108 protein-coding genes (2 of these 108 cut by a window edge) are annotated in these 115,343 nt (G+C 33.4%); 41 read left to right on the top strand and 67 right to left on the bottom strand.

The window, feature by feature from the left end:
* Positions 1 to 577: the 3' portion of an oxygen-dependent tRNA uridine(34) hydroxylase TrhO gene (locus tag P3U32_RS01095; protein ID WP_323703761.1), read on the top strand. Its footprint begins 371 nt before the window's first position; 577 of the gene's 948 nt are visible here — the last part of the coding sequence; its start codon lies off the left edge, out of view; it ends in the stop codon at positions 575 to 577.
* Between the two features lie 59 nt (positions 578 to 636).
* Here the strand turns inward: P3U32_RS01095 and P3U32_RS01090 are convergent, their stop codons facing one another.
* From P3U32_RS01090 to P3U32_RS01050, 9 genes are all read right to left on the bottom strand, one after another.
* Complete coding sequence (locus P3U32_RS01090) at positions 637 to 1,818, bottom strand: spr1629 family repressor/antitoxin (protein WP_323703760.1); 1,182 nt, start codon at positions 1,816 to 1,818, stop codon at positions 637 to 639.
* Positions 1,819 to 1,834: 16 nt separating this feature from the next.
* Positions 1,835 to 2,599, bottom strand: a complete 765-nt coding sequence (locus P3U32_RS01085) for a spr1630 family ClpXP-sensitive toxin (protein ID WP_323703759.1) — start codon at positions 2,597 to 2,599, stop codon at positions 1,835 to 1,837.
* A 246-nt stretch (positions 2,600 to 2,845) separates the two neighbouring features.
* Entirely contained in the window at positions 2,846 to 4,153 is a 1,308-nt protein-coding gene (locus P3U32_RS01080; RefSeq protein ID WP_323703758.1) for a CitMHS family transporter, read from the bottom strand.
* Positions 4,154 to 4,364: 211 nt separating this feature from the next.
* Positions 4,365 to 4,877: a YfiT family bacillithiol transferase gene (locus P3U32_RS01075; protein WP_323703757.1), complete on the bottom strand. Its 513-nt coding sequence runs from the start codon at positions 4,875 to 4,877 to the stop codon at positions 4,365 to 4,367.
* A gap of 90 nt (positions 4,878 to 4,967) precedes the next feature.
* Complete coding sequence (locus P3U32_RS01070) at positions 4,968 to 7,316, bottom strand: immune inhibitor A domain-containing protein (RefSeq protein WP_323703756.1); 2,349 nt, start codon at positions 7,314 to 7,316, stop codon at positions 4,968 to 4,970.
* A gap of 816 nt (positions 7,317 to 8,132) precedes the next feature.
* Positions 8,133 to 8,897: a 2,4-dienoyl-CoA reductase gene (fadH, locus tag P3U32_RS01065; RefSeq protein ID WP_323703755.1), complete on the bottom strand. Its 765-nt coding sequence runs from the start codon at positions 8,895 to 8,897 to the stop codon at positions 8,133 to 8,135.
* A gap of 164 nt (positions 8,898 to 9,061) precedes the next feature.
* Positions 9,062 to 9,988, bottom strand: coding sequence for a hypothetical protein (locus P3U32_RS01060; RefSeq protein WP_323703754.1), 927 nt, complete (start codon positions 9,986 to 9,988; stop codon positions 9,062 to 9,064).
* 179 nt (positions 9,989 to 10,167) lie between these two features.
* Positions 10,168 to 10,353 carry a hypothetical protein gene (locus tag P3U32_RS01055; protein ID WP_323703753.1) on the bottom strand — a complete coding sequence of 62 codons (186 nt, stop codon included), beginning with the start codon at positions 10,351 to 10,353 and terminating at the stop codon, positions 10,168 to 10,170.
* 90 nt (positions 10,354 to 10,443) lie between these two features.
* Positions 10,444 to 10,869, bottom strand: a complete 426-nt coding sequence (locus P3U32_RS01050; RefSeq protein ID WP_323703752.1) for a MaoC family dehydratase — start codon at positions 10,867 to 10,869, stop codon at positions 10,444 to 10,446.
* A gap of 155 nt (positions 10,870 to 11,024) precedes the next feature.
* Here P3U32_RS01050 and P3U32_RS01045 point away from each other — a divergent pair, with 155 nt between their 5' ends.
* Positions 11,025 to 11,465, top strand: coding sequence for a MarR family winged helix-turn-helix transcriptional regulator (locus tag P3U32_RS01045; protein WP_323703751.1), 441 nt, complete (start codon positions 11,025 to 11,027; stop codon positions 11,463 to 11,465).
* Between the two features lie 19 nt (positions 11,466 to 11,484).
* Positions 11,485 to 12,828 (top strand): dihydrolipoyl dehydrogenase family protein, encoded by a 1,344-nt coding sequence (locus tag P3U32_RS01040; protein WP_323703750.1) that lies wholly within the window; start codon positions 11,485 to 11,487, stop codon positions 12,826 to 12,828.
* A gap of 550 nt (positions 12,829 to 13,378) precedes the next feature.
* Here the strand turns inward: P3U32_RS01040 and P3U32_RS01035 are convergent.
* Complete coding sequence (locus P3U32_RS01035) at positions 13,379 to 14,125, bottom strand: glycerophosphoryl diester phosphodiesterase (RefSeq protein WP_323703749.1); 747 nt, start codon at positions 14,123 to 14,125, stop codon at positions 13,379 to 13,381.
* Positions 14,126 to 14,243: 118 nt separating this feature from the next.
* Positions 14,244 to 15,413, bottom strand: a complete 1,170-nt coding sequence (locus tag P3U32_RS01030; protein ID WP_323703748.1) for a hydroxymethylglutaryl-CoA synthase — start codon at positions 15,411 to 15,413, stop codon at positions 14,244 to 14,246.
* Positions 15,414 to 15,505: 92 nt separating this feature from the next.
* Between P3U32_RS01030 and P3U32_RS01025 the strand changes: the two genes are divergently transcribed.
* From P3U32_RS01025 to brnQ, 3 genes are all read left to right on the top strand, one after another.
* The gene (locus P3U32_RS01025; RefSeq protein ID WP_323703747.1) at positions 15,506 to 16,663 is read left to right on the top strand and encodes a thiolase family protein; all 1,158 of its coding nucleotides are present in this window, start codon (positions 15,506 to 15,508) and stop codon (positions 16,661 to 16,663) included.
* Positions 16,663 to 17,940: a hydroxymethylglutaryl-CoA reductase, degradative gene (locus tag P3U32_RS01020; protein ID WP_323703746.1), complete on the top strand. Its 1,278-nt coding sequence runs from the start codon at positions 16,663 to 16,665 to the stop codon at positions 17,938 to 17,940. Before P3U32_RS01025 ends, P3U32_RS01020 begins: the two co-directional genes overlap by 1 nt.
* 108 nt (positions 17,941 to 18,048) lie before the next feature.
* Positions 18,049 to 19,404 carry a branched-chain amino acid transport system II carrier protein gene (gene brnQ / locus P3U32_RS01015; RefSeq protein ID WP_323703745.1) on the top strand — a complete coding sequence of 452 codons (1,356 nt, stop codon included), beginning with the start codon at positions 18,049 to 18,051 and terminating at the stop codon, positions 19,402 to 19,404.
* Positions 19,405 to 19,723: 319 nt separating this feature from the next.
* Here brnQ and P3U32_RS01010 read toward each other — a convergent pair whose 3' ends face one another.
* From P3U32_RS01010 to pgaC, 4 genes are read right to left on the bottom strand one after another with little or no spacing between them, the layout of a single operon-like run.
* Positions 19,724 to 20,770, bottom strand: coding sequence for an acyltransferase family protein (locus P3U32_RS01010; RefSeq protein WP_323703744.1), 1,047 nt, complete (start codon positions 20,768 to 20,770; stop codon positions 19,724 to 19,726).
* Positions 20,763 to 21,620: an intercellular adhesin biosynthesis polysaccharide N-deacetylase gene (icaB, locus tag P3U32_RS01005; RefSeq protein WP_323703743.1), complete on the bottom strand. Its 858-nt coding sequence runs from the start codon at positions 21,618 to 21,620 to the stop codon at positions 20,763 to 20,765. Before icaB ends, P3U32_RS01010 begins: the two co-directional genes overlap by 8 nt.
* On the bottom strand, positions 21,613 to 21,930 hold the full coding sequence (gene icaD, locus P3U32_RS01000) for an intracellular adhesion protein IcaD (protein ID WP_323703742.1): 318 nt from the start codon (positions 21,928 to 21,930) through the stop codon (positions 21,613 to 21,615). The genes icaB and icaD overlap by 8 nt, the downstream gene beginning before the upstream one ends.
* The gene (pgaC, locus tag P3U32_RS00995) at positions 21,894 to 23,126 is read right to left on the bottom strand and encodes a poly-beta-1,6-N-acetyl-D-glucosamine synthase (protein WP_323703741.1); all 1,233 of its coding nucleotides are present in this window, start codon (positions 23,124 to 23,126) and stop codon (positions 21,894 to 21,896) included. The genes icaD and pgaC overlap by 37 nt, the downstream gene beginning before the upstream one ends.
* A gap of 170 nt (positions 23,127 to 23,296) precedes the next feature.
* On the opposite strand from pgaC, the gene P3U32_RS00990 reads away from it, so the two are divergent.
* The 9 genes from P3U32_RS00990 (at position 23,297) to P3U32_RS00950 (ending at position 33,406) form a co-directional block, all read left to right on the top strand.
* A complete protein-coding gene (locus P3U32_RS00990) occupies positions 23,297 to 23,872 on the top strand; it encodes a TetR/AcrR family transcriptional regulator (RefSeq protein ID WP_323703740.1) in 576 nt (191 codons plus the stop codon).
* Between the two features lie 306 nt (positions 23,873 to 24,178).
* Positions 24,179 to 24,388: a hypothetical protein gene (locus tag P3U32_RS00985; RefSeq protein ID WP_323703739.1), complete on the top strand. Its 210-nt coding sequence runs from the start codon at positions 24,179 to 24,181 to the stop codon at positions 24,386 to 24,388.
* Between the two features lie 509 nt (positions 24,389 to 24,897).
* Positions 24,898 to 26,484 carry an IucA/IucC family protein gene (locus tag P3U32_RS00980; protein WP_323703738.1) on the top strand — a complete coding sequence of 529 codons (1,587 nt, stop codon included), beginning with the start codon at positions 24,898 to 24,900 and terminating at the stop codon, positions 26,482 to 26,484.
* Positions 26,471 to 28,156, top strand: coding sequence for an IucA/IucC family protein (locus tag P3U32_RS00975; RefSeq protein WP_323703737.1), 1,686 nt, complete (start codon positions 26,471 to 26,473; stop codon positions 28,154 to 28,156). The genes P3U32_RS00980 and P3U32_RS00975 overlap by 14 nt, the downstream gene beginning before the upstream one ends.
* Positions 28,140 to 29,300, top strand: coding sequence for an MFS transporter (locus P3U32_RS00970; RefSeq protein WP_323703736.1), 1,161 nt, complete (start codon positions 28,140 to 28,142; stop codon positions 29,298 to 29,300). The genes P3U32_RS00975 and P3U32_RS00970 overlap by 17 nt, the downstream gene beginning before the upstream one ends.
* Positions 29,293 to 30,417 carry an alanine racemase gene (locus P3U32_RS00965; RefSeq protein WP_323703735.1) on the top strand — a complete coding sequence of 375 codons (1,125 nt, stop codon included), beginning with the start codon at positions 29,293 to 29,295 and terminating at the stop codon, positions 30,415 to 30,417. The genes P3U32_RS00970 and P3U32_RS00965 overlap by 8 nt, the downstream gene beginning before the upstream one ends.
* A gap of 91 nt (positions 30,418 to 30,508) precedes the next feature.
* Entirely contained in the window at positions 30,509 to 31,438 is a 930-nt protein-coding gene (locus P3U32_RS00960) for an ABC transporter substrate-binding protein (RefSeq protein WP_323703734.1), read from the top strand.
* Complete coding sequence (locus P3U32_RS00955) at positions 31,428 to 32,426, top strand: FecCD family ABC transporter permease (protein WP_323703733.1); 999 nt, start codon at positions 31,428 to 31,430, stop codon at positions 32,424 to 32,426. The genes P3U32_RS00960 and P3U32_RS00955 overlap by 11 nt, the downstream gene beginning before the upstream one ends.
* Positions 32,423 to 33,406, top strand: coding sequence for a FecCD family ABC transporter permease (locus tag P3U32_RS00950; RefSeq protein ID WP_323703732.1), 984 nt, complete (start codon positions 32,423 to 32,425; stop codon positions 33,404 to 33,406). Before P3U32_RS00955 ends, P3U32_RS00950 begins: the two co-directional genes overlap by 4 nt.
* Before the next feature lie 471 nt (positions 33,407 to 33,877).
* Here P3U32_RS00950 and P3U32_RS00945 read toward each other — a convergent pair whose 3' ends face one another.
* A complete protein-coding gene (locus P3U32_RS00945) occupies positions 33,878 to 34,753 on the bottom strand; it encodes a nuclease-related domain-containing protein (RefSeq protein ID WP_323703731.1) in 876 nt (291 codons plus the stop codon).
* A gap of 159 nt (positions 34,754 to 34,912) precedes the next feature.
* Positions 34,913 to 35,449 carry a DUF4865 family protein gene (locus P3U32_RS00940; protein WP_323703730.1) on the bottom strand — a complete coding sequence of 179 codons (537 nt, stop codon included), beginning with the start codon at positions 35,447 to 35,449 and terminating at the stop codon, positions 34,913 to 34,915.
* Positions 35,450 to 35,548: 99 nt separating this feature from the next.
* Between P3U32_RS00940 and P3U32_RS00935 the strand changes: the two genes are divergently transcribed.
* Complete coding sequence (locus P3U32_RS00935) at positions 35,549 to 36,271, top strand: LysR family transcriptional regulator (protein ID WP_323703729.1); 723 nt, start codon at positions 35,549 to 35,551, stop codon at positions 36,269 to 36,271.
* Between the two features lie 406 nt (positions 36,272 to 36,677).
* Here P3U32_RS00935 and P3U32_RS00930 read toward each other — a convergent pair whose 3' ends face one another.
* The 4 genes from P3U32_RS00930 to dcuS form a co-directional block, all read right to left on the bottom strand.
* Positions 36,678 to 37,859, bottom strand: coding sequence for an NAD(P)-dependent malic enzyme (locus P3U32_RS00930; RefSeq protein ID WP_323703728.1), 1,182 nt, complete (start codon positions 37,857 to 37,859; stop codon positions 36,678 to 36,680).
* Positions 37,860 to 37,889: 30 nt separating this feature from the next.
* Complete coding sequence (locus P3U32_RS00925) at positions 37,890 to 39,233, bottom strand: 2-hydroxycarboxylate transporter family protein (protein WP_323703727.1); 1,344 nt, start codon at positions 39,231 to 39,233, stop codon at positions 37,890 to 37,892.
* Positions 39,234 to 39,579: 346 nt separating this feature from the next.
* Entirely contained in the window at positions 39,580 to 40,293 is a 714-nt protein-coding gene (locus P3U32_RS00920; protein ID WP_323703726.1) for a response regulator, read from the bottom strand.
* Positions 40,287 to 41,894, bottom strand: coding sequence for a DcuS/MalK family sensor histidine kinase (dcuS, locus tag P3U32_RS00915; RefSeq protein ID WP_416361230.1), 1,608 nt, complete (start codon positions 41,892 to 41,894; stop codon positions 40,287 to 40,289). The genes P3U32_RS00920 and dcuS overlap by 7 nt, the downstream gene beginning before the upstream one ends.
* Before the next feature lie 393 nt (positions 41,895 to 42,287).
* Here dcuS and P3U32_RS00910 point away from each other — a divergent pair, with 393 nt between their 5' ends.
* The 4 genes from P3U32_RS00910 to P3U32_RS00895 all read left to right on the top strand — a co-directional run bounded on the left by P3U32_RS00910 (position 42,288) and on the right by P3U32_RS00895 (position 47,126).
* On the top strand, positions 42,288 to 42,689 hold the full coding sequence (locus tag P3U32_RS00910) for a (deoxy)nucleoside triphosphate pyrophosphohydrolase (RefSeq protein ID WP_323703724.1): 402 nt from the start codon (positions 42,288 to 42,290) through the stop codon (positions 42,687 to 42,689).
* Positions 42,682 to 45,567 carry a DEAD/DEAH box helicase gene (locus tag P3U32_RS00905; protein ID WP_323703723.1) on the top strand — a complete coding sequence of 962 codons (2,886 nt, stop codon included), beginning with the start codon at positions 42,682 to 42,684 and terminating at the stop codon, positions 45,565 to 45,567. Before P3U32_RS00910 ends, P3U32_RS00905 begins: the two co-directional genes overlap by 8 nt.
* A 148-nt stretch (positions 45,568 to 45,715) precedes the next feature.
* Positions 45,716 to 46,414, top strand: coding sequence for a GNAT family N-acetyltransferase (locus P3U32_RS00900; protein ID WP_323703722.1), 699 nt, complete (start codon positions 45,716 to 45,718; stop codon positions 46,412 to 46,414).
* Positions 46,415 to 46,727: 313 nt separating this feature from the next.
* A complete protein-coding gene (locus P3U32_RS00895; RefSeq protein ID WP_323703721.1) occupies positions 46,728 to 47,126 on the top strand; it encodes a DUF4870 domain-containing protein in 399 nt (132 codons plus the stop codon).
* A 620-nt stretch (positions 47,127 to 47,746) separates the two neighbouring features.
* Here the strand turns inward: P3U32_RS00895 and P3U32_RS00890 are convergent.
* The 11 genes from P3U32_RS00890 to P3U32_RS00840 form a co-directional block, all read right to left on the bottom strand.
* Positions 47,747 to 48,079, bottom strand: coding sequence for a hypothetical protein (locus P3U32_RS00890; RefSeq protein ID WP_323703720.1), 333 nt, complete (start codon positions 48,077 to 48,079; stop codon positions 47,747 to 47,749).
* Positions 48,080 to 48,399: 320 nt separating this feature from the next.
* Entirely contained in the window at positions 48,400 to 50,196 is a 1,797-nt protein-coding gene (locus P3U32_RS00885) for a solute:sodium symporter family transporter (protein WP_323703719.1), read from the bottom strand.
* Between the two features lie 34 nt (positions 50,197 to 50,230).
* Positions 50,231 to 51,535: an LLM class flavin-dependent oxidoreductase gene (locus P3U32_RS00880; RefSeq protein ID WP_323703718.1), complete on the bottom strand. Its 1,305-nt coding sequence runs from the start codon at positions 51,533 to 51,535 to the stop codon at positions 50,231 to 50,233.
* A gap of 958 nt (positions 51,536 to 52,493) precedes the next feature.
* Positions 52,494 to 54,365 (bottom strand): glycosyltransferase family 2 protein, encoded by a 1,872-nt coding sequence (locus P3U32_RS00875; RefSeq protein WP_323703717.1) that lies wholly within the window; start codon positions 54,363 to 54,365, stop codon positions 52,494 to 52,496.
* Positions 54,366 to 54,377: 12 nt separating this feature from the next.
* Entirely contained in the window at positions 54,378 to 55,445 is a 1,068-nt protein-coding gene (locus tag P3U32_RS00870) for an acyltransferase family protein (RefSeq protein ID WP_323703716.1), read from the bottom strand.
* A 433-nt stretch (positions 55,446 to 55,878) separates the two neighbouring features.
* Positions 55,879 to 56,451, bottom strand: a complete 573-nt coding sequence (locus P3U32_RS00865; protein ID WP_323703715.1) for a dihydrofolate reductase family protein — start codon at positions 56,449 to 56,451, stop codon at positions 55,879 to 55,881.
* 27 nt (positions 56,452 to 56,478) lie between these two features.
* Entirely contained in the window at positions 56,479 to 56,985 is a 507-nt protein-coding gene (locus P3U32_RS00860) for a DUF805 domain-containing protein (protein ID WP_323703714.1), read from the bottom strand.
* A 228-nt stretch (positions 56,986 to 57,213) separates the two neighbouring features.
* Positions 57,214 to 58,698: a tripartite tricarboxylate transporter permease gene (locus P3U32_RS00855; RefSeq protein WP_323703713.1), complete on the bottom strand. Its 1,485-nt coding sequence runs from the start codon at positions 58,696 to 58,698 to the stop codon at positions 57,214 to 57,216.
* A gap of 16 nt (positions 58,699 to 58,714) precedes the next feature.
* Positions 58,715 to 59,209, bottom strand: coding sequence for a tripartite tricarboxylate transporter TctB family protein (locus P3U32_RS00850; protein WP_323703712.1), 495 nt, complete (start codon positions 59,207 to 59,209; stop codon positions 58,715 to 58,717).
* 19 nt (positions 59,210 to 59,228) lie between these two features.
* Complete coding sequence (locus P3U32_RS00845; protein ID WP_323703711.1) at positions 59,229 to 60,236, bottom strand: Bug family tripartite tricarboxylate transporter substrate binding protein; 1,008 nt, start codon at positions 60,234 to 60,236, stop codon at positions 59,229 to 59,231.
* Positions 60,233 to 61,396 carry a PrpF domain-containing protein gene (locus P3U32_RS00840; RefSeq protein WP_323703710.1) on the bottom strand — a complete coding sequence of 388 codons (1,164 nt, stop codon included), beginning with the start codon at positions 61,394 to 61,396 and terminating at the stop codon, positions 60,233 to 60,235. Before P3U32_RS00840 ends, P3U32_RS00845 begins: the two co-directional genes overlap by 4 nt.
* Positions 61,397 to 61,539: 143 nt before the next feature.
* Between P3U32_RS00840 and P3U32_RS00835 the strand changes: the two genes are divergently transcribed.
* The gene (locus tag P3U32_RS00835) at positions 61,540 to 62,403 is read left to right on the top strand and encodes a LysR family transcriptional regulator (protein ID WP_323703709.1); all 864 of its coding nucleotides are present in this window, start codon (positions 61,540 to 61,542) and stop codon (positions 62,401 to 62,403) included.
* A gap of 123 nt (positions 62,404 to 62,526) precedes the next feature.
* Here P3U32_RS00835 and P3U32_RS00830 read toward each other — a convergent pair whose 3' ends face one another.
* From P3U32_RS00830 to esxA, 26 genes are all read right to left on the bottom strand, one after another.
* The gene (locus P3U32_RS00830) at positions 62,527 to 62,907 is read right to left on the bottom strand and encodes a YybH family protein (protein ID WP_323703708.1); all 381 of its coding nucleotides are present in this window, start codon (positions 62,905 to 62,907) and stop codon (positions 62,527 to 62,529) included.
* A 129-nt stretch (positions 62,908 to 63,036) separates the two neighbouring features.
* A complete protein-coding gene (locus tag P3U32_RS00825; RefSeq protein WP_323703707.1) occupies positions 63,037 to 63,624 on the bottom strand; it encodes a DUF5080 family protein in 588 nt (195 codons plus the stop codon).
* A gap of 133 nt (positions 63,625 to 63,757) precedes the next feature.
* Positions 63,758 to 64,441: a DUF5079 family protein gene (locus P3U32_RS00820; protein ID WP_323703706.1), complete on the bottom strand. Its 684-nt coding sequence runs from the start codon at positions 64,439 to 64,441 to the stop codon at positions 63,758 to 63,760.
* A 45-nt stretch (positions 64,442 to 64,486) separates the two neighbouring features.
* Complete coding sequence (locus tag P3U32_RS00815; RefSeq protein ID WP_323703705.1) at positions 64,487 to 64,879, bottom strand: DUF5084 family protein; 393 nt, start codon at positions 64,877 to 64,879, stop codon at positions 64,487 to 64,489.
* Positions 64,869 to 65,282: a DUF4064 domain-containing protein gene (locus P3U32_RS00810; protein WP_323703704.1), complete on the bottom strand. Its 414-nt coding sequence runs from the start codon at positions 65,280 to 65,282 to the stop codon at positions 64,869 to 64,871. The genes P3U32_RS00815 and P3U32_RS00810 overlap by 11 nt, the downstream gene beginning before the upstream one ends.
* An 18-nt stretch (positions 65,283 to 65,300) precedes the next feature.
* Positions 65,301 to 65,663, bottom strand: coding sequence for a cystatin-like fold lipoprotein (locus tag P3U32_RS00805; protein WP_323703703.1), 363 nt, complete (start codon positions 65,661 to 65,663; stop codon positions 65,301 to 65,303).
* Positions 65,660 to 66,346: a DUF5079 family protein gene (locus tag P3U32_RS00800; protein ID WP_323703702.1), complete on the bottom strand. Its 687-nt coding sequence runs from the start codon at positions 66,344 to 66,346 to the stop codon at positions 65,660 to 65,662. The genes P3U32_RS00805 and P3U32_RS00800 overlap by 4 nt, the downstream gene beginning before the upstream one ends.
* Before the next feature lie 27 nt (positions 66,347 to 66,373).
* Positions 66,374 to 66,850, bottom strand: coding sequence for a DUF5083 family protein (locus P3U32_RS00795; RefSeq protein WP_323703701.1), 477 nt, complete (start codon positions 66,848 to 66,850; stop codon positions 66,374 to 66,376).
* A 54-nt stretch (positions 66,851 to 66,904) separates the two neighbouring features.
* Positions 66,905 to 67,525 carry a DUF5080 family protein gene (locus P3U32_RS00790; RefSeq protein WP_323703700.1) on the bottom strand — a complete coding sequence of 207 codons (621 nt, stop codon included), beginning with the start codon at positions 67,523 to 67,525 and terminating at the stop codon, positions 66,905 to 66,907.
* 26 nt (positions 67,526 to 67,551) lie between these two features.
* Positions 67,552 to 68,232, bottom strand: a complete 681-nt coding sequence (locus tag P3U32_RS00785) for a DUF5079 family protein (RefSeq protein WP_323703699.1) — start codon at positions 68,230 to 68,232, stop codon at positions 67,552 to 67,554.
* Positions 68,233 to 68,295: 63 nt separating this feature from the next.
* On the bottom strand, positions 68,296 to 68,769 hold the full coding sequence (locus P3U32_RS00780) for a DUF5083 family protein (protein ID WP_323703698.1): 474 nt from the start codon (positions 68,767 to 68,769) through the stop codon (positions 68,296 to 68,298).
* A gap of 75 nt (positions 68,770 to 68,844) precedes the next feature.
* Complete coding sequence (locus tag P3U32_RS00775; protein WP_323703697.1) at positions 68,845 to 69,459, bottom strand: DUF5080 family protein; 615 nt, start codon at positions 69,457 to 69,459, stop codon at positions 68,845 to 68,847.
* Between the two features lie 2 nt (positions 69,460 to 69,461).
* Entirely contained in the window at positions 69,462 to 70,154 is a 693-nt protein-coding gene (locus tag P3U32_RS00770) for a DUF5079 family protein (protein WP_323703696.1), read from the bottom strand.
* A gap of 30 nt (positions 70,155 to 70,184) precedes the next feature.
* A complete protein-coding gene (locus tag P3U32_RS00765; protein WP_323703695.1) occupies positions 70,185 to 70,655 on the bottom strand; it encodes a DUF5083 family protein in 471 nt (156 codons plus the stop codon).
* Positions 70,656 to 70,696: 41 nt separating this feature from the next.
* Entirely contained in the window at positions 70,697 to 71,155 is a 459-nt protein-coding gene (locus P3U32_RS00760) for a DUF5085 family protein (RefSeq protein WP_323703694.1), read from the bottom strand.
* Positions 71,148 to 71,603 (bottom strand): DUF5085 family protein, encoded by a 456-nt coding sequence (locus P3U32_RS00755; RefSeq protein WP_323703693.1) that lies wholly within the window; start codon positions 71,601 to 71,603, stop codon positions 71,148 to 71,150. The genes P3U32_RS00760 and P3U32_RS00755 overlap by 8 nt, the downstream gene beginning before the upstream one ends.
* Positions 71,603 to 72,265: a DUF5079 family protein gene (locus tag P3U32_RS00750; protein WP_323703692.1), complete on the bottom strand. Its 663-nt coding sequence runs from the start codon at positions 72,263 to 72,265 to the stop codon at positions 71,603 to 71,605. The genes P3U32_RS00755 and P3U32_RS00750 overlap by 1 nt, the downstream gene beginning before the upstream one ends.
* 9 nt (positions 72,266 to 72,274) lie before the next feature.
* Positions 72,275 to 73,963: a T7SS effector LXG polymorphic toxin gene (locus P3U32_RS00745; RefSeq protein WP_323703691.1), complete on the bottom strand. Its 1,689-nt coding sequence runs from the start codon at positions 73,961 to 73,963 to the stop codon at positions 72,275 to 72,277.
* Between the two features lie 19 nt (positions 73,964 to 73,982).
* Entirely contained in the window at positions 73,983 to 74,378 is a 396-nt protein-coding gene (locus tag P3U32_RS00740) for a YwqH-like family protein (RefSeq protein WP_323703690.1), read from the bottom strand.
* 13 nt (positions 74,379 to 74,391) lie between these two features.
* Positions 74,392 to 74,661, bottom strand: coding sequence for a TIGR04197 family type VII secretion effector (locus P3U32_RS00735; RefSeq protein ID WP_323703689.1), 270 nt, complete (start codon positions 74,659 to 74,661; stop codon positions 74,392 to 74,394).
* Positions 74,662 to 74,663: 2 nt separating this feature from the next.
* Entirely contained in the window at positions 74,664 to 79,115 is a 4,452-nt protein-coding gene (gene essC, locus P3U32_RS00730; RefSeq protein WP_323703688.1) for a type VII secretion protein EssC, read from the bottom strand.
* Positions 79,116 to 79,136: 21 nt separating this feature from the next.
* A complete protein-coding gene (gene essB, locus P3U32_RS00725; RefSeq protein ID WP_323703687.1) occupies positions 79,137 to 80,462 on the bottom strand; it encodes a type VII secretion protein EssB in 1,326 nt (441 codons plus the stop codon).
* A gap of 13 nt (positions 80,463 to 80,475) precedes the next feature.
* Positions 80,476 to 80,718, bottom strand: a complete 243-nt coding sequence (locus tag P3U32_RS00720; protein WP_323703686.1) for an EsaB/YukD family protein — start codon at positions 80,716 to 80,718, stop codon at positions 80,476 to 80,478.
* Positions 80,715 to 81,152 carry a type VII secretion protein EssA gene (essA, locus tag P3U32_RS00715; RefSeq protein WP_323703685.1) on the bottom strand — a complete coding sequence of 146 codons (438 nt, stop codon included), beginning with the start codon at positions 81,150 to 81,152 and terminating at the stop codon, positions 80,715 to 80,717. Before essA ends, P3U32_RS00720 begins: the two co-directional genes overlap by 4 nt.
* Positions 81,152 to 84,325 (bottom strand): type VII secretion protein EsaA, encoded by a 3,174-nt coding sequence (gene esaA, locus P3U32_RS00710; protein WP_323703684.1) that lies wholly within the window; start codon positions 84,323 to 84,325, stop codon positions 81,152 to 81,154. Before esaA ends, essA begins: the two co-directional genes overlap by 1 nt.
* 159 nt (positions 84,326 to 84,484) lie before the next feature.
* A complete protein-coding gene (gene esxA / locus P3U32_RS00705) occupies positions 84,485 to 84,778 on the bottom strand; it encodes a WXG100 family type VII secretion effector EsxA (protein WP_323703683.1) in 294 nt (97 codons plus the stop codon).
* A gap of 254 nt (positions 84,779 to 85,032) precedes the next feature.
* Between esxA and P3U32_RS00700 the strand changes: the two genes are divergently transcribed.
* The 4 genes from P3U32_RS00700 to P3U32_RS00685 all read left to right on the top strand — a co-directional run bounded on the left by P3U32_RS00700 (position 85,033) and on the right by P3U32_RS00685 (position 88,621).
* Entirely contained in the window at positions 85,033 to 86,046 is a 1,014-nt protein-coding gene (locus tag P3U32_RS00700; protein WP_323703682.1) for a CHAP domain-containing protein, read from the top strand.
* Positions 86,047 to 86,150: 104 nt separating this feature from the next.
* A complete protein-coding gene (locus P3U32_RS00695; protein WP_323703681.1) occupies positions 86,151 to 86,543 on the top strand; it encodes a hypothetical protein in 393 nt (130 codons plus the stop codon).
* 160 nt (positions 86,544 to 86,703) lie between these two features.
* Positions 86,704 to 87,612, top strand: a complete 909-nt coding sequence (locus P3U32_RS00690; RefSeq protein ID WP_323703680.1) for a DUF1672 family protein — start codon at positions 86,704 to 86,706, stop codon at positions 87,610 to 87,612.
* Positions 87,613 to 87,691: 79 nt separating this feature from the next.
* On the top strand, positions 87,692 to 88,621 hold the full coding sequence (locus P3U32_RS00685; protein ID WP_323703679.1) for a DUF1672 family protein: 930 nt from the start codon (positions 87,692 to 87,694) through the stop codon (positions 88,619 to 88,621).
* Positions 88,622 to 89,030: 409 nt separating this feature from the next.
* On the opposite strand, the gene P3U32_RS00675 is transcribed toward P3U32_RS00685, so the two are convergent.
* Positions 89,031 to 89,375, bottom strand: a complete 345-nt coding sequence (locus P3U32_RS00675) for a winged helix-turn-helix transcriptional regulator (protein WP_323703678.1) — start codon at positions 89,373 to 89,375, stop codon at positions 89,031 to 89,033.
* Between the two features lie 150 nt (positions 89,376 to 89,525).
* Between P3U32_RS00675 and P3U32_RS00670 the strand changes: the two genes are divergently transcribed.
* Together P3U32_RS00670 and P3U32_RS00665 are read left to right on the top strand one after the other, a co-directional pair.
* Positions 89,526 to 90,098, top strand: a complete 573-nt coding sequence (locus P3U32_RS00670; protein WP_323703677.1) for a flavin reductase family protein — start codon at positions 89,526 to 89,528, stop codon at positions 90,096 to 90,098.
* Between the two features lie 111 nt (positions 90,099 to 90,209).
* Positions 90,210 to 90,614 (top strand): GNAT family N-acetyltransferase, encoded by a 405-nt coding sequence (locus P3U32_RS00665; protein ID WP_323703676.1) that lies wholly within the window; start codon positions 90,210 to 90,212, stop codon positions 90,612 to 90,614.
* 472 nt (positions 90,615 to 91,086) lie between these two features.
* On the opposite strand, the gene P3U32_RS00660 is transcribed toward P3U32_RS00665, so the two are convergent.
* Positions 91,087 to 92,259, bottom strand: a complete 1,173-nt coding sequence (locus tag P3U32_RS00660) for a M20 family metallopeptidase (protein ID WP_323703675.1) — start codon at positions 92,257 to 92,259, stop codon at positions 91,087 to 91,089.
* 146 nt (positions 92,260 to 92,405) lie between these two features.
* Here P3U32_RS00660 and P3U32_RS00655 point away from each other — a divergent pair, with 146 nt between their 5' ends.
* The 13 genes from P3U32_RS00655 (at position 92,406) to P3U32_RS00595 (ending at position 101,681) form a co-directional block, all read left to right on the top strand.
* Positions 92,406 to 93,041 carry a DUF443 family protein gene (locus P3U32_RS00655; RefSeq protein ID WP_323703674.1) on the top strand — a complete coding sequence of 212 codons (636 nt, stop codon included), beginning with the start codon at positions 92,406 to 92,408 and terminating at the stop codon, positions 93,039 to 93,041.
* Positions 93,042 to 93,071: 30 nt separating this feature from the next.
* Positions 93,072 to 93,725, top strand: coding sequence for a DUF443 family protein (locus tag P3U32_RS00650; protein ID WP_323703673.1), 654 nt, complete (start codon positions 93,072 to 93,074; stop codon positions 93,723 to 93,725).
* A gap of 49 nt (positions 93,726 to 93,774) precedes the next feature.
* Positions 93,775 to 94,395, top strand: coding sequence for a DUF443 family protein (locus P3U32_RS00645; protein ID WP_323703672.1), 621 nt, complete (start codon positions 93,775 to 93,777; stop codon positions 94,393 to 94,395).
* Between the two features lie 142 nt (positions 94,396 to 94,537).
* Positions 94,538 to 95,173 (top strand): DUF443 family protein, encoded by a 636-nt coding sequence (locus tag P3U32_RS00640; protein ID WP_323704823.1) that lies wholly within the window; start codon positions 94,538 to 94,540, stop codon positions 95,171 to 95,173.
* 6 nt (positions 95,174 to 95,179) lie between these two features.
* Positions 95,180 to 95,812, top strand: a complete 633-nt coding sequence (locus P3U32_RS00635; protein WP_323703671.1) for a DUF443 family protein — start codon at positions 95,180 to 95,182, stop codon at positions 95,810 to 95,812.
* A 66-nt stretch (positions 95,813 to 95,878) separates the two neighbouring features.
* Positions 95,879 to 96,499, top strand: a complete 621-nt coding sequence (locus tag P3U32_RS00630; RefSeq protein WP_323703670.1) for a DUF443 family protein — start codon at positions 95,879 to 95,881, stop codon at positions 96,497 to 96,499.
* A gap of 270 nt (positions 96,500 to 96,769) precedes the next feature.
* On the top strand, positions 96,770 to 97,045 hold the full coding sequence (locus P3U32_RS00625; RefSeq protein WP_323703669.1) for a TIGR04197 family type VII secretion effector: 276 nt from the start codon (positions 96,770 to 96,772) through the stop codon (positions 97,043 to 97,045).
* Positions 97,046 to 97,059: 14 nt separating this feature from the next.
* Complete coding sequence (locus tag P3U32_RS00620; protein ID WP_323703668.1) at positions 97,060 to 97,416, top strand: hypothetical protein; 357 nt, start codon at positions 97,060 to 97,062, stop codon at positions 97,414 to 97,416.
* Positions 97,416 to 99,050 (top strand): LXG domain-containing protein, encoded by a 1,635-nt coding sequence (locus P3U32_RS00615; RefSeq protein WP_323703667.1) that lies wholly within the window; start codon positions 97,416 to 97,418, stop codon positions 99,048 to 99,050. The genes P3U32_RS00620 and P3U32_RS00615 overlap by 1 nt, the downstream gene beginning before the upstream one ends.
* Positions 99,051 to 99,055: 5 nt before the next feature.
* Entirely contained in the window at positions 99,056 to 99,685 is a 630-nt protein-coding gene (locus tag P3U32_RS00610; RefSeq protein ID WP_323703666.1) for a DUF443 family protein, read from the top strand.
* Positions 99,686 to 99,736: 51 nt separating this feature from the next.
* Positions 99,737 to 100,390 (top strand): DUF443 family protein, encoded by a 654-nt coding sequence (locus tag P3U32_RS00605; RefSeq protein WP_323703665.1) that lies wholly within the window; start codon positions 99,737 to 99,739, stop codon positions 100,388 to 100,390.
* 14 nt (positions 100,391 to 100,404) lie between these two features.
* Positions 100,405 to 100,719, top strand: coding sequence for a DUF4176 domain-containing protein (locus P3U32_RS00600; protein WP_323703664.1), 315 nt, complete (start codon positions 100,405 to 100,407; stop codon positions 100,717 to 100,719).
* A 77-nt stretch (positions 100,720 to 100,796) separates the two neighbouring features.
* Positions 100,797 to 101,681, top strand: coding sequence for an MFS transporter (locus P3U32_RS00595; protein WP_323703663.1), 885 nt, complete (start codon positions 100,797 to 100,799; stop codon positions 101,679 to 101,681).
* Here the strand turns inward: P3U32_RS00595 and P3U32_RS00590 are convergent.
* The 7 genes from P3U32_RS00590 to P3U32_RS00560 form a co-directional block, all read right to left on the bottom strand.
* The gene (locus P3U32_RS00590; RefSeq protein WP_323704822.1) at positions 101,640 to 101,786 is read right to left on the bottom strand and encodes a histidine kinase N-terminal domain-containing protein; all 147 of its coding nucleotides are present in this window, start codon (positions 101,784 to 101,786) and stop codon (positions 101,640 to 101,642) included. The genes P3U32_RS00595 and P3U32_RS00590 overlap by 42 nt on opposite strands.
* A 264-nt stretch (positions 101,787 to 102,050) precedes the next feature.
* On the bottom strand, positions 102,051 to 103,373 hold the full coding sequence (gene gtfB / locus P3U32_RS00585; RefSeq protein WP_323703662.1) for an accessory Sec system glycosylation chaperone GtfB: 1,323 nt from the start codon (positions 103,371 to 103,373) through the stop codon (positions 102,051 to 102,053).
* The gene (gene gtfA, locus P3U32_RS00580) at positions 103,366 to 104,871 is read right to left on the bottom strand and encodes an accessory Sec system glycosyltransferase GtfA (RefSeq protein WP_323703661.1); all 1,506 of its coding nucleotides are present in this window, start codon (positions 104,869 to 104,871) and stop codon (positions 103,366 to 103,368) included. The genes gtfB and gtfA overlap by 8 nt, the downstream gene beginning before the upstream one ends.
* A gap of 43 nt (positions 104,872 to 104,914) precedes the next feature.
* Positions 104,915 to 105,103: a hypothetical protein gene (locus P3U32_RS00575; RefSeq protein ID WP_323703660.1), complete on the bottom strand. Its 189-nt coding sequence runs from the start codon at positions 105,101 to 105,103 to the stop codon at positions 104,915 to 104,917.
* A 102-nt stretch (positions 105,104 to 105,205) separates the two neighbouring features.
* Positions 105,206 to 112,408: a YSIRK-type signal peptide-containing protein gene (locus P3U32_RS00570; RefSeq protein ID WP_323703659.1), complete on the bottom strand. Its 7,203-nt coding sequence runs from the start codon at positions 112,406 to 112,408 to the stop codon at positions 105,206 to 105,208.
* Between the two features lie 350 nt (positions 112,409 to 112,758).
* Positions 112,759 to 114,093 carry a persulfide dioxygenase-sulfurtransferase CstB gene (gene cstB / locus P3U32_RS00565; RefSeq protein ID WP_323703658.1) on the bottom strand — a complete coding sequence of 445 codons (1,335 nt, stop codon included), beginning with the start codon at positions 114,091 to 114,093 and terminating at the stop codon, positions 112,759 to 112,761.
* A gap of 30 nt (positions 114,094 to 114,123) precedes the next feature.
* A complete protein-coding gene (locus P3U32_RS00560) occupies positions 114,124 to 115,164 on the bottom strand; it encodes a DsrE/DsrF/DrsH-like family protein (protein ID WP_323703657.1) in 1,041 nt (346 codons plus the stop codon).
* A gap of 137 nt (positions 115,165 to 115,301) precedes the next feature.
* Between P3U32_RS00560 and cstR the strand changes: the two genes are divergently transcribed.
* Positions 115,302 to 115,343: the 5' end (the start) of a persulfide-sensing transcriptional repressor CstR gene (gene cstR / locus P3U32_RS00555; RefSeq protein ID WP_323703656.1), read on the top strand. Its footprint extends 219 nt past the window's final position; only the first 42 of its 261 coding nucleotides appear in the window; its start codon is at positions 115,302 to 115,304; the stop codon falls past the right edge of the window.

Raw genomic sequence — 115,343 nt, 5'->3', positions numbered from 1 at the left:
AGATGAAACAATTGTGATTGATGCAAGAAACGATTATGAATACGATTTAGGACACTTCCGCGGTGCCATTCGTCCTAACATCACTCGTTTCAGAGACTTACCTGACTGGATTAAAGAGAACAAAGAACAATTTATGGATAAAAAAATCGTAACTTATTGTACAGGTGGTATCCGTTGTGAAAAATTCTCAGGTTTCTTACTTAAAGAAGGATTTGAAGACGTTAGCCAGCTTGAAGGCGGAATCGCAACTTACGGTAAAGATCCAGAAACAAAAGGCGAATATTGGGATGGCAAAATGTATGTCTTCGATGATCGCATCAGTGTAGAAGTTAACCAAGTAGACAAACAAATTGTCGGTAAAGAATGGTTCGACGGTACACCATGTGAAAGATATATCAACTGTAGTAACCCAGAATGTAACCGTCAATTCTTAGTAACAGAAGAAAACGAACATAAATACTTAGGCGCATGTTCACACGAATGTGCTGAACACGAAAGCAACCGTTACGTAAAAGCACACAACATCAGTGACGAAGAAAAAGCAAAACGCCTAGAAAACTTCAAAGCATTAGTATAGAAAAAAGACGCTCCTATGAGCGTCTTTTTTTCACATCTATTAATGTATTTCCAAATTTATTACCGAAATAAGTTTGTAATTAATTCATGTTGTTTGGTTTTACTAGTATTCATGTATTTGAATAAAATACGATTATCTATACATGCAATATCACTTAGAAATTGAGGCTCCACCTTTAAATCATTTAAAAGCTGTTCAGGTGACAATAGATTTTCTCTAAAGAAATAATCTAACAAACTATTAATCTTCACAGGTTTAGATATTTGTATTGATTCATCTAATGGTTCTTTCTTTTTATATCCCTTTTTGTTAATAGAAGCCCAAAAATATCTATATTGTACATCTGTGATTAACCCAAGATAATATGCTCTCATACCCATAGCTTGTATAGATACAACCCATTTCTCTTTAAGTAACATCATTTGATCAGGATTAGACTTTTTTGTGAGATTATTAAAATCATCCACAAACTCTTCTTCTGGTAATAAGAATTCAGCAGCAAATAAATTAGCTTCTCTCTCAATTGCTTTATACTCATCTGCAGATAATACATCAAATTGAATATACCTATGCAGTAGTAAATGACACAGCTCATGCGCTAAATCAAATACTCTTCGCACTGCATTACCCTTATTACTTCCTAAAATAATAAATGGTAATTCTGTGTCAGACCAAAAACTAAATGCATCAGCATCAGAATTTATATGTTTTTCATAAACTATAATTCCAGACTTCTCTAATTGGAACAATAACTGATCATTACTTTTATCACTTAATAATTTATTTCGACTAATATTTGCACATTGCTTTATAATTAAATCTCTACTTGTTTCTTCTGAATCCATAATAAAAGTATCAAGTTCATCTATTAAATCCATAATTGATATTACGGGCATTTTTACGAACGAAAATAAATATGATGTTAAATTAGATAGATAATTAGCTTGGCTATGCTGTTTATTCAACATTTTTGTAGATACTTTATAATTTTTCGCTCTAAATGCAATAGAATGTTTATCAACCGATACTTCTTTGAATTCATTTCGTTGCTCATTAATAAAATATGCCGTTGTAACATTGAACAACTTAGATATATCATATATTTTATTAATTTCGGGCATCATATTTTTCACTTCATACTGCCATATTGCTTGTTCACTCACTGCTATTTTCTCTGATAATTCTTTGCGACTTAGTCCATTGAGTGATCTGACATTTTCGAGATTGCTCCCAATAAACATATGTCTCACCTATCTTTTAATTATTATCACTTTCTTCTTGCTCTTTTCTGAAACCAAATACATGTTCAGCATCAACAATTTCAATTTCTCTATCCGATTGAAGTATTTCTAAATCTTTTTCATCAATTGTATAATCTTCTTCTTCTTTAATAAGTTTATGCAAATCATTTGTTAATTCTTTGTATAAATACGCCGTATTATCATTTGGATTAGGTATCCAGACCTTTAAGGAACTTAACTGTCTTGTGATTTGATCTATACCATATGTAAAAATCATAAACATTCCTTTATCTGTATCTGCCATCTTTTCATCTTGCTTCTGCTCAAAGAATATACTTTCCGCACTCATCTGAAAAGCACCATTACAATAATTTTTTACTTTCTCAAAATCATAAGCTGAGTTCGACTCAATAAGTTCTCTTAAATATTGCTTTTCTTTAGTATCTTTTTCACTCAAAGCATTTTTTCCAAATGTAACTCTATTTTCATCAAAATAACTTTCATTTTTTAATATAAATGTCATATCACTAGAAAATTTTTCTTTATCTATATCAAATTTTAAAAACTTCCATGCTGGCCCCGCATTTTGTTTTGTAAAATGTACATATTGTTCAATGTGTTTATAAACTTGATTTTCAATGTGATTAGATTTCACAAATGCATAAGCATCACTAATAACCATGTTTTCATGAGCTGCTTTTCTAACATCTATGTATTCCTTATATCCAGCAACTACACCTTTTACTATTGAATCAAAAACTTTTTCATCATAAAAGACCATATAATCACCTCTACAAAATATATAATTAATACAAATATATAGTAAAAAAACTGCAAAATCAATCATTTTATTAAAGTAGAAACACCATTCAAAAGATTTGTTTGAAGTACAAAAGCTGTTCAATAGCCACACCACAAAAATAACCCCTCACTACGGCAATAGTGAGGGGTTTGGTGTTTCTGTGATTAAACACTTTGTTAATCAGATTATAACATTATTCTTTTAACGAGTGTAACCATATTAATATTAAAATGAAATGACACCTATAATACCTGCAACAAGGATCATAAATACAGATGACCCTATTGCCCATTTCATAACGACTTTTTGGTTTGTACCGTAATCAATACCTAACATACCTACTAATAGGTATCCTGCTGCATACAATGGACTTAGCACGTGTACAGGTTGTCCTAATATTGATGCTCTTGCCATTTCTGCTTTTGATACATCAAATTGTTGTGCAGATTCTGCTAGGATCGGTAAGATACCGTAGTAGAATGGGTCATTAGCCATGAAGTAAGTAAATGGCATACTGAGTACTGCTGTGATCAACGCAAAGTGGTTGCCCATAGATTCTGGAATAATGCTTACTAATGATTTCGCCATTTCGTCTACCATTTCTGTACCGTTCATTACACCAGTAAAAATCCCTGACGCAAATACTAAACCAACAACGGCTAATACATTTCCGGCGTGTCTTTTAATTAAGTCTGATTGAACGCCTAATCCTGGATAGTTAATTAAAAGCGCTGCCGCAAAACCAATCATAAATAGAACTGGAATTGGTAAGAAGCTTGTTATAAGTGCCACTAATAATAAGATTGTTAATAGTGCATTCACAATGACTAATTTTGGTCTTAGTAATTCTTTTTCATCTTCATCAGTTCCATTTGAATTATGCATATCATCTAGTGATAAACTTAAATGGTTCTTAATACCCACTCTTTTTCTTTCTTTAATCCCTAATACATATGCTGCAAATACTGCAAACAGTATACCAGCAATCATAACAGGAATAATCGGTGTGAATACTTCTTCTGTTGTTAATTGTAATGATGAGATAGCCCTTGCAGTTGGTCCACCCCATGGTGTCATATTCATAACACCGATAGATAATAAAGCAAGTGTAGATAGTATGTATAAATTCATGCCCATCTTTTTATATAAAGGTAACATCGCTGTTACTGTAATAATAAATGTTGTTGTGCCGTCTCCATCAAGCGCGACAAGTGATGCAAGTGCAACTGTACCAATTGTGATCTTCACTGGATCGCCTTTAACAGCCTTCATAATCGCTTCAATGATTGGATTGAATAATCCGGTATCAATCATAACGCCAAAGTATAATATAGCAAATATGAGCATGATGCCTGTTGGTGCTACCGTGAGTAGACCATCCACCATATAATCGCCTAGTTTTGAATAAAATCCCCCAATCAATCCAAATACAGTAGGTACAATAATTAAAGCTGCCAGTGCTGACATCTTCTTACTCATGATAAGAATCATAAATATAATAACCATACCAAAACCTAACAATGCCAAATTCATGTTGACTCCCCCTCTTTATATTTTATTATTGTAAGCGTTTTACAAGATAATCGCAATAACTATTTTATAAATTTTCTGAATTTTTACATTTGTAAAATTATTGTAATTTGTTATTTTTGAGAATGAAGTGAATACTTTACTAGAAAAGAAAAAACGTATATGACTGAGATGTACCACCTCGGTCATATACGTTTAAATGTAAATCACGTTATTATTTTGATAGCGCAATTTTAATGTGTGCTAAGTGATGCTCTTCATGCCAAGCAAGCTTAGCAATCGTAGTTGCAAGTGTTGTTGCGCCATCGTCAGGATGCATATAAATACGTCCTAACTGATCCTCTTTAACTTCTCGACAAATCGCTACTACTCGTTCATTTATACCTTCAAGCATTCTAATAGAACATTCGATTGGTAATTGACTATCTGGTAACTTCACCCATTCATCTTGAATAAATCCAGTTATTTTTGGTTCGCTATCATCAGTTAATGTGATTTTTAATCGCGTATATAAGTTAACTTGAGAATCTGTAATATGGTGAACTAATTGGCGAACGGTCCAGCTACCTTCTCGATACGTCTTACTTAATGCTTCAGAATCTAAATCATCCACAACTGCTCTTAATCTATTTGAAAAATTCGCAACTTCATCTGCCCATTGCTGAACATGATTTAATGATACTTTCTCTGGCGTTTCTAACTTGCCAATTGGAAACTTTACATCCATGTTTATCACCCTTTTAAAATATTGTCGTTACTACTTATATTCACTATTTCCTTCAATAATAACATTCAATATTTTAATTTCACAATGATACTATTTTGAAATATTTACTTTACCTACTGTGTTGTCTTTACTTTTCGCTGCGACTTCAAATTTCAGACCGTTTTGTGGCAATAATACACCTGCATCGGGTTGACCTTGATTTGAATAATCTTGGCTATCATCGAACAACGGATTTTTAGCAATTTTGTTATCATGTAGCTCGTATCCTGCATCATTCGTTAACTTCAATTGTGGTTGATGATCTAAACTAAACGCTGCATCTCTCACTTGGTATTGCGTAGCTGCTGGATCATCAGCTAAACCTTTCTTCTTCCAATTAAGTGTATTTTGATCTGCATCAACGACACTAATAAATCCGTGTCCAGGATGTTCTTTTACATTATTATCAGAGTAGCTCTTGTCTACATACCATACTGTTAAACCTTTATTATATGACATCGTTCCGCCACCGCGTTTAATGTTCTGTAAGCCTTTATCTGGACCAGTATAATTTCTCCATTGTAACAAGTAATAATTCTCATCATATCGATTACCATCACTTTGTTTGAAACCTTGTAAATCAAATTTAGAATCACTTTCTGCATCATCACTTAATATCTCTTTACCATCGTTAGAAGTCACTTTAATTTGATCTATAAACCAACCTGGATATGTTTCATATTTATCTGTGATATATGAGAATCGTAATTTCACTTTCTTACCGTCATATTTAGATAAATCAAATTTCGCATCTACATATTTATTAGACTTACCATCGATACCATTTCCTTGGTTTTGACCGCTTCCATCTGGATCATCATTATTCGTAATGTTTCCTTCAACATTCTCCCAATTTTGACCATCGTCTGTTGAAACTTGAACATAACCATAATCGTATCCTGGTTCGATATCGTACCAAGTCTTAAAGTTTAATTCACTGCCTTTTGATGATGATAAATCTAAAGGTGCTTCCATTGCATATTGAGAATCATCATCTGCACCACTCCAATAAGCTTTTTCACCTTGAATTGGTTTTTGAATCAATGTCTTTTTATCAGGTAACTTCACTTTAACAGCGTCATTATTTGTACCTTTCGTTGTTGCTTCATCAAGCAATTCCGAAGTCTTCCCTGTTAATTGTGAAGCATCTATTTCAGTACCTTTTTGCCAATTACCACCATGTTGCTGTTGAAGCATTTCTTTCATGTAAGGGTCAAATCCAGTTGGTTCTGTCCCTGGAATGGCACCTGCCCAACTACCTGAAGACATAATCGACCAGAATGACACAGGTTCACCTTTACCACTGTATGATGTGTCATATTCATCTGGTAGTCCTAAATCATGACCAAATTCATGAGAGAATACACCAGCTGCACCATCTTCAGGTTGTACAGTGTAATCAATTGCTGCTAATTTACCACCAAATTTATCTAATCCTGAATCTGTTCCTGGAATTGTGTACGGTTCACCTTTTTCATCAAAATCAAGTGACCATCTATGAGACCAAATCGCATCTGTACCTAATTTACCACCACCAGCTTCTTCACCAGGACCAGAGTGCACGACCATGATGTGATCAATAATGCCATCCTTCTCATTATAGACACCGTCACCATCAATATCATCACGATCCCATTGATCATAATCTGCTAAATTAACATCTGGATCTTTAGCTGCTTGTTCTAAAGCTTCTTGAATAAGTTCTTTAGGCTTACCATCACTACCGCTATCATCAGGAACATTTCCACCATAATAACTTGCAGGATGTTTCGCTTTATACCAACCATGTACTTGTCCATCTATATCATAACTACCACCAGACTGATTCTGATAGTATTGCTTCATGCTCATTAAATTCTTACCATTTGGTCCAGTGTAACCATTTTCTCCAAACACCATATCTTGAAAATGAGAAACCGGGTAATCATCGTAATACATGTCTGTTTCGTCTTTAGTAATTGAACTATGTGGATAATCAGGAAATTCAATTGCTAGTACAAGGACCTTGTCTTTACGTACCTCGCCATTATACTTATCCTCTTGAACACTACCTACACGTTTACCATTATTTTTCTTTTTATACATTTCTTTTTCATTCTTGTCCATTTGACCAAGACGCTTACCATTGTTCCCTTTGTTATATCGCTTATCAAATTGTCCTTTATTAGGTATGTATTTCTGGCGATACTGTTCCCCTTTGTCTTCCATATACTGCTTTAACTTTTCATCCTTTTGTTTAGGTGTATTTGAAGATTCAATGACACCTTCCTTTTCCAAAGTATCCAATAACCGATCCTCATTAGGCGAAACACTTTGCGCAGACGCTTGAGAAGCAAACGCAGGCAGAGCAATCATTGCACCCATAGTAACCATTGATAATTTCTTTAAAAATATTTTCACAACAGTAAATCCCCCTTTTATTTAATCTAAATATATTATATACAAATTCCCAGTAAATAGTAACTTGATTTCAAAAAATTCGGAAAACTAAAAAGATAGAGAGCGAGAGAATATGTAAGTTAGGTGATCTCGTCGCTTAATTTAGGAGTTAATCTATGACTTTGGCCTTCTCTTGGATTAACTTCAACGTTAACTCACGACTTTGGCTTTCTCTTGGATTAACTTCCACGTTAACTCACGACTTCGACCTTTTCTTGGATTAACTTCAACGTTAACTCACGACTTTGGCTTTCTCTTGGATTAACTTCCACGTTAACTCACGACTTCGACCTTTTCTTGGATTAACTCATACGTTAACTCACGACTTTAGCCTTCTCTTGGATTAACTCCAACGTTAACTCACGACTTTAGCCTTCTCTTGGATTAACTTCCACGTTAACTCACGACTTTGGCTTTCTCTTGGATTAACTCCAACGTTAACTCACGACTTTGACCTTCTCTTGGATTAACTCCAGCGTTAACTCACGACTTTGGCCTTTGCTAGTCTCATCTCCCTAATTCCACCCATAAAGTTTGTTCCAATTTTCATTGCCAGCTACTATTCATTTTCAATAATACAAAAGTCACTACTACATTTGTTAAATTTTTCCTAAGTGTTCTATATTTATTCCTAAATGTTCGTTGAAATAACTTCTCTTAGATTTTAATTGCTTTGAATTCTGTATGGGCTAGCACGCCAACTCAATTATCTAAACAAAAGAAGACCACTAATATAAAAAACAGCCGATAATGAGATATCGACTGTTTTTATTTACTTTAAAATGGATTTCTATTTAGCCATTGTCCGCCATCCATCGTCACGACTTCTCCATTTATATATGCAGCTTCTGGTGAGAATAAGAATTTAGCCAATCCTGCGATTTCTTCTGGCTCTCCCATTCGTCCAACTGGTACGCTATCTATCGTTTGTTGTCTTGCATCTTCTGATAAAGACAATTTCTTCGCTCCACCTGTATTATCAATTGGACCTGGTGCGATTGCATTCACGGTTATACCATACTTCGTTCCCCACTCAACGGCAAGTGTACGTGTCATTGCGAGCACACCTGCTTTTGCGCTTGCTGAATGGATCACGCCAGCTCCTGCAGTCCATGAATATGTAGCAACGATATTTAAGATTCTTCCTTTATATCCTTGCTTGATCCATGCTTTCCCAACTGCTTGTGAACAATACCATGTGCCATTCAAGACAATATCTACAACTGAATTCCATCCATTAATGGATAAGTCTTCTGCTGCACATATAAAATTCCCTGCCGCATTATTAACGAGTCCATCTATTTTTCCAAATGTGCGCATCGTTTCATCAACTGTATATTGAACACGTTCAGCATCACGTACATCCATATCTATACAACGAACTTGTCCTTCATATTGTTCAATATCTTTCTTAGCTTCTTCTAATCTTTCTAAAGAACGTCCTGTTATGACTACTTTTGCGCCTTCTTCTGCAAATCGTTGTGCCATTGCTTTCCCCATACCACTGCTACCACCTGTTACAATCATCACTTTATCCTTCATATTTATTCTCCTCAATGTAACTATATTTGAATAACTTTTATTTCGTAAGCGCTTTCAACAAGTGTACAATATATTTAATTAAAGAACAATTAACAGATGTTATCGAAACCCTATTTCATTTACTAATATAATATAAAAAAAGAGCCGAGCATTTGCTCGACACTTTAATATCCTGATCCTACTTCATCGCCATCTTCATCATATTCCGTCACGTAACCATCATCATCTATAATATATGAACCTGCTAAATTACCTTCTTTATCTTCGAATGAAAAGCCCCATTTGCCGTCTTTTGTTTTTTCAGGTTCTTTATAAGTGTAAGTATCCGTATCTAAATTTGAACCTTCATATGATTCTACTTTATCAATCACATTTGAACGGTTAACTGTATCATCTGTCGAATCATCACTGTCATCTTGATTATTATCATTTGAACTTGAATCATTACTATCACTGTTTTCAGGCATTGGTTCACCGTACTCAATTTTTCTAGCAACAGTTGCGACTTTTCTATTATCTTTGTATTTATTGTATAAGTCAGATATGTTCACAGTATCTACAGTTTCATTATCCGTTAATTCATTATAATCAAATATCCGACTTTGTGTTTTTATAATTGCAACGATGTCTTTATTTACACCAATAATCGTAGCATAACTACCTTTAGAAGCATTTGTTCCATAGAATTTCATGCCTTCAGGTTTATTTTTCATCTTATTAAGTACAGGGCTCTCTGATAATACTAATTTATCAATATCTTGTACTTGTTCTTGTCCTGAACCAAATGATTGTGTATATTTCCCAGACAATAATTCATCACCAGTAATCATGTCTGACTGCAAGCTTGGGTCTAGCATTGCCATCGCTATACTTTCTTGTTCTGTTATATTCGATGCATCAGTAATACCACTTTCGTTACTATTATTTTCATTGTCACTTGAATCATTATTACTACTATTTGATTGATCACTTGATGAATCACTTTGTTGTGCTTTATTCCCTTCATCAGATGATCCACCTATATTAATACTGCAGCCTGCAAATAGTAATGATGAGCTAATCATTATCCCAGCAAAAATTTGTCTCTTCAAAACGAACACCTCTTTATTTATAATATCTTTTTTAAATTATATACTTAGTTTTATTAATACTTTTTTCCATTGTAACAAATATATTGTTATTATAAATATATTATTTAGAAATTTCCTAAAAATAAAAGAACTTGGCATGTGTATTATGCCAAGTTCTTTTACATGTACTGCATTTATCTTCAAAAAATCTGCATGACGATTCTCGTCACAAGTATACATAAGATAATCAGCATGCAAATAAACATCCAACTTCTATAACCTTTTTTCACTGGTTTTTCCGCTTCTATTTGATCTTTATTTTCTAAATATGCTAATAGTTCTTCTTCAATTTCTTGGTTCACTTTATCTTGATGATCTTGACTCAAGTTTATCCCTCCACGCACATTTACAAATTATTCACTACTATAATATTACAATTTTTGTTAATGAACAATATTCAATTGTTTAACGCAGAGTTATTGTTCAACAAGTGCCGATACTTCTCCAGTAAACACTAATACATCTTCTTCGTTATAAGTTGAAATCGCTACTGTCACACGTCCACTTTCAGATTTGATTGATTTTTTATCTTTAATTTCTGCAATGACATACAATTCATTCCCTGGATAAACAGGCTGCTTGAATTTCACATGATTCATCTGTGTCCCTGCAATAATTTCTTTACCATACTTTCCTTCTTCAACCCATAATTTAAATGACACGGATAATGTATGAATGCCAGATGCAATGATGCCTTTGAAACGACTGCTCTTCGCTTCTTCTTTATCTATATGAATATATTGTGGATCATAAGTTTGCGCAAATTGAATAATTTCTTCTTCAGTCATTAAATGACTTTTCGTTTTAAATTTTTCCCCTACTTTAAAATCATCGTATTTCATCGTTATACCTCTTTCATTTTCTCTATTAAGATGAAGTGCCTTATTAAAATTATCAACTTTCATAAATAAAAGCAAAACTTTGAGCATCTTTTTGGATTAATCGTGCGCGATGTATTATAGTATAATCAATCGCACACGATAGAAAGGATGTCATTATGGATTATCAAAATATGAAACTCGCAAATCAACTCTGTTTCTCTGCATATAATATTAATCGCCGCTTTGCTCAATTTTATGAAAAGCAATTAAAATCATTTGGTTTAACTTATTCTCAATACTTAGTATTACTGACTTTATGGGAAGAAAATCCTCAAACGCTCCATTCAATCGGACAAAAGCTTGATCTTTCAAGCAATACACTAACACCCCTTCTTAAAAGGCTTGAACAATCTGAATGGGTAATTAGAGAACAATCACAACAAGACAAACGCCAATTAATCGTTTCATTATCTCAAAAAGGACACGACCAAAGAGATGCTATTTACGACACGATTTCTAAATGTGTCACCCAAGACTTAAATGTCGAAGCGTATCAACAAATGAAAAGTGCAATGGATCAACTAGAAGCAGTACTTAAAGAACAAATAGAAAAATAATTTTAAAGGATGATAAACTATGGAAAAATTTGATGTGATATTTTTAGGAAGTGGACATGCTGCTTGGCATGCTGCATTAACATTACAAAGTGCTGGACAATCTGTCGCTATTATTGAGAAAGATACCATTGCTGGAACGTGTACGAACTACGGCTGTAATGCGAAAATTTTACTCGAAGGACCTTATGAAATATTAGAAGAAGCTAGTCACTATCCGGGAATTGTTGAATCAGATCAACTTAAAGTCAATTGGAATGAATTAATGAATTATAAGAAAGAAGTGCTTACACCCCTTCCTAACATGCTTCAATCAAGATTTGAGCAACAAGGCATCACTGTCATCAAAGGAATGGGCCAATTCGTTGATAAACATACAATACGTGTGAACAATCAACTGATAGAAGCTAATCATATCGTCATTGCTACTGGACAACATAGCAACAAATTAAATATCACAGGTTCAGAACTTACAAAAGACAGTCGTGATTTCTTATCTTTAGAAGAAATGCCTCATAGTATTACTTTTATTGGTGCAGGTATAATCAGCATTGAATTCGCATCTATCGCAATTAAATCAGGTGCAGAAGTACATGTTATACACCATAACGAGCAACCATTAGCTGAATTCAATGAACGCCATATTCAAAAACTCGTTGAAAAACTTCAATCAGAAGGTGTTCAATTCCATTTAAACGAACAAACAGAAGCTGTTGTTCAAACAGACAACAGATATCAAGTGAAGACCGCTTCAGGATTAACAATCGACACTGATTATGTTTTAGATGCGACAGGTAGAAAACCAAATGTACACAATATTGGTTTAGATGAACTCGGCATCGCATATAGTGATAAAGGAATTCAAGTGGATAATCACTTACGTACAAACGTGCCACACATATACGCAAGCGGCGATGTGTTAGACAAAGATATCCCTAAATTAACACCAACAGCAACATTTGAATCAAATTATATCGCAGGACAAATATTAGGTATAAACGAAGATGCTATACAATATCCAGCCATCCCAACCGTCTTATATTCATTACCAAGACTTTCTCAAATCGGTATTACAACTAAACAAGCACAAGATAATGATCAATACACAGTAAAAGACATTCCATTCGGGAAACTCATGCTGTTTGAATTCAAAAATGAAATCGATGCTGAAATGTCAATTGTATTAGATTCAAACAAACACTTAGTAGGTGCTGAAATCTACGCCAATGATGCAGCAAATCTCATCAACCTTGTAACATTTATAGTGAATCAACAAATGACAGCACAAGACTTAAATCAACTCGTCTTCGCATTCCCAGGATCATCAAGCGGTGTGTTAGATATGTTAAAAGTCGCAATGATGTAATAGGAGAAGTTTGAAGTTAAGTGGGAATTAATTGCATGAAGTCGTCGCTTAATTCAAAAGTTAATCTACGACTTTACACATCTCGTCGCTTAATTCAAGAGTTAATCTACGACTTCAGACTTCTCGTCGCTTAACTACAAAGTTAATCTACGACTTTAGCCATCTCGTCGCTTAATTCACAAGTTAATCTACGACTTTCGACATCTCGTCGCTTAATTCATAAGTTAATCTACGACTTTCGACATCTCGTCGCTTAATTACAGAGTTAATCTACGACTTCGGCTATCTCGTCGCTTAATTCAGGAGTTAATCTACGACTTTCGACATCTCGTCGCTTAATTCACAAGTTAATCTATGACTTCGACCATCTCGTCGCTTAATTCAGAAGTTAATCTACGACTTCAGACTTCTCGTCGCTTAATTACAGAGTTAATCTACGACTTCAGACTTCTCGTCGCTTAATTACAGAGTTAATCTACGACTTTGGCCATCGCCCAATCAAACAACTAAAAAAATCTGGTCACTTATCAAAGTGACCAGATTTTTCTTTTTATAATTCTTGTAAATGTATCATTTTATCAGCAGCATCTGTGAATATACCATCCACTCCCCAATTGGAAAGTTGATTTGCTCTTGCTGGTTTATTAACTGTCCAAACGTTTAATGAATACCCTGCTTCTTTCACCATTTTGACTTTTGCTTTAGTTAGTTTGGCATCTTCGGTATTCACTATTTTAGCGTTACAGTAGTCTAACAGTGTTCTCCAATCTTCTCGGAATGATGAAGTATGGAAGATAACTGCTCTTTCATATTGTGGCATGATTTCTTCAGCGAGTTTAACGAGTACAACATTGAAACTTGAAATCAGCACTTCTTGTTTCTGATTTAATTTCTCTAATTTTTCTCCCACTTGCTTAACCATACTTTTTGAAAGTGCCAGACCTTCTGCGCCAGTTACGCCTTTCAATTCTACATTTAAGTTCATGTTATATTCATTTGCGATTTCAACCACATCATCAAAAGTCGGTAACCTTTCATCTTTAAATTTCTCGTCGAACCAACTTCCTGCTGATGCTGATTTAATTTCATCATAGTTTAATTGTGTGATTTCACCTGACATATTTGTTGTTCTATCTAAATAGTCATCATGAATGATAATCAGTTGTTCATCTTTCGTAATAGCGACGTCTAATTCAAGCCAATTGACTCCTTCAATTTCTGAAGCTGCTTTAAACGAAGCAATTGTATTTTCAGGGGCCTTACTTGGTATACCTCTATGTCCATAAATCGTTAACATATGATCGCTCCTTACTTTTATTTATAAACGAATATGTTTCTATTATCACATGACTCACACCTATATCACAACAAACAAGGGGCTAAGACACTTTATCCATGTCTTAGCCCCATTAATTTTATTGTTCAGTTTTATATGTTCTAATGTGATCTTCGATATTACTTAAATAAACTTTTGAATATGGATCACCTTTAAGTTCGCGTTCGAAATCAAATTCTTGATTGTCGAATCTTGTAAAGAATGTTTCGTATTCTTCTACAGATAATTGCTCTCTTGAATCAAGCATGTCTGAATGTTTTTCTTTATTTAATTCAGCTTCATATCCTGAAACGATTGAGCCACTAAAGATTTCACACACAGCACCTGAACCATAACTGAACAGACAAACTTTCTCTCCAGCATTGAATTCATGATTTTCTAATAATGAAATTAAACTTAAGTATAATGAACCTGTATACACGTTTCCTACATCACGATTTAGTAATACAGAATCTTGATAAGCTTCCATAAGTCTGTTTTTGATTGAATCTTCTACGTTTTCGTTTAAAATAGTCTTGAAAGCTTTTTCACCCATTTTAGTAAATGGTACGTGGAAACAGAATGATTCGAAATCTTTTACTTCATGACCAGTTCTTTTAGCGTATTCGTTCCAAGCTGTATTGAATGATTCAATATACGCATCTTTAGATAATTTACCATCTACAACTGGATATCTTTCAGAAGTTGGTCTCCAGAAGTCATACACATTAGTGGTATATGAAAGACTGTCATCATTCAATTCCATAATTCTAGGATTGTGACTTAATAATATTGCGATGGCTCCCGCACCTTGTGTAGGTTCACCACCTGAGTTTAATCCGTAACGTGCGATGTCTGAAGCAATTACAAGCACTTTCTTACCTGGACGGTTAGATAAGAAGTCTTTCCCGAGTTGAATTGCTGCAGTTGCTGAATAACATGCTTCTTTCATTTCAATACAACGCGCAAATGGTTGTATTTGAAGTAAATCATGTATTTCTATCGCTGCTGCTTTTGAATGATCGATGCCTGATTCTGTAGCTACAACGACCATGTCGATATTTTCTTTGTCATCTTCAGATAATATGTCTTGAGCTGCATTCACGCCCATTGATATAATATCTTGGCTCACTGGATTTACGGCCATCTTAGATTGACCTATGCCAATCTTAAATTTATTCGGGTCTGTATCACGTGCGACCGCCAAATCGTCCATGCTAACAAAGAAATTTGGTGCATAAAAATCTAATTTATCAATACCTATTGCCATAATAATTTCCTCTCAATATGTTATTTTATAATTGCATCATATCAAAATACTATATTTAATTACAATTAATTATTTCTTAAGGAGACAAAATCATGAACAAAGTTGTAATCGTAAGTGCCCAAAGAACACCAGTTGGAAAATTCAGAGGGAAACTCAGTAACTATTCTGCAGTTGAACTAGGCACTGCTGCCTTGAAATCTGCTTTAGATCAAATACAATTAGATCCAAATCATATACAAAATGTTATCTTCGGAAATGTGATTCAAGCTGGTAATGGTCAAAACCCTGCTCGCCAAATCGCAATCAACGCGGGATTATCATATAAAACACCTGGTATGACTGTTAATGAAGTATGTGGCTCAGGCCTTAAATCAATAATACTCGGGAAACAATTGATTCAACTAGGCGAAGCACAAGTTGTCGCTGTTGGTGGCGTAGAAAGTATGACAAATGCACCTGAACTTGTATTGAAAAAAGGTGATGCGCCAATCAAGAGCTTTATGCGTGATGGTCTAACGGACGTCTTTCATCAAATACCAATGGGTGTTACAGCCGAAGAAATTGCTAAAAAATATAACGTTACACGAGAAGAGCAAGATGCTTTCACTGTAAACTCTCATTTACAATCTCATCAAGCTACATTAGACGGGAAATTCAATAAAGAAATCGTACCTATGAAAGACGTCAACGGTGAAACTATGACTGTCGATGAAATCATCAGACCTGAAAGTACGATGGAAGCATTAGCTGATTTAAAAACAATATTCAAAGAAGATGGTACAGTAACTGCCGGGAATGCATCTGCATTAAGCGACGGTGCTTCTGCACTTATTCTTATGGACGAAGCTTATGCAATTGAACACCAATATCCGATATTAGCTACTTTAGGCGCACATGCTGAAATTGGTTGTGATCCAATGCTTATGGGCTATGCACCATATCACGCTGTTACTGAACTACTTGAACGCACGAATAAAACCATTGAAGATATCGATTTAGTTGAAATGACAGAAGCATTCGCAGCACAAAGTATTCCAGTTAAGAAGAATCTCAATATTCCAGATGAGAAATTTAATATCTATGGTGGCGCTATCGCCCTAGGTCACGCACTCGGTTCAACAGGATCAAGACTAGTGACAACACTCACTTATGCATTACAACAAGAACAGAAACAAACAGGTATCGCAACAGCATGTATTGGAGGCGGACTTGGTATAGCCCTAATGATTGAAAAAGGAGCAAACGTTTAATGAAGCCGTTAACGAAAGATTTTAGACACTTATCACGATTAGATAAAATAGAACAACTTAAATCACATGGTTGGATTCAAGAACAATCCGAACAAATACTTTTAAACCATTCAACAATTGATAAAGATTTATTAGACAATTTAATCGAGAATGTTATTGGTCAAGGTACATTGCCAGTTGGTTTATTACCTGAAATCATTGTAGATAACCAATCATATGCTGTGCCAATGATGGTAGAAGAACCTTCAGTTGTTGCTGCTGCAAGCTTTGCTTCGAAACTTTTCAACAAATCTGGTGGTTTCAAAGTTACTCGCAGTGAAAACATTAAATTAGGACAAATTGTATTTGATCATGTTGAAGATACAGAACAATTACGCAATGACATTATGCGTTTAGAAAATCAAATACATAACGTTGCTAATGAAGTATATCCATCTATCATTAAAAGAGGTGGCGGTTATCAAAAGATTGAAATTGATACCTTCCCTGAAGTAGGCATGCTTTCATTAAAAGTATTTATTGATACATGTGATGCAATGGGTGCAAATATTATTAATACAATTTTAGAAGGCATCTCTCAATATTTAGAAACAGAATTAGCTGACACAGATGTCTTAATGAGTATTTTATCTAATTATTCAACGACTTCTGTAATTCGTATAGAAGGTAGAATTGCGGTATCTGATCTAAATAAAGGGGATGTAGATGGTGCAGTCGTTGCTCAACGCATGGAACGCGCCTCTGTGTTAGCACATGTAGACACTTATAGAGCCGTTACACATAACAAGGGGATCATGAATGGTATTAGTTCAGTTGTACTTGCTACTGGAAATGACACAAGAAGCGTTGAAGCTGGTGCACATGCATATGCAAGTAAAGATGGACAATATCGTAGTTTAACAACTTGGAAATATGACAAAGAAGAACAATACCTTGTTGGAACAATTGAACTACCACTTACTTTAGGCACAATTGGAGGTAGTATTAATCTTCTACCTATTTCTAAAGTAACGATGGACATCTTGAATGTTCAGTCTGCTGAAAATTTAGCCCACATCGTTGCGGCAGTCGGACTTGCTCAGAATTTCTCAGCTTGTCGCGCACTTGTTTCAGAAGGTATTCAACATGGTCATATGAACTTACACTATAAATCACTCGCTATAAAAATCGGTGCTACTGGTGAAGAAATCACTCAATTAACACAAGCACTCAAACAAGAAAAGAATCCAAACCTAGAAACAGCTCAACGTTTACTCAACGAAATGCGTAGCCATTAAAATTTGGTTTATCATATGCCATTTATTTTGAAAGGTATATTGACTTTAACCGCTTTTCAAATGTAAGATAGTGGAAGTAATTAAAGAGTAGGAGCGCACAACACGATTATGAAAAACAAACTTAGCTTTAAAGAAAACCTTTATATCGGCTCGTTATTATTCGGATTATTTTTCGGAGCAGGTAATTTAATCTTCCCTATCCATTTAGGTCAAACAGCCGGTGCAAACGTATTTACTGCCAACTTAGGATTCCTTATTACAGCGATTGGCTTACCATTCTTAGGTATTATCGCAATAGGTATTTCAAAGACAAGTGGTATCTTCGAAATTACTTCTAGAGTAAACACGAAATATGCATATATCTTCACGATCTTACTATATTTAGTGATTGGACCATTTTATGCATTACCAAGATTAGCAACAACATCATTTGAAATTGCATTCACACCATTTATTTCAGAGTCATCTGTGAAATTATATTTATCAATCTTTAGCGTATTATTCTTCTTAGTTGCATGGTTCTTCTCGAAGAAACCATCTAAAATATTAGAATATATCGGTAAATTTTTAAACCCTGTATTTTTAGTCTTGTTAGGTTTACTCATCGTACTTGCATTTATTAACCCTATTGCTGGCGTTTCAAATGCGGCGATCAGCCCGGACTATGAAAACAGTCCTTTATTAAAAGGCTTTATCGATGGCTATAACACGTTAGATGCATTGGCTGCACTTGCATTTGGTATCATTATCGTTTCAACGATTAAAAAGTTAGGTATCACAAATCCAAGTCACATTGCAAAAGAAACAGTGAAATCTGGTACGATCAGTATCATTTCAATGGGTTTTATTTATAGCTTGTTAGCCATTATGGGTACAATGAGTTTAGGTCATTTTAAAGCAAGTGAAAACGGTGGTATCGCCTTAGCTCAAATCGCACAATATTACCTGGGTAATTACGGAATCATCTTATTATCCTTAATCATTATTGTTGCGTGTTTAAAGACAGCCATTGGTTTAATCACAGCTTTCTCAGAGACATTTACAGACCTATTTCCAAAGGTCAATTATTTAACATTTGCAACAGCAGTAAGTATCATTTCATTCATCTTTGCAAATGTCGGATTAACTAAGATAATTGAATACTCAATACCAGTATTGATGTTCTTATATCCATTAGCCATTACAATCATACTATTAACATTGGCTAGTCCATTATTTAATCACTCTAAAACTGTTTATCAATTTACGACGTATTTCACATTAATCGCTTCATTTATTGATGGTATTAAAGCAAGTCCTGAATTTATATCAAATACAGCATTTGCACATGCTATCATTACATTTGGCGAAAAATATTTACCATTCTTCACTATAGGAATGGGTTGGGTATTACCAGCAGTCATCGGATTTATAATCGGATTGGTTGTTTACTTCATAAGAAAAGACCGTTATAAAACGGCGTAAAAAAAGCTTCTGACTAAGTCAGAAGCTTTTTTTATATAGCGCCTCAATGTTGCTTGTCGAACTCCACTTGCAATGTTCAGAGCCTCAATGTTGCTTGTCAGACCTCACTTGCAATGTTCAGAGCTTAGATAGTTTTGTTTTTACTGCGATTAATCAAATTATAAGAGAGTCCTTTATTTTTCAAATAAGTCTCTAGGATTTCTAACGATTTTGTACAGTGCTGACGCCTGAGGGAATAGTATGGGTGAGAGACTACAGGCTCGAACCATACCCTAGGCAAGCATGCACGTACAAAATCGTATATGATACCCATGCCTCTTTATTTCACATGATTATAAGGTTGTTTACCCATTACGAATTTAAATATTTTAAATTCTTTTAATAAAGTACCTATACCTAAGCAACTACCTACAATAAATAATAACGATATCGGTAAAAATATTAACGTTTTATCTTGGAATATACGTGTGTACTCAAACATGTATTCTAAAATAATGGGATGCATCAAATAAATAAAGAATGAGAATACACTTATTTCTTCAATTGTCGTAAACATGAATGTTTCAAATTGAGCACTAAAGTTAATGAGTAATAAAAATGCACATGCACAATATAATAATATACGATAATCCATGCTACTCACTAACCACGCATCATGTGTTCCGACGAATTTAAACAATAAATACGCTGCAACCGTAAAGAACAGTACAATAGCAACATTTTTATTAATAAATTTCTTAATTGATTGATAGTGATGTCCTACATACGAACCGAAGAAGTAATAGAATATCCATCCTCCAATAAATGTCTGCGGACTTAACGGATAATATTGATCCACAAAGTCCGTCACTTGATCTAAATTTTGATAGCTGTATAAGTAAGCTGTATTAATAATAAAAGCTAAGAACAAACTCCATTTCGAATATAAAATACGTGGATTTATTCTATATATTATCCAATTTAATATGAAGAATTGAATGATAATTAGAATAAAGTAACCGTACCAATTACCTTGAACGACATTCTCTATAAATTGTTTTATGAAATCTTGATTTGTCTTTAAACTTTCGGAATAACTATAGAACGAACCCATAATGATGTAAGGAACCAATATGTATGTCATTCTTGAACTTAAATATTTCGGTTTTAATTGCTCATTATAATTTAATGTCGTTAATAATTGAGACAATATAATAAAGCATGGTGTACCAATAATTAATATCATACGAATTAAGTAAAGCACATGAATTTGGTTATTATCAATATCATTCTTAATACTAAATTCCGTCAAAATATGTGTGAGTACGATTAATAAACATAGAAATGTTCTTAAGTATATAAATTCAATTCGTTTACCTTTAGCCATGATTAAATCCTTTCCAGTTTTTCACGAGTCGATTAAATGCGTTATCACTAACCATCACTCTAGGTATGTAATAATTATTATCTTTTGGCGTTATTGCTTTCTCCTCTAAAGTAAATCCATATTTGATTGACGTTTCCTTCTTTAATTGATCAACAACTTTGTCATTCACTTGGCCATATGGATACGCCAGCGCTTCTACATTGCCATCTAAATTTTGATCAATGTATTTTACACTGTTTTCAATATCGGATGAAACATCGCCCTTTTCAGCCCGTTTAATAAGCATCGATGTTGTTTTCTTCATTGTATGGACACGATCTGTATGAGAAGCAAATTCCCATAATCCACTATCGTACATTTCTTTTAATTCACTTTTTGGTGATAGATTAATATTATGAAAATCTTTAGCGCCTACTTCTCCAGTAATTACAAAACCGGTTGCAGGGACATTGTATTTTTTAATGATTGGGAATGCATTTTGATATATACTTTCATCCATATCATCAAAGTTCACCCATACACATTTGTCTGGAAAATCTTTCTTTTCTTTATACTTAATCAATTCATCTAAAGTTATAAAGTTTGCACCTTGATCTTTCAACCATTTAATATGCGATTCAAATTGCGTATCCGTCACGCTATATATCTTCAACTCTTTACTGCTCGAAAATGCAGCTAGCAATCGATCAACCCAATTATCTTCACGAATTCTATGATAATTTAAAGCGACACATCCATTGTGCTCTCCGCCCAATGTTTTCTTCTTAGCAAAAGCCACTTCATCTCCTGAATGTAACAATGCGAGGACTGTAAATATTAATACAAATCGTTTCATATTTAATCTACGCACTTTCATTTCTCCAAGCCTTCTTTCTCTTAACATTAAAAATGTATGTAAATACGAAATAAATGAATATAAGTGCCGCACCTAAAACAAAGTATTTTAAAATGAGTAAAATATCTCCTCGTTCAATATTTAATATGATGCGAACAATCTGTATAAATTGATTATTTACAGGTATCACTGTACCAATCAAAACAAACAATACCATTACGCAATATAACCAAAGAGCAGCAGAAGTTATAAATACGATACTTTCTCTACATAAATTTAAATTTGATTTTATTCCGTCAGGTCTCCTCTGTCTGGACTTGTCCATGTAGCGAATTCTCCTTTCTTCCTTTTCAATGCTTTTGGAAATGCAACAACTACAACTAATGCGTTGATTAACCAGTAAAATGTCGGATACCAACTCAAGAAAACAACAAACCAGTTATTTTTAAACTCATATCTGCTATCTATAATTAAAGAAAGTGTAAATTGAATGATATTTACAAACGTTAATAAGAATGCTGATAAAAGAAAGATCGTTAACTTATAGTTGTAATAGTAAAAATCCAATAAATTTAATTGCATGATTGTATAAATCAGCATAATAATGATGCCGTACACCCACACCACTGATAGCACTTGCTCAAGATATAATATCCATAACGATATGTTTCGTACTTTGAGCATTTTCTTAAAATCTCTTAATATTACTTCATGTCCACCTTGCGACCATCTGACACGCTGTTTCCAAAGTCCTTTAAATGTTTCCGGAACAAGCATCCAACATAGTGCTCTCGGTTCATATTTAATTTTGTATCCTGATAAGTGAAACTTCCAAGACACCGCAATATCTTCTGTAATCATATCGGTATCCCAATAGTCATTTTCTTCGAGTGCCTTTTTATTAAATAATGAAAAGACCCCAGAAATCGTATTTACAAATCCATTAATAGTTTGTGCGCGTTTAATACTTCCAATTAAACTTGCATACTCGATCGTTTGAATTTTACTTAATAAAGTAGATTTATTTCTAATTCTAGGATTACCAGTAACTGCACCAATTGAAGGGTCATTAATTAAACTTTCAATCATATAATATGGTGCATCGTCGTCAATAATCGTATCTGCATCAACGCACATTAAATAAGGGTATTTCGCAGATTGTGCTGCAATGTTTAAAGCATTTGCCTTACCTTTGTTCTGTTCTAAATTGATAAATGTAATGTTATATTTTTGTTTTAATTTTAGTAGCTCGCCTTTCGTATCGTCTGAGCTACCATCATTCACCGCTATGATTTCCTTGATAGGAAATGATAATCCATGCAAATTCTTGATAGTATCAGCAATCGTTTCTGCTTCGTTATAACATGCAATGATGAACGAAATACCTTCAGTGGGATGATAATTAATGTCCTTCGCCTTCATTTTACTTTCAATCAGAACATAATAAATCAACGTCCCTATTATCCAAAATATTGACATCATGATTGGATAAATAATAAAAAACAGTAATATGATATCCATAAATCCTCCTAACTTTTAACTAACGAACGGTAGTTTGTTAGTTATTATATCACTTTTCAAATTAAAGGCAATGGTCTCAATTTAAAGTGTTAAATTTAATCAGTTTTTTAAGTGATTTCTAGGGAAATATAATGTATAGTTATTCATATGAAACAAAGGAGGCAATAGAAGTGAACAGCACATCTGAAAGGCTTATTAATATAAGTATGCAAACCTTTTCAGACAAAGGTTACCATGGAACATCACTAAATAGTATTGCCAATGATTTAGGAGTCAAGAAGGCTAGTTTATATAACTATATAAACAGTAAAGATGATCTTTATGGATTATGTTTAGAAAAGTGTATGAACGATGGAATAAATATCATTGAAAACATCGATATTCGATCCCAAAATTTAAGTGAAGAACTTTTATCATTTTTCAAAATGTATATTTTTGAATCTGCTTGCTTAGTGAAATTCTATGTTCAATTATCTTTTGCACCTTCAAATTTTATAAAGGATATTGAGCAGTACAATGATAAATTATCAACTACACTTACATATAAATTAGATGAAATACATGCACACCATAAACTTAATATAAATAAAGATGAATTCGTATTATTGATTAGGATGTTTATTAATGGTTGGCTTTATCGTAGAGCCTTTATACAATCTGAAGCCACTCAAAAAGAAGTCAAAAATGAGTTTAATATACACGCTAAGTTATTATTAAACACCATAAGAGCAAAGCAATCTGAATAAAAACTGTCTTATTAATTGAATAATTAATCCCCTATAAAAGCGAGGTGATGAAATCTCTACAACAGATTTCATCACCTCGCTTTTTTGTTAATTACTTCATAAACATACAAAATAAGCAAAATATTGAAAAAATTACTCCAAATGACTATAATCAAATTCGTATCCTTTTTTTAATTAATAGTAATTTGTTTGAAATACAAATTACTATTAATGTATATTATTCAAGATACTAAAATTATTTTTTGTTAAAATTCTAAAAATGATAACTTTGAAAATAACCAATTAAAACAGGAAGAGGTAAACATTATGGTCGAGAAGTGTAGAATTAACTGCTATGAAGATATCAGTGATGATTTATTGTATATCTCACAAGTGATTAATCAAAAAATTTCTGCCAACGAATATAATTTGACTGAAGAGATTGAGAAGCTAAAAGAAGTTTTAAGCAGACTAGAATCTCAATTGGCAACAACATTTATTATTCATGACGATAATAAACAAGAACCTCACGCTTAAAAAATCTATCATAATAAAGTGAACAGGACTGGGACACATTGTCTCAGTCCTACTTGTGTTGTTTGTTATAGGAGATATCGTGCGATTGACCCCGGATCGCACGATATCTCGGCTCTAACCCTTAACTCTTCATGCGTTTCATACCTAATCGCACGATATCTCGGCATCTACCCCAAAGTCTTCGTGCGATTCACACCTAATCGCACGATATCTCGGCTACACCCCCTAACTCTTCGTGCGTTTCATACCTAATCGCACGATATCTCGGCTACACCCCCTAACTCTTCGTGCGTTTAACACCTAATCGCACGATATCTCGGCTACACCCCCTAACTCTTCGTGCGTTTCATACCCAATCGCACGATATCTCAGGATCACAATCTCACATAGTCACTTTTTATATTTAATTTATTATAATTAATTATTTTTTATGCTTTTCATTGACAAAATACTCAAACATTTTATAATTGAGAATGTTTCTCACTATAAAAAATAAAGGTGTTGATATTTTGGTTACTGTACCAGGCAAATATATTCATGACATACGTAAACAATTTCCAAATATTACTGAAGCAGATGTATCTCGTCTATACGAAAAGGCTTATAAAGAGATTTATAGACGTATAGTCGAACTATCTGAAATAGAACATATTGACTGTGCTTCAATCTTACAAGCATCACATATGATGAACGAAATAAATGATTCTATTTTAAATTTAACGTTAAGTTATATTCAATTCGAACAAGATCACCAGACATATTCTGGTCAATATCAGCATATCTTTGATTTCGTTGAACAAGAACAGTTACCTGATACTTTCTTTGAACAAAGTGTCACTGAAGGTCACCCATTCCATCCGATGACTAAAACGAAATTAGGTTTTAGCGTTAATGATGTTATTCAATATTCTCCTGAATTCAGAAATTTAGTTAAAGTTATTCCTATTTTATGCGATTATTCACTTGTGCAAAATATACATAGTGAAAATGACATTCACAAGCCTCATTTAGAGCAAATTAATAAACAAGCGAAAGCATATTGTGAATCACACGACCTGCAATTTGAATCATATGAATTATTGTTCATACATGAATGGCAGTTTGAACATTTTATGTATCCTCAATTTAAATCATTATTTGATCAACAGCGATTAATTCCTTTACATCATCTTGCAGTTGAAAGTCATCCGTTACTTTCATTTAGAACATTAGATGTCGACGCATTCGACTGTATCATCAAAACAGCTGTAAATGTTCAAGCGACAAGTGCTGTAAGAAACGTTTCACCCGCTTCTATCAATAACGGCATACGTTTAAGTCATTTTGTAGAAGATATTTATCGCAACAAATCTTATAACAATAGTTATATTCAAAAAGATTTATCCGGTAGTTATTTGAATATCGATAACGCACACGCCAACAAATGTAGCTACATGTTAAGAGCACGTATTCCTCAAAGTGAAGATAGTCATCAATTGGTTTGCGGTAGTTTAATTACAACTAGCTTTATTTCACAACAACCTATCCTTATAGAATGTATTGAAATCATTATGTCTAAAGAAGGATTGTCATTTGAAGAAGCAGCGACTCAATTTTTAACAGCCTATGCTGAACAATTATTATCATCTACTTATAGATTAATGTTAGAAGAAGGTATCAGCTTAGAAGGTCATATGCAGAACAGTACAGTCATTATTAAAGATGGCATGCCAGAAGCATTCTACATGAGGGATTTCGGAGGCGTACGTTTATTCGATACTGATGTAGATATCGATACTTCAACTGGATTACTGACAGAGGACTTCGCTGATTTATTATCTGTATTCTCACATGCTGTGCTATACAATCATTTATTCCAATTGATTCGTGTACTCGACCAACATGGGTTTGACGCCGATAAAGGTTATGAAATTGTTCGCCATGTTATCGCGTCTTACCATGAACAAATAACACCTGAAATCAATATTCTCGAACAACCTACATTCCGCATCAAATCTTTATTAAAAATGAGAATTCAAGCGGAAGGTTACGATTATCAATACTCAGAAATTAAAAATCCCCTATACAAGGAGGTCCATACATATGAATTGGACTAAGGATGTTTATGCCCACTCAGAACAGTTTGACCGTCAATATATACAACGTTGCATTCAAAATAGTATTGATATTACCTTTTCAAAAATGATGGCCTGTTTGATTGAAGAACAGACACATCCTATACAAAATGTGGTTAAACGTGGCGATCACTTCACATTGTACGTAAACGAAGATACATTCATAGAATACACGCATACGTATCAACGTATTTATGTTAATGCGAATGCACAACATATTGAAGTGCTCGATCCGCTTCACTTGATAGATTGGTTAAATCAATACAATCAGATGCAGTACGATTATCAATTATTAAAAGTCGAAATCGAGAATCACCTTATAAACCAAGCACTTAGTTTCATACATTGTTCTCAAATGCCAAAGAGTGATCATCCATTATTAAAGAGTGAGCAATATGTCATTACAGGGCATAACATTCACCCTTGTGCAAAGACAAAATTAGGCTTAACTTTCAATGAAGTGATGCAATATGCACCTGAATATAATCAAGCTTTCAAATTGAATTGGTTACTCGTCAAACAAGGATTTCTATACAACAACTTAGAAACTTCTGAAATACAAACGCTTGCGAAATTTAGCGGTTATACAGGAGAAATTCCTGAAGGTTATGATCTTATTCCTGTTCACCCTTATCAGTTCGAACATGTGATACGCAATATTTATAAAGATGAAATTGAACAAGGTGATATCATCGTGCTCGCGCATAAAGGCGGCCTCGTTAAAAGTACATCATCATTTAGAACAGTCTGTCCGTTAGATGATATGACGCCAATTATTAAATTGCCTGTAAATGCTCAAATGACATCTACAATACGCTCTATCAGTAATAACAGTATTATCAACTCTAAAACAATTGGTGACTACTTCAAATATATTTATCGTACTGATGAACGTTTAAACGAAATCAGTTTACCTGTATTAGAATATGGTGGTATGACTTATATTCATGACACCGAAGATAAACAACGCAACTTATCATTTATTTTAAGAGAAAATAATACGCAATATTTAACAACACAGTCTCAATTATATGCAGCGACATGTTTATTTGAATTCAACGAACATCATCGAAAAGTATATACAGACTTAATTGAAACTGCGTCTATTCATCAATCACCTATCGACTGGTTCGAACAATATATTTCAATATTAGTTGAGACAACACTCACACTGATGACGAAATATGGAATTGGTTTAGAAGCACACCTTCAAAATATGTCCTTTGAATTTATCAATGGTACACCTCAACGATTACATGTACGAGATTTTGGAGGATTGCGCATTGATGACACGCGCATCCCTGCATGGTTAGACTTGAGTAATGCTTTAACGAGAGCAACAACTGAAGGCATGTATGAAAAAGTTCAAAACACTTTAATCAGCAATCATTTAAATACACTTGTTCGTCACTTTAGTGCTGACTATAAATATGACGAAACATTATTATGGCAAAAGATAAAAACTACATTTGATCATGTATTTGAGCAATTACAACAACAGAATATACAACATACTGAAGCAGACAAACATGCATTCTACACTGAGACGATAAACGAGAAAGCACTATTAACAATGCGTGTTTCTACTGAGAAGCAAGATATTTATGTACAGAGACATAATCCTTTATTGATGAACGATGATATTAAAGTTTAATCCTTACCGTCGATTTATAAGCGCTCAGTGTATTGCTCGTACAATCGATTGGATGGATATCATTGCCCTCAACTGGATTACACTACAATTAACAGGTAGTGCTGTTTTCATCGCGTATATTAACTTTGCACGACTTATGCCACAACTTGCATTCGCATTTATCATAGGTAAGATCATTGATACCGTCCGTTCCACAAAATTAATGTATATCATTCACATTGCTAATATTGTTTTAACTATATGTATTGTGAGTGCTTTCGTACAATCATGGAACATTTGGATCATTCTCTTATGCGTCATGGTTCGGTCATTCTTCCAAGCGATAGATACCGTGCAGAGAAACGCTTTAATACAAAGCTTTGTCACAGCTGATAAACTTCATAAAGCAATCAGTCTAAATGCACTGATATTAAATATTTCACGATTGATTGGTCCTTTTATTGGAGGATTATTGTTAACAAGCATCAATCCAAACTTTGTACTGTCATTACCTATCATAGGAAGTATATGTGTCATATTGTTAAATCAACAGTTACCAGAAGTTCATCAGCGTAATAAAACAAAACACAAAATCTGGTCCTATTTAAAGACACAACCTATCATCGTTTTTCTTATGTTATCTAGCGTGTGCGCAATGCTATTTGGGTTTTCATATACGATCATCTTACCTAGTATTGTTGATGCATCATTTGATAAACAAACAATGATTTATTCCTTGTTTACAGCAATGATTGCTGCAGGTTCGATCATTATATTATGTATCTTTATGCGTTCAAGCAAATTGACGAGCATAAAATGCTTATGGATTTGGTCAATACTATTTATTGTTACGATTGTTTTATTGATGTTTATTCAACAAACATATTTATATGCGATTGTCTTATTGTTTATGGGATTAGTCTCTCAAGCCTTTAGAACGACCAACCGCATACTCGTCCAGAAATATGTTGATGCCCAATATAGAGGTTCTGTCTTATCTATATCAATGATGGATAAAGGATTTATACCACTTGGAGGCATATTATTGAGTTTCGTCTTTGAACATTTAGGATTAAACATGGTTTATCTCACAATGATATGTGGCTTACTGCTATCACTGCTTTTCGTTTCACTCATGATTAAAAAGGAGAATCAATATGGATAGAATCAAATCATCACTTCAAGACACCAATACGGATTATTACATTTATGACTTAACAGAATTAGAAAGACGCATCAATTGGATCAGATCTGTTACGAATCACGACATCTATTATGCTGTAAAAGCAAATTCTAATTTAAAAATTCTAGAAACATTGGTTAACTATGTGTCCGGATTTGAAGTTGCATCCCCTGGAGAAATAGAGAAAGTAAGATCTATTTCTAACGAAGTACCCATTATATATGGCGGACCAGTGAAGACGACTTCAGATTTATCTTATGCTCTAGAGGCACATGTACAATCTATACAAATTGAAAGTTTATTCGAATTAGATAGCTTGCAAACTTTATTAACGAATACAACACAACATATCAATGTGATGATACGCATTAATTTAAGTGACATTGAATCTACAGCTACTTTAAAAATGGCCGGAGTGCCAACGCAATTTGGTATGCCTGATACAGATATTGATGAAGCCATTCGTATATGTGAACAATCTGAACACATCACATTTATTGGTTTCCACTTCCATTCAATGAGTAATAATTTAGATGAAGACGCACATGTGCAATTTATCCACCATGCTATTGAATATACAAATCAATATCAATCTTATTTACCAGAAGACTATGTGATTAATGTTGGTGGCGGTATCGGCATCGATTATAGTGAACAGAAAGCGTTTGACTTTGATTATTTTGCAACGCGTATACATCACCTTCCAACATTAACATTTGAATTAGGTCGATTTATCACAGCACCTATCGGATATTATGCTGCTCATGTTTTTGATATTAAACAAATGCACAATGAATATTTCGTATTGTTAAACGGTGGTACAAATCATTTTAGATTTCCAAAGGCATGGAATCATCATCAACCTTTCGAAATTTTATCTATGCATGATAATCGTGATAGAATAAAAGAAGTCACAAATGAAACGGTTACTTTGTCAGGTAAACTTTGTACACCTAATGACGTCTTCGGCCCTCCTTATAAAGTCAAACATATACAAACCGGAGATTGGGTTGTCTTTAAATTAGCAGGCAGTTACGGATACGATATTAGTCATTTACAATTTTTATCTCATCAACTTCCAATTATTCAATATATTTAGAAAATGCCATTGACAAAAAATGATAGCGTTTTATAATTGAAAATGAATATCATTATCGTTTTTATAACTATAAATGAAAGAGGTTAGATTCATGAAGAAGCTTTTATCAGTTCTATTAATAATGGTTGTTATGTTAGCTGCTTGTGGAAGTAAGCAAGAACAATCTTCAAGTAAAGAAACAAAAGAAGTAAAACACGCGATGGGAACAACGAAAGTACCTAAAGATCCTAAACGTGTTGTTGTTTTAACGAACGAAGGTACTGAGGCAGTCGTATCAATGGGCGTGAAGCCAGTTGGTGCAGCTAATTCATATTCAGGTAACCCTTGGTATAAACATTTAGAGAAAAAATATAAAGGCATTAAACCTGTTGGTGGAGAAAGTGAAATCAATTTAGAAGAAATCGCTAAATTGAAACCAGATTTAATTATCGGTAATAAATTCCGTCAAGAAGCACAATATAAGAAACTTTCAGAAATCGCACCTACTGTATTCTCTGATGAGTTACGTGGCGATTGGAAGAACAACTTCAAACTTTATGCGAAAGCATTAAACAAAGAAGATAAAGGTAAAGAAGTATTAGCTAATTACGATAAACATGTTGAAAAAGCTAAAAAAGAAATTGGCGATAAAGCCAATCAATCTGTGTCTATGGTAAGATTCATGCCTGGAGACGTTCGTATTTATCATAAAGATACATTCTCAGGTGTTATATTAGACGAATTAGGTATTAAGCGTCCTAAAGGCCAAGATAAAAATGACTTCGCTGAAAAAGGTGTAACTAAAGAACGTATTAAAGCAATGGATGGCGACAACTTATTCTACTTCACTTTCCAAGGTGAAGATAAGAAAGTCTCAGATTTAGAAAAAGAATGGGTTAATGACCCAGCATTTAAAGATTTAAATGCTTCTAAAAAAGGCCATGTTTATAAAGTAGATGACGCTGTTTGGAACACTTCCGGTGGTGTGTTATCTGCAAACATGATGATTGATGACTTAAAGGAAAAGTTAAGTGAAAAATAAATACCTTTGGTGGTTTGTATTATTCACAGGGTTGTTCTTTTTACTATTCATTTTGAGTATGATGTTAGGTTATAAACACTTCTCATTTATGGATATTTGGAACCACTTTGTGAATGGTGAAACCGTTAAAGACCAACGTGTACTAACACGATTAAGACTACCTCGCGCAATTTTGGGCGGGGTTGTCGGTGTTTTAATGGGTATTAGTGGTGTGATGATCCAAACCATTACACGAAACCCGTTTGCAAGCCCTAGTATTATGGGGGTCAACAGTGGTGCAAGTTTAATGGTTGTCATTGCGACTGTTGGTTTTGGCATTAATGGTGTATTCCAACAAGCGTTTATGGCCTTTATCGGTACAATCATCATCGCTACTTTGATTATCCTTGCAACTACGATACCTTTTAAACCTTTCAATGCGATGGAACTTACATTGTTTGGGGCAAGTATTAGTGCATTTTGTATGGCAATCACGCAAGGAATGCTGATATATAACGAATCAGCAATCGAGGATATTATTTATTGGTTAAATGGCTCTGTCGCAAATAAACATATCAATATCTTAATGTATATTTGGCCATTTATTGTCGGGGGTATTATCATCTCCTTCTATATGGCTAAACCACTTAATTTATATATGTTAAGTGATGACGCTTTAAAAGGACTTGGTGCTAAAATATTATCTATCAAAGTCTTTACGATGATTGGCGTTGTATTACTCAGTGGCTCTGCCGTTGCACTTGCAGGTCCAATTGCATTCATTGGACTAATCACACCACATATTGCAAAGTTAATTTGTAAATCACATAATCACTTTATTGTTATTCCATTGTCCGGAATATTAGGTGGATGTTTGTTATTACTCAGTGACATACTCAGTCGTTATTTATTAATGCCAAGAGAGTTACCTGTAGGCATTACGACTGCATTGATAGGCACACCTATATTTATTTATTTAATTTTAAATCGTAAGGAGTTAACAGAATGAAGAAATTATCTATACTCGTCCTCATACTCATGTTAACCACCCTACTTACATTAATGTTTGGGGAGAGTTTCATCGCACCCCAAAATGTATTAAGCGGTTTATTCAAACTATCAGATCCATATACAAATTTAGTCGTTAATACTTTAAGACTACCGAGAGTCTTACTTGCTATCGTAACCGGTGCAGCACTTGGTATTGCAGGATGTGTGTTACAGTTCATCACGAAGAACCCACTTGCATCTCCAGATGTTATTGGTATTTCTCAAGGCGCTAACGTCGGTTCATTAATATTCTTAATTGTATTAACAACAAGTACTGAAGCACTGTTATTACCAATGTCATTCCAGCCTATCTTTTCATTATTAGGCGCAATGATTATGACTGCATTATTGTACTTTTTAGCATTAAGAAAAAGCTACAAACGCGATCGACTTATATTAATTGGAATCAGTTTCAATATACTATGCCAATCCCTCGTTATGTTCTTAATCTTAACGAGCAATAAAAGAAGCGCACAGGCACAAATTTGGATGACAGGGTCTGTACATCAAGCTGAATACTATCAAGTACTCATTATTAGTATCATCTTATTTATAACAATGTTCGTACTATTATATTATGCACGTTCATTCGATATACATTACTTAGGCAGAAACCTATCCTTTGCATTAGGAAATTCATATCAATACATATCCATCATTGCACTATTATCGATGAGTATCCTCATCGGTATATCAATGAGTTATGTAGGTGGCATACAATTTGTAGGATTAATCGCACCACATATCGCATTGAAGCTAGGTGGACATCAATTCAAGAACCGAATGTTGTACAGCGCCATCATCGGTGCAATCATTTTATTACTCAGTGACTTAATAGGACGTACACTCTTCTTACCAAAAGAAATCCCAGCAGGCGTCTTCACTGCATTAATCGGTTCACCATTCTTTATGTATTTGTTAATTAAAAGTAGAAAATAAATGAAACCACCCCGGACAGCGTTATGTCCGGGGTGGTTCTATTTTAAATTGAGGTTTAGAGAGGGAGATATCGTGCGTTTCATACCTAATCGCACGATATCTCAGCACTACACCTTAAGTCTTCGTGCGATTCATACCTAATCGCACGATATCTCAGCTCTACACCTCAACTCTTCGTGCGATTCATACCTAATCGCACGATATCTCGGCTCTAACCTTAAAGTCTTCGTGCGATTCACACCCAATCGCACGATATCTCAGCTCTACACCTCAACTCTTCGTGCGTTTCATACCTAATCGCACGATATCTCAGCACTACACCTTAAGTCTTCGTGCGATTCATACCTAATCGCACGATATCTCGGCTCTACACCTTAAGTCTTCGTGCGATTCACACCTAATCGCACGATATCTCGGCTCTACACCTCAACTCTTCGTGCGTTTCATACCTAATCGCACGATATCTTTTCTCTATTTATAATAGACAATTGTTTTATTGTGTCGTTTAGCTTTAAAGTTCCCTTTTATTATTGCAGCAAGGGAATTTCGATGTATTCCGTTACACCATATTCTCGCTTCCCTCATCGTAAATGGTTCTCCTTTAATTAGAAACAACTCATTTAACGTATTCAATATTAATGCTTTTCTATTAGACTTTTCCTTACAAAAATGGCAGGTCACTTCTTTTTTCTTATATTCTAATTCGTATTCAATAATGTTCAAACAATGGGTACAGCGAATACCGGGTTTAACATTTTCAAATTGATAATTTGGTCGGATATAGTAGTCGTGGTTAAAAGGTTGATTGAGATTTTTTAAGGAAGTTGTAAGTGAGTGAGTTTGTTCATAGGTAGAATTTAGTAAAAGTTGCTTAAGGTAGTTTAATTGCGTGGGGAATATCATAAAGCTCGTATCGGTGTCTCCAGTCATTCGAAAGTAGTCATTAGTAAAAACGACATAACTCTTAACTTTGTGGTGTATATTGAGAGACTTTAGAACTTGTCTCAGAAAATGTTCATTTCTATCTAATTGTGCAAATGGATATTTAATAACGAGGTCATTCTGTGTAATTAAGTTGCCATTTCTATATTCGTAATTACCAGAATAATTCTTGATTTCAAACTGATAAATACATTGATCTGTTACCACTATAAAATCAAATTGATAACTGTTCTTCATTTGTAAATTGTAAATGTAGTTCAGACCTTTTATTGACTGTAATACTTTTAAAAACTTTTCTTCTCCCTCCTTACCTTTTTTATAATTATCATACTTTTGCAGGATATCCTGACTTAACTCTGTGCGTTTCATAAGCGATTCAATTAATCGATGAAAATCATGTTCCATTGGTTCACCTCTTATAAAAATATTCACTTCCATTTTAATCCAAATCAAATGAAAAATCGAGAATGATTTGAATTATGAAAAGTACTAGGACGGTGAATAAATTGAATAGGTAATGATAATTCTCATCAAATAATAAAATCCTCTTTTCTAATAGTTATTTCAGCTTTCAGATATATGCAACACTTTATAATATTCCAATCCCTGGTCTAGATTTTTGGGTATTTGATCTACGAAGGAAAATTTAACAAACTTCCACTTTTCCGGATTATAGATAATAACTTCAGACAAACAATTATTAATATTTTTAAATTGTGATTGTATATTTAGCTTCGTCATTGTTGATGATGGCTGTATGCTTATATATTCTTCTATTAAATAATTACTGTTCTTTATTTTTTCATCTATACTGATTTTAAAAGGAATACCGATATTTATTTCGTGCCATCCAAATGACGAAATAATATTGTCATAATATCCATCAAAGATAAAACGATTCATGCCTGCTTCACTTTTCCATAAATATAATGGTGCATACACATTATTCATTTTATTAGATGCTTTTTCTTTAATTAAATATGCTTTGACTAATAAATCTTCAAAACCATCTGTTTTATTGCCATTTTTTCTAACTCTTTCTTTGATAATTTTCATATCATAGTCCGCTGGTAACTTAATTTCATATTGCATTGCGTGCATTGTCATCACTCCTTATAAATAACTCTACTTCTAAAAAGTAATTTTGAATAATACACATTTATGATATAGTTATCATCAAAAGTGATAAGGAGCAGAGATATGAATTTCAATGACTTATTGATATTTAAAACTGTATTTGAACTAAAATCTATTAACAAAGCTGCTCTTCACCTTCAATATGCACAATCAAACATATCTCAACGTGTACATCATATTGAAAAAGAACTCAATGTTACTCTATTCAAACGTACAAAAAACGGCATTCTTCCTAATAAATCATCTGAAGAATTCTATCATTATTGTGTAAATATTTTATCTGAAACTGAAAAATTAAAATCAAAGCTACAAAATAATCGTGATGCATTACTTTGTTCGGAACTTTTATTCAGCTATCTTTCTGTTAAAAATATGGATTTTATAAATTTTGATATTGATCTCGCAACAACATCAAAGATAGAAACTAAATTACGAGAAAAGCATTATGACCAAGTAATCAGCTTTTCGAAATGTGCCGATACTGAATATGTATTGGAGAAAGTTGAATCTATAGATTTAGCTTTTTTTACAAATACACAAAGTACTGATTCTCTACCTTTGTTAATTAATAAGGATGAACTATGTCCTTTAAGAAAACTATCCTTACAGTTGAACAACAATCAAAAACAAATTATTGAACTAGATTCGTTAGAAGGTATTATCAATTTAGTTGAATTAGGTAAAGGTACTGGATTATTACCAACTTATTTAGAAAGAAGTAGATCCATCAAAAGAATTTCTCAAAAAGATTATCACTTAGAGTATTACTATTATCATTCTAAATAATCAACTATCTATGAATCGCACGATATCTCAGCTCTAACCTTAAAGTCTTCGTGCGATTCACACACAATCGCACGATATCTCAGCTCTACACCTAAACTCTTCGTGCGATTCACACCTAATCGCACGATATCTCAGCTCTACACCCTAACTCTTCGTGCGATTCACACCTAATCGCACGATATCTCGGTACTAACCCTGAACTCTTCGTGCGATTCACACACAATCGCACGATATCCCGGCTCTACACCTTAAGTCTTCGTGCGATTCACACCTAATCGCACGATATCTCGGCTCTACACCTTAAGTCTTCGTGCGATTCATACCTAATCGCACGATATCCCGGCCAAACACATCAAAAAACCACCCTGGACATCCTCATGTCCGGGGTGGTTCATTCCTAACTATTTTAAACAGGTACTACTTCTTCTTTTTCTACGCATTGTTTCACTGCTTCTGCTACTTCTTCAGCAACGTGTTGATCTAGCGCATGTGGTATAACAAATTCTGAATTTAACGCTGCGCTTGGTATTGTTCCAGCAATGGCTTTTGCTGCGGCTATTTTCATATCTGTTGTTATATGTTTCGTTTGAGCATCTAACACACCTCTAAATATTCCAGGGAACGCTAATAGGTTATTAATTTGGTTAGGGTAATCTGAACGGCCTGTTCCGACAATTTCTGCCCCTGCTTCAAATGCTTCTTCTGGATATATTTCTGGTGTTGGATTAGCTAATGCAAATATGATTGGGTTCTCATTCATTGATTGCACGTGTGCTTTCGTCAATGCCTTAGGTCCTGATACGCCAATAAATACATCCGCTTCAACAATTACATCTTCTAAAGTTCCAGATATATGTCTTAAATTCGTCAACTCTGCGATTTCTTGTTGCGCACTATTCATCCAAGTTTCTGTCTGACTTAAGACACCTTCTAGACTAACCAATGTAATATCTTTATAACCTGCTTCTAACAATAATCTTGCGATAGCAATACCTGCTGAACCTGCACCATTGATGACAATTTTAGCTTGTTTGTCTGTCTTCTCAACGACTTTTAACGCATTGATTAATGCTGCAAGTACTACGATAGCTGTACCGTGTTGATCATCATGGAATACTGGAATGTCTAACTCGTCTATTAATCGTTTTTCTATTTCAAAACATCTCGGTGCTGAAATATCTTCTAAATTAATTCCTGAAAAGTTTGGCTGTAACGCCTTAACGATAGAAATGATTTCTTCAGTATCTTTCGTGTCTAAAGATAATGGGAATGCATCTACATTAGCTAATGATTTAAATAAGATACTCTTACCTTCCATAACAGGGATAGCTGCTTTTGGTCCAATATCACCTAAACCTAATACTGCTGTACCATCTGTAATGACTGCAATCATATTTCCTCGTGCTGTTAATGTGTCTGCTTTAGTTTCATCTTTAGCAATTGCTTTACATACTTCAGAAACACCCGGTGTATAAACAACACTCAAATCTTCCTCTGTATGAACATCTACTTTGCTCGTGATTTCTATTTTCCCTGCGTGTGCGTGATGTAAATCAATTGGATCGATACTTTCATTTCTTTCTGTCATTTTTAAATCTCCTTATATTTTTCTTTATATTTAACTTAATAATTTCAATAATAATGATGCTAATATCACTGTAGATACGCCACCGATTCTTGTCGCAACTTGCGCGAATGGCATTAACGCCATACGTTTAGATGCTGATAATATCGCAACATCTCCCGTACCACCTAAACCACTATGACAACCAGTAACAATTGCTGCATCTACTGGGAACATCTTCATCCATTTACCTACAAAATATCCTGACGCTATCATTGTTAATACAACAGATGCACAAACAATAATATAAGCTGGTGTAACAATTTTAACGACATCTTCTAATGGAATATATAACATACCTAGACCAACCATTAATGGCCAAGTTAAACTTGTTGAAATAAATTTATATAAATGATGCGCGCCGTCTTCCATATTACGTGGCATAATTTTGATACATTTAATTAAAGTAGCAAATAAAATCATAACGACAGGTCCTGGCATTCCGAAGAATTTTTGACCAAGTGTACCTACGATAAAGAAACTACATGCGATTAATAAACCTGCACCCATTAGTGAAAAGTCTATTTTTTTCTCTTTTTGCTGAGTAAGTTTTTCAGGGTCATCAGACTTAACTAACACGCCATTTCCTGATAAATGTTTCTTCTTCTCACCTAAACGCATCATTAATCCCGCACAAACAACTGCGAAGATATTACCGATAACTGCAGCTGGAATCATTTGAGATACGAATGTTTCTGCAGAACCACCTAATATAGATGAATAAGCGATAGATAATGGTAAGATACCTTCTCCGATACCTCCGCCAATGATTGGAACAACGATATAGAAGAATGTATGTTTCATATCATAACCGAGTAACACACCTACCAATATACCTGCTGAAACAGCTAATACAGTACCTATAATTAAAGGTACAAACATACGTGTAAATCCTTGGATTAACATTTTTCTGTCCATTCCTAAAATACTACCTACAACCAGACATGAAATATAGAAGTACAAGAAGTTCGATGTCTTCATTAATGTAGTAACCGCTTCCATTGATGCCGGATTAATAACATGGTAGAAGACTAATACTGAAGGTACAAGCAATGCTAAAATTGCTGGCCCACCGATTTCTTTTAAAATTGGAATCCTTTGACCTAAATCCCCTAATAGAATTCCCAGAATCATAATAACGGCAAATCCACCGATCATATCTGGTGGTAATGTATTGAATACTGACGCCGCCATAATAATTGCAGCTAATACAACGTAAAGTGGTAAAGGTAACACACCCACTTTAGCTTTTATAATTTTCTCTCCAAAAGTTTTTAAATTATTTTCAAGTGGAATCTCTTTTTGAGTAAGCGCTTCCATTTCAGTTTTACTATTCATGTTTCTCCCCCTCATTCGATATAAGCTCATTCTATTCCTGATGAAAACGAATTCATAGATTATGAAATTTTAATTATCTTTTTGTAATTAAAAAAACCAGAACAAAAAAAGCCAAGACATGTTGTCTTAGCTTAAAAAGATATCGTGCGATGTGACCCTAATCGCACGATATCTCGCCATCTACACCAAAGTCTTCGTGCGTTTCACACCTAATCGCACGATATCTCGGCTCCTACACCAAAGTCTTCGTGCGTTTCACACCTAATCGCACGATATCTCGGCACCTACACCAAAGTCTTCGTGCGTTTCACACCTAATCGCACGATATCTCAACTACTTACTTACCCTAATCAATATAATCTTTTAAATCTTTCAAGTTGTCTTTCTTAAACTTATATAAATAAATCGGTCTACCTATACCATATGTCAGGGACTCTTCTAATATTTCTTTGTCTGTTAAGAACTTTAAATATTTTCTAACGGATACTCGAGATATGTTAGCGATTTTAGATATATCATCTGTTGAGAATTCTTTTCCTTCAAAGTTATTCATCTTCTCAATAATCACTTGTAACGTCTCTTTCGTTACGCCTTTAGGTAATTTTTTATGCTCTGGTTGTACGTTTGTATCTTTGTTCATAAATGCTGCATCAATATCTGCTTGTTTGATGTGCTGATTACTATTATAAAAAGTTAATCCTTGCTTATATTTCAATAACGACTGTTTAAATCGATCAAATTCAAATGGCTTAATTAAATAATCTACAGCACCATATCTAAATGCTGTTTGTATATCTTCTACATCAGACGCTGCAGTAATCAATATTGCATCTACTTTATATCCTTGTTCCCGAATATATTTTAAAAACGTTAGCCCATTTTCTTCTGGCATATAAATATCCAATAATAATAAGTTGATTTCTTTTTCATCGAGTATTGTCATTGCTTCTTTCACGTTATTCGCAATTTCTATTACCGCTGATTCATCGACTTTCTCAATAAATTGTCGATTAATTTGTGCAACCATTGGATCATCTTCAACGATGAGTATTTTTAACATTTATCTTCTTCCTTTTCTGCATAGTCAATTACTATTGAAAATTGCACTTCCCCACTTTCATTCGTTACAACTTCAATATTGCCGTTTAACTTTTCAACGCTTTGTTGTACGAGATAAAGTCCATATCCTCGGTCTTCGCCTTTAGAGGAGTAGCCTTTTTCAAAAATGTCGTTCCCTAATTCACTTTTCATTCCCGGACCTGAATCTATGACATCGATATATAAATCTTGTTGATTATACTCCAAGTGCACTTCGATTGTTTTCTCTGTCACGCTTGAAGTCATTAATGAATCAATGCTGTTATCAATCAAATTCCCTATAATCGTTATGATTTCATGTGAGAAAGCAGACGATTGTGGCTCTGGAATCATTGTATGACTAATAATCGAAAGTTTAATATTCTGTTCCCTTGCCAAGCTTAATTTACCTATCAAGAATCCTGCCAATACAGCATCTTTAATCTTAGACGTAATACTACCACTTTCTTGACTGCCATGCTCAACAATTTCACGTATATATTGTTTTAAATCTTCATAATGTTCCATCTGTAACATTCCTGAAATCACGTGCAGACGATTACTAAATTCATGAGATTGTGCACGTAACGTATCTGCGTAAGTCTTCACACCGACTAATTGCTCAGATAATTTATTAACTTCCGTCTTATCTCTAAAAGTAGAAATCGCACCTATAATTTCATTATTCACAATCAATGGTACTCTGTTAACTAGTATCTTCACACCATTAATGTTCTGTTCTTCATCACGTTCCGGTCTGCCAATATCCAACACTTTCAATAACTGAGTAGATGGCATATAATCACTGATCTTCATACCAATCGGGTTCCCTTGTAAATCAGCTTTTTTAAAAATATCCCTTGCCGATTTATTAACAAGATTAATTTTCCCTTCCTTATCCACTGCGACAATACCTTCATGTACCGATTGTAACATCGTATTTCTTTCACCAAGAATTTGCGCAATGTGTGAAGGTTCTAATCCTAGGAGAATCCTTTTAATATATCTCGACAGAATGTACGCACCAATCGCACCAACAATCAATCCGATAATTGCACCAATCATGATTTTCTTATTACCTTCAGCAAGTGCATCATATACACGTTGCATCGGTACACCTACAGCAACCACACCAACCTGTTTTCCATCAGAATAAACGGGTGTGAATGATCTTAAAGATTCGCCAAGCGTACCTTTAGAAACAGACGTACTCTGATGCCCATGTAAAGCGACGTCCTCATCGCCACCTCTAAAATGCTTCCCAATTAATTCCGGATTAGGATGTGACTTTCGAATACCTTTCATGTCCATCACAACAATAAAACTCACGTCCGTTTGATGCTGAATCTTAGACGTATACTTCTGTATACGAGACACCTTTCGATTATCCCTTAAAGCAGACTGAACCATCTCCGACTGAGCAATCGACTTCCCAATCACCTCAGCCTTCTCTTCAGTAGTCCGCTTATTCGTATCCCTAATTTCCTTACTAATCAACACACTCGTCATTAATAAAGAAATCAGCACAACAGCACTAACAACAATAATAATTAATGAACTCAACTTTAGTCTCTGTTTCCTCAACACCCAAACCGCCTTTAACGTTACTTGTTAAATAATAACTTATGAATTTAATTATAAAGAATATATCATACTTTTGCGGAATATATGAGGGTGGAGAAAGAGGAAGCAGGACAGAAATCTAATTTATGTAAAAAAATTTCGTAGTCCTGCCCCCGGCAAAGATGACTAGAGTTGAAAAAAGCTTGTTACAAGTGCATTTTCAATTCAGCCATCTATTGCCAAAAAATAAGTATTAAATGTGTCACTATTTCTATATATCTATTATTTGTATATAAAATGATAAAAAAACTTTAGAATTCACATTATAATTATGTAAAATTTCAGAAACCGTTACTGTAATAATCAAATTTTGTTAAAATATAATTAAATATAAATTTTTTTGGGGGTATTTTTGTGAAAAAACAAATCGAGGTTGTTGGCGCTGTAATTTTTTCTGAAAATAAAATTCTTTGTGCGCAAAGAAATGAAAATATGAGTTTGCCTCTTATGTGGGAATTTCCAGGTGGGAAAATTGAAAAAACCGAGTCTGAAGTTGAAGCGTTGAAACGTGAGATAAATGAGGAAATGCTTTGCGACGTAGAGGTCGGAGATAAAATCACATCTACTGCTTATGAATATGATTTTGGAATCGTCAATCTTCATACATATAAATGTAAATTAAAAGAAAAACTACCTACATTAACAGAACATAAAAGCATCAAATGGTTAGATATCAATGATTTAAACACTTTAGAATGGGCCCCTGCTGATATTCCAGCAGTTCAAAAAATTATGAGTGAGGGATTAGATGAATAATCATTTATTAGAAGACTTCAACCAATCACTTCATAAAGGCTTTATTGATAGAACAATTTCTCACAAAGGTAATTTCATGCCAAAATTACTCATCAATAATGAAGAAGAAAATGTACTTTCAACGATTATTAATGAATTGTATAAATGTCAGTCATTCACAATATCAGTGGCTTTTATTACAGAAAGTGGATTAGCAAGTTTAAAATCACACTTGTATGATTTACATCAAAAAGGCATTAAAGGGAAAATTATTACTTCAAACTATTTAGGATTTAATACACCAAAAATGTATCAAGAATTATTGAAGTTAAATAATGTAGAAGTACGACTTACTAATGTTAACGGGTTTCACGCTAAAGGTTATGTATTTGACTACGAGAACTATTCTTCAATGATTATCGGTAGTTCAAATTTAACTTCTAATGCATTGAAAATAAATTATGAACATAACATCCTACTGTCTAGTAAGAAAAATGGTGACCTCGTTTATAATATTAAAGCGCAATTTGATGAATTATGGGATAAAAGTATACCTCTTTCTCAGCAATGGATAGATGAATATGAACTCATTTTTGATAATACTAACATTAAAAAAGTACTTCAAATTACTGAAGATCAAAATTTACTTCAGATCAAAGTTGATCAAGCTGTTCACATTGAACCAAATTTAATGCAAGAAGAAGCACTGCATTCTTTAAAAGAACTACGAGAAAGTGGCAAAGATAAAGGGTTAGTTATATCAGCAACTGGTACTGGTAAAACTATCTTGTGCGCATTAGATGTGAGAGCTTATAATCCTAACAAATTCTTATTCATCGTACACAACGAAGGTATTTTACGTAGAGCGATTGAAGAATTCAAAAAGGTATTACCTTTCGCACATGAAAGTGATTTTGGATTACTCACAGGTAAACAGAAAGATTTTGATGCTAAATATCTATTTGCTACAATACAAACACTTTCTAACGAAGACGTATATACGCATTTCGACCCAACACATTTTGATTATATCGTTTATGATGAAGCCCATCGCTCAGCTGCAAAAACTTATCAAAAAGTATTTAATTATTTCACACCTCAATTCGTGCTTGGTATGACTGCCACTCCAGAACGAACAGATAGCTTAAATATCTTTGAGATGTTTGAATATAATATTGCATATGAAATTAGATTACAAAAAGCATTAGAAAGTGAAATTCTCTGTCCGTTTCATTATTTTGGTGTGACTGATTATACACATAATGGTCAATCTATAGAGGATGCCAGTAATTTAAAACATTTAACTTCCGATGACAGAGTTAAACATATCTTAGAGAAAACGATGTATTACGGATATTCAGGTGATGATTTAAAAGGTCTTATATTTGTAAGTAGAAAAGAAGAAGCGCATGATTTAGCAGAAAAATTAACACTTTGGGGTACACCATCTATTGCATTGACTGGAGAAGATAATCCTCAAAAGAGACAAGAAGCGATAGAACAATTAAAGTCTGGTGAAATCAATTACATTATCACTGTGAATTTATTTAATGAAGGAATAGATATTGCACCTGTTAACCAAATCGTTATGCTAAGAGAAACTGAATCAAGTATCATCTTTATTCAACAACTTGGTCGAGGATTAAGAAAAAGTGATAACAAAGAATTTGTAACAGTTATAGATTTTATCGGAAACTATGAGAAAAACTACCTTATTCCAGTAGCATTATCTGGTGATCAATCACAAAATAAAGATAACTACAGAAGATTCTTAACAAATAATTCAGCACTTGATGGTGTTTCGACAATTAACTTTGAAGAAGTCGCTAAGAAGAAAATCTACGACTCACTCAAACAAGTTAAATTAAGTGGTGCTTATCATATTAAACAAGCTTATAACCAAGTTGAACAAAGAATTGGTAGAATACCTCTTCTAATGGACTTTATAAGACAGAACTCTATCGATCCAAGTGTCATCTATTCATCCGAAAGTACTTACAATAACTATCACGACTTTTTAGTTAAATACAAAAAAATTGATGATCACTTAACAAAAAATGAAAAGTTGAATTTAACATTCCTTTCACGTGAAATTGCACCTGGTTTAAAAAATGTAGATCACACTATATTGAAATCAGTTATTGAAAAACCTCATAAAGTAGATGAATTATTAGACATCGCTCAATCTATTGACCCTAATGTGACTATTGATGATATTCAAACAACATTAAAAATACTAGATCTGAGTTTCTTCAGTGCAAATATAAATAAAACATATGGTGAACCAATTGTTGAAATTTCAAATAATGAAGTTAAATTAACAGATACATTTGAAACATCACTACAAAAAGATACATTCAAATCATATATTGAAGATATATTAGAATTAGCTCAATACAATAATCAAACACACCATGATAACCAAAATGGATTGATACTATATAACAAATATACGAGAAAAGATTTTGTAAAATTGCTTAATTGGGAATCAGATGAATCACCAATAATTAATGGTTATAAATTCGGTAACAATACTTTACCGTTATTCATCACTTACCATAAGCAAGATGATATAAGTGATAACACCAAATATGAAGATGAATTTTTAAGTCCTGATGAGCTCAAATGGTTTACCCGTGCACCTAGAAAATTAACGTCTCCAGAAGTCCAAAAAATCATATCGCATCAGCAAAATAATATTGAGATGTTTATTTTTGTGAAGAAAGAAGACGTAGCAGATGGTAAAGAATATTATTTCCTAGGAAAAGCACACTATATTGAAGGTACAGCTGAACAAACAACGATGTCTAATGAGAAGAAAGACAACATTGTAACCATGAACCTATCGATGGAAACACCCGTTAAAGATGAAATATATAGATATATAATTGAGTCGTAGAAAACAAATTCTAAGCTACTTGTAATGATAGATAATATTAGTCCTCTTTCTGGACTAATATTATCTTTTTTTATCCCCTCACTTCCAATCACGTACACGTATCGACTATACTTGATGTAAATTCCAAAACTTAAAGGAGTGCCTATCAATGGATTACAATAAATATAATCAACCTATTGGAAAACCTTTAACTGACTTTAAACAACCTGAATTTCCCAACATTAATTTATTAGAAGGTCGTTATAGTAGACTAGAAAAATTAAACGAATCACACATCGACGATTTATTTAAACATTTTAGCGACAACGAAGATATCCCTAATTGGACATACTTACCATATAATCACATAAAAGATTATGACCAGTTTGAAAATTATATTAATGCATACATTCAATCAACCGATCCTTACTTTTTCGCTATTGTAAACAAAGCATCAGGTGAAGCTGTTGGTTTGTTATCCTTGATGAGAATTAATTTAACAGATGCATCAATAGAAGTTGGACATGTACACTATTCAAATGTTTTGAAAAAGACTCGAATTGCTACTGAAGTCCACTATCTCTTAGCTAAATATGTATTTGAAACATTAGGTTTCAGAAGATATGAATGGAAATGTGATTCATTAAACGAACACTCTAGAAAAAGTGCTCAACGACTAGGATTTACTTTTGAAGGTACATTTAGACAACACAAAATTTATAAAGACCGAAATAGAGATACAAGTTGGTTCTCTATGTTAGACGCAGAATGGCCAACGATCAAACAAGGTTATGAATCATGGTTAATGCCGTCTAATTTTGATAGTAATGGAGAACAGAAAAGTAAGTTGTCGTTGGAAAACAATTAGTTATTTATCCAACTTCTCACCTTGAAATTTATTCGCCTTTTTTATAATATATATTTAATTAAGATGTCTATTTGTTGCTAACCGATATGCAACTAAAATGATAGTCGGCACGTTAATAGATACCTTTTAACCTCCTACTTAGGAGGTTTTTTATTTTTTATAAATAGCACTAAGAACTGATTTTATCACCAGCTGATCACTTACGTAATTGACACTTATTATGAATTAGAATAAATTAATGCAAATTTCAATAACCCCATAGCATCCATATGTTAAATAATGTATAATGAAAGCAAATTAGGAGGTATTTATAATGGCAAATAACGAACAAAATCCATTTCAGGAGTCAACTTTAGAACCTGAAAATGACATAGTTTCTGAACAAACAGGTACGACTAAAGATGATCGTTTATATGGTATGTTGATTTACTTATCTAGCTTTATTGTAGGTTTCTTCGGACCGCTTCTTATTTGGTTAATTAAGCGAGAAGACTCAAAGTTTGTAGATAGAGTTGGTAAAGACTACTTGAACTTCTTCCTTTCATATACGATTTGGACAATCATTTCTACTATCTTATGTATGATTTTAATAGGTTTTCTTTTCTTAATCGTTTTAAGTATTTTACTTATTGTCTTCACAATCATAGGAGCAGTAAAATCATATCGTGGAGAAACTTATTTACCTCCACTGTCTATTCGATTCTTTAAGTAATACTGAATGAGATATCGTGCGTTTCTATACTAATCGCACGAAGACTTCCAGATTTCGCCGAGATATCGTGCGTTTCTATGCTAATCGCACGAAGACTTCCAGATTTCGCCGAGATATCGTGCGTTTCTATACTAATCGCACGAAGACTTCCGGGTTTCACCGAGATATCGTGCGTTTCTGTGCTAATCGCACGAAGACTTCCAGATTTCGCTCTGATATCGTGCGATTTCGCCTGAACCATACTGAAACTTCACGATATCCTCATTACATACAACACAAAAAAGCCGAGACGTCCGCGTCTCGGCTTTTTGATTTACAAACAGTAAGCCTCGCCATTCGTAAATCAAGAAGTTGAATTAAGAAAGTTTTCCTTCTATAAACTTCTTCTTGTGTAATACTCACTACCACTGTCTATATTTTTATTATTAATGAATTGTTTCGTAGCTCTATAATACACTCTTATTTAGTTGTTTGGAATTTGTCTGTAGCCTGCTATTCTTCTTGAAAGTTGATTATATGCATATTATTGAATTTCTCTGTTCTATATATTTTGGGAAATTAAAGGAAAGTATTACTAAGTCGAAGTTATCGTGAAGGAATCAACCATCTTATTTTTCGCACTAAGAAAAGGCATTGGTATATTTTGAACTCATGTACATACAAATTTCGTTTATTATACAAACGCTGGCATTCAGTTTACTTGAACTGTGCTTTAATACAACCATATGTTTCATGTGTTTCTCTTTTTGAAAAGATGCTTCTATAAATACCGAATTCTCAAATATTGTCGTTTCACAAAGAGGCTCTCCATATCTCTCCGCTAAGTCATTCAATACATCTTGTAATTCTAGTTCAGTACTTACAATAAACTCTTCTCTCCGACACACACCGGTTCTACCGCTCGTCATAAACCCTTCTATATCGTAGAGTTCAACAAATAATTTTCTACACATAATCCTGATTCTCCTTCTTGAGTGAATCACAGGCTACATCTTTATTATATAAAATTACACTTTGATGTCAATCGATTTTTATAAAATATTTATATGTTGATTTAGAAATTTTTAATTTCAATCATTGTTTATGAAAACTACGAAAAGTTGTTGCACACTTATATTTTTCTGCAACAATTAGCATTTATTCAAAATGATCTTCTACTAAAAATCAAAAAATAGCAGAATCTCATAATTTAATATGAGATTTCTGCCATTTACTCTAATTCATCTATTTTAACGTTTTCAGACAACCATATTTTAAAATCATATGTTTATCTTTATACGAATTGTTTTGTCGTTTGTTCTTGTATTTCATGCGTTTCTTTTAACTTAGCGTGATATTGACCTTTTAATACCGCTTCATACTTCACACTCCATTGTTTCAGTCCAATGTAATAGCATGTCACAACAGTAATGGCTAATACACTTACAGCTGGCCAGAACCATGGTGAGACGATGCCTTTTTGTGATGCTAATCCGATTGGGGAGAATAATATAAATGTAAATATCATTGTTCCTATTAACAATACTGTTACAGGGATCGCATACTTCCATGGTGTCATGTCTACTTTCGGATTTGGTTTGAATATAAATGGTTCGTTCAATGGTTTTACGAATCCAATTACTAACATAACTAACACTTCTACAACAAACATCAACCCTTGAATATAAATAAAGTTTACACTCATTTGATAGTTAAAGAACATCGGTAATCCCCAAATCAATAAATAGTATACGATGACATGAGAGATAATAACAATCTTTGGTCCAATTGCAGGTACGCGTTTTGAGAAGATGCCTACTAATACAATTGCGATAATTGGTATATTGAAGAATCCTGTAAATTGTCTAATGATTGTCCATAACCCTTGTGGTGCATTCATTAACATTGGTGATATAAAGAATGTAATCAATGCTAGAATCACACCAAACCATTGGCTCACTCTAATCATTTGTTTATCTGTCGCATTTTTGTTGATGAGCACTTTATAAATATCATATACAAACAATGTTGATGCACTATTGATTAAAGCATTAAAACTTGAGAACACTGCGCCTAATAATACTGCTAAGAAAAATCCATTCAAATAAGTTGGAAAGACATCTTTTGTTAATGTTGGATAGGCTAAATCCATATTCTCCAATCCTGGTCCATATAAATGGAATGCGATCACACCTGGAACCATCATAAGAAATGGCACAAGCACTTTAAGAAAACCTGTAAACAATGCCCCTTTTTGTCCTTCGGCTAAACTTTTCGCACCGAGTGTCCGTTGAATCACATATTGATTTGTTCCCCAATAGAAGAGGTTCGCAAATATCATACCTGTAAATATTGATCCAAATGGCACATCATCTTTATTTGATCCAATCGCATTGAGCTTTTCAGGATGTTCAGTCGCGATTGTCTTCATACCTTCAAGCATGCTGCCATGACCTAACGTAATAAATCCTAATATAGGCACAAGCAAACCAACGATTAATAGGCCAATTCCGTTTAAAGTATCAGAAATTGCTATTGCTTTTAATCCGCCTAACACCGCGTATAACATGCCGATGATACCTATAATCCAAACGACAATCCATATCGATTGTTGGTATGTAATCCCAAACATATGTGGGATATCAAAGATTTGTAGCACAGCTAATGACCCTGAATATAATACAGAAGGTATCGTTATGAAACCATATCCAACCATAAATAATAATACAATTAAGAATCGTGTTTGCTGATCAAATCGTGTATTTAAAAATTCAGGTAAGGTTGTAAATGCACCACCTAAATATTTAGGTAATAATATCGTCGCAAGTATTATAACTGAAAATCCTGCTGTTACTTCCCAGCCCATACTTGATAAATTATTCTTGTAACCTTGACCATTCAATCCAATCAATTGTTCCGCTGATAAATTCGTTAGAATCAATGCTCCGGCGATAAATCCACCAGTTAATCCTCGCCCCCCTAAAAAGAATCCACCTGAACTGCTTACTGTATTTTTCGTTTTATGATATGAATACCATGCGACGATGACGATAAAGAATGCACATGATAATAGTGTAAAAGCAATATACATTTGCCAACCTCCTTTGAATGTCGCTGTGAATATTTTATATATGAACCGCTTGTTTCAGCCCTAATTTCTCCCTTAACGTCCCTTTGTTATATTCAGTTTGGACGAGTCCACGTTTTTGTAGAATAGGTACCACTTCATTGACAAACAAATCAAATTGAGTTGGATTCAACGGAGGCATAATATTAAACCCATCTGCTGCACCTTGTGTAAACCATGTTTCCATTCTGTCAGCAACATCTTCTGCAGTACCGATGATAATATGATGCCCTCTCGCACCTGCTACAAATTTCATAATATCTTCTAAAGTAGATTGATTTTTCTTCGCCGTAGCTTTAATCAGATCGACACGACTTTGTATATTATCTCCACCATCAATTTCAATCTGGTCAAATGGTGTATCTAAGGCATACCCTGTTAAATCTGCATCACCTAAATAAGAAGACAATAAATCTAATCCAACCTCCGGAACAATTAAATCTTGTAATTCTTGAAAACGCGCTTCAGCTTCTTCACGAGTGGACCCAATAACCGGGAATATTCCAGGCATGATAACGACATCTTGATCGTCACCGCGTTGTATTTTCGTTTGTGCTTTCAACTGATTTGAAAATTGAATGGCATCATTAATATCGTTCTGAGCCGTAAACACAACTTCAGCATGTTTCGATGCAAACTCTGTACCTTTTTTTGAAGAACCAGCTTGTACAAGTAAAGGATAACGCTGTGGTGATTCTTCAATATTTAAAGGACCGCGCACACTGTAAAATTGACCTTTAAAATGAATCGGTTTCGGTTCACGAACATTATAAAATCCACCTGCTTCATGAATTTTTTCAGGACTTACATCGCGCCAAGAATCCCACAACTGTTTAGTAACATCGAGAAATTCATCCGCTTGATCATAACGTAAATCATGATCAATATTCGTTTGGCCGTTAAAGTTTTTAGCAGTATCACTGATACCAGAAGTTACAATATTCCATCCAGCTCTACCATTACTATAATGATCTAACGACGCATATACTCTAGCGAGGTGGAACGGTTCAGAATACGTTGTTGAACCAGTTACAACAAGACCTAAATGCTTAGTGTGTGTTGCGATGATCGACATAAACGAAATAGGTTCAGGACTTGTAAAAGCATCAGGGTGCGTTTTCTTATCCAGGTATAACGTATCTGACATAAATAGAAAATCAAACTTCGCATGTTCTGCTATCTTCGCTTGCTTAATAATGTTATTTAAATCCATGCTACCTTGTTTCTGTGTTTCAGGATGTCTACAACTTGCTACATGATGTCCAAATCCAGTTAAAAAATATCCTAATTTCATTCTTTTCAACGTTAATCCCTCCAAAAGTATATTAATCCGATAGATTTAATAAGGATTATAGTAACATTGTATTTTTATTCAGTCAATTTAAAATTACAATTGTATTTATAGTGTTTATATTTTAGAGGGCGTTGGCGGAGATCACGTAAGCAAGTGTTGATTGGTGTCGGTGGCTTTGGTGGCTTCGGCGGTTTCAATGTTGCTTGTCAGCCTCCACTTGCAATGTTCAGACGTTCAATGTTGCTTGTCAGCCTCCACTTGCAATGTTCAATGCTCCAATGTTGCTTGTCGGCCTCCACTTGCAATGTTCGAGGCTCCAATGTTGCTTGTCGACCTCCACTTGCAATGTTCAGACGTTCAATGTTGCTTGTCAGCCTCCACTTGCAATGTTCAGACGCTCAATGTTGCAAGTCAGCCTCCACTTGCAATGTTCAGACGTTCAATGTTGCTTGTCAGCCTCCACTTGCAATGTTCAGGCGCTCAATGTTGCATGTCGACCTCCACTTGCAATGTTCAGGCGCTCAATGTTGCATGTCGACCTCCACTTGCAATGTTCGAGCGTTCAATGTTGCATGTCGACCTCCACTTGCAATGTTCAGACGTTCAATGTTGCTTGTCAGCCTCCACTTGCAATGTTCGAGGCTTCAATGTTGCAAGTCAACACTCCGTATTTATAATACTTATATTTTAGAGGAAAGGCTGTGTAAAAAAGCTAGGATTTTGTGGGTGGAATCGGGGTTTTAACTGTGTGGATGATACGCTAACTGGGTTATCTTTCGAGTTTTACTCCTTACAGCTCTCTAATTGGGTTTTCTCCCTACTTTTGCTCGTTACACCTGTCTAACTTGCTTTCCTCTCTACTTTTGCTCCTTACGTTCACATCTTATTGTTACTACCTTACAACTATTGCTTTCTCCATAAAAAAACAGTGTGCATTCGCTGATGAATGCACACTGTTTTACTTTTTCTACTCTATCACTTCGATATAATCTTTATTCGCTGTTAAGAAGTTTCCGTCTTCTGTTACGAGTCTTGGTGTTGATTTATCTGTATAAAGTATATTGCTTATATTCAGTTGTTCGCCTGCTGCTAAATCTTTTACTGGTGTTTGGTTAAATGCTCTTGTTCCATATAATTTACATGCCTTTTTCACTTTTATACGCTTTGGTATGTCTGTGATATATTTATCTAGTTTAGTCGTATTCATCTTCGTCACAAAGTCTTTATTCGCTGTCATGATACTTCCGTCTTCTAATACAAGTCGTGGTGTGCCTTTTGATGTATGTGAGATGGATGTTGGATTAACCTTAGTACCTGGTTCTAGACTTTGCAGTGCTTCTACAAATCCAACGTCTTTATATAAATTAGCTTTCCTAGTTAATATCATCGGACCTGTTATTTTATTAATATATTTCGCATCTTTCTTTTCTTTAATGCGATCTACAAACTCTAACTTGAACTTTTGGCGTTTCATTTTATATCTTTCGTTATTACTTGGATATGATGCATGCACAAGCGTTAACCCAAGATCATCGTGATAAACGCATAGGTTAACATCTGCATGTGGCATTTTCGCAAATTGATCTTGTTTAATGTATAATCTACCGTCATGATAATCAAACTCTACATCTTTCGCTACTTGTACATCTCTCATTGCTACAGCACTCACGCGTTTGATTTCAACAGATTCAGGTTTCAATACTCTAATCACTTCAACAAGTGAACCATCAATCATTTGCGTGCCTTCATACACAGGATAACAACCTTCTGATATAGGCTTGATACCCTCAATTTTGTGTTCTGTTACTTTATATACGACATTATCTTCTATATAAAAATGCCAACGACCATGAACAGCATCACGCGTATACGTCAGGAAGTCTGCCTTCCCTTCCAATTGATAAAGATTATACATATTGATAAAGATCGGATTATCTAAGAAATCTTTCATGTCATAGTGATGTTTCTTTAGAATAGCTTCTACTTCATCTATCAATTCATAAAAAGCTTCTTTATGTTCTGATTTCAAAAAAGTCTTTGTATGTAGAAAACGTCTAAAGAAATCCAATTCGATAATTCTGTTAAGCGCTAGTTTATTGAGTTGTTCAGGTAGTTCCATTTCACAAACGCGCTCAAGAATATCTTTATTTAAATATGCTTTATCTATCACAGAAGTTTCTTTAACGAGTGATTCATTTTCATCAAATCGATTAACATGATATACAGGTGTCGTCGACATTGTAATGTCTTCTACTTTAGAGATTAATTCAGTGAAGAATAATTTATCTTCACCAAATTTCATATGTTCAAACGCAATTTGATGTTTCTCTATAAGTTCTCGTTTAAAAACTTTCCCCGGAGGTCCAACTGCTCTAAAGATTTTAATAATTTCTTCTGGTTTTACATGGGATGCATCTTTGTAAGTCGTGAATCTCGCGTGATGGGCTACGCCTTTTGATGAATGTTTAAAACTTCTTCCTAAACCGAAATCAGCATCATCTTCGTTGACTTTATGTATGAATTTCGGGAATCCATCTGTATCTAACCAATCATCTGCATCGAGTAACGTGATATACTTCCCAGTTGCTTGTTTCATACCAACGTTTCTCGGCTCAGATGGGCTACCTGTATTACTCGGTAGTGAAATGATTTGTATAAAATCATGATCCTTCGCGTAACTTTCGATAATTTCCAGTGATCGGTCTGTTGAACAATCATCTACAAATATCGCTTCAATTTGTTTATGGTCTATTTTTAAATGAATTAATGATTCTATACATTCCTTTAAAAATTCTTCCTTGTTATAAACAGAAATGATGATAGAGACTAATTTATCCATCTGTTTCTCCCCTTAATCTACTTGGTTATTTTTATAGCTGTTGTAAAATGATTCATATTTAACTTTCCCAATACCTCCAACTATAAATTTACCAAATTTAAACAAATTTAACAAATAAGCGATACAAATTGAGAATGTGATTGTCAAAGTAAACGTAAATATAATATTGAATATCGGATTATCATGTAATTGTCCTAATCTATGAATCATGAAATAATGTATCAAATAAATAGAGAATGAATAATTACTGATAACTATAAAGAACTTCGGCACATATTTTGTATATGCAGATACTAAGAAGAACATCAGTATCACCATCGTCACAAAGATCGGTGTGTCGATACGTTTAGAATCAACTAACGTAATCCATCCTGATAAATAGTTATAAAGTGTAATCGCTGTTACCACAATTGTACCTATAATAATGTGCAGACTATATCTCTTGATATTCGCCATTAATGTTTCGTAATAAAGCCCCATATAGAACCCTAATAAGAAATAGCTGAGCCATCCGATGAACACCATCCAACCTTCTCTATCCCACATCCAGTTTAAATACTCAGCGTCTGGTGCATCTATAAATGTACGCATCGCCCAGTATAACGTTGTAATAATAAGTGAATAGACAATCATCTTGATTGGGTTTAATTTCACTAAATATTTCGCGAACAACATATGTAACGCGTAAAATTGGAAAATAATAATAATAAAGTATGTTAAAGTCCCACCATGGAACATCATAAATGAAACACTGTCTAAATAGTCGCTCATATTTTTTGGATAGCCATACACATAAGCTAATCCTAAATTAATAATGATATAAGGAATTCCTAAAATCATTAATTTTTGTTTAATAAATCCTTCTTTAACTTTCGTCTTGTATTGCTTCGCTAATAAGAATTCCGAGATAAATACAAATACCGGTGTCGCGTAAAGTAATAATAATTGAACACTTCTTAATAAGTACCCTTCGTTCGGCATATCAAATTTATAAAATGTCGTCGTAATTGTGTGAATCATAACAATACTCAAACACGCGATTGCTCTCATCCAAAATATGACTGATGTATAAACTTTCATAATTTACTCCTCTTTCATTTCACTACAGAAAAATATTTAATAACTCTACATATTAAAACGCAAATGTAACTGTTATACAAATAATTATAACGATAAATTTCTATACAAACTAGTATAAATAAAGATGACGCACAACTTAATTGTGCGTTCAAATTGAAAGAGAAGTTGAGATAAGAAGGAAAGTTGTTTAAAAAAGCGACGGGATCGGGACAGAAATTTACTGCCAAGATACTAAAAGAGACTGAGACATTACATTATTAGCAAAATGTTGTGCTAACGAGATTGTTTTCTATAACTATCTCGTTAGATTTTTTAACGGGATTGTTTCTCAAAACTTTCTCGTTAAAATGTTATTTATGTGATTGCTAGAAACAAGCGCATGCACATAAAAATATGCCGACAAAGTATGTAACTTTGCCGGCACTTTATTTAATTACTTTCTATCATATACTAAACCTAATGCACCTGAATCAAATGCTTGATGACTCGTGAGCTTAAGGTCTAATTGTTCGTTAATATTTTTAAATAACGGTAATCCACCACCAATGATAGTTGGTGAAACTGTCATTTTAAATGTATCTACTAAATTTAACGACATAAGATGATGGGCAAATCTAGGACTACCTAGTACGACAATATCGCCACCATCTCGTTGTTTCAATTCTGAAATGACCGCTTCAACATTATCATTTACCAATGTCGCATTTTTCCATTCTACATGATCTATCGTTTTGGAGAATACTACTTTTTCAACATTTTCAATCCATTCCGCATGATTCAATTCATGTTCCGTTGCGTTTGGATCAGAGGGTACTGTCGGCCAATATTCGTGCATCATTTCATACGTATGACGTCCCCAAACAATGGTATCTGCTGTTCGTAACACTTCATTTGCGAATCCTTCTAAATCTTTATCATAAGCAATCCATCCCATATCCATTGCACCATTTGGACCTTCAACGTAACCATCTAATGATGTATGCAAAAACACTACGAGTTTTCTCATAGCTATCCTCCTCAATGAGTTTTAATATTATTGAACTTCAACTTCAGGTTTAATATTACAACTGCCATCGTAGCCGTATCTATTTGGACCTTTTTTACCAGGGGATGCTAATACAAATAATGTATATAACCAAATGATTCCTACAACAGCCGCACCGATCACACCTGCAACTAATCCGAATCCAAGAAAGCCTCCACTTTCGGTACTGATCGCAATAGCTAATACAGCAAAAATGAATACTGCTGCTACTATACTAGTAATTATAGCACTAAATTCAGCAATAACAGCCAGTAACATCGTGCGACTTGTGTCATGCAAACGTCTTACCATCACAGTGAAAGCCGGAATGAATATAACAATTCCAAATAAACTACTCAATATTCCCGCTGAAAAAGTACCCAGCAATGCAGTAATAATCATATTTATCCATAACGGATGCCAGTATTCAGCACGCGTAGACCTACCATTAATATCTATATAACGCGTCCAAAAATTCTTGTAGCATTGTAATACTTGATTCGATTGACTTTCCATATGTATCCCCCTAGTCTATTTTAAATATAATTATACTTTAGTTAAACTTCCAAAACAAACACGGATCTGAAATTTCAGATATATGGTAACGGGGGAAGTGTTGGACGTTTTTGCTGATGTTTTCTCCATACTTTTGCTACTTACATTCTCAATCTCTACTAATAAACTCATCCCATAAAAAAAGCTGAGACATGTTGTCCCAGCTCACGCTTCGTTTCTATCATTCAATTATTTGGCTAATTTCTTCTTGCTCGTAATCATTGGTAGTACTACGATTGCAACGCTAATTGCCAATAAGATGACTGTTACCGGTGATTGGAATAATGATAAATAGCTTCCATCATTAATTAATAAATGTCTTCTTAATGATTTCTCCATCAATGGTCCTAATACAATCCCTAATATTAATGAAGGGATAGAATAGTTATATATTTTCATTAAATATCCAACGACACCGAACAACAACATAATCCAAACATTCAATAAATCATTGTTTGTCGCATATGCACCTAATAGTGAAAGAATAATAATTAAACTTGCGATGATTGCATACGGCGCTTTAAGTAAATATGTAAATACTTGAACGCCTGCTCTACCAGCTACTAATGTCATCACACTCGCAAATAACATTGCAAGGAAAATAGAATACAATAAGATCGGTTGATCTGCTATCAATTGTGGTCCTGGTTGTACACCTTGTAATACTAATGCTGCTAGAATAACTGCAGTTGTTGGACTTCCTGGTATCCCAAGAATCATTGTTGGAATCATGGAAACACCTGCCGCAGCATTATTCGCTGTCTCTGGTGCAACAACGCCTGCAGCCTTACCTTTACCAAATTCTTCAGGGTTCTTATCTGTTTTCATCGCGACGCCATAACTGACAAACGCTGCGACCGATCCACCTGTTCCTGGTAATATACCAAGCAAACTACCAATAACTGCTGATTTGATTGCGACCCATTTATAGACAAAGAAGTCTTTAAATTTGAATAGACCTTTTGATACATCTGAAGTCATATTTAAATTGTTCGAATCTTTATTCGTGATTTGAGAGAAGACTTCCCCTAACGCAAATGCCCCAATCATAATTGGTATATAATTGACACCGTTCATCAACTCTATTGTGTTAAAAGTAAATCTATCCGTTGATGTTAATGGATCAATCCCTATTGTAGATATGAAGATACCGATCAATCCTGAGATAATCGCTTTAACCATGTTATTGTTACCTAATGATGATATGACGGTCATGCCCAATATCGCTAATGCAAAATACTCCGACGAGTGTATCTTAAATGCGACTTCGGAAAGTGCAGAAGATAAGAAGAACATCAGAATAACTGCGAACACGCCACCAAATGCTGAACTACTTATGGCTAACCCTAATGCTTTCTTTGCTTTTCCGTCTTGCGCCATTGGATAACCATCAAACGTAGTCGCGACCGCTTCTGGTGTTCCGGGTGTATTAAATAATATGGCTGTAATAGACCCTCCGTAAGACGACCCAACATAAATCGTAGCTAATAACGCAATTGCTGGTAACACATCTAAAAAATACGTAAACGGTAATGCTAATACTATCGCCATAGACGATCCTATACCTGGTAATGCCCCAAGAAAAATACCGATTACAAGTCCTATTATAATAAGCATTAAATTCATTGGTTCAAGTACTGCTAAAAATGAATCTTTCAATAAATTGATATCCATATGCCCATCCCCCTTCTTAATATAGAATGCTGCTAATTTCAGAGAAGATACCTACCCCTTTAGGTATAGGAATACTCAATATATTTCCGAATAAGAATGAGAAGAATATTGGCACCCCAACTGAAACGAGGACAATTTGAATTTTATTTTTAGCACCTAAACAAATCAGTAATATCGGTGTTAGCACTAAACATCCTATAAAGAAACCTGTCTTATTTAACAATAAAATAAATACGCCAATCGAAACGACAATACTCAAATTGATAATAAACGGTTTACTCAACGTTTTTTTCTGTACGTCGTTTTGTTCAGGACGTTTTACTTTTTTGTATTTAATGATTTCACTGACTAACGTATATAGTGTCAAAACGACTAGGCAGAACAGCACAATATTTGGTATACCAGATGCCCCAATCGGATCGACGTCTCTTAAATCTTCCATTGTCACTGACTGAACAAAGAAATATGAACTTATCGCAAATAATATAAAACTAAATATAATACCACCCATAAAAGGTACCCCCTTGTTTCTATTTAATTTCTAATTCTTTCGCTATTTGATTGAACTTTTTATATTCTGATTTCATTTTCTTGTCGAATTCGTCTGCATCAAGATAGCTCGATTCTGAATCTACGAGATTCATTGCTTCATATTTCTTATATTCGTCTGTCTCATATGCGTCTTTTAATTGTTTTGCTAATTTATCTTTTACCGCTTTTGGTGTTCCTTTCTTCACTACAAAACCTCTCCATGAACCAATATCCACATCGAGCCCTTTTTCCTTAGTAGATGGTACATTTTCAAATGCTTTAATCTTATCAATACGCTTATCGTTGAATACTATGATTGGTCTCACTTTCTTAGACTGTGCGTAATCGACAACGTTGACGACTTTATCTAAATATACGTCGACCTCTCCGCCTAACGCTGCTGCTTTCACTTCTGATCCTGATGAATAAGGTATAAATTCAGTATTGATCTTAGCTTCGTTACTAAATTGACTTGTCGCAAAGTCGTCCAACCCTGTTGAACTCACTCCACCAACAGTCACTTTACCTTTCTTAGATTTCTCAACTAAGTCTTCATAGCTCTTAATCGGGCTGTCTTGTGCAACGGATATTACATAAATATCATTTTGTATTTGCGCAAGTGGTTCAAATTCATCTAATAATTTAATGTCTTCACTTTTATCTAAAGTATCGGATATCACTTGAGATGGTGTGACTTCTAAAATATTATAGCCATCATTATTTTGTTGATAGGAATACAACATCCCCAACAACCCGCCGCTTCCATCTTTATTCACTGGTTGAAAGTTCGCATTAGAATGTTCGGATAATATTTTAGAATACTGTCTTACAAAGGTATCACTCGCACTACCTTCACCAAATGGAATAACGACTTCGATTGTTTTATTTGGGAAGTTTTTGATGGCTTGCTTTTCCTTTGCTTTGTCCTCATCTGTATCTGCCTGTGCACTGCAACCAGTTATCAATATCGCTAATAATAATACGGACAACAGTTTATTTTTCTTCATAGTTTCACGCCTTCCCAAGTTAATGTGTTTGGTACAACTGCATGACCTTCCATAATTCTTCTTGCTGTTCGTCCAATACTTCCTTCTTCCAAATAGTAACCGCTTTCATTATGTTGTAAAAAAATATCAGCCTCAATGCTGCCATTTGGATGTCCAATATTAATTGTATGGTCTGTATGATTTTTACATAGTGTATAAGGTACCGTTCCAGGTATTTGGCATGCTGTTGCTAGACAAATTGCGCCACTTACCGCAAAGGACGGATGAAGTTTACCCATAGATATATACCTCCCAATAATATCTATATCTTCAGCATTATTCAAGGTTCCTATTTCTGTAATATAATCCACCGGTTCATTTACTAATGTAATCTTCGGTAAAGCATCGGATGCTGGGTTCACTGTTTGATTTTCTTTAAAGATACCTAACTTGATACCCACTTGGACGCGTAACTGTTCAATCGCATCTAATTGATGTGGTAAATTAATTTCACCAGATAAAGCATGTCCATTCAATCCGAAATCATATGCTTTAACGAAGGCTACAATATTGCCAGTGTCCAATATACTCACTTCATAAGTTTTTTGATCGACGATAATTTCGTCTACCAAATTTCCAGTTGGGAATAGCTTTCCTGTAAATGCACCGGATGCATCCATAAAGCTTACATTAATTTTAGCACCTGTACCATCCACACCTGAAATTGCGAAGTCTCCAGTATTCTCTATTTCTCCTTGTTTAACTGGAATAGATACTTCCATCACTTTATCTGTATTCGTATTAAGTATTCTTACTTTAGTTTCTCCTTCTTGCTTTTCCACGAGGCCTTCTTCAACAGCATATAGTCCGACAGCGGATGCCATGTTGCCACATGTCACATTTCGGTCTATCGTTCTATCCTTAATGCCAACTTGACCAAAGTCATAATAGATATCGCAATCTTGTTGATCCGTTATACCAACGACAGCGACTTTACTTGTTACTGACGTTCCGCCACCAATGCCATCAATTTGGCCACTTGGAGAACTGCCGTAAATCTTTAAAATTAATTGCTCTCTACTTTCAAAATTCAGAGGCAAATCTGTATCTTTAAAAATTAAACCCCTGCTCGTGCCCCCTCTCATCAAAACACACGGTATCTTTGTATGATTGATACTCATATAACGTCCTCCTGCCATTTGTTGAAATATTCAGTTAACTTGTTTATAGTATATAAGTGTCATCATGATAAATAAAATATTACTTTTTTATGCACAATCATAAAAGATTTTTATAATTAAAATACATATTAGGGGCGAAGCTTATGGACAGTATGGATTGGGAAATTTTAAGAGCGTTATTTAAATATAAAAATATTACTAAAACAAGTCACGTTTTGAGAACATCACAACCTGCAGTGACGTATAGAATTAATAAATTAGAACGAGAATTTGACGTGAAAATCATCCACAGAAATAAAAAAGGTGTGATCTTTACTTCATCTGGAGAATTGCTTGTAGACTATGCCATTTCAATGCTTAAGCAAGATCAAGCGTTAAAAGAAGAACTCATCAATCAAGATGATGACGTTAAAGGCATATTAAGACTGAGCGCATCGAGTATATTTTCAAGATATCGCCTACCTAAAATTTTAGCAGAATTCAGCAAGAAATATCCGTTAGTAGAATTTGATGTGAATACAGGGTGGAGTGAAGAAGTCTTCAAATCCGTACATAACGATTACTCACAATTAGGCATATTGAGAGGAGATTATAGCTTTTCATCAGAGAAAATAAGACTCATGGAAGAAAAGATTTATGTCGTATCTAAGACGCCAATCTCATTGGACGATTTACCACACTTGCCAAGAATCTATTACAATACCGATACATCACTTAATAAATTAATCGACGACTGGTGGATAGGAAACTTTATTAAACCATCCTTAGTTACAATCAATGTAGACAACATGGAAACAAGTAAAGAATTCGTTAAAAACGGACTCGGATTCTCTATCCTACCAGGCATACTCTTAAACGATCACGACCAATTGTTTAAAATACCTTGCCTAGACCGAAATGACAATTACCTCGTACGTTATACAGATTTAATTTTGAAAAAACAATACTTAAACAACAACGTCGTCAAAGCATTTTATAACTTTATGAAAGAAAGGAATTTTGATTGAGTGTTGAAGGTGAGAAGCGATAGTTGTTGTAAGGGACACTTTTCGTTGGAATTGGGCGTTACAGCACCCCAATCATTTCCAAGGAAATAAAAAAAGTAGCACTAGGCTACTTTTTTCCTATCATTAACTAGGAATACTGCTATGTTGATGTTTGATTTTCCATTGATTGTCTTTAACTAAACCTACTGTAAATCTGTTTGTGATGCTTTTATATGGTTGTCCGTTTGTATCTAGTCGAATGAATTTAACATCATATGATGCGAATCCAACACGTGTATCACTCTCAACTTTGATATTGGATATTTCTAAATCTAGCGACTCTTCACCTAAACTCGCAAACCATTCTGTAACTAATTGTTTCATCGCATCTAACCCTGATTCTGACCACTTTTCCCATGCATCATAAATAAAAATATCATCCGTATAAATCGATAACATCAGATCAATATCTTTCGTCTTTGCAGCTGTTTTATACGTATCAATCACATGATAAATTTCCTCCATACACATCCCATCCTTTAAAAGTACGATTATAAAACGAGTGTCAAATTACACTAATTATATGTAGTTTAATAAAAAATAGCAACGAATCACTTAACTAAACGTGATTGTTGCTATTCATCATCCATATTCCTACTGTAAAATAATCGTTCCGAAAATAATCCAAGCTGTAACAACGATTGGTACGATAGATTTAAATAAAAATATACCGTACTTTATCTTTCTATAAATATCTAATATGAGCCAAATAATGATAATGATTAGTCCGACAAGGATAAAAATTGGATTCATGTCTAATTGATCTGCTATTAAAGGTTCTATCATTCTCAACTTAGCAATAATCAGTAGTACAACCGAGATACCAAAAAGATAAACGCCTTTATATCGAGCAATTTGCAACTCTAAACGTTCTGTTCCTAGGTCCTCTTTTTTTACATTTTGTTCTCTTTGGACTGCATACACTAATAACTTCGGTCTTACCCAGAATGACTTGATAGCAAAATACATAAATACATATGAGCCAATATGTGTAAACATTAAGAAAATACTCAAATCATTTCCACGCATTATATCACCAAGGAAGTAGATTCCGATTAAAATACCTAAAGTAATGACATCTATCAATAATCCAAATAATGATAGACCTTCAGATTTCAACAAACCTTCTAAAGTAGCTAGATAATATAATACGAATAGAACTATTAAAACGACATAAACCATGCTATTTCTCCTAACTTAATTGTTTTATTCATTTTCATTGTTATCTTCAGGATTTAAATATAATGATAAATTTAAATATGATCTACCACTTTCTATTCACCCTTAGTTTTTTCTGCACACTATAAAAATGTGTTCAATATTCTTTATCCAACACTAAAATTTTGAACGAAGCATATCTCTTTATCAATTCAGCTGTTGCTAACTGACAACCTAATATCACTAAAATAGAACCAGGAACAATAAATTTTGAATCCCCTGCATTTGGAAGTATTATATATTCAACAATTTTAAATATTATTACTAAACATGACGTAAGTGCTAATCCAATTCCTATAAAAGTTCTTCTCTTACCACTTATATATTTCTCTAATTTAGGAAAGCTATTCCACATTAGTACTAAACCAGTACTCCATAATATAAAACATATAAGCATTACTAACATACTCATTAACCAATTTGGAAAAAGATCAACATGGTTTTGTATTGCTATAAAATAAAACAAATTATTTATTACAAAAACAGCATTAAATATACCTAAAAAATTTACAATAGTTAAAAATTTGGCATATCTTTTCAACAAAACTTTGTTTACTTGAAAATTTTCATCAAAAGATATAAATCTAAAATATTGTAGCAATCCAATAACTACTATAAGCAATTCAATAATTGTTACTATTTTTAAATAATTTGGAAGATATTTATAATCTAATCCATTAAAAAATACTAAAAAGCTATATAAAATAAATCCTAAATTGAAAAAACTAACCACTTGTACACCTGGTTTTCTAAGTTCATCAATACTCTCATTTATACTCATGTTTAATACTCCTTACACTTTAAAGTCACGTTGAAAAGAATCTAATTAAGCATTCAACCTACGATTTTGTATTTTATAAACGAAATAAGTACCAATCGTGAAACACACTGCTCCTATCACTAATCCAACGATGTTCAATGTATTATATGCGTTGCCATATAAATGTATCCCTTTTTGATGCAAACTATCATTCATCGTCAATATAATCATGAACGTCATGAATAACATAACTACGTAAACGCCGAGAATCGATAGATAAACTGTAGGTTTTGAAATACTTTCTAATGCTTGACTGTTGCGCTTCGGTGTATAAACAATCAGCCACATAGCATTTAAAGCAATCATTCCGAAACAACCGACACCTAGAACGAGTCCTTTAATCGTTAATAAACTCATTACGCCACCTATAACTAATATAATCCACCAGCTATGCTTCATTTGAATTCACCTGATTTGTATTTGTGTTTTGATTATTGCTTTCTTTTTTTAAACTAATACCACAAATTAACCATGCAATAAATGTAATCATATTTAAACTAACAATTGCTCCTATAATATAAAAAGTACCGCTCTTTTTAGGTTGGTTTTTCATTTTTTTCAAACCAATTACGCCAAGTAACAGTGAGATAAGGTAGAATACTAATAATCCACCGAATATCATACTAAATACTGTTTTAGTTGTACCTTCATCTTGTACTGTTACTTCTCCATTTACTGTTGTCGTTAAATCCGGACTTACTGTTCCAGTGATAGTTAAAATTAAGTAAATCAACCACATTAATGAAAAAAAGCTTTGTACTAATATTCCAATTAACGATGTTACTTTAATAAGTTTAGTCATTTTTTTCACTCTCTTTTTTTATTTTATATTTTCTTCCTTATAATTAGCCTTATGTTCTTTTATGTATTTTTGTGGATTAATATCTCGTTTATAATAAACTTTGCCGTCTTCAAATTCATATGCAGCTAAAAATAGTTGATCACTTTCTTTAAATAATTTATAACCTACTACAACTATTTTTCCATCTTTAAATACATAATAATTTGCTTTTCGTTTATCAAATTCATCCACAAGACTATCTTCTTTCTTTTTCATTACCTTGTGTGTCTCAGCTTGTATTTCTTGTACTTTTTCAATTTTTTCTTGATACTTGTTGTCATTATTACCACATGCTGCTGAAATAAAAGTCAGCAAAATTAATAGCGCTCCTAATTTTTTCATTTGCTCTCCTCTTTCAAATTTGGAATATTTAATCTTGAATATTTTAAAACCCATGTGAAATTAATAAACTTAGCAGCAAAAATAAGTGCAATTGATCCTAAAATTAAGTATTTTGAATCAGCTACCTCAGGCACCAAATTATATTCAATTATTTTTCCTATATAAATAAACTGAGATAAGAAAATTAATAGTATCCCTATAAATGTCTTAACCTTTACTCCAATTAATTTCTCAATTTTATTAAATCTTTGAGTCATTAAAACTGCACCAACTGTCCCTAAAATGAAACATATAAGCATTGACATAAATCCAAATAACCAATAATCATACACATTAGCGTTATGTTTAGCTGCTATGAAATAAAATAAGTTATTAAAAGCAAATATTGTATTCCATGTAGCCAAAATATTCACTATCAATAAAAACTTTGAATACCTTCTATAGATTTTATTATTTTGATTTTTATCTTTATCAAAATTTATGAATCTAATGAATTGTAATAAACATAGTACAATAATTAACAATTCTATAAATGTGGTTAATTTCAAATGTAACGGTAAATCATCATATTTTAATCCACTCATTAAAGTAATACTTGAATAAAATATCATAAATAGAGCAAATAAACTTAACACTTGAGATACTGGTTTTCTTAATTCATCAATATTTTTATTATTAAACATTTTTATATCCTCTTTGTTACACCTAAATTACCTATTCGGTTTATAAAAATCTTTCAATTCCAGTGGTTTACGATTCTCTTTAATAAAAAACTCCCAGAAATGATAAGCTGGCTGACCAGAATGTTTATTCTCTCTAAATGATCTAACATGTAACAATCTAAAATAAAATGCCACAAAATATAATAACGGTATCATATACAGAATTGATAATACTTTCGTAACCTTTATTCTGTTACTCAATTCAACTTTTGATTTGTCACAACTTAATTTTCTAGTGAATTTGAAATATATAATTATTTCTGTGATTATAGTAACAACATAAAGTGTTATAAATGTAATTAATACAGTTATAGCTATTAGATCTAGTTCTTTATCACCAATACCATAATTTACAGTAGAAATCATCCCTACAGTAAAAGTGAGAAAAAAACCTGTAAACAAAACAATACATGGTAGTATTTCAAAAGCTAATAATCGTTTATTTATTTTCTTAATATCTTCCACTTTCAATTCACCCTTAATTTTTTCTGGAAACTATAACAAAGTTTTCAATAGTTATTAAAATATCTCTCCACTGATTGCCATAACTATTTCTAATAGGACTAACCAGCCAAATACAAATAATGGTTTAATGGCTATAAACGCAAATTGTTTACGTTTCTTCCATAAGATAAGATCAGCTACTAAATAACCTATAAATACAGCAAATAATGCGAGTGCCATCACCATAATCATATCTATCATTTCTGAACGTAATTGAGGTGTGGCTTTAAGTGCCATTGTTATCGTAATGATAATCGTAACCATCAATGAAATTCTCGCTTTATACTTTGCTATGGTGATTTTAACAATCAAATTTTCTATATTATTGTTTTCGTCATTCAATATATTTTTTGTCGGATTTTGTGCTAATTGTTCTGCCTTTACTCTTAACGGCTTCGTCCAAAATCCACTTATCGTCATCCACGCATATGCAATTAACGCCAAGCTTAAGACTGTATAATAACTACTTCGAGCATCATAATCAGCACCAATGAATATAAAGGGAATTAAATAAAGTACGAAAGATATTAGGTATAGATACATTGGTAATTTTTTATTTCCTTCCACGTATAACACAGAAGTCAAATACACTACATAATAAAATCCTACTAATATGAACAGTGATAAAATAGCCATAATATCTCCTTTTATTATTCGAATTTCTAACCTTTTTCTAACATCGAATATTTGAATTTTGTATACATTAAAATACATTTTACACTTATAGAAAAAGCAATCATTACTAAAAATGTTGTTCCTAAAACTATAAATTTAGAATCTGCGATATTAGGAACATATATATATTCAATGATTTTCATAACATAAATACCTTGTGCTAAGAACATAAATATTAATCCTAGTAATGTTTGCACTTTAGGTTTAATAATCTTTTCCAAAAAGGAAAAATGAACAAACATAAAAATCATTCCTATCGTAAACAATGAGAAACTTATGATTAAACTTACAAAATCTAATAACCAATATTTATATAAATCTACATAATGCTGTGCTGCTAAAAAATAAAATACATTACTAAAAACAAATACAAAATTGTATGATCCTAAAATATTATTAAAAGTTAAAAACTTCGCATACCTTTTCAATAGAACTTTATTTATTTGAAACTGTTCATCAAATGATATAAATCTTATAAATTGTAATAGATTCATAAATACAATAATTAATTCTATTATCGTTATTACTTTCAAATAGTTTGGAAAGTACTTATATTCCAATCCGTTAAAAAATACTAAACAACTAAAAAGTATTGTAAATAAAGTTATTAGATTCAATATTTGTATGCCAGATTTTCTTAATTCATCAATACTTTCATTTATATTCATCTTATCCACTCCTTAGACATTAGAATATTGAAGTCTGAATAGTTCATTATAATTACTGTTAAATTACCTATTCGGTTTATAAAAATGTTTTAATTCCAGCGGTTTACGATTCTCTTTAATAAAGAACTCCCAGAAATGATATGCTGGCTGACCTGAATGTTTATTCTCTCTAAACGATCTAACATGTAACAATCTAAAATAAAATGCTAAAAAATATAATAGAGGTATCATGTATAGAATTGATAATACTTTTGTTGCCTTTATCCGATTACTCAATTCAACATCTGATTTGTCACAATTTAATTTTCTAGTGAATTTGAAATACGTAATTATTTCAATAATGATTGTGATAGCATAGATTGCTATAAGCGTAATAAATGAATTTTTAGCAATCATATTTATTTCCTTACCACTCGTTGGTGAATTGATTGTAATCATTGAGACAACTAACGGAGACACAAGTACTATTACAAAAACTATAAAAGGTAACATTTCAAAAGCCAACAATCGTTTATTTATTTTCTTAATATCTTCCACTTTCAATTCACCCTTAGCTTTTTCTGGATACTATAACAATGTGTTCAATATGATTTGATTGCATTCAAATATAATCTAAAAGTCTTTAATACTAATCGCAATCGCAAATATAATTAACCAAATATTCGCAAATAGAGGTCGTATAGATATAAATGCAAATCGTTTACGTTTAATCCATAGAACAATATCTATTATTAAATATGCTAAAAACACAAAGAAAAATAAAAAGGCACCCAATACTACACCATCAACAAATTCATCTTGTAATTGTTCCGTAATTGTAAAACCAGCTGTTATCGTTAAGATCACTGTGATTATAAGCGATATTTTTCCTTTTAATCTTGAAATAACAATACTTATAGCCAGACTTTCAACCTTTTCATAATCTTTGTTAAGAATTACTTCTTTCGTTGATTTAGTAAGTTGTTTAACTTTAAGCTCTAAAGGTTTTGTCCAAAAACCACTAATCGACATCCATGAATAAACGATGACACCTAGGCATAGAAAACATATGTAATTCCCTCTACTTTCATACTCCGGAGTAATAAAAATAAATGAAATCGCATATAAGACAAATACACCTATATAGATGATAAGTGGCATTACTCTATATCCTTCTGAATACATAACTGATGTGATATAAACGATGTAATAAAGTGCACATAAAATAACTAATAAAAAATATTCCATTTTTAATCTTCCTTCAATATTAAAATTTTGAACGTAGAATAGTTTTTAATCCATTCGTAGACAATAACTTGAACCATTATAAATAGTAATCCTGATCCTAAAATTATAAATTTATTATCTCCAACATTAGGAACTAAAATATATTCTATGACCTTTTCTATATATATTAAAAAAGATGTAAAAGTAATACCTAATCCTATAAATGATTTCGTTTTCCCACTCATATACTTATCAATTTTAGGAAAACTATGATACATAAATGCTACACCTACAATAAATAATAGAAAACTAATAGTCATTGATATCATGCCTACTAGCCAATAAAAATATAAATCAACAAAATGTTGCACAGCATTGATGTAAAATAAATTAGTTAAAGCATACACCGGGGTCAATGTCCCAATTACATTTAAAATCGTTAACCCCTTTACATATCTTTTTAACAACACCTTATTGATTTGAAAATTCTCATCAAATGATACAAACCTGAAACATTGTATAAAACTTATAAGAACCACTATAATTTCTATTAATGTGATAATTCTCAAATAATTTGGAACATATTTATATCCCACTCCAGTTTGAACGGTAAGCGTACTAAGTAATAAAATAAATATTGTTACTATACTCATTATTTGTGTTAAAGGTTTTCTAAATCTACCAACGACTTCGTTAATACTTCCACTCATGTTCATTTTAATTTCTCCTTAAAACAACGTTCTAAATTATCTGTTCACTTTAAAGAAATCTTTCAATTCCAGTGGTTTACGATTCTCTTTAATAAAAAACTCCCAGAAATGATATGCTGGCTGACCAGAGTGTTTATTCTCTCTAAATGATCTAACATGTAACAATCTAAAATAAAATGCTACAAAATATAATAAAGGTATCATGTATAGAATTGATAATACTTTTGTTGCCTTAATTCGCTTGCTCAACTCAACATCCGATTTGTCACAATTTAATTTTCTAGTGAATTTGAAATACGTAATTATTTCAATAATAATTGTGATGGCATAAAGTGATATAAACGTAATTAATGAAATATTTGTAAGCAGATCTATTTCTTTTCCAGTAATAGTATTGATTTTAATCATTGATACAATTAATGGTGTTGGGAGCCCAATTGCAAAAGCAATAAATGGTAATATTTCAAAAGCTAATAATCGTTTATTAATCTTTTTAATCTCAGACATTTTTATTCACATCCAATCTTGTCTATCGATATGAATATTCTTTATTCATTTTCATAAACTTTTGCTTTTACATCAATCCATCCTTGTTCACCACTTATATTTGTTCTAAAAGTATGATAGTAAGGTGAAACAAATGTTAATTTATTTTCAACAGCAAACTGATTCATTTCTTCTAATAATGCAGTTTCATCCTCAATAAAGTTATTAGATGTAATTCTGCCATGAAGCATCATATTTAAACAAAAGTATGTTCTATAACTTAAATCATCATCTGCAGAAAATGATTCATTTACTTGCCTAAATATTTCTACATTCATTTTTCTTTCCAAATCCACTTGAGTCACAGCAAAAGTTATAGGTCCTGTAGGAATGACAGATTTTCTTTCACATAATGATATGAAATCTTTAAAGATACGTTCATAATCTTCAGTAGTGACATCAAAATAGGTTTTATAAGCAACATGTTTCATCATAATTGAAGAATAATTATGTTTATTCATGTGAATCATCCTCATTAAGTTCTAATTGAGCGTATATTTCAAAAGCAGTTCCACCAAAATAATCGACCATAACATGATAATAAGGTTTGTCCACAATTGCTATTCCATTTTCATGGGCTGCTACTTCAATTTGCTTGTATACTTGTTCAAATTCTTCTTCTTCAAAACATTTTTCAGATAATGTTGGACCAACTTCTAACATATCAATGTACTCTATATTCAATTCCGGAATATCATGCAATTCATTATTTAAGGCGATATAGGCAGTATACTCAAATTCACCTATACCTATGGATTCTCTTTGGAATATAATAGGTCCAGTTGGATAAATATCTTTATCCATAAAGAACTCATTTACCGTATCTAAACCCTCTAGCCAATCATCATCTTTATCAATTTCAAATGTGATTTTTGCACAAAAAGGCATCACTAACATACCTAATTCCATTATTTAGCCACTTCCTCTTGCTCAGAATCATCTTTCAAATACTCTAAATATAGTCCGTAATTGAAATACGCTCTTACTATATATGAATGTGCAACTATTAATGGCACGATGCTAAACAATATAAATCTTTTAGATTCAGCATCATATTCAGGAACTGCAAAACCTAATCGTATAATATAAACAAATGATCCAATGATTAACACCACACCAATAATTCTAAATATTACATTATTAAGTAATTTCCCAATCTTAAACTCACTTTTCAAAAATATATGCATACCAAGCCATGAAACCACTATGTACAACAACAATTCCAACCATTTATCAAAAACTTTATAAGCAAACAATTCAGCAGCAAATACATAAATTGTGCCAAATGCTAATGGTAAAATGTAAGCACCTAATATGTTGATAATTAAGTATATGCGAGCCATTATTATTGAATCAGTTACTTTATTACTTCTACGTTCTTGAATAATAGATAAGATTGAACATACACACCAAAATATCAAAAATAATTTTAAATACATCGGTATGGATTGTTTATTAGAAATCGTAAAATATGGAACTATGAGAAATATTGCAACAAATATATTCACAATAATTGCAAATGGTGCGAGATATGATAGTTTTAATTTTTTTAATACGTCTTCTTTATTCATGTTTTCTCCTTATGAAAATGCCTTTTTAAAATTCGAAGTAACTCCACCCCAAATTTTCGGCCCCTTATTTTTTATTTTATCAATTCCTTTATTAATACCGTCTTTGGCTAAACCTGTGACAGATTTATTAGAACCTGGTAATTTTATATCTAGCGCCATACCCATAACCATTGCTGAACCCGCTCCAATTAATCCACCTATTACAGTTCCTACTCCTGGTATGGCAGAACCCACAGCCGCTCCAGCTACTGCACTACCTCCTATTGCTGCAAAATCAACACCCATTCCTACTAACTGCTTTTGTTTCGACTTTTCATTTAAATTGTCAGTTAGTGCCGCTATGACTGCCAATGGTTTCAAGGCTTTTCCTCCTAACTTTGCTAACTTCCCTATTTTCCCTAAAATATTACTGTTTTTAAATTCTTTAAAACCTCCTTTTAATTTTCCTAAAATATCTTCATTCCAATATTTTTTTATATTTTTTTCAATTGCACTTTTTGATTTCAGATTATCTTTTTTAAAGAAAGTTTCTCGAAAATCTTGACTGACAAAAGTATTTTTAAATTCTGTTAACGCTGCTTTCTTCATTTCATTAACATCAAAATATTTAGTAGGTTTACCATAATCACTCATTAAATTTTTATCTTTTAGAGTTTGTTTTAACAATTTTGAACTTTCATTATCATATCCTTGTACTTTTGACATCCAATTCACTAAATTTTTATCTTTGAATGGATTATTTTTAACAAATTCATTAGCATTTTTAAATACATTTTTAAATTTTATATTACTTCTATTAGTATTCATTACAGTTGTTACTTGTACTAAACGTTTACGATCTAAATTATTAATCAACTTATTTACATCTTTTGTATTTTTTATTTTCTTATATCCTCTAACTGCACTACCGTCTCCCACGGCTTTTAATACATAATATTCTTGACCAGCTTTTTTCATTGTTTCATATGTACTCTCACTTATGTTCGGAACACTGTAAATATAGTCACTCGTATCTTCCATATATTTCTGCCATCTTATTATCTCTTCACTTGTTTTATGTCGAGCTTTGGCATCGTTAATTTTTGAACTGGTTGAACTGATTATTGCCCTATTGGAAGGTAAATTTTTAACGTACGAATTTAGCCCTTTTAACTCAGTTATCAAGTTATCCGTTCTATCTCCATCTATTGAGTTTATTGAATCGAAGTCATTTAACTTTTCTAAAGTTTTATCAATATGTTGATTAAATGTTGCCATTTTAGCCGATAAATTAGCCGAATCTATTTTCTGAGCGGTCGTTAAGTCTGAAACAGAGGATATAGCGACACCTGCTTTATGTACAGCTTTATTAACATCTAGTAGCGCATCGTCTATATTCTTTTTGTATTCTTTAATTTGACTACCTACTAGAATTGCAGACTTACTATTATCAACTTCACTTTCGAACTTCTCGATAGATTTTTCAATATCTTTCTTAAACTGTTCATTAATCGTTTTTATTTTTGAAATTGTTTTAATGTGAAATGTATTGGTATAGTTTTTTATACTTGATGCCGCTTCACCTTCAAATCCATCTGCACCAATGAGTTTCGACATGCTACTACTTAACGTACTTACTTTTGAATCAGTTGTGTTTAAATCAGAATTTATAGCTTCTTTTAAACTATGAACTTCTGACATGTCTACTTTTAAACCCATGAAATCACTCCTTTCTATTTTATAATTTCGCTCTTAATGTACTGATTTCACTTGCTAAGGTACTAATTTCACCTTCGACACCTGAGATTTCTTGTTCTTTCTTTGCTATGTCGTCTTCTAAACTACTTACTGCATCTTCAAAATCTCTATCTACTGTCTTCAAATCTGAATCCATCTCTTCTTTATGATTGTCGCTTTTGCTTCTGGTTTCACCTTTCCAATCTGATTCTGTTATCTTTGTGCTATTATATTTTGATTGTGCCGAGGTGAAATCTTCTCGTGCTGCTTCAACATCCGTTAATGCTTCTTTTAGTCTTCTTAAATCTTCCTTTAATCCATTTAATTCTATATTTTTCCCAGATTTTTGGAATTCTTTATTCGATATCTGTCTTCTAATTTCTGCTTTTTTACTCAACTATACCTCCTCCTTAATAACATTTCATTTGAGTTGCTATGTCTTGATCATTCCTTACAATTTCATCAACAGTCGTTTGCATGGCTGACACGTCTTGACTAACAATTTTTTCATAGTTTGATATTGCCGCATTATAATTCTCATACATTTCAACATATTCTTTAAATGTAATTAAATTTGTTTTAGAAAGATTTACATCACTACTTTTGGACATTAAACCATGACTATTACTTCGTATACTGCTAATATCTTCCGAAACAGCTGATTCATTTAATTTAATCATATTTATTTCTCCTCAAAAAGTTTTATTTTTTGGTATTCTTGATTATTTATATAAAACATTTCTTTTGGTTTAAGTTCTGGTTCCCCGAATTGATCTTTCACTTTTATAAATTCTTGTTCTGAAATTTTGTGTGAAATGACTGCCTGATTAACAGTACGCGTCACCATTTTACTTTCTTTATCAAAGGCACCTATAGTATCTGTATATAAACCACTTGCAATGATAAATACATTGAATTTAGGTCCATCATTAAATAATGTTCTCAATTCATTTTCAGTCATACCTGTTATTTGATTGAAACGTTTAATGTTGTTTATAAATACAACTTTCACTTCTTTACTTGAACGTTCTCCTGATTTTCTAGCCGATATTTCTTGATTAAAGCCTTTTCTAATAACGGACAATTCTGATGAAGTGGAATAGTAGCTCGTAACACCATTCGCATATTGATGCATATTTTCATCAGTATCCACAAGAATTACCGTATGATTTTCACTGTATACAGTTAAATGTTTAAGTATTAAATGATTTAGATTTTCTTGGTCATTTGGTTTTAATGCTGTCACAATTGAGGACTGATTAACATCCAAACTCACTAACTCCACGTCTTCAAAGTCTAGACCTAATGGTAGTTTGTGTTCTTCTAAGATGAGTTTGTTTAGGTCATATCGTTCTTCTACGTCTTCCATGAGGACTTTGTCTGGCATCATTGGAATATGTGGTGGATATTCTCCTACGTAGTGTTCGTTCATGCGTGCGACTTCGTCTTTGATCTTGTCGTTATAACTTTCACCGTCTTCTAAGTTGAATGGCTGACTAATTTGAAACTGTGTAAAGTTATCGTCATTAATAGCTGCGCGTCCTTTAATGTCTTTGACGCCTTTTTTATATGATCCTATGATGTTTGTGAGTTCGTTATTATCGAATAGATATAAAGCGATTCTTGTCTTAATGTTCGTAAAGATTGCTGATTTAATGGCACTTGATCTTGATCCAGTCAAGATGATGTACATGCCTAACGCGAGTCCTTCTCTTGTCACTTTGCCCATCATTTCTTCATAGTTATCTACAAATGGCGATTCTTTAACCGTATCGTAGTTATCGATAATGATAAAGACGTTCGGGATTTGTTCTTTAGTAAATTTATTATATTGTTCGATATTCACAACACGTTCTTTACTCAGTAGTTGTTTACGATCTGATATTAATTGATTGATGCGCTTAATGGCTTTTTCAATCTTAGCTTCTTGGTCTACTGTGAAGTAATCTGCAACGTGCGGTACATCTGAAACGGGCATTAAACCGTTTGTTCCGAAATCGAATAAATACATATGTGCTTGATTTGGTCGGTAATGACGGGCAATATCGAATATCGTGTTGTACAAGAATGTCGTACGTCCATACCCTGGACTACCGATGACTGCGATATGTCCTGAGTTTGTTAATTCTAACGTCATTGGTCCTTGATATTGTTCTTCTGGTACGTCTTTAAGACCGATTGTCAATTCGACTGGTCTTGGTTTATCTGACCATAATTGTGTAAAGTCTGATTCGATTAATTCTGATTGATGAACGGTCTCTGGTAATGGTGGTAACCATGGGCGTTTTACATCACTAATATTTAAGCTTTGTGTAACGGCTTCGATATGATCAATAACCGCTTCTAGTTCTGTTTGCGTTTCTTGTGGTTCCACTTCATCTAGCCCACTTAAATCTTTATTAATTGGTTCTAATTGACCAAAGTCATTAATTAAATAAATTGTTTTGTCTTCTACTTCTGCTGATTCACCTGATGAATGATAACTTGCGCCACTCCATGCTGATTGGAATAATTCATAAATTTCATTATTACCAACTTGTAAATACGCACGCCCTGGTAATGTAATATCTGCTGCATCAGGTGTCTTTAATATTTCATTACTGTCTTGTCTGTCTTGTACTTTTAAAGCTAATTTAAATTTAGAGTTCGACCAGATTTGATCGTCTACTACACCGGATGGTTTTTGAGTCGCAAGTATTAAATGTATGCCTAACGAACGACCAATACGTGCTGTTGAAACCAATTCTTTCATAAAGTCTGGCTGCTCTGATTTCAACTCAGCAAACTCATCTGAAATGATAAATAAATGTGGCATTGGTTCTTCTGCAACGCCTTCTTTAAATAGTTTTTGATATTGATTGATGTGATTGACATCAAAATCACCGAATAAGCGTTGTCGTTTACGCAACTCAGCTTTAATTGACGTTAATGCACGCATCGCTTCATCACCATCAAGGTTTGTAATTGTTCCAACAAGGTGTTGTAAATCTTTGAATAAATTAGCCATTCCTCCACCTTTATAGTCAATCAGTAAGAATGCCACTTCATGCGGATGGAAGTTGACTGCTAATGATAAGATATATGATTGTATAATTTCTGATTTACCTGAACCTGTTGTACCTGCAACTAAACCGTGAGGGCCGTGTGCTTTTTCATGTAAGTTCAATGATAGAATGTCATCTTTACCACGAACCCCTAATGGTACCGCCATTGTTTTAAACGTTTCGTTATGTTGCCATCTTTGTACAACATTCAATGCATCCACTTCGGAAACACCATACATTTGTAAAAATGTCACCGTATCTGGAATTGCATTTTTCAAATGTTCAATATGATTTAAATTCGCTAAACGTCGAGCAATATAGGATTGATCGACATCATCTGTATTCTCTGGTGTGAATTTTTGTTCAACGAGTTCTTCTTCTTTCATCACGAGTACACCTTCTGTACGTGATTTAATATCTATAATCGTCTTCACATGCTCAGGCAAACTTTCAATAACATCTTCAACAAAGATTAATGAAATGCCATACTCTGATAAATCTTGATTCACGTATTCTAAGATAACGTGATCAATGATTAAGGACATATCTGTAATGACAAATACAAGGTGTGGTGTAAATACAACTTTCTCATTGCTCTTCCCACGTTCTCGTACCGTTTGTATACGTTCTTTAATTAAACTATATATAGATGTTAATATTTGATCTCGTGTACGTTGATTATAAACAAAACCACGAATGTTCTGATGTTGGAAAGTGACATGCGGCAACCAACGAGCCCAATCAAATGTTTCTCTTTCTGTTTCACGTGTGACAAATAAGAATTGTAAATCGTGATAACTATGGAATGTCGCCAATTGAATAATCATCTTCTCTAACTCTTCAATGATTAAATGTCTCGTACCTACATATGCAATTGGTCCATGTGTTAAGTCATTCACTAAAGGTGCTTGTTCAACATCTTCATAGAATTCATATAATTCTTTCGCATCATCAAATAAACCGTCTCGTCGTGGAATGAATTCATCTTCCGTGTAGTCTATATCGAATGATCGTTTTATATTTGTAATACCTAATTTATAGTGTAAGAAGTCATGGTGATGGGAAGTCTTCTCATATATACGCGGTGCGCGTTGTTCTACGATATCTTTAATTTCAGGCATTGTTGGATAATGGAAATTCAGACTATATCGTTGATCTTTAATCGCTTGATTGATTTCTGATGATTTGTCTTGTAAATACTTTTTATAATCCTTTTCCCGCTTCTCAACATCTGCTTTGTATCGTTTTTTCTCAGTGAAATACGTCGTAATACCAAAGATAATCATCACTGTACTCATACCAATCATCATGACAATATATATACCAATCGGTCGTACTAAGAAGATTATGACCGTTAAGATAATCATGACTAATGGTGGAATAATCGCACGCCAAATCATCGTATTATTCTTCTGTACGGGTTGAGGCGGCTTTTCAATTTTAATCTTTTCAGTTGGTTCACGATGAATGATTCTCGGTGAACGGTGATAGTCGTTATAGTCTTCCGCTTCAGCTTCCGGGTGGTCATAGGACAGTCTTACAAGTTGAGATGCTGCATCTTCATGTGACAACAACACGATGCCCTCTTCATGTAGTTCAAACAATATATCATCAATGGCCACTTGATCTCCGATATGTACAACATGATTTTTTTCTTTACGTAATTCGTAATTAATATATACTGACATTTCTTGATCGTGTACGAGCTGGAGACTTCCCGTTTCTTTAATACGATGAATCCCTTTCAACATAATGACATGGGACAACTGCGTTAACGTAATGTCGTCATAATCATCGTGACCAATTGTGATAACGTCTTGGCCAGACGGAAAAGCATACCCCGCACGATGTTCATCTGTATATAAAGTGAGCGTCATGTCACCTGAGTCCATCTTTCTCGTTAATGTTTTAAAAATAGACGTATGGTTTGCTTGCCATACGCCGTTTTCATTTTGTTCGATATGAATGGCTTCATTCAATTGTTTAAAAGTGATGTCTGCCTGCTTGTCTTTACTTATGGTGTACGTCTTATTTGCCTGCAAGTTGAGTATTGTTAGTTGTTCTTGATACTTTATGATCAGTTTATGCATCGTCAATTCCTCAGTCCTATACTATTTATTACGTTCAGCCTTTTGTCTTTTTTCTTTATCTTGTTGAGCTTGTTCTTTTTGTTTCTTTTCATTCTCTTCTTGTTGTTTTAGTTTTTCGTCTTTTTGTTGGTTTTCTTCTTCTTTTGTTTTTTCTTCTTCTTCTTTGACTTCTTTTTCTTTATCTAAGATGCCTTGTAATTGATCATTATATTTCTTAGTTTGTTCTGATCGTTTCTCAGTAGATAATTTTGAATTATTTTTAATATCATTTAACTTATTGATTAAAGCGAGTTTCGTAATATCATTATCATCGATATAAGTTGCGATATTTAACGCTTCATCTAAATTACCTTGTCCTAACTCCATCCAATATAATAAATAATCTTTATTTGAATCTGGCGTTATATTGTTAAGTAAGTTGTCTTTTTTATCATTTTCTAAACCTTGTTTATTCGTTTCTATGTAACTACGTGCGTATATATATAACGCTTCTTTATCTAGTTGCTTACCGTCAATATCTTTATACGCGTTGAGTACACCTGTATAATCCGCTTTAACATATGCACGATAACCCTCTTCAACTTGTGCGTCCGTCTTCATGACTGAGAAATGTAAATATGCCAAAAAAGCAATTAACACAAGCCCTATTACGCTCATCACAATTGCTAACCACTTGAAGATATTGTATTTTTTCTTTCTAACATACGAGAAGTTCATCGTATAGTCTTGTTGTTGTTTATCGTATTGTTCTGTTAAAAATTCTACGAGCGCTTCTAGTGACGTCGCTTCAATAATCTTATTCTCAAATGGTGTCCCTTTATGCAATGCTAGGTTGCCTTCGACTAAAGCTTCAAATGAAGTTTTCTGATTAAACGCATGTATCACAAGTGCTTTGTATCGTGTTAAGAATGCATCATCTGACATCGGTAACGGTGCGACAACATTCTTTAATCCACGTGTCTTTACTAATGGCAAACCGTCTTTCGTGAAATACAATTCATCCGCCGCTAAAGTGAATGTATAGCGTGTTTCACTCAACTGCTGTAGCTTAGCAATATTGAGTAAGTATCTTAGCTTTTCATTTTTCGTAAAGTCTAATATCTTCTGATACGGAATCACATGTTCTGGAATGTCATAATATATTTGGTAACTATCTCTAAGTTCAGTTAGTTCAGCATTTAAAAAGTATTGCCCTTTCTGTTCAAGCAAATACATTAAGTGCTGATGTTCTGATTTAATATCTGCTTTAGATATTTCTCTCATATCCACACGTTGTTTCGGTGTTGTTTGTTGTTCATTGTCTAATGTTTCAAGTTCTTGTAATGGTTCTGGCTTGTTCTTTGCCATTTGTACAGTCCTCCTATAACACTTTCAAAATATCGCCATCAGCAATTTGAAAGTCAATGAGCCTATCATTATCCACGAGTAATTGATGTTTCGTGGTTACTTTTATTTGATGCTTCAAATGATGAATATCTATATCCAAACTATCTACGACTAATGGAATTAACGTTTTAAGTGGTACGTTATTAGGCACTGCCAAATCATAAGTCCCATATCGATAATTTGAAAAATCAAATGTCACTTTTACAAGATGCTTCATCTTCGACTTGCCCTCCTTCTTTGAATCGAAAATAGAATAAAACCAAGTGTTAATGCTGCGCCAACACTGATTAATATATATGGCAAGATATTACGTTCTTGTTCATTTTGTATATATGGTTTCTTATCACTATTTGAACCGCGGTCTTTTTGCGACGATGGCCCAAATAATACATTTTTAGTTTCATCCAAACGGGTAGATGGACCCGTTTGGTTATGAAACATATTATTTTTAATGTCTTGATTTTTCTTTTGTTCTTTTTTCTTTATTGCATCATTGATCGATTTACTATCTTTATCGAACAATGTCGTATCATATTGGTTTAAATCTTTATTCACATTGTCCTTATCTTCTTGTTGTATATCAATATCAAGACTGCCATGTTGCTTATCTGCCGTTAATAACGTCATTGCAAGCAAACTTTCTACTAACATTAGATAAGCCTCTCTTTCTTAAAGTGTTTAACAAAGATATTTAACACAAATCCGATGATAGCTATAACAGTAATAACAAAGAGTGATATGCCTACAGGATGTTCTGCATTTAAGTAGTTATAAATCATAGTATCCACATACGTTAATGGTGATAGTTGCGCAAGTGTACTGCTTGTCATACCTAATCCATCAATAGCAATAAAGTATAGTGCGAGTAATATAATCATGATAAACATACCTATTGATTTTAATTGGCGTAATAAATACGTATTAATGAATACGAACACAGCCATCGTAATGATAATCATGAGCATAAACTTCAATTGGTAACCTGGCATCACTTGATAACGATTTAATGCGATAAATCCAATGACCATACCTTCGATTATTGAAGTGCCTCCAATGATTGCGGAAGTAATCATGTTATTCCATAAGCCATTACGTTCACTAAAGTCATCTTTAATATAAGTTGGTAAACCTTTCGCACGTTCATAACTATAGAATAGATATGCCGTCATCATTGATAATAAGTACATCAATAACACTAATATAGTTGATGATATTGTATCTTTCTCATCTTCATCTGCTAAGACATTATCTATACTTTTCTTCTGAATTGGCTGACTCATAAATGCTTTTAAAGCTTCGTTTTGACGATCTCCGTCTTTAGAATTTTCTAATACACGCGCAAAATCTTTCGCGAATAATGCGTTTGTATCTTCATTCTTCGACATTTCTTTATTCAAATCATTCGCTCTTGTACCTAATGAGCGGCCACTTGCATGTAGTTTATCAACGTTAGAATCTAATTGATTCAGCTGACTACTTACTTTATCCGCTGTTGATTTAGAAGTTTGACTATCGGATAGTAACTTCTGACTCTTCTCAGATAATTTGCTCACTTCTTTATCTAAATTAGAAGATAAAGTTGTGTAAGTTTCATCAGAATCTCTGTCAATTTCAGGTTCTTCTGGTTCTTCACTTAATGTTTTTTCCGTTTCACTTAACTCGTCAATTAATGATTCGATGTCTTTTTTATTTTTTCCAACGCTTTCTTTACTATCCAGAATGTTTGTAACTAATTCATCGGAAGTATCATTCATTTCATCAATTTGTTTCAGTAAATCTGTTTTATTTGCTTTAAACCCGTCCATATCTTTAACAACTTCGTCTACCATCATATTCGCAATCGCTTTGTTGTCTATCGTTGGTGTTCCTGGGCTTAAATGCTTATCTTTATAAAGTGTATATTGTGCTTGGAATCGATCTAACGAACGTAATTGTTGATCCAAATCACCACTGATCAATTCGCCACCTAAGTGATGATTAATTGATAAGTCGACAACACTTGTATTTTTATTTGAATCATCTTGTGCATTTTCATTTGGTTCGTTGTCATTTGTTGCGTTGTCATCTTCTGCGTCTTCACCAGGTGTATCCACCCCAAGTGTGTTGTCATTTGCTTCATTATCGTCTGTGATCGTATCGGATGGATTATTTCCCGGGTTATCATTACGATCCGCTTGACCGAACAATAATTGTAGACGCATTGTCTTATCATCTAAAAATTGATTTTGATTTTCAGTTTCAGATTTAAGTTTAGCTACACCTTTAACTTCCACGTCATATGATTTCACTGTTGTATCAAGTTGAATGTTTTGGTCTTTAATATCATATTTCTTACCATTCACATAAACCGTTCCTTCAAAGTCAAAGTTCGGGTCTGTCGCAATGGATAATTGGTTAATATCTTTACTCTTGATTGTTTCTTTTCTTTCAAAATCAACACCTTCGTTAACTAGGCGTGATGTGTCTGTTGCGTTAATTTCTCCGTTGTAATCATCTTGTTTAATTTTATTTTGAGGATGACCTTGATTGTATTCTTCAATAAACTGTTGAACATTACCTAACGTTGCTTGATAATCTTTAACTGCTTGTTCAGATAATCCGGCATTCTCTAAATCTTGTGCTGACATATTGCGAATGTAAAATGCATCTTGTTTAGATTCATCACGTTCTATCACTTCACGTAAATAATTGATCATTGTGTCTTGAACTTGTTGATGATCATCTTTCACTTGTTGCACTGCATCATTTAATTCTTTATTATCGTCTAGTTGCGACGTAATAGACTTCGTTAAATTCTTTCTATAATCTTCAATCATTTTTTTCGTAAATGGTGATTCTTGTTTCTTAACTTGTTTTTTCAATTCGTCTAAGTTTTCTTCAAAAGTCTTCTGATATTCTTTCTTAGAACGGTCTTCAGATTTCGTATATTCATCTAACTGACTATCCATTTCTTTCAAGTGATCGATATATGTATTTAAATTCACACTATCTTGCTTAGACTTATAATCACTTAACGTCTGCTCTAATAATGAAATATTCTTATTGAATGCTTCATTTTGTGATTGAACAATACTTGTCGCATTCTCATTAACATTTACGTTAAAAATATCTGAGTTCGCGCTTAATAATGAGCGATTATATTGTTGAACCCACGTTGTAATATCATTGTTCGCGATTGTTGAATTTACAGATGTATCTGTAAATAATGATGGAAAGTCATTCAAAGGATTTAATAAGTAATTTGAGAATTTCTTATTTACACTTTGTTCACGAGACATAATATCTCCAACATTCTCTTGTGCATTATGTAAGTTATCTATAATACTTGTTAAATAAATTTGGATTAAATTTTTATTGAAATCTTTTAGGACGTTGCCTACAATTTCTTCCGTATCTTTAGCAACTTTTGCTTTTTGACCTGTTGCTGTTTTATATTGAATCTCCATTTTCGAAGGTGTTTTTTCGTCTAGTTGCATTGCTAATTTCGAGAAATTCTTAGGTATAACTACCATGACTTGATATGTGCCGTTTTTCAGACCAGTTTCTGCCATGCTGCGTGTAACAGTTTCAAATTTATAGTTACCTTGTTGGGATAAGCGATTTATAAATGGCTCGCCTAAGCGAATTTTCTTGTCATTATATGTTGTTGCCTGATCTTCATTCACTATGGCCATATGAATGGTTTTATTTTTAACTTCTTTACTTTTTGTGTCTTTATCAGTGTGGTCTTCGTGATTACCGTTCGCAAATATCACTATACTTGCTACCGTAATACAAACAATTAAGAATATGATTAATGTGTATATCCAACTTTTCTTCTTCATGCCCTTTTTCCTTTCAATGCTTCTTCAGTCAATAACAATACGAAAAGAGCGGGATGGAAAACTGATTTTCCAAGCATTTTTGCCTACCCCACTCATCAAATATCAATTTAAAGGCTGTAACATCAAAAATGCCACAGCCCCTAAAATTAATAATAATGTCTACTGTAAACCAAAATTAGTTGATAATTGTTGGTCTTGTTCTTGTACAGCATCAGCAGTGCTGTTTAATTGTTGTTTAATTTCTTCTAGTAACTGTGCGAATTTTTCCACTTTTGGACTTAATTGTTGGAACTGTTCTTCGAAGCGACTGAATGCTTGACCTTCCCAGTTCGCTGCAATTTCACCTTGCGCACGTGTTAAATCAGATAAAATTTGATGAATTTGTTCAGAACCATTTCCGTAAGATTGGGACTTAGCTCTAATTTCCTCTGGACTCATTTTAATCATTGCCATAATGTTAAAAACCTCCTGAATATTTTGTAATTGTTTCAATAGTTAAAAAGATACAAATTTTACAATTATTAGTACCTCTTTTAAAATAATATACAAAATATCACCAAATGTACATAGTTTTTACTAAATTTAATCTAATTTATGATATAAATTATTGTTTGCGACTATAATTTTAAAAAAATCATTCATTTTTAAAGCCTATTAGTGTATTCTAATATTGAATAATTATACTTGTAAAGGAAAGTTTGAAAATCATGAAAAAATCTTTATATTTATCTATATCTTCAATAACTATTTTAAGTAGTTTATTAGTAACACCATCAGTACATGCGCAAGACTTTAAAAACATTGACGATGCAAAGCAATCACATCCGAATGCACAATTTAAAGTTAATCCATCAGATGGTTCTTTCACTTACACCTATGGACAGTCACAAAAACAACAACCAAACAGTCAATCACAGCAACAGAATATAAATCGTCAGCAACGCAACACCTCAGACAATGCACCTAAAGCAGATACACCTCAGCAGACATTACCGGATTCACGTACAACTAATGAGCCGACACCACAGCAACCATCACCAAATCAACAGACACCAAATGACTCCTCATCACAGACACCTGATTCTTCAACAGAAGAACAACCAGCATCATCAAACGACATGCAACAACCTGAAACACCTCAGCCAGAAACACCTCAGCCAGAAACACCTCCGACACAACCTGATACATCGAATGAAAATAATACAAATCAACAAGTTGGAGATGTAGACAAAGCATATGAAAAAGACGACAACGGAATGATCACTTCTATCGACTTAGATATATTAAATGACGAATTACAAATCTCTGAATTTAATGAGAAAGCTAAGACTGTAGATGGGAAACCTTTAGCATTAGGTAACGGGAAAATTATCAATCAACCAACATTTACGAATAAAAATAATTTATATACTGCTGGTCAATGTACATGGTATGTGTTTGATAAACGCGCACAAGACGCTCGAACAATCAGTACATTCTGGGGAGATGCAAAACATTGGGCCGGACAAGCATCAGCAGCAGGATTTAAAGTGGACAACAAACCAGAAAAAGGCGCCATACTACAAACCGTAGCTGGCGCATATGGACACGTTGCTTATGTAGAGAATGTAAACTCAGACGGCAGCCTACTTGTATCAGAAATGAACTGGGTAGGACCATATATCATCTCAACACGAACAATATCTGCAAGTGAAGCCGGTACATACAATTACATACATTAATTTTTTAAAAAATAAATTACACCTTTAAATATTACAGGAATTAATTTATACCAATTTACAAATAACATAATATGGCAATTAATCTACTAAAAGGAGCAAATATCATGAAATTCAAATTACGAGAACAAGATATTCTAGACTACCTAGATTTACATTTCCCAGAAGAAAAATACGAGAAAGGACGCTTACTCGTAGGACAATATAAGAACAGAGATCTATCTATTTATTACTTTGGCGAAAACTTTGCAGCTTGTGCCATTGTGCCAATCAATACATATGAATGTAAAGAAGCAATCAAAGTAGATTATAATGACATCGAGCAAATCAAATTAAAAGACGGCCTTTTGTTTAGAAAATTAATCATACAAACAAACAAAGGCAAACTTAAATACGGTACATCTAAACTATTATCAAGCGACTTCCAGAAACAAAACTATAACGACTTCATCAAAGGTGAAAAACAACGCGTTATATATGAGAATGGTAAATTCATTTAAACCTGTCGATTAGAAGTCTACTGGCAGTGTTAAGCATATACACGCTAAATAAACCTACCAACATAAAAAGACAAGGCAGGACAAGGAATCATATTGACATATGATTCCTTCCTGCCTTCATTTCTTTATTCAATTTATTACATATGAGGTGCCTTATGAGATGAATAAGATTTTAAGTCTGACTATCATATCAATCCTATTATTATCCGGCTGTACAACTGAACCAGAAGATCACAGTCGGCAGGCAACGCAAGAGAAATCAACAGTGCCTGAAAAAATGCCTGTTCAAGAATATAAAGGGCAAGGCTATCAACCGCATGCTGAAGAAGATGTCATTAAAGCAGCTAAAAAACATCGCAAAGCATTTGAAAAGCGTGGAGAACAATTCTTCAAAGATAATTTTGGTTTAAATGTAAAAGCTACAAACGTCGTTGCAGAAGATGCTAGTGTAGAAGTCTATGTGCATTGTAATGATAACGGCATAGTATTTAATGCGAGTGTTCCATTACTTAAAGATGCTTATAAACGTACGAGTTCAATGAGAAGTACTGATACCAGTAGTGAGATGGAAATGTTAGTTGGGACAGTCCTAAGTGGTTTCGAATATCGTGGACAAAAAGAAAAATATGATAACTTAACGCAATTCTATAAAGATAATTCGAAAAAATATAATTACACTGGATTCAATAAAGAAGCAATCAATAAAACGCAAGGGATCGGTTACCAAAATGAGTATTACTATATTGTTTACTCGTCTCGTTCGTTAAAGGAATACCGTAAATATTTTGAACCACTCATTCATAAAAATGAACAAGAATTTAAAGAAGGTATGATCCGCGCGAGAAAAGAAATGGGATATACAGCTGACGCTAACGTATACTCTACATTATTTACTGATCAATTTAATAATAATCATAAAGAAAAGGTAAAAAATTGGATAAGATTTACGGATAACTTACAAAAACAACCCAATTTCCCAGAGAATGTAGACATACTGTCTCAATTAGGCGATGAATTCATTTCTACAAAGAGTGCAAATTATAATGAGAAAAAAGTGATTGAATTTTAATTCATCAATCAGTTAATATTTAAAAATTTCATAATTAATCAACAAAATAAAAACAAAAATATTTTTATAGAGGTGCCACATGAAAAAAATCATAAGTTCACTTGTAGCAACATCATTAATATTAGGAGGGTGTTCAGATATGCCAGAAAATAAATCTACTAATGATAATCAGCAGAAAACAAAAAATACCAAGGAAGAAAAAGCAATTCCTGAAAAAATGCCTGTTCAAGAATATAAAGGGCAAGGTTTTCAACCACATGCTGAAGATGAAGCGATTAAATTTGCTAAGAAGCATCGCAAAGAGTTTGAAAAATTGGGCGAACAATTCTTCAAAGATAACTTTAGTTTAAATGTTAAAGCAACCAATGTTGTTGCAGTAGATGATGGCGTTGAAGTTTATGTTCATTGTAATGATAACGGCATTGTATTTAATGCGAGCATCCCTTTTACTAAAGATTCTTTAGGTGTGCCGGGGTCTTTTAGAAGTAATGATACTAGTAGTGAAATGGAAATACTTGTTGGTAAAGTTCTAAGTGGTTTTGAATATCGTGCTCAAAAAGAAAAATATGACAACTTAACACAATTCTATAAAGATAATAGAGAAAAATATAATTATACAGGTATGACAAAAGAAGCAATAAACAGCACACAAAATGTTGGTTACCGTAATGAGTATTTTTATATTTTATATTCATCTCGTTCCTTAAATGAATATAGAAAGTACTTTGAACCACTTATTTACAAAGATGATCAAGAATTTAAAGACGGTATGATTCATGCAAGAAAGAAATTAAACTATACAGCAGATGTTCGTGTAGTTGCAACATTGTTCAGTACACAAAAAGATATTTCACAGAAAAAGGATGTATTAAAGTGGATAGAATTCACAAATAGTATAAAGAAACAGTCTAACTTCCCTTCTCAAGCACATATTATCTCTAAACTAGTTGAAAATGGTATTTACACCAAAACTACTAGTTATGATAAGCAAAACAAAATTGAAATTTAGAATTAAATATACCTTACTTCATCAGACTTTATCTAAAAGTTATAAACATAATATACATTGATTTTAATTGTAAAATCAAGATTACCAAAGGAGATTGGACGTGAATCAAATTAACGTTAGAGATTTAGCAGAACTAAGTAGTTCCTGGGTTTATAAAGATACTAGTTCAAAGAAACCTGAGGATCCTGATTACGATTTCAAGGTGAATGGAAAATTTTTTAAACAATGGATTCATCAGTAAATTTAATACGTAAGAACCTCACTACACTTAAGGAACAATTAGAGAAAATCGCTGTTTACTAAATATCATTATTTAGACCTCCCGCACAGTGATATCGCTATCCCTTCCGTATAGAATTGAACCTCCGTTTATTTAAATAAGCGGAGGTTTTTATATATTTTTAATGGACTAAACTCCATCATCTATATGCTCTACACCCCATTGACATAATTCTTGTAATGCTGGCATCAATGATTGACCCCGCTTTGATAAGGTGTACTCTACTTTAGGTGGTACTTGTGCATACTCTTTTCGAATTATAAGTGCATCACGCTCGAGTTCTTTAAGCTGATTACTTAACATTTTATGTGTAATTGTTTGAAGGGATTTCTTCAATTCACCATATCTCATAACTTCTTCTTTCAATAATATGAACAAGATATGCAACTTCCATTTCCCTCCTATTAATGACATTGTATATTCAAATGATTCATTACTGCCTTTTCTTTCTTCTAATTTTTTTGAATCAGGCATCTCATACTCTCCTTTTAGATAGTATCTTACATAAAAGTGCATACTATCTTTTTTATATTTTCCTATTATACTGTGTACTATCATTAAATTAAAGAAAGAGCCATTACGTATTTTTAGTATATGGTTTTAAAGAAAAGAGGAGAATTAAAATTGGCAATACAACCTATCGAACTTTCTAAAGCTTATCGATTATTACAAGTTGGACCAACAACGATGATTTCTGCAAAACATAATGATGTTGAAAATGTGATGGCTGCTGCTTGGGTCAGTCTTGTTGGAAATATGAAAGTAATGGCTTATATCGGCAAACAAGCATTTACGCGTGAACTTATAGAGAAAAGCGGCTACTATGTAGTTCATATTCCAACCGTGCAACAAATGGAAACAGTCTTATATGTTGGGGAACATAGTTCAAAAAATATGGACAACAAATTAGATCAATTACCATTATTTTATCAAGATGAATTTGATATCCCATTAGTTGAAGGAAGTGCAGGTTGGATTGTTTGTAAAGTGATGCCTAATGAACAAAATGAACAAGAGCATGATTTGTTTATGGGAGAAATTGTTGGTGCATGGAGTGACGATCGTGTATTCAAGAATGGACATTGGATATTTGACGAAGCACCTGATCACTTACGTACCGCCCACTATGTCGCTGGAGGTCAATTCTACGCGATTGGCAAAGGTACAAAGTTCAATCACGGACCTGGAAAAGACTAATACAAGGAAAGTCATCCTCAACAAGAAGTTGCCCCCGCTTCATCATCTATGTTTATAATATATAGAAGTTTAAATAAAATACTTTTGTTAAATATCAAAGGGGGAAACAACATGAAGTATACTATTTCAAATCAACGTCCATCTGTAAATGACTTTGACCAATTAGTCCGTAGTTGTGATTTAATTGTTAAAGATAAAGCAGCAATCGAGATTGGACTTCAGAATGCACTTTTCAACATTACTATTTATAATAATGACCAACTGATTGGCATGGGGAGAATTGTTGGTGATGGTGCAACTGTCTTTCATATTGTAGATGTAGCCGTTAGTCCAGACTATCAAGGCAACGGTCTTGGAAAAATCATAATGACACACATCATGGATTATATTGAGGAACATCGATTCAAAGGTACCTATGTGAACCTCATTTCCGAAATGCCAGCAAATTATTTATATGAAAAATATGGCTTCCAGTATGTAAAAGACTCAACACCAGCCATGTACATAGAATATTAGGCTGTTGTAGTGATTGTGGTGAGAGACGTGGTGAATTGTGATAAAAGTAGCGATGCTATTTATCACGTTTGATGTGTCTTGATAAATTCAACTGCTCTATTTATCACGTTTTGCCCGTCTTGATAAATTCAACGCTCCTATTTATCACGTTCGAGGAGTCTTGATAAATACAACGCTCCTATTTATCACGTTTGGCGTGTCTTGATAAATTCAATGGCCAATGATTGCAAGTCTCGTCAAACGTGCAATCATTTCCTGCCAATCGTTGCAAGACTCGCTAAACGTGCAATCATCACTCTCAAAATTTAATATTCTGTCCTATTTCACTCCCTACCACATATCACTCAGCACCACCTATCACTCAGCGGCCACACCAAAATCCCAACCTCATCACAAACAAAAAAACAGTAGTGACTGGACATAATGTAACGTCCCGCTCCCTACTGTTTCACTTTATATATAACATTTTCTCTTACGATAAATAATCTAACACTACAGTTCCTACCGCTTCTGCTGCTACTAATAACGATGATTCATTTATATTAAATTTAGGATGATGGTGTGGATATATTTCTCCATCTTCTGGTGCTGCTCCTGCATATATAAATGTACTTGGTAATTCTTTCGCATAATATGCAAAGTCTTCGGATGGTGGTTGTGGCTCACATATTTCTACTTTCTCTATATCCGGACATTGTGCTTGCTTAATTGTATCTGCTACATATGCTGTAAACTCTGGATCGTTATACAATGCTGGATAATCGTTCTCGAATGTAAAGTCACATGTCACTCCAAATGTTGCTTCTAAGCCTTTAACCATTTGTGTGATTTCTTTTTGGATTGTACTTTTTGTTTCATCAGTGAGCGCACGTACATCCCCTTCTATTTCTACTGTATCTTTAATTACGTTAAATTGACCTTTTCCATCAAAAGAACCAATCGTCACGACACCAGTCTCAAATGGATTTAATCTTCTTGAAACGACATTCTGTACAGTTGTAACAAAGTTCGCACCTGCTACGATCGCATCATTAGCCATATGTGGAGAGGATCCGTGTCCTCCTTTTCCGTGAACAACTAATTTGAAATACGCACGGCCAGTTTGTAAGTAGCCATCTCGGTAATAGACTTTACCACTCGCCATTGTACTCATCACATGTGCACCTAATACATGATCTACACCGTCTAGCACGCCATCTTCAATCATACCTTTCGCTCCACCTGGTGGCATTTCTTCAGCTGGTTGATGAATAACAATAACTTTCCCTTTAAACTGATGCTTCATCTCAATCAATGTATCTGCAAGAATCAACATATATGCCGTATGCGCGTCATGACCACAAGCGTGCATCACACCGTCGTTCTTAGAAGCGAATGGCAATCCCGTTTCCTCTTTAATTGGCAATGCATCAAAATCCGCACGAATGGCTATCGTCTTACCAGGTCGACCACTATCTATCGTGACCTTAATACCCCGTTGACCGACATTCGTTTCCACTTCGCAATCTTTATCTTTGTAAAAATCAGCAATATACTTCGAAGTCTTCTCTTCCTGAAAAGATAGCTCTGGATGTTCATGTAAATAACGTCTGATATCAATCATATCTTGCTCTTTATCCCTTAAAAGCTGGACTAATTCATTCACAATAACCACTCCTCTATGCTTTCATAATAACTGAAATTAGGTAAATTTTGTTATAAAACACTTTATACAAAATCAACTATTCAAATCACAAAATAAAATGTTATTATATTAAATGAGAATAATTAAAACAAACGGAGTAACTTCATATGAACGGTAAAGTCACAGCTCTACATAAAAATCCTAGATATAAATTAATTACATATCATCATAAAAACTATCTCGTTGATACTGAACAAAGCTTTTGGTCATACATATTTCCAATGATTAATTGGATTCTACCCATTAAAGCTTATGAGCTTTCTGACGAAGAATATAACGAAATTCAACAAGATGAAACTATGTCTAAAACACAGAAAAAGAACCAAAGTTTATTTGTTGGTGGAATGGTCGTCTTATTATCGAGTATCCTTAGACCAATTTCTGATTTGCTAGATATAGATATAAGTTATGCCATAAATATAACAATAATTATTTTATTGATTCTTGCAGCTTGTGTTTTTAGATATCGATTGAGACAAAATCACGCTTTAAACATAGACATGCAACTTCAATTATCAAAACTTTGTATTCTACCATCACTGAAACAAATATTGCTAACACTTGCTAGCTTTTTAGTGTGTTCATTAGGCATACTGACCTACATTTATATAATTTTCAATGCTCAATCCAACATATTACATTACATTTTCCTTTTACCCTTCTTACTTTTCTTAACGTATCTAAACACGTCTAGTTTTGGTAATAAAGGAGATATTTTTATATGGAGAACACACAATCATTAAACTTTTACATATTTAAAGGAAGTGAACGATTTGAATGCGAAGGCGATAAGGTTATACAAAAATCCTCGATATAAAATCATTGAGTTTAACAACAGATTTTTTCTTGTGGATTCCGAACAATATATTTTTTCTTTCATTTTCCCAATGATTAATTGGCTCATACCAATGAAAGCATATGAACTTTCAACTGAAGAACGAAACAATCTTAATCACCAATCAACTACCTCTCAAAGATTAGAAAAGAAACATTTATGGATTATTATTGGAGGGACCGTATTACTATCAAATTTAATCAAACCATTAACGACTTTGCTTGATTTAGAAATCAGCAATGTAACGAATATTTTTATATTAACCTTGCTACTTCTAGTAATTTTTATTTCTAGATTTGTTTTAAGTAGAAAATTCAACTTAGATGTTTCAAAGAAAAATAGTACCGTCAAATTAAGATTAAAACCTACAATTAAAGATCTATTAATTATCTTATATTGCTACTTTATTTTCTTTATAATGATGTGTCTGTTTTCTGCACTCATATTCACTATTCAACCTAATGTAATAATATATATAGGAGTCGCTTTATTTATATTAGGTGTTTTATTTGTAAATAATATGACCTTTGGAAAAGCAGGCCCTATTAACGTGAAAGTAATTGAAGAAAAAAAACCTTCACATGTTCAGTAAAGTTTAAGTATCTACTCTTTTTAAACCCAATGGAATGGAGGTGGTAATTTTGAAAACAGTTATGAAAAGGATCCATGGTAATTCTAGATATAAAGTCATTGAATATAATAATAAAAGTTATCTCATTGATACTGCAAGTTACCCTCTATCGTTTATCTTTCCAATGATTAATTGGATTCGTCCTATGAAGGCTTACGAATTATCAGATGATGAATTAAAGTCAATTAACACAGAAGACTTTGCACCCAAAAAACAAAACAATAATAATACATGGATGATAATTGGCGGGACCACATTCCTTTCAAGTATCATTAAACCATTTGCAACTTTATTAGATTTACAAATCACTCATTTTTTAAATTTAATCATATGCTTTCTACTGCTCATGTTTGTTTTTTCTAGTCGATATATTTTACATAGAAAATGCGCTTTAGATTTTCCAATTAAAAGTAGCAACCTAACTTTTAAAATGAAACCAACAAAAAATAATGTAATTAAAACATTATATTTTTACGGTGGATGTTTGTTCATTGCATTACTTACTTTAGCAGTTTTATTAGATAATGCATCAAATATTTTAATTTATTTTAGTTTTGCAATGTTTTCATTCCTTTTTTCCTTTATTAATCATGCTAGCTTCGGAATGGGCTATGTACATATAAAAGAGTGAAAAGAATTTTGAATGCTTCGAAGTTTAATCTAAGAAATTCGAAATATTACCTGGGTAATGAGGGAGATATTTTTTATGGAGAACACACAAACATTAAACTTTTACATATTTAAAGGAAGTGAACGATTTGAATGCGTAGGCGATAAGGTTATACAAAAATCCTCGATATAGAATCATTGAGTTTAACAACAGATATTTTCTTGTGGATTCCGAACAATATATTTTTTCATTCATTTTCCCAATGATTAATTGGCTCTTACCAATGAAGGCATATGAACTTTCAACTGAAGAGTTGGATGATTTTGAAACCGAAAAAACTATGCCTAATAAACAATGGAATAAGCAAGGATGGCTTGCGACTGGATCTTCAATATTAATATTTAGTTTAATAAGACCATTTACTGAAGTACTAGATCTACAAATTACCCAATTCATTAACATATTGATATTGTGTTTGTTATTATTGTCCATTTGTTTAATAAGATATTCTATCCGAAGAAAATTAACTTTAGTACTACCCACAGAAAACAGAAAATTTATGATTAAATTCAGACCACCACTCAAACCAATTCTATTAATAATATTTATTTATGTGTATTTTTCATTTTTCACATTCTTAGGCATTTCATTATTACTAGAATTTCAACCTAACCTTTTAATCTATCTGTGCTTAGCGCCGTTTCCATTTATTCTATTATTCCTAAATCACGGTACCTGTGGCTATGGTCCGATTAACGTTAAAAAGATAAATGAAATTACTATTCATGAAACGGAGTAACTTTAAATGAACGATACTGTCACAGCTCTATATAAAAATTCAAGATATAAATTGATTACGCATCACGATGAACATTATCTCGTTGATATTGAACAAAACTATTGGTCATACATATTTCCAATAATAAATTGGTTTTCACCTATGAAAGCTTATAAACTTTCTGACGAAGAATATAATGCAGCTCAACAACAAGAAGCCATGTCTAATGCACAGCAGAAAAACCGAGGTTTATTTGTCGGTGGGATGGTCGTCTTATTATCAAGTATACTTAGACCAATTTCTTATTTGCTAGAACTTGAGATTTCTGATTTTGTAAACATAATCAATGCTATTCTCTTAATTCTAGCTGCTTGTTGTTGGAGATATACCTTACGTCAAAAGAATACTTTAGACTTTCACGCGATAAATAAGGAATCAACCTTTATAATCAGACCTCCTATGAAACATATTTTCAGATCTCTTGGTTTTTATTTCATTAGTCTATTTGGTATTTTCTTATTTTCATACATTATATTCACTGGTTATTCTAACCTTATAATGTATGGAGGGCTTCTATTGTTTTCATTTTATTTATTATTTAGCAATACGACAACTTATATAGATGGCCCAATTTACGTGAAAGAAATCGCAGAAAGATAATCTTCACAAGTTCAACAAAGCTTAAGTATCCATACTTTTAAACCCAATGCAATGGAGATGGTAATTTTGAAAACAGTTATGAAAAGAATCCACGGTAATTCTAGATATAAAGTCATTGAATATAAGAATAATAGTTATCTCATCGATACTGCAAGTTACCTTCTATCGTTTATCTTTCCAATGATTAATTGGTTTCGTCCTATGAAAGCTTACGAACTATCAGATGATGAATTAAAGTCAATTAACACAGAAGACCTTGCACCCAAAAAACAAAATAATAATAATACATGGATGATAATTGGCTGGACCACATTCCTTTCAAGTATCATTAAACCATCTCTAACTTTATTAGATTTACAAATCACTCAATTTTTAAATTTAATCATTTGCTTTCTATTAATCATCCTTATTTTTACGAGTCGATATATTTTACATAGAAAATGCGCTTTAGATTTTCCAATTAAAAGTAGCAACCTAACTTTTAAAATGAAACCAACAAAAAATAATTTAGGTAGAACATTATTTATGTACTTCGGGTTATTTCTCTTCTCATTTGCTTTTTTAGCAACTATATTAGATTATGAACCAAATATTTTTATTTATTTTATTTTTACAATGTTTTCATTCACTTTTTTATTTATTAATCATGCTAGCTTTGGAATGGGTTATGTTCATATAAAAGAGTGAAAGGAATTTTGAAGGCTTCGAAGTTTAATCTAAGAAATTCGAAATATTACCTGGGTAATGAGAAGATATTTATATATGGAGAATACATAAGTATTAAACTTTTACATATTTATAAAGTTCATTAAAATAAAACTACAATGAACTGTTAATTTTTATATAAATCAAAGAAATGTACTTATAAATGTATACTAATGGTAAATAATTGGGTATTATAGTAATTGCATTTATATACATAATTAGATTTTAAATAGTCTAATCGGAGGGAAATATATGACAGAAATAAAAAGTGATATCAGCAAAACAAAAAGTATTACTGCTACTTTCGAAAGTGCAATACAAGAATGCGAAAGTATATCTAAACCTTCCAAAGATGAGCGTACAACCGTAAGTGGTAATACTAATGCACATAATGCAATTGATCAATTATTAGATATGAACTCATCTATTGCAAAAGTGATTCGAAGTGCAAGTAAAAATCTAGAAAACGTTGGTAACGAATTTGATCAGACAGATCTGCTCTTAGGTAATCAAATATCTAAAAATTAAAAAGTGGTGTAAGCATGTCTAAAATAAATGAATTAAGTTTAGAAATTATCCAAAAGCAAGAAAAAATCGGAGAATTAAAAGAAGAAAAGCATTCTCTTTCTAATTTGATAGATGAATATGAATCATTTTCCAATGAAAACAAACATCTTTTCAACAGATTAGGCGAACGTTACATAAAAAGCGAACTCTTTCATTCCATTGAGCAAAGTCACAACGAATTGAATTTTCACAAACGAAAAGTAATTAGTTCATTACAAAATCAACAAGATAGTTTAAACAAAGAGATCATAAATATAGAACAAGATATACATAATTTAGAAAAGCAAAAATCAGTAGAAATTAAATTTGAAGAAGAAAGCAGGAAGAGCTAATGAGTATCGATATGTATTTAGAAAACTCAAGAAAACAAGCTTCCGATACTAGTAATTTATCCAAAGAGATATTAAGTGCATATGAAAGTCTGTTGGCAGCTAATTCAAAGTTTTCAAGTGAAGGTGATTTAAAAGGCGTTGCATACGAATCTGGAAAGATTTTTTTCTCTACGATTATATCTCCTTTAATAACGAGCATGCAAACTTTAGCAACATTAACCGAACAAGCATGCGCAGAATTTGTAGATAGATATACAGCAGAAGTTGATTCTCAAAGTTTAAAAGAATCTGAATTAGAAGAAGATATACGAGATCTAGAATCGCGAATCACACATTTTGAATCAATGAATATCTCACTTAAACATAAAGCGTCAAAAAATACTGATGCAATTTCTGGAAACAATAATATGATTTCAACTTTGGAAGATCAAAAAGCAGAATTAGAAAAGAAACTTGAAAAACTAAGAAGATTCAATCAATCTTCCCCTGATATTTTTAAGGAAGTAGAATCCTTTAAACAAACTGTTCAACAAGGAATTAAACAAGCAACTACAAGCTGGAATCCTGGTAATAAGTCTTTTAGTATTCCATCAGGAAAACAATTAGAATGGGCAAATGTAGCAAATAAAAAATACTTGTCTCTTGAAATATCAAAGTTGAATAAAAAATCACAAGATAAAAAACTAAATAAACAAGATTTACAGGCTGTTATGAATTATATCCGTACACATCCAAAAGAGGATTTACCACAAGACTTAATAAACTATATTAATGATAATAAAGACTCTATCTATAGAGATTTATCTTTTGATATAGGATCAAACCTCGTTGAACAAGGAGGCATTCATACTCAAAGAATTGGGGGATATATAAATACTTTTACCGGAATCAAAGGTCCAGAAGGTCCAAATAGCTTCAAAACAGTAACAAATAATAAAGGGAGTCATTTAATTAAAAATGGAAAAATCATTGCCAATGTAGGAAAGTATGGAGGAACAACATTAACGGGTGTAGGTTATGGTTTGGGCATGTACGACGATATGGCGAATGACAATAAAACAGTTGGAGAAGCAGTATCTCATAATACATTAACTACTGGAGGAGGTCTTGCCTCAGGCATAGTAGCCGGTTATTTATTTACTAACCCCGCAGGATGGGCTACAACCGCAATTATTGGAATAGCTGCAGGTGGTTCATTGTTAATTGACTATTCATATAAAAAGAACTTTTTAAAATTAAAAGATGGTACAGACTGGGTTGGTCATAAAATTGACGATGGAATTAAATCAATAAAAAATACAACTAAATTAAGTTGGGAACTTCAAAAAATAGGCTACAATAAATTGTCAGAATCACTTACAACAAAAGGTCGCGTTTTTCTTACTAATAATTATATTGGAGCACACCAATTAGAACAAAAATTTGAAAAATCAATTGATTTTTCAACAAAAATTGTCAAAGATAAAGCAAAAGATTTTCAAAAAGATGCAGAACATACATTTACTAATGCTAAAAAATCAGTTCATTCTTCAGCAAAAATTGTCAAGGATAAAACAAATGATATTCAAAAAGACGTAGAACACAAATTTACTAATGCTAAAAAAAATTTAAACCCAATGAAATGGAGATGGTAAATAATATGATGACTGTCAGCAAAATAATAAAGAATTCTAGATACAATATTATAAATTACAATAATAAAAACTATCTCGTTGATACTGAACAAAGCTATTGGTCATACATATTTCCAATGATAAATTGGATTTTACCTATGAAAGCTTATGAGCTTTTTGACGAAGAATATAATGCACTTCAACAACAAGAAGCTATGTCTAATGCGCAGAAAAAAAATCGAGGTTTATTTGCTGGTGGAATGGCTGTTTTTTTATCTAGTTTACTTAGACCGATTACTGGTTTGATAGATATGGATATTTCTATTTTTGTTAATTTGATTATTACTCTACTCTTAATACTAACTGTTTGTTATTGGAGGTATTCTTTACGAAGAAAGAATAAATTAGATTTGTCTGTGGCAAATAATAATTCTACCTTTATACTGTGGCCATCTATTAAACATATCGGGATATGTATATGTTTTTATTTATTCTGTTTGTTTGCGATAACTGTATTTTCATACAGTCTTTTTATTGATGATGCCAACTTTATAATGTACATCGTTTTATTGATTTTTTCAGCCTGTTTATTATTCATTAATACGACAACTTATGGCGAAGGCCCTATTAACGTGAAAGAAATCGCAGAAAGATAATCTTCACAAGTTCAACAAAGCTTAAGTATCCATACTTTTAAACCCAATGCAATGGAGATGGTAATTTTGAAAACAGTTATGAAAAGGCTCCATGGTAATTCTAGGTATAAAGTCATTGACTATAATAATAAAAGTTATCTCATTGATACTGCAAGTTACCTTCTATCATTTATCTTTCCAATGATTAATTGGATTCGTCCCATGAAGGCTTACGAACTATCAGATGATGAATTAAAGTCAATTAACACAGAGGACCTTGCACCCAAAAAACAAAATAATAATGATACATGGATAATTATTGGTGGAACCACATTTCTTTCAAGTATCATTAAACCATTTGCAAATTTATTAGATTTACAAATCACTCAATTTTTGAATTTAATCATTTGCTTTCTACTGATTATGCTTATTTTTTCAAGTCGATATATTTTACATAGAAAGTGCGCTTTAGATTTTCCCATTAAAAGTAGCAACTTATTTTTTAAAATGAAACCAACAAAAAATAATGTAATTAGAACATTATATTCTTACGGCGCATCCCTATTCATTGCATTACTTATGTTAGCAGCTATATTAGATTATGCACCAAATATTTTAATATATTTTAGTTTTACATTGTTTTCATTCATTTTTTCATTTATTAATCATTTTAGCTTTGGTATGGGTTATGTACATATAAAGGAATTAAAAGAATTTAAATCATAGGAGGATTATTTAATATGAAAACTATCGGTAGTATTGTTTATTTGAAAGGCGGCTCTCGAAAATTAATGATTTTAAATAGAGGGCCAATCATTGAAACAGATGACCAAAAATACATTTTTGATTATTCTGCGTGTGTTTATCCTTTAGGTCTAGTTGAAGATGAAGTTTATTATTTTAACGAAGACAATATAGATCGTGTTATTTTTGAAGGCTACTCTGATGTTGATGAAGTTCGTTTTCAAGAATTGTATCAAGATATGCTCAAAGATTTAGATCCTAGTATTATCAGAGGGACTGTCGGACAAGAAAAGAGCTTTGGTTTAGAATAATATATTCGAATTATTACCTGGGTAATGAGAAGATATAAATAAGTAACTTTTTTACGCTAATTTAAGGTGGTTAATATATGATTCATAACAAAAGTTTTTATTCACTTTTAATAACACAACTTGCAACGAATTTAGCTTTCTCATTTTACACAATGGCTATGACTTATTATGTTTATAGTTTAACTCATTCGGTGCTTTACTCCAGTCTTATCACCTTTATTAGCGTTGGCGCAAAGATTATCTCAGGTTTGAGTATTTCGAGCATTACTCAAAGAGTTAAAGTGAAAACTTTATTAATTTTCAATGCTGCTTTTCAAATTGTATGTATGTTCTTACTTCTAATTTGTACTAATAACCATATAGATCTCGCAATTATGTATTGCATTATCTTTTTACTTTCTTTCGTTAACGGTATTTTCACGCCTTTAAAATCAAGAATTCTCAAAGAAACGCTTAACGCTCAACATCTCTCAAAAGGTTTATCCATCATTACAAGTTTAGATCAGTTATTGTTATTTTCAGGGTGGGTTTTAGGCGCTTGGATTATATCACTCATCGGTAATAACAATCTCTTATTGATTTCATTAACTTTACTTGTCCTATCTTTAATTGCTGTTTTTAATATACATATCATTAATAAAAAGGATGCATTACAAAGTAAAAATCCAATAACTACAATTTTAAACTCTATTCAATTATTAAACAGGCATTCTGTCATTAGAAGTTTGATTATTATAGAATGTATCGAAGTATTAGTCGGTTCTATTTGGATAGGATCTGTTACTTTAAAATTTGTACAAGTGCATTTAAATCATGATGTCACTTGGTGGGGATATATTAATGCGAGTTATTATTTTGGAACAATTATGGGTGCGTTTATTGTAATTAAATTTGCTAAAATTTTTAACAAGAATCCTATTTTAAAAATCATTACCCTCATGTTTATTTACGGTATTATATAAACTTTTTTGATTTATAGGAATTGCTTCTGCAACAACGATTACTTCATTTTTGTCACCTATCTGGCAATCGATAAATACATTTGCACGATTAAGATTAGCAATCATTTGAAGTTGGTTTGAGAGATTAATAATTTTATTATGAGCTTCAACAGACATTGATGTAAGCACACTTCTAATTGGATAAATATCTTCTATAAAAATCAGCCTCCCCAAAAGCTAATTGAATGAAAATTTTGAATATTCTTGTCATTTCTATTATAGTTTTAAAAATTAATATGTCAATTCAAAACACAAACAATCCTTTTACAATAAACTTTTGTACTCTATGCACAATTTATTATAAAAGGATTGTTTTATTTGCTATTAAATTTATTTCACCGATGCAATAAATGTTGCTTTATCGATGGCGTTTGCTTGTTTTAACTGCAATGTTAAGCTGTGATCTAGGGTGTCGGTATTTTGTGTGACTTCTTGTAATTTACTTATTAATTGTTGTGGTTGCGTTACATCAAACAGATGCGTTGGCGCGGTTACAACTTTATTATGTGCTGTTGCATCATATCCTAAGATTAATAATTTATAATCAAATGATGCTCTTACTGCATCTAATATTTCATTCCCTTTATTAATATCTAAATAGATATCGCATTTTTGATAAAGTGCTTTGAATTCATCTTTTTTAGCGTTTGGATATAATTGAACATTGCCATATTGATTCAAATTCATTAACACATTCGACATTTCAGTCAATGCTGCAATATGAAAGTCTAATTGTGGATGTGTTTGCACGAGTTCTTCTAGATGTGGTATTTGATCTGAATTTGTTAAAGTCAGCACTTGGTTTGAATGATTGTTAGCTTTCAAGAATTGATATACATATCCCGAACGATGTATTCTATCTTTCCATTGATTGCTTATAGATGATTGGATTTGTTCATAAGCTGCATCGCTAGGAACAATGATGCTAAATGATCTACGTTCTTTAGATAATAAGTTTTCCATATGACGAATAATGTCGCTTGTGATTTCACCTTGCCAATATAAATAATCATTGTTCGTCTCTTGTAAACCGTTCATAACTGCTGCAGGAATTGAGAATGAATTTATTAAAAATTGTTCGGATTCTAATCCTGCTACTTGAATATAGAAATTAACAAATTGTATTTTTGAATGGAAAAAGTATTCTTTACCTTTCCAATTCAACACAACATCATTTGTAATGAAGTTCTCAACTAGAAAAGATTCTCCCTTAGCATTAAAATAACGTTTTAATATTCTTCTATGTGTGTTTGGATCCAACACCACTTGTGCATAGCTATATCCATACTTATTGTAATAATCAATATACTGCGTATGCCCTTGTTTATTTAACCACTCAATACGTTCTACAATTCTCTGTTTATAGTTCTTCTTGTAAATAATTCTCGCTTTAATATCTCCAGTATCTTTAATAACCGCTTCATTATTATTGCCTTCTATCATCCAATATCTCGGTGTTTGAACTTGATTAAAATATAATGGTTTAATCGGCATATTTTCATTTTCCGCAAAGAATTCATAAGGTGTTTGAACATCATTAGGCAGAAATCCATCTCCTTCAATGACGATGGTCTGTCTATTCATTCTAGAAAATTTAAATGAATTATAAAGGACGATTGTTTGTTTATCAAAAGTTTCAAATAAATTAATCATATAACACCTCTTCAATTAAATGATTCCATTGGATTTTCACTGCGTCTTGCGTAAAATGTTGTGCTATTTTATATGAAGCTTCATGGAAGTGTTGTGTATCTTGTTCAAAAAATCGTATTATAGCATCAGCCACCTTACTTACGATTTCATCCTCTGATTCTTCATTTCGTTTAATAGTTATGCGATAACCGTTGTCATTATCATTAATAAACGTTGTATTACCATAATCAACATCGAAACCGATTAAACCTAAACCTGAACCTATTGCTTCCATTAAAGTTAAACCAAATCCTTCACTCGTTGATCCTGATATAAACAACTCGTAATTCACATATACTTGATTTAAATTCACATGGCCATGCATCTGGATGTAATTTTCAGCTTTGTTTTCCTGGATAATGTTCTTTAATTTCTGCTTTTGCGTACCTTCTCCATAAATATCAAATGTGAGTTCAGGTATGTGTTGTTTCGCTTTTGCGACTGCTTTTACTAACCAATCTACGTGTTTTTCATCAGCTAATCTTGAAGCTGTAATAATAGAATAACGATTTCTGTTTATTGGTTGAGGTAAAGCTTTTAAATTACCTACAGGAATCGTGTATATATTCGGAGTGATATGATTATACTTTTCAAATTGTTGTGTCAGAAGTTCATTTTGACATTCCGTTGCTGTGATGAAGAAATCAATTTCACGTGCGTTCGTAAACACATATTCATAATGATTGTTCCAAAGGATATAATCATCATTCGATACAGCCGCATTATAATGTTCCGCATGAATGACGACACCTAGTTGTGCTGGTGCTTTATTTTCAACTATTACCTGGGCAATATCTTTCGAACGATCTAATAAAATCATATCTTCTGAAGACAATTGAAGTCTTTCCATAAAATATGCGATAAAGCTTTGCTTAGAATATAGTACTCTATCTGCGAAAACGAACATACTATCATCTTTGTTTAAGTATTCGTTATATGCGATTGACCCATCTTCATTGTAGAAAACCCTCATATATAATTTAGCTTTGTTATCTTCTGGTGCATAATACTCTGACAAGACACGAACATATGAGTAATAATCTTTACGGATTAACTTTCCTCTTGATACATATTCAACTCTATCAACAATATCGCTATCTTCATCCTTAAGATAACACACGATATAATTGCTATTCTTATTAAAGAAATATTTTTTAATTTTTCCTTCGCCTTCTGATTTAGTAATATCTTCATTGAGTGATTGTAAAATATCGTCTACTTTAACACTCGAAGGTGCTATTTTTATGTCAGTAAAATACTGATATAGCCAGATTACTTCATCATCATTAAACCCTAAATTTTCAGTTAGCGTTTGTATATTTTCTGTTTTTATAAATTCTAAAAACACAAACTTTAATGCTTCTTCTCTATCTCTTAAAGCTTGAGCTCTATATAATTGTGCATACTCTACACCACTACTCGCCCATCCAATACCATAGTTCATGTTATATATCGTCATGTATTACACCTCAATAACTAAAGTTTAAATCGTATTTCATTGGTTACACAAACAATTTCACAATACTTAAAGCCATTAATGAAAATATCATTAACATCGTTAGGAACTTCAGTGACAAAAATTCTTTTTTCGGTTTCTTTTGCTCGTTTTCAGGGTCATATGCAATCAATTCTTCTTCAATTTGCTTGTTGATTTCATCTAAATCATCCGTTTTATATACATTTTCACTCATTAATTACACTTCCTATCACTTTTGAAATATTTACTTAATAGAACAAAATCAGCTAAGGAGAATATCCTCAGCTGTATTTTGTATTGATATTCAAATCAAATCTTATTTATTTTCATCAGTTTGTTTCTTACGACGTCTACCTAATAATGCTAAACCACCAAGTCCGAAAATACCAGCTAACAGACCGTTTCTAGTAGTTTCTTCACCTGTGTCAGGTAACTCTGTAACTTTATCTTGATGTTTTTCATTTTCAACATCTGAATTACCTTGAGTTTCGTTTGAGCTTGATGAATCTGACGTATTGGATAAATCAGTTGGGCTGAATACTTCACTTGTACTTAGGGAATCCGGCACACTCATTGATTCTGAGCCATTCATTGACTGAGAATTACTCAATGAATCAACTCCATTTATAGAATCAGATGTACTTAGAGACTCACTCGCATTTGATGAATCTGACGTACTTAACGATTCACTTGTGCTTTGTGATTCTGATCCACTCAATGATTCACTATCATTTGGTGATTCAGAAGTACTTAATGATTCGCTGCCGCTTAATGATTCCGAACCGTTCATTGAATCACTTGTACTTTGTGATTCAGAGGCACTTAATGATTCACTTTCACTTTGTGACTCTGAAGCGCTTAATGACTCGCTTTCACTTACTGATTCTGAAGTACTCAATGATTCGCTGGCACTTTGGGATTCTGACGCGCTTAATGATTCGCTCTCACTTTGTGATTCCGACGCACTTACGGATTCGCTTGTACTTTGTGATTCTGACTCACTTAACGACTCACTTTCACTTTGTGATTCTGACGCGCTTAATGATTCACTTGTACTTTGTGATTCAGAGGCACTTAATGATTCGCTCGCACTTTGGGATTCTGACGCGCTTAATGATTCACTCTCACTTTGCGATTCCGACGCACTTAATGATTCACTTTCACTTAATGACTCTGAAGCACTTAATGACTCGCTCTCGCTTTGAGATTCTGACGCACTCAATGATTCGCTGGCACTTTGCGACTCAGATCCACTAATTGATTCACTTGTACTTACTGATTCTGATACGCTCACGGATTCACTTACACTTTGCGATTCCGACGCACTCACGGACTCACTTGTACTTTGTGACTCAGAAGCACTTAATGATTCGCTTTGTGACTCAGACGCACTCAATGACTCGCTCTCACTTTGCGACTCAGATGAACTCAATGATTCGCTCTCACTTTGTGATTCTGAGGTACTTAATGACTCGCTCTCGCTTTGAGATTCTGAAGCACTCAACGACTCGCTTTCACTTTGTGATTCTGAAGCGCTCAATGATTCGCTCGCACTTATTGATTCACTCGCACTTTGTGACTCAGACGCACTTAATGATTCGGATGCACTCAATGATTCACTTTGTGATTCTGACTCACTTAACGACTCGCTTAACGACTCGCTTTCACTTTGTGATTCCGACGCACTCAATGACTCGCTCTCACTTTGCGACTCAGATGAACTCAATGATTCGCTCTCACTTTGTGATTCTGAGGTACTTAATGACTCGCTCTCGCTTTGAGATTCAGATGCGCTCAATGACTCGCTCTCACTTTGCGATTCCGACGCACTTAATGATTCACTTTCACTTACTGACTCTGAAGCACTTAATGACTCGCTCTCGCTTTGAGATTCTGACGCACTTAATGATTCACTTTCACTTACTGACTCTGAAGCACTTAATGACTCGCTCTCGCTTTGAGATTCTGACGCGCTTAATGATTCACTTTCACTTTGTGATTCAGATGCGCTCACGGATTCACTCGTACTTTGTGATTCTGAAGCACTTAAGGATTCGCTTTCACTTTGCGATTCAGATGCACTCAATGACTCACTCTCACTTTGCGATTCCGACGCGCTTAATGATTCACTTTCACTTTGTGATTCAGATGCGCTCAATGACTCGCTGGCACTTTGTGACTCTGAGGCACTCAATGATTCACTTGCACTTTGGGATTCGGATGCACTAATTGATTCACTTGCACTTTGCGATTCCGACGCACTCAATGATTCACTTGCACTTTGCGATTCCGACGAACTCAATGATTCACTTGCACTTTGCGATTCCGACGAACTCAATGATTCACTTTCGCTTTGTGACTCAGAACTGCTTAATGATTCAGATCCACTAATTGATTCACTTGTACTTACTGATTCCGACGCACTTACTGACTCGCTGGCACTTATTGAATCTGACGTACTTAATGACTCACTCTCACTTACTGATTCTGACGCACTCACGGATTCACTTGTACTTAACGATTCTGATCCACTAATTGATTCACTTTCACTTACGGACTCTGACGCACTCACGGATTCACTTGTACTTTGGGATTCCGAAGCACTCACGGATACGCTTGTACTTTGTGACTCTGATGTACTCAATGACTCACTTTCACTTAATGATTCTGACGCACTCAATGATTCACTTTCACTTTGCGATTCTGACGCACTTAACGACTCACTCGCACTTTGTGATTCTGAAGCGCTCAATGATTCGCTAGCACTTATTGATTCACTCGCACTTTGTGACTCAGACGCACTTAATGATTCAGATGCACTCAATAATTCACTTTCACTTTGTGATTCTGACGCACTTATTGATTCACTTGTACTTTGTGATTCTGAATTACTTAATGACTCACTTTCACTTTGTGACTCAGATGCACTCAATGATTCGCTTTCACTTTGCGATTCTGAAGCGCTCAATGATTCGCTAGCACTTACTGATTCGGACGCACTCAATGATTCACTTTCGCTTTGTGATTCTGACGCGCTTAATGATTCACTTTCACTTAATGACTCGCTGGCACTTACTGATTCACTTTCACTTTGTGACTCTGAAGCACTTAATGACTCACTCGCACTTTGTGATTCTGACGCGCTCAATGACTCACTCGCACTTTGTGATTCTGACGCGCTCAATGACTCGCTGGCACTTTGTGATTCTGACGCGCTCAATGACTCGCTGGCACTTTGTGATTCTGACGTACTCAATGACTCGCTGGCACTTTGTGACTCAGATGCACTCACTGACTCACTTGTACTTACTGAATCTGATGTACTTAATGACTCGCTCTCACTTACTGATTCTGAAGCACTAATTGATTCACTTTCGCTTTGTGATTCTGAAGCACTAATTGATTCACTTTCGCTTTGTGATTCTGAGGCACTTAATGACTCACTTTCACTTAATGATTCTGATCCACTAATTGATTCACTTGTACTTACTGACTCTGAAACACTTAATGACTCACTCTCACTTTGTGACTCGGATGCGCTCAATGATTCACTCTCACTTTGTGATTCTGAAGCACTTAATGATTCGCTCTCACTTTGCAACTCAGATGCACTCAATGATTCACTTGTACTTTGTGATTCTGATGTACTTAATGACTCGCTTTCACTTTGTGATTCAGAGGCACTTAATGATTCACTCTCACTTTGCGATTCTGACGCACTCACTGATTCAGATCCACTAATTGATTCACTTGTACTTACGGATTCAGAGGTACTCAATGATTCACTCTCACTTTGTGATTCAGAGTCACTTAATGATTCACTTTCGCTTATTGATTCGCTTTCACTTTGCGATTCCGACGCACTTAATGACTCACTCGTACTTTGTGATTCTGACGCGCTCACGGATTCACTTTCACTTTGCGATTCTGAAGCGCTCAATGATTCGCTGGTACTTTGTGACTCTGACGCACTTAATGACTCACTACCGCTTAATGACTCTGAAGCACTCACGGACTCACTCGTACTTACTGATTCTGAAGCACTTAATGATTCACTCTCACTTTGCGATTCTGAAGCACTTAATGACTCACTCGCACTTTGCGATTCTGATCCACTAATTGACTCACTTGTACTTACTGATTCGGATGCACTCAATGACTCGCTCTCACTTTGTGATTCACTTGTACTTTGCGATTCTGAAGTACTTAATGATTCACTTTCACTTTGCGATTCCGACGCACTTATTGATTCACTCGTACTTTGCGATTCTGATGTACTTAATGACTCGCTCTCACTTATTGAATCTGAGGTACTCAACGATTCGCTTTCACTTTGTGATTCTGAAGCACTTAATGACTCACTTTCACTTTGTGACTCTGACGCACTTAACGACTCACTTGTACTTAATGATTCCGACGCACTCAATGACTCGCTTTCACTTTGCGATTCAGATGCACTTAATGACTCGCTCTCACTTTGCGATTCTGAAGCACTTAATGACTCACTTGCACTTAATGATTCGCTCTCGCTTTGTGATTCGGACGCACTCAATGATTCACTTTCACTTAACGATTCTGACGCACTTATTGATTCGCTGGCACTTAATGACTCTGAAGCACTTACGGACTCACTTGTACTTACTGATTCTGATGCACTCACTGATTCACTTGTACTTTGTGACTCTGACGCACTCAATGACTCACTTGCACTTTGCGATTCTGACGTACTCAATGATTCACTCACACTTTGTGATTCTGACTCACTCAATGACTCGCTGGCACTTTCTGATTCTGACGCGCTCAATGACTCACTTGTACTTTGTGATTCTGACGCGCTCAATGATTCACTCGTACTTTGTGACTCTGAAGCACTCAATGATTCGCTTTCACTTTGTGACTCAGAGGCGCTAATTGATTCACTTGTACTTTCTGATTCTGAGGCACTCAATGATTCACTTGCACTTTGGGATTCGGATGCACTCAACGACTCGCTTTCACTTTGTGACTCAGATGCACTAACAGATTCACTTGTACTTTGCGATTCAGATGTACTTAATGACTCGCTCTCACTTATTGAATCTGAGGTACTCAACGATTCGCTTTCACTTTGTGATTCAGAACTGCTTAACGACTCACTTTCGCTTTGTGATTCTGAAGTACTTAATGACTCACTTGCACTTACTGATTCTGACGCACTTACGGACTCACTTTCACTTTGCGATTCTGACGCACTCACTGATTCGCTTTCACTTTGTGATTCAGAACTACTTAATGACTCACTTTCACTTATTGAATCTGACGTACTCACGGATTCACTTGAACTTAACGATTCTGAAGCACTTATTGATTCACTTGCACTTACTGATTCTGATGTGCTTAATGATTCGCTTTCACTTTGCGATTCCGATGCGCTCAATGATTCGCTCTCACTTTGTGATTCCGACGCACTTACGGATTCACTTGCACTTACTGATTCTGACGCACTTACAGACTCACTTGCACTTTGCGATTCTGACGCACTCAATGATTCACTTGCACTTTGTGACTCAGATGCACTTAATGACTCGCTGCCGCTTACTGATTCAGATGTGCTCAATGATTCGCTCTCACTTACTGATTCAGATGTGCTCAATGATTCGCTCTCACTTACTGATTCTGAAGCACTTACTGAATCTGATGTACTTAATGACTCACTCTCACTTTGCGATTCTGAAGCGCTCAATGATTCGCTGGCACTTACTGATTCGGACGCACTCAATGACTCTGAATTACTCAATGACTCACTAGCACTTTGCGATTCTGAAGCACTCAATGATTCGCTGGCACTTTGTGACTCTGACGCACTTAATGACTCACTACCGCTTAATGACTCTGAAGCACTCACGGACTCACTCGTACTTACTGATTCTGAGGTACTCAATGATTCACTTTCACTTTGTGATTCCGACGCACTCAATGACTCACTTTCACTTTGCGATTCAGAGGCGCTCAATGATTCACTCTCACTTTGGGATTCCGACTCACTTAATGATTCGCTGACACTTATTGAATCTGATGTACTAACTGACTCACTTGTGCTTATTGATTCTGATGTACTAACTGACTCTGAATCTATTGGCGTATCTATAACGATTGATGTTTTATTACCACTGTTAGCAAGGATATTCAGGTCTATTAAACTTGTACCTGCTGCTGAAGAAAAATTATATTCATGTCTGCCTGGTTGATCGGATTCAGGTAAGATACCATTTTGCGTCAATTGGTTTAAATCAATCGACAAATTATAAGTGATTAAACTACCTACACCTAAATTCACTAAATTATATACTGGTCCATAAATGATTCCTGTAGTAGGATCGATATTTAAATCACTATTATTTACAGTGCCTTTATTTCTCCCTAGTATGCCTGGTAAATCATAATCTAATTTCACAGCATTTCTGAAATTAGGATCTTCCATTAACGCAAGAAATTCTGGTGGTAGCTGGAATGTTGGATATGTATTACCTAATCCAAGAGTTATTAACGGTCTACCTTCTAATTTTAAATTTAAAACGCCATTATTATGGTTTGCTGTCATCTGCATATTATCTAGAAGCGTAACATTTGCCAATCTAGCTTGGCTTAGTTGGCTTTCTGCAGTTGTACTAGTTGAACTAGTTCTTCGTTCTAGTGTCGCTTTTGTTTCTGTTAATTGATTATTTGCCAACTCTGTATCTTTATCGGTTGGATCTATCGTTGTTTTCTCTTCTTCTTTAGTACTATCTGTAGGTTCTTCTGTAGTTTTTTCATCCTGTGGCGATGTAACCGGTTCTTCTGACGTTACATTTTCTGGATCTTTTTCACTTTCTGTCGGTGTTCCCGGCTCTTCTGGCGTTACTTCTTCTGGGTCCTTCTCAGTTTCTGTCGGTGTTCCCGGTTCTTCTGGCGTTACTTCTTCTGGGTCCTTCTCAGTTTCTGTCGGTGTTCCCGGTTCTTCTGGCGTTACTTCTTCTGGGTCTTTCTCAGTTTCCGTTGGTGTTCCCGGTTCTTCTGGCGTTACTTCTTCTGGGTCTTTCTCAGTTTCCGTTGGTGTTCCCGGTTCTTCTGATGTTACTTCTTCTGGGTCTTTCTCAGTTTCCGTCGGTGTTCCCGGCTCTGATGGTATTGTTTCTTCTGCATCTTTTTCAGTTTCCGTCGGTGTTCCCGGTTCTTCTGGTGTTGCTTCTTCTGTACTTTTAACGTCTTCTTTTGGTAGTTCTTGTATTGCTTGTTCATCTATTTTCTCAGTATCAGATTGAGTAGGTTCAATCTTGCTTTCTTCTTCGGTACTTAAAGTTTCTGTTGTATCTTGTGTTGGATCAACAATATCCTCTGTTGTTGGTTTATCTGATCCTACTGCTTCAACGTCAACTGTATTATTTTGTTTCACACTAGCATCTGCAACACCCCCACTTGCTGCAAAAATAGTAAGACCAATTAATACTGATCCTACTCCCATTCCCAATTTTCTTATTGAAAACCTCTGCTTCTCTCTCACTGCATAAACTCCCCCTAAATGTTAGATATAATTACATATTACATTGTATTTCAAAATAATACCATGAATATTTTAAAAAATTTCATTTGTTAACATATTTTATACAGTGAATTTACATATTCATCTTATTAAACGTAATAGAATCACAAACGATAAAGTGTATATTGGAAAAGTATTTTTTATTTAATAATCTTAAATATTCAATAAAATGGTAATTGATTTAAAATAGACATGATTAAAATTGGTAATCATTTTTTAATTTTTCCAAACACAAAAAAGCCTCAACTCCTTATACATGTAGAAGTTGAGACATTGTTATTATTTAACTTTTATAGAAACTAAGTCTTTCCTTATTTCAATGATTCGGAAAATGCTTGGTATCCTTCTTTAACATTTACAATATTTTTAAAGCCTTTATATTCTAATATACCTACTGCGATTGAACTTCTAACACCTGACTGACAGTGAACATATATTTTATCTTTTTTATCAAACGGCAAATCTTGCATCAATAATTTACCGTGTGGAATATGAACCGCTTCTGATAAATGACCTTTATTCCACTCATCATCATTACGAACATCTAATATATTCTCTTCTGAACCAGTCATATCTTTACTATTAATCGTCTGTGTATGAATCGTTGTGATTGGTGCATGGTAACCAGCTACTTTTTCAAAGCCAATTAATTGTAACGTGTGTATCGCTTGTTCAACAATATTGATCTCGCCAATTAAATCAATTTCTTGATCATAATCTAAATACCATCCTACTTGGTTAATAAAGTTTTTGTTATATGGAATATTGATTGTTCCAGGTTTGTGACCGCCATGGAAGGCTTCTTTACTTCTAAGATCAAATGCCATTTTTTGATGTTCTGTACTTGGGGATACTTGATAAGGTTGATATAAGTCCATACCGTATTGATTAATTTGTTTCATTTGCGCAAAATGATGCGGTGGTGCGGGTTGTTCTGCTGTTAACATCTCGATAAACGTGTCTTCATCCGTCACATTAAACGCCCAGTTATTGATTTTCTCATAACCTAGTGTCGACATAGGTATCGCGCCTAATGCTTTACCACATGGACTGCCCGCTCCATGTCCTGGCCAGATTTGAATATAATCTGGTAGTCCTTTCACTTCATTAATAGATGCATACATTTGTTTCGCACCAATCTCTGTCGTACCTGCCATTTGAACAGATTTTTCTAGTAAATCCGGTCTGCCTACATCACCGACAAAGATAAAGTCTCCACTAAACAAGCCCATTGGTACATCTGATCCTCCACCTTCATCTATCAACAAGAAACTGATACTCTCAGGGGTATGTCCCGGCGTATGCAGTACTTCTAATTTTATATTTCCTACTTCAATAACATCTTGATGTTTAACAAGGTTCGTATGCTCAGGCATATTTTTATAACCTAATGCATCATTACCTTCACCAGATACATATATCTCTGCATTGAGTTTGGCTGCAACATCTCTTATACCAGATGCAAAGTCAGCGTGAATATGTGTTTCTGCAGCTTTCGTAATTTTAAAGCCTTCATATTCAGCGACTTCCACATATTCATTTAAATCACGTATTGGATCAATAATCATCGCTTCGCCAGTACGTTGACATCCGATTAAATAAGATGCCTGGGATAAATGATTATTATAAAATTGTTTAAAAAACATAATGACACTCCTCTTTATATTTATCGTGCATTAAATGAATAAATTATGGCTAGCTTGCTCAGTATCTCCTATATATGTACCAACACCACCATATGACACTTCATCTCTTAACTCTTCTTTCGTAATCCCCATCACATCCATACTCATCGTACAAGCAATGAATTTAACGTCTTGTTCGATTGCTTGATTCATCAATGCTGGTAATGAATCAACATTTTTCTTTTTCATTACGTAACGCATCATCACATTACCTAAACCAAACATATTCATTTTAGATATCGGCATACGTACTGGTGAATTGGGCAACATAAAATCAAACATCTTCGCGATGCCTTTCTTTTTAACATTTACTTTTTCATATTTTTTCAACGCGTTTAATCCCCAAAAAGTAAAGAATATCGTTACGTCTCTGCCTGCTGCTTTAGCACCATTCGCAATAATCATTGCTGCGATTGCTTTGTCTAATTCTCCACTAAATAGAACAATCGTCGTTCCATTAGCAGAATGACTCACTTCTAATTCTTTTGGTTTTTCTTTTTGTATCACTGCAACAATCGCTTTATTACTTTCTTCTAAGCTGACAAGTGTATGTCCCGTTTGTTTCACCCAACTTTGAATATCACTATGGAATCCGGGATCCGTTACTGTAACTTCGATTTGGTCACCGACGTTACTGTTCTTAATTTCTTTACTCATGTTAACAATTGGTCCAGGACACTGCATGCCACTATAATTAAATTGTTTTCGATTTGCTTTAATTTCTACATTTTTTTCTTCAAAAGATGTGTAACCACCATCTACATTAACGATGTCATAACCTTGTTGAGATAAATAACTGCTTGCTTTGGCACTTCTACCGCCACTTTTACAATAAATATAGTACGTTTTATCATTTGGCTGATTAAACGTCTCAATTTCTTCTACCGGATGTAGCTTTGCGTCATTAATATGACCTAATGCGTATTCCTCATTTGTTCTAACATCGATCAATTGTCCTCTTTGTGCTAAATGCTCCAATTCTACTTTGCTGAAATCATTCATATGCTTGTCGTTATACTTTTTATTATTCATAATATCCCCTCTCCAAAATACCTATAAGGGTATATTAACCGAATAAAAATCTATTGTCAAATACCTATAGGGGTATTTGACAATGCATGATAAATTGCTTATGATAATACTATTAATAAAAAGCGGAGGCATAACTAATGAAATATGATAAAAAAATGATTAATCGTATCAATAGAATA

The organism is Mammaliicoccus sp. Dog046 (assembly GCF_034039665.1).
Classification (GTDB): Bacteria; Bacillota; Bacilli; order Staphylococcales; family Staphylococcaceae; genus Mammaliicoccus.
The sequence above is the reverse complement of the archived record's forward strand: the minus strand, read 5'-3'. Positions and strand labels throughout refer to the sequence as shown.

Bases quoted from the DNA above. Each gene is read 5' to 3' on its own strand.
- P3U32_RS01090 (WP_323703760.1), bottom strand. From the start codon at position 1,818: ATGTTTATTGGGAGCAATCTCGAAAATGTCAGATCACTCAATGGACTA.
- P3U32_RS01085 (WP_323703759.1), bottom strand. From the start codon at position 2,599: ATGGTCTTTTATGATGAAAAAGTTTTTGATTCAATAGTAAAAGGTGTA.
- P3U32_RS01080 (WP_323703758.1), bottom strand. From the start codon at position 4,153: ATGAATTTGGCATTGTTAGGTTTTGGTATGGTTATTATATTTATGATT.
- P3U32_RS01075 (WP_323703757.1), bottom strand. From the start codon at position 4,877: ATGGATGTAAAGTTTCCAATTGGCAAGTTAGAAACGCCAGAGAAAGTA.
- fadH (WP_323703755.1), bottom strand. From the start codon at position 8,897: ATGAAGGATAAAGTGATGATTGTAACAGGTGGTAGCAGTGGTATGGGG.
- P3U32_RS01050 (WP_323703752.1), bottom strand. From the start codon at position 10,869: ATGAAATACGATGATTTTAAAGTAGGGGAAAAATTTAAAACGAAAAGT.
- P3U32_RS01045 (WP_323703751.1), top strand. From the start codon at position 11,025: ATGGATTATCAAAATATGAAACTCGCAAATCAACTCTGTTTCTCTGCA.
- P3U32_RS01040 (WP_323703750.1), top strand. From the start codon at position 11,485: ATGGAAAAATTTGATGTGATATTTTTAGGAAGTGGACATGCTGCTTGG.
- P3U32_RS01035 (WP_323703749.1), bottom strand. From the start codon at position 14,125: ATGTTAACGATTTATGGACATAGAGGTATACCAAGTAAGGCCCCTGAA.
- P3U32_RS01030 (WP_323703748.1), bottom strand. From the start codon at position 15,413: ATGGCAATAGGTATTGATAAATTAGATTTTTATGCACCAAATTTCTTT.
- P3U32_RS01025 (WP_323703747.1), top strand. From the start codon at position 15,506: ATGAACAAAGTTGTAATCGTAAGTGCCCAAAGAACACCAGTTGGAAAA.
- P3U32_RS01020 (WP_323703746.1), top strand. From the start codon at position 16,663: ATGAAGCCGTTAACGAAAGATTTTAGACACTTATCACGATTAGATAAA.
- brnQ (WP_323703745.1), top strand. From the start codon at position 18,049: ATGAAAAACAAACTTAGCTTTAAAGAAAACCTTTATATCGGCTCGTTA.
- P3U32_RS01010 (WP_323703744.1), bottom strand. From the start codon at position 20,770: ATGGCTAAAGGTAAACGAATTGAATTTATATACTTAAGAACATTTCTA.
- icaD (WP_323703742.1), bottom strand. From the start codon at position 21,930: ATGGACAAGTCCAGACAGAGGAGACCTGACGGAATAAAATCAAATTTA.
- pgaC (WP_323703741.1), bottom strand. From the start codon at position 23,126: ATGGATATCATATTACTGTTTTTTATTATTTATCCAATCATGATGTCA.
- P3U32_RS00985 (WP_323703739.1), top strand. From the start codon at position 24,179: ATGGTCGAGAAGTGTAGAATTAACTGCTATGAAGATATCAGTGATGAT.
- P3U32_RS00975 (WP_323703737.1), top strand. From the start codon at position 26,471: ATGAATTGGACTAAGGATGTTTATGCCCACTCAGAACAGTTTGACCGT.
- P3U32_RS00970 (WP_323703736.1), top strand. From the start codon at position 28,140: ATGATATTAAAGTTTAATCCTTACCGTCGATTTATAAGCGCTCAGTGT.
- P3U32_RS00965 (WP_323703735.1), top strand. From the start codon at position 29,293: ATGGATAGAATCAAATCATCACTTCAAGACACCAATACGGATTATTAC.
- P3U32_RS00960 (WP_323703734.1), top strand. From the start codon at position 30,509: ATGAAGAAGCTTTTATCAGTTCTATTAATAATGGTTGTTATGTTAGCT.
- P3U32_RS00950 (WP_323703732.1), top strand. From the start codon at position 32,423: ATGAAGAAATTATCTATACTCGTCCTCATACTCATGTTAACCACCCTA.
- P3U32_RS00945 (WP_323703731.1), bottom strand. From the start codon at position 34,753: ATGGAACATGATTTTCATCGATTAATTGAATCGCTTATGAAACGCACA.
- P3U32_RS00940 (WP_323703730.1), bottom strand. From the start codon at position 35,449: ATGCACGCAATGCAATATGAAATTAAGTTACCAGCGGACTATGATATG.
- P3U32_RS00935 (WP_323703729.1), top strand. From the start codon at position 35,549: ATGAATTTCAATGACTTATTGATATTTAAAACTGTATTTGAACTAAAA.
- P3U32_RS00930 (WP_323703728.1), bottom strand. From the start codon at position 37,859: ATGACAGAAAGAAATGAAAGTATCGATCCAATTGATTTACATCACGCA.
- P3U32_RS00925 (WP_323703727.1), bottom strand. From the start codon at position 39,233: ATGAATAGTAAAACTGAAATGGAAGCGCTTACTCAAAAAGAGATTCCA.
- P3U32_RS00920 (WP_323703726.1), bottom strand. From the start codon at position 40,293: ATGTTAAAAATACTCATCGTTGAAGATGATCCAATGGTTGCACAAATT.
- P3U32_RS00905 (WP_323703723.1), top strand. From the start codon at position 42,682: ATGAATAATCATTTATTAGAAGACTTCAACCAATCACTTCATAAAGGC.
- P3U32_RS00900 (WP_323703722.1), top strand. From the start codon at position 45,716: ATGGATTACAATAAATATAATCAACCTATTGGAAAACCTTTAACTGAC.
- P3U32_RS00895 (WP_323703721.1), top strand. From the start codon at position 46,728: ATGGCAAATAACGAACAAAATCCATTTCAGGAGTCAACTTTAGAACCT.
- P3U32_RS00890 (WP_323703720.1), bottom strand. From the start codon at position 48,079: ATGTGTAGAAAATTATTTGTTGAACTCTACGATATAGAAGGGTTTATG.
- P3U32_RS00885 (WP_323703719.1), bottom strand. From the start codon at position 50,196: ATGTATATTGCTTTTACACTATTATCATGTGCATTCTTTATCGTCATC.
- P3U32_RS00875 (WP_323703717.1), bottom strand. From the start codon at position 54,365: ATGGATAAATTAGTCTCTATCATCATTTCTGTTTATAACAAGGAAGAA.
- P3U32_RS00870 (WP_323703716.1), bottom strand. From the start codon at position 55,445: ATGAAAGTTTATACATCAGTCATATTTTGGATGAGAGCAATCGCGTGT.
- P3U32_RS00865 (WP_323703715.1), bottom strand. From the start codon at position 56,451: ATGAGAAAACTCGTAGTGTTTTTGCATACATCATTAGATGGTTACGTT.
- P3U32_RS00860 (WP_323703714.1), bottom strand. From the start codon at position 56,985: ATGGAAAGTCAATCGAATCAAGTATTACAATGCTACAAGAATTTTTGG.
- P3U32_RS00855 (WP_323703713.1), bottom strand. From the start codon at position 58,698: ATGGATATCAATTTATTGAAAGATTCATTTTTAGCAGTACTTGAACCA.
- P3U32_RS00850 (WP_323703712.1), bottom strand. From the start codon at position 59,209: ATGGGTGGTATTATATTTAGTTTTATATTATTTGCGATAAGTTCATAT.
- P3U32_RS00845 (WP_323703711.1), bottom strand. From the start codon at position 60,236: ATGAAGAAAAATAAACTGTTGTCCGTATTATTATTAGCGATATTGATA.
- P3U32_RS00840 (WP_323703710.1), bottom strand. From the start codon at position 61,396: ATGAGTATCAATCATACAAAGATACCGTGTGTTTTGATGAGAGGGGGC.
- P3U32_RS00835 (WP_323703709.1), top strand. From the start codon at position 61,540: ATGGACAGTATGGATTGGGAAATTTTAAGAGCGTTATTTAAATATAAA.
- P3U32_RS00830 (WP_323703708.1), bottom strand. From the start codon at position 62,907: ATGGAGGAAATTTATCATGTGATTGATACGTATAAAACAGCTGCAAAG.
- P3U32_RS00825 (WP_323703707.1), bottom strand. From the start codon at position 63,624: ATGGTTTATGTCGTTTTAATAGTTCTATTCGTATTATATTATCTAGCT.
- P3U32_RS00820 (WP_323703706.1), bottom strand. From the start codon at position 64,441: ATGAGTATAAATGAGAGTATTGATGAACTTAGAAAACCAGGTGTACAA.
- P3U32_RS00815 (WP_323703705.1), bottom strand. From the start codon at position 64,879: ATGAAGCATAGCTGGTGGATTATATTAGTTATAGGTGGCGTAATGAGT.
- P3U32_RS00810 (WP_323703704.1), bottom strand. From the start codon at position 65,282: ATGACTAAACTTATTAAAGTAACATCGTTAATTGGAATATTAGTACAA.
- P3U32_RS00805 (WP_323703703.1), bottom strand. From the start codon at position 65,663: ATGAAAAAATTAGGAGCGCTATTAATTTTGCTGACTTTTATTTCAGCA.
- P3U32_RS00800 (WP_323703702.1), bottom strand. From the start codon at position 66,346: ATGTTTAATAATAAAAATATTGATGAATTAAGAAAACCAGTATCTCAA.
- P3U32_RS00790 (WP_323703700.1), bottom strand. From the start codon at position 67,525: ATGGCTATTTTATCACTGTTCATATTAGTAGGATTTTATTATGTAGTG.
- P3U32_RS00785 (WP_323703699.1), bottom strand. From the start codon at position 68,232: ATGAATATAAATGAAAGTATTGATGAATTAAGAAAATCTGGCATACAA.
- P3U32_RS00775 (WP_323703697.1), bottom strand. From the start codon at position 69,459: ATGGAATATTTTTTATTAGTTATTTTATGTGCACTTTATTACATCGTT.
- P3U32_RS00770 (WP_323703696.1), bottom strand. From the start codon at position 70,154: ATGAACATGAGTGGAAGTATTAACGAAGTCGTTGGTAGATTTAGAAAA.
- P3U32_RS00765 (WP_323703695.1), bottom strand. From the start codon at position 70,655: ATGTCTGAGATTAAAAAGATTAATAAACGATTATTAGCTTTTGAAATA.
- P3U32_RS00760 (WP_323703694.1), bottom strand. From the start codon at position 71,155: ATGAATAAACATAATTATTCTTCAATTATGATGAAACATGTTGCTTAT.
- P3U32_RS00755 (WP_323703693.1), bottom strand. From the start codon at position 71,603: ATGGAATTAGGTATGTTAGTGATGCCTTTTTGTGCAAAAATCACATTT.
- P3U32_RS00750 (WP_323703692.1), bottom strand. From the start codon at position 72,265: ATGAATAAAGAAGACGTATTAAAAAAATTAAAACTATCATATCTCGCA.
- P3U32_RS00745 (WP_323703691.1), bottom strand. From the start codon at position 73,963: ATGGGTTTAAAAGTAGACATGTCAGAAGTTCATAGTTTAAAAGAAGCT.
- P3U32_RS00735 (WP_323703689.1), bottom strand. From the start codon at position 74,661: ATGATTAAATTAAATGAATCAGCTGTTTCGGAAGATATTAGCAGTATA.
- essC (WP_323703688.1), bottom strand. From the start codon at position 79,115: ATGCATAAACTGATCATAAAGTATCAAGAACAACTAACAATACTCAAC.
- essB (WP_323703687.1), bottom strand. From the start codon at position 80,462: ATGGCAAAGAACAAGCCAGAACCATTACAAGAACTTGAAACATTAGAC.
- P3U32_RS00720 (WP_323703686.1), bottom strand. From the start codon at position 80,718: ATGAAGCATCTTGTAAAAGTGACATTTGATTTTTCAAATTATCGATAT.
- essA (WP_323703685.1), bottom strand. From the start codon at position 81,152: ATGTTAGTAGAAAGTTTGCTTGCAATGACGTTATTAACGGCAGATAAG.
- esaA (WP_323703684.1), bottom strand. From the start codon at position 84,325: ATGAAGAAGAAAAGTTGGATATACACATTAATCATATTCTTAATTGTT.
- esxA (WP_323703683.1), bottom strand. From the start codon at position 84,778: ATGGCAATGATTAAAATGAGTCCAGAGGAAATTAGAGCTAAGTCCCAA.
- P3U32_RS00700 (WP_323703682.1), top strand. From the start codon at position 85,033: ATGAAAAAATCTTTATATTTATCTATATCTTCAATAACTATTTTAAGT.
- P3U32_RS00695 (WP_323703681.1), top strand. From the start codon at position 86,151: ATGAAATTCAAATTACGAGAACAAGATATTCTAGACTACCTAGATTTA.
- P3U32_RS00690 (WP_323703680.1), top strand. From the start codon at position 86,704: ATGAATAAGATTTTAAGTCTGACTATCATATCAATCCTATTATTATCC.
- P3U32_RS00685 (WP_323703679.1), top strand. From the start codon at position 87,692: ATGAAAAAAATCATAAGTTCACTTGTAGCAACATCATTAATATTAGGA.
- P3U32_RS00675 (WP_323703678.1), bottom strand. From the start codon at position 89,375: ATGCCTGATTCAAAAAAATTAGAAGAAAGAAAAGGCAGTAATGAATCA.
- P3U32_RS00665 (WP_323703676.1), top strand. From the start codon at position 90,210: ATGAAGTATACTATTTCAAATCAACGTCCATCTGTAAATGACTTTGAC.
- P3U32_RS00655 (WP_323703674.1), top strand. From the start codon at position 92,406: ATGAACGGTAAAGTCACAGCTCTACATAAAAATCCTAGATATAAATTA.
- P3U32_RS00635 (WP_323703671.1), top strand. From the start codon at position 95,180: ATGAACGATACTGTCACAGCTCTATATAAAAATTCAAGATATAAATTG.
- P3U32_RS00625 (WP_323703669.1), top strand. From the start codon at position 96,770: ATGACAGAAATAAAAAGTGATATCAGCAAAACAAAAAGTATTACTGCT.
- P3U32_RS00620 (WP_323703668.1), top strand. From the start codon at position 97,060: ATGTCTAAAATAAATGAATTAAGTTTAGAAATTATCCAAAAGCAAGAA.
- P3U32_RS00615 (WP_323703667.1), top strand. From the start codon at position 97,416: ATGAGTATCGATATGTATTTAGAAAACTCAAGAAAACAAGCTTCCGAT.
- P3U32_RS00610 (WP_323703666.1), top strand. From the start codon at position 99,056: ATGATGACTGTCAGCAAAATAATAAAGAATTCTAGATACAATATTATA.
- P3U32_RS00605 (WP_323703665.1), top strand. From the start codon at position 99,737: ATGGAGATGGTAATTTTGAAAACAGTTATGAAAAGGCTCCATGGTAAT.
- P3U32_RS00600 (WP_323703664.1), top strand. From the start codon at position 100,405: ATGAAAACTATCGGTAGTATTGTTTATTTGAAAGGCGGCTCTCGAAAA.
- P3U32_RS00595 (WP_323703663.1), top strand. From the start codon at position 100,797: ATGATTCATAACAAAAGTTTTTATTCACTTTTAATAACACAACTTGCA.
- P3U32_RS00590 (WP_323704822.1), bottom strand. From the start codon at position 101,786: ATGATTGCTAATCTTAATCGTGCAAATGTATTTATCGATTGCCAGATA.
- gtfB (WP_323703662.1), bottom strand. From the start codon at position 103,373: ATGATTAATTTATTTGAAACTTTTGATAAACAAACAATCGTCCTTTAT.
- gtfA (WP_323703661.1), bottom strand. From the start codon at position 104,871: ATGACGATATATAACATGAACTATGGTATTGGATGGGCGAGTAGTGGT.
- P3U32_RS00575 (WP_323703660.1), bottom strand. From the start codon at position 105,103: ATGAGTGAAAATGTATATAAAACGGATGATTTAGATGAAATCAACAAG.
- cstB (WP_323703658.1), bottom strand. From the start codon at position 114,093: ATGTTTTTTAAACAATTTTATAATAATCATTTATCCCAGGCATCTTAT.
- P3U32_RS00560 (WP_323703657.1), bottom strand. From the start codon at position 115,164: ATGAATAATAAAAAGTATAACGACAAGCATATGAATGATTTCAGCAAA.